102 protein-coding genes, 1 tRNA gene, 2 pseudogenes and 1 riboswitch (1 of these 106 running past the window's edge) are annotated in these 115343 nt (G+C 64.4%); of the genes and pseudogenes, 51 read left to right on the top strand and 54 right to left on the bottom strand.

What is annotated here, in order from left to right:
* The 8 genes from AS156_RS31615 to AS156_RS31580 all read right to left on the bottom strand — a co-directional run.
* Positions 1-221: the start of an ABC transporter substrate-binding protein gene (locus tag AS156_RS31615; protein ID WP_066513130.1), read on the bottom strand. 1009 nt of this gene lie to the left of the window's left edge; the window shows 221 of its 1230 coding nt (coding positions 1-221); its start codon is at positions 219-221; its stop codon lies beyond the left edge, outside the window.
* A 180-nt stretch (positions 222-401) separates the two neighbouring features.
* Entirely contained in the window at positions 402-1628 is a 1227-nt protein-coding gene (locus tag AS156_RS31610; protein ID WP_066513128.1) for an ABC transporter substrate-binding protein, read from the bottom strand.
* Between the two features lie 120 nt (positions 1629-1748).
* Entirely contained in the window at positions 1749-2978 is a 1230-nt protein-coding gene (locus AS156_RS31605; RefSeq protein ID WP_066513127.1) for an ABC transporter substrate-binding protein, read from the bottom strand.
* Between the two features lie 49 nt (positions 2979-3027).
* Complete coding sequence (locus AS156_RS31600; RefSeq protein WP_066513126.1) at positions 3028-4044, bottom strand: branched-chain amino acid ABC transporter permease; 1017 nt, start codon at positions 4042-4044, stop codon at positions 3028-3030.
* Positions 4045-4046: 2 nt separating this feature from the next.
* Positions 4047-4925 carry a branched-chain amino acid ABC transporter permease gene (locus tag AS156_RS31595; RefSeq protein WP_066513125.1) on the bottom strand — a complete coding sequence of 293 codons (879 nt, stop codon included), beginning with the start codon at positions 4923-4925 and terminating at the stop codon, positions 4047-4049.
* Positions 4926-4937: 12 nt separating this feature from the next.
* A complete protein-coding gene (locus AS156_RS31590; RefSeq protein WP_066513123.1) occupies positions 4938-5651 on the bottom strand; it encodes an ABC transporter ATP-binding protein in 714 nt (237 codons plus the stop codon).
* Positions 5648-6445, bottom strand: coding sequence for an ABC transporter ATP-binding protein (locus tag AS156_RS31585; protein ID WP_066513122.1), 798 nt, complete (start codon positions 6443-6445; stop codon positions 5648-5650). Before AS156_RS31585 ends, AS156_RS31590 begins: the two co-directional genes overlap by 4 nt.
* Positions 6446-6514: 69 nt before the next feature.
* Positions 6515-7381: an IclR family transcriptional regulator gene (locus AS156_RS31580; protein WP_066513120.1), complete on the bottom strand. Its 867-nt coding sequence runs from the start codon at positions 7379-7381 to the stop codon at positions 6515-6517.
* Positions 7382-7553: 172 nt separating this feature from the next.
* Here AS156_RS31580 and AS156_RS31575 point away from each other — a divergent pair, with 172 nt between their 5' ends.
* The 5 genes from AS156_RS31575 to AS156_RS31555 all read left to right on the top strand — a co-directional run bounded on the left by AS156_RS31575 (position 7554) and on the right by AS156_RS31555 (position 15164).
* Complete coding sequence (locus AS156_RS31575) at positions 7554-9650, top strand: 3-hydroxyacyl-CoA dehydrogenase NAD-binding domain-containing protein (RefSeq protein ID WP_066513119.1); 2097 nt, start codon at positions 7554-7556, stop codon at positions 9648-9650.
* A gap of 190 nt (positions 9651-9840) precedes the next feature.
* Positions 9841-11529, top strand: coding sequence for a dicarboxylate--CoA ligase PimA (pimA, locus tag AS156_RS31570; RefSeq protein WP_066513118.1), 1689 nt, complete (start codon positions 9841-9843; stop codon positions 11527-11529).
* A gap of 196 nt (positions 11530-11725) precedes the next feature.
* The gene (gene pimC, locus AS156_RS31565) at positions 11726-12916 is read left to right on the top strand and encodes a pimeloyl-CoA dehydrogenase large subunit (protein WP_066513117.1); all 1191 of its coding nucleotides are present in this window, start codon (positions 11726-11728) and stop codon (positions 12914-12916) included.
* 190 nt (positions 12917-13106) lie between these two features.
* On the top strand, positions 13107-14252 hold the full coding sequence (gene pimD, locus AS156_RS31560; RefSeq protein WP_066513116.1) for a pimeloyl-CoA dehydrogenase small subunit: 1146 nt from the start codon (positions 13107-13109) through the stop codon (positions 14250-14252).
* 138 nt (positions 14253-14390) lie between these two features.
* A complete protein-coding gene (locus AS156_RS31555) occupies positions 14391-15164 on the top strand; it encodes an SDR family NAD(P)-dependent oxidoreductase (RefSeq protein WP_066513114.1) in 774 nt (257 codons plus the stop codon).
* A 225-nt stretch (positions 15165-15389) separates the two neighbouring features.
* On the opposite strand, the gene AS156_RS31550 is transcribed toward AS156_RS31555, so the two are convergent.
* Positions 15390-16583 carry an O-succinylhomoserine sulfhydrylase gene (locus tag AS156_RS31550; protein WP_066513113.1) on the bottom strand — a complete coding sequence of 398 codons (1194 nt, stop codon included), beginning with the start codon at positions 16581-16583 and terminating at the stop codon, positions 15390-15392.
* 77 nt (positions 16584-16660) lie between these two features.
* A riboswitch (SAM riboswitch) is annotated at positions 16661-16740 on the bottom strand.
* Positions 16741-16863: 123 nt separating this feature from the next.
* On the opposite strand from AS156_RS31550, the gene AS156_RS31545 reads away from it, so the two are divergent.
* The gene (locus AS156_RS31545; protein ID WP_066513112.1) at positions 16864-17970 is read left to right on the top strand and encodes a 2'-deoxycytidine 5'-triphosphate deaminase; all 1107 of its coding nucleotides are present in this window, start codon (positions 16864-16866) and stop codon (positions 17968-17970) included.
* A gap of 278 nt (positions 17971-18248) precedes the next feature.
* Complete coding sequence (locus AS156_RS31540) at positions 18249-19691, top strand: MATE family efflux transporter (protein ID WP_066513110.1); 1443 nt, start codon at positions 18249-18251, stop codon at positions 19689-19691.
* Between the two features lie 192 nt (positions 19692-19883).
* Here AS156_RS31540 and AS156_RS31535 read toward each other — a convergent pair whose 3' ends face one another.
* From AS156_RS31535 to AS156_RS31515, 5 genes and pseudogenes are all read right to left on the bottom strand, one after another.
* Positions 19884-20300 carry an SRPBCC family protein gene (locus tag AS156_RS31535; protein WP_066513108.1) on the bottom strand — a complete coding sequence of 139 codons (417 nt, stop codon included), beginning with the start codon at positions 20298-20300 and terminating at the stop codon, positions 19884-19886.
* Between the two features lie 137 nt (positions 20301-20437).
* Positions 20438-20797: a VOC family protein gene (locus AS156_RS31530; RefSeq protein WP_066513106.1), complete on the bottom strand. Its 360-nt coding sequence runs from the start codon at positions 20795-20797 to the stop codon at positions 20438-20440.
* A gap of 54 nt (positions 20798-20851) precedes the next feature.
* Positions 20852-21691 (bottom strand): helix-turn-helix domain-containing protein, encoded by an 840-nt coding sequence (locus AS156_RS31525; protein ID WP_066513104.1) that lies wholly within the window; start codon positions 21689-21691, stop codon positions 20852-20854.
* Between the two features lie 9 nt (positions 21692-21700).
* Positions 21701-21951 (bottom strand): annotated as a pseudogene (locus AS156_RS31520) (MGMT family protein); the annotation flags it as partial.
* Positions 21952-22160: 209 nt separating this feature from the next.
* Entirely contained in the window at positions 22161-23900 is a 1740-nt protein-coding gene (locus AS156_RS31515; protein WP_136626528.1) for an adenylate/guanylate cyclase domain-containing protein, read from the bottom strand.
* Positions 23901-24345: 445 nt separating this feature from the next.
* Between AS156_RS31515 and AS156_RS31510 the strand changes: the two genes are divergently transcribed.
* From AS156_RS31510 to AS156_RS31475, 8 genes are all read left to right on the top strand, one after another.
* Positions 24346-24419: transfer RNA gene (locus AS156_RS31510), tRNA-Gly, on the top strand.
* A gap of 424 nt (positions 24420-24843) precedes the next feature.
* Entirely contained in the window at positions 24844-25713 is an 870-nt protein-coding gene (locus AS156_RS31505; RefSeq protein WP_082747845.1) for a sterol desaturase family protein, read from the top strand.
* 644 nt (positions 25714-26357) lie between these two features.
* Positions 26358-26645: a DUF5658 family protein gene (locus tag AS156_RS31500; protein WP_245313160.1), complete on the top strand. Its 288-nt coding sequence runs from the start codon at positions 26358-26360 to the stop codon at positions 26643-26645.
* Positions 26646-26798: 153 nt separating this feature from the next.
* Positions 26799-27680 (top strand): sterol desaturase family protein, encoded by an 882-nt coding sequence (locus tag AS156_RS31495; RefSeq protein WP_245313159.1) that lies wholly within the window; start codon positions 26799-26801, stop codon positions 27678-27680.
* A 143-nt stretch (positions 27681-27823) separates the two neighbouring features.
* Positions 27824-28990, top strand: coding sequence for an NADH:flavin oxidoreductase/NADH oxidase (locus AS156_RS31490; protein WP_066513103.1), 1167 nt, complete (start codon positions 27824-27826; stop codon positions 28988-28990).
* 22 nt (positions 28991-29012) lie between these two features.
* Positions 29013-29942, top strand: coding sequence for a dihydrodipicolinate synthase family protein (locus tag AS156_RS31485; RefSeq protein ID WP_066513101.1), 930 nt, complete (start codon positions 29013-29015; stop codon positions 29940-29942).
* A gap of 146 nt (positions 29943-30088) precedes the next feature.
* Positions 30089-31192: a hypothetical protein gene (locus AS156_RS31480; protein WP_066513099.1), complete on the top strand. Its 1104-nt coding sequence runs from the start codon at positions 30089-30091 to the stop codon at positions 31190-31192.
* A gap of 12 nt (positions 31193-31204) precedes the next feature.
* Positions 31205-31393, top strand: coding sequence for a hypothetical protein (locus tag AS156_RS31475; protein ID WP_160331172.1), 189 nt, complete (start codon positions 31205-31207; stop codon positions 31391-31393).
* Between the two features lie 338 nt (positions 31394-31731).
* Here the strand turns inward: AS156_RS31475 and AS156_RS31470 are convergent, their stop codons facing one another.
* From AS156_RS31470 to AS156_RS31415, 12 genes are all read right to left on the bottom strand, one after another.
* The gene (locus AS156_RS31470) at positions 31732-32922 is read right to left on the bottom strand and encodes a DUF445 domain-containing protein (RefSeq protein WP_066513096.1); all 1191 of its coding nucleotides are present in this window, start codon (positions 32920-32922) and stop codon (positions 31732-31734) included.
* Between the two features lie 60 nt (positions 32923-32982).
* Positions 32983-33831, bottom strand: a complete 849-nt coding sequence (locus AS156_RS31465; RefSeq protein ID WP_066513095.1) for an EcsC family protein — start codon at positions 33829-33831, stop codon at positions 32983-32985.
* Complete coding sequence (locus AS156_RS31460) at positions 33828-35921, bottom strand: heavy metal translocating P-type ATPase (RefSeq protein WP_245313158.1); 2094 nt, start codon at positions 35919-35921, stop codon at positions 33828-33830. The genes AS156_RS31465 and AS156_RS31460 overlap by 4 nt, the downstream gene beginning before the upstream one ends.
* A 49-nt stretch (positions 35922-35970) precedes the next feature.
* Positions 35971-36528 (bottom strand): HMA2 domain-containing protein, encoded by a 558-nt coding sequence (locus AS156_RS31455; RefSeq protein WP_136626527.1) that lies wholly within the window; start codon positions 36526-36528, stop codon positions 35971-35973.
* 197 nt (positions 36529-36725) lie between these two features.
* On the bottom strand, positions 36726-37118 hold the full coding sequence (locus tag AS156_RS31450) for a DUF5132 domain-containing protein (RefSeq protein WP_066513089.1): 393 nt from the start codon (positions 37116-37118) through the stop codon (positions 36726-36728).
* Positions 37119-37398: 280 nt separating this feature from the next.
* On the bottom strand, positions 37399-38568 hold the full coding sequence (locus AS156_RS31445; RefSeq protein ID WP_066513088.1) for a cytochrome P450: 1170 nt from the start codon (positions 38566-38568) through the stop codon (positions 37399-37401).
* Between the two features lie 97 nt (positions 38569-38665).
* A complete protein-coding gene (locus AS156_RS31440; RefSeq protein WP_066513087.1) occupies positions 38666-39460 on the bottom strand; it encodes a helix-turn-helix transcriptional regulator in 795 nt (264 codons plus the stop codon).
* Between the two features lie 142 nt (positions 39461-39602).
* Positions 39603-39965 (bottom strand): nuclear transport factor 2 family protein, encoded by a 363-nt coding sequence (locus AS156_RS31435; RefSeq protein WP_066513085.1) that lies wholly within the window; start codon positions 39963-39965, stop codon positions 39603-39605.
* A gap of 89 nt (positions 39966-40054) precedes the next feature.
* Positions 40055-40375 (bottom strand): cupredoxin domain-containing protein, encoded by a 321-nt coding sequence (locus tag AS156_RS31430; protein WP_066513083.1) that lies wholly within the window; start codon positions 40373-40375, stop codon positions 40055-40057.
* An 11-nt stretch (positions 40376-40386) separates the two neighbouring features.
* Positions 40387-40908 (bottom strand): DUF4142 domain-containing protein, encoded by a 522-nt coding sequence (locus AS156_RS31425; RefSeq protein WP_066513081.1) that lies wholly within the window; start codon positions 40906-40908, stop codon positions 40387-40389.
* Between the two features lie 93 nt (positions 40909-41001).
* Positions 41002-41691: an RNA polymerase sigma factor gene (locus tag AS156_RS31420; RefSeq protein WP_066513079.1), complete on the bottom strand. Its 690-nt coding sequence runs from the start codon at positions 41689-41691 to the stop codon at positions 41002-41004.
* Between the two features lie 90 nt (positions 41692-41781).
* On the bottom strand, positions 41782-42705 hold the full coding sequence (locus tag AS156_RS31415; protein ID WP_245313157.1) for a LysR family transcriptional regulator: 924 nt from the start codon (positions 42703-42705) through the stop codon (positions 41782-41784).
* 93 nt (positions 42706-42798) lie between these two features.
* Between AS156_RS31415 and AS156_RS31410 the strand changes: the two genes are divergently transcribed.
* Both AS156_RS31410 and AS156_RS31405 read left to right on the top strand, forming a co-directional pair.
* Complete coding sequence (locus tag AS156_RS31410) at positions 42799-43866, top strand: aromatic ring-hydroxylating dioxygenase subunit alpha (RefSeq protein WP_066513075.1); 1068 nt, start codon at positions 42799-42801, stop codon at positions 43864-43866.
* A gap of 255 nt (positions 43867-44121) precedes the next feature.
* Positions 44122-45171, top strand: a complete 1050-nt coding sequence (locus AS156_RS31405) for an alpha/beta fold hydrolase (RefSeq protein WP_245313156.1) — start codon at positions 44122-44124, stop codon at positions 45169-45171.
* A gap of 81 nt (positions 45172-45252) precedes the next feature.
* On the opposite strand, the gene AS156_RS31400 is transcribed toward AS156_RS31405, so the two are convergent.
* A complete protein-coding gene (locus AS156_RS31400; RefSeq protein WP_021076937.1) occupies positions 45253-45603 on the bottom strand; it encodes a RidA family protein in 351 nt (116 codons plus the stop codon).
* A gap of 676 nt (positions 45604-46279) precedes the next feature.
* Entirely contained in the window at positions 46280-47731 is a 1452-nt protein-coding gene (locus tag AS156_RS31395; RefSeq protein ID WP_066513073.1) for a CDGSH iron-sulfur domain-containing protein, read from the bottom strand.
* Positions 47732-47832: 101 nt separating this feature from the next.
* On the opposite strand from AS156_RS31395, the gene AS156_RS31390 reads away from it, so the two are divergent.
* On the top strand, positions 47833-48180 hold the full coding sequence (locus tag AS156_RS31390) for a winged helix-turn-helix transcriptional regulator (protein ID WP_066513072.1): 348 nt from the start codon (positions 47833-47835) through the stop codon (positions 48178-48180).
* A 157-nt stretch (positions 48181-48337) separates the two neighbouring features.
* Here the strand turns inward: AS156_RS31390 and AS156_RS31385 are convergent, their stop codons facing one another.
* Positions 48338-49561, bottom strand: coding sequence for an ABC transporter substrate-binding protein (locus tag AS156_RS31385; RefSeq protein WP_066513071.1), 1224 nt, complete (start codon positions 49559-49561; stop codon positions 48338-48340).
* 499 nt (positions 49562-50060) lie between these two features.
* Positions 50061-51719: an FAD-binding dehydrogenase gene (locus tag AS156_RS31380; RefSeq protein ID WP_066513067.1), complete on the bottom strand. Its 1659-nt coding sequence runs from the start codon at positions 51717-51719 to the stop codon at positions 50061-50063.
* A 276-nt stretch (positions 51720-51995) separates the two neighbouring features.
* Here AS156_RS31380 and AS156_RS31375 point away from each other — a divergent pair, with 276 nt between their 5' ends.
* From AS156_RS31375 to AS156_RS31355, 5 genes are all read left to right on the top strand, one after another.
* On the top strand, positions 51996-52466 hold the full coding sequence (locus AS156_RS31375) for a Clp protease/crotonase-like domain-containing protein (RefSeq protein WP_066513065.1): 471 nt from the start codon (positions 51996-51998) through the stop codon (positions 52464-52466).
* Between the two features lie 32 nt (positions 52467-52498).
* Entirely contained in the window at positions 52499-52816 is a 318-nt protein-coding gene (locus tag AS156_RS45165) for a hypothetical protein (protein ID WP_245313155.1), read from the top strand.
* Positions 52817-52951: 135 nt separating this feature from the next.
* The coding region (locus AS156_RS31365; protein WP_245313154.1) for an SCO family protein at positions 52952-53431 on the top strand (480 nt) is incomplete at its 5' end.
* 148 nt (positions 53432-53579) lie between these two features.
* A complete protein-coding gene (locus tag AS156_RS31360) occupies positions 53580-54599 on the top strand; it encodes an ABC transporter substrate-binding protein (protein ID WP_082747843.1) in 1020 nt (339 codons plus the stop codon).
* A gap of 123 nt (positions 54600-54722) precedes the next feature.
* A complete protein-coding gene (locus tag AS156_RS31355; RefSeq protein WP_066513063.1) occupies positions 54723-56363 on the top strand; it encodes a lysine--tRNA ligase in 1641 nt (546 codons plus the stop codon).
* A 61-nt stretch (positions 56364-56424) separates the two neighbouring features.
* Here AS156_RS31355 and AS156_RS31350 read toward each other — a convergent pair whose 3' ends face one another.
* Positions 56425-57357 carry a 2-dehydropantoate 2-reductase gene (locus AS156_RS31350; protein WP_066513061.1) on the bottom strand — a complete coding sequence of 311 codons (933 nt, stop codon included), beginning with the start codon at positions 57355-57357 and terminating at the stop codon, positions 56425-56427.
* A 208-nt stretch (positions 57358-57565) separates the two neighbouring features.
* On the opposite strand from AS156_RS31350, the gene AS156_RS31345 reads away from it, so the two are divergent.
* A complete protein-coding gene (locus AS156_RS31345) occupies positions 57566-58351 on the top strand; it encodes a class II aldolase/adducin family protein (RefSeq protein WP_066513283.1) in 786 nt (261 codons plus the stop codon).
* A gap of 191 nt (positions 58352-58542) precedes the next feature.
* On the opposite strand, the gene AS156_RS31340 is transcribed toward AS156_RS31345, so the two are convergent.
* The gene (locus AS156_RS31340) at positions 58543-59196 is read right to left on the bottom strand and encodes a S24 family peptidase (protein WP_066513060.1); all 654 of its coding nucleotides are present in this window, start codon (positions 59194-59196) and stop codon (positions 58543-58545) included.
* Positions 59197-59399: 203 nt separating this feature from the next.
* Between AS156_RS31340 and AS156_RS31335 the strand changes: the two genes are divergently transcribed.
* On the top strand, positions 59400-59744 hold the full coding sequence (locus AS156_RS31335; protein ID WP_201456131.1) for a DUF952 domain-containing protein: 345 nt from the start codon (positions 59400-59402) through the stop codon (positions 59742-59744).
* On the top strand, positions 59741-60838 hold the full coding sequence (locus AS156_RS31330) for a quinone-dependent dihydroorotate dehydrogenase (RefSeq protein ID WP_066513055.1): 1098 nt from the start codon (positions 59741-59743) through the stop codon (positions 60836-60838). Before AS156_RS31335 ends, AS156_RS31330 begins: the two co-directional genes overlap by 4 nt.
* Positions 60839-60843: 5 nt before the next feature.
* On the opposite strand, the gene AS156_RS31325 is transcribed toward AS156_RS31330, so the two are convergent.
* The 5 genes from AS156_RS31325 to AS156_RS31305 all read right to left on the bottom strand — a co-directional run bounded on the left by AS156_RS31325 (position 60844) and on the right by AS156_RS31305 (position 66194).
* Positions 60844-62169 (bottom strand): MATE family efflux transporter, encoded by a 1326-nt coding sequence (locus tag AS156_RS31325; RefSeq protein ID WP_066513054.1) that lies wholly within the window; start codon positions 62167-62169, stop codon positions 60844-60846.
* A 2-nt stretch (positions 62170-62171) separates the two neighbouring features.
* Positions 62172-62906 carry an MBL fold metallo-hydrolase gene (locus AS156_RS31320; RefSeq protein ID WP_066513052.1) on the bottom strand — a complete coding sequence of 245 codons (735 nt, stop codon included), beginning with the start codon at positions 62904-62906 and terminating at the stop codon, positions 62172-62174.
* Between the two features lie 22 nt (positions 62907-62928).
* Positions 62929-63234: a DUF6460 domain-containing protein gene (locus tag AS156_RS31315; RefSeq protein ID WP_066513281.1), complete on the bottom strand. Its 306-nt coding sequence runs from the start codon at positions 63232-63234 to the stop codon at positions 62929-62931.
* A gap of 99 nt (positions 63235-63333) precedes the next feature.
* Positions 63334-65139 carry a cisplatin damage response ATP-dependent DNA ligase gene (locus tag AS156_RS31310; protein ID WP_066513051.1) on the bottom strand — a complete coding sequence of 602 codons (1806 nt, stop codon included), beginning with the start codon at positions 65137-65139 and terminating at the stop codon, positions 63334-63336.
* Positions 65136-66194 carry a ligase-associated DNA damage response exonuclease gene (locus tag AS156_RS31305; protein ID WP_066513050.1) on the bottom strand — a complete coding sequence of 353 codons (1059 nt, stop codon included), beginning with the start codon at positions 66192-66194 and terminating at the stop codon, positions 65136-65138. The genes AS156_RS31310 and AS156_RS31305 overlap by 4 nt, the downstream gene beginning before the upstream one ends.
* Before the next feature lie 156 nt (positions 66195-66350).
* Here AS156_RS31305 and AS156_RS31300 point away from each other — a divergent pair, with 156 nt between their 5' ends.
* From AS156_RS31300 to pdeM, 4 genes are all read left to right on the top strand, one after another.
* On the top strand, positions 66351-67277 hold the full coding sequence (locus tag AS156_RS31300; RefSeq protein WP_066513044.1) for a class I SAM-dependent DNA methyltransferase: 927 nt from the start codon (positions 66351-66353) through the stop codon (positions 67275-67277).
* A 338-nt stretch (positions 67278-67615) separates the two neighbouring features.
* Positions 67616-68842 carry an ABC transporter substrate-binding protein gene (locus AS156_RS31295; protein ID WP_066513043.1) on the top strand — a complete coding sequence of 409 codons (1227 nt, stop codon included), beginning with the start codon at positions 67616-67618 and terminating at the stop codon, positions 68840-68842.
* A 245-nt stretch (positions 68843-69087) separates the two neighbouring features.
* Positions 69088-71715: a ligase-associated DNA damage response DEXH box helicase gene (locus tag AS156_RS31290; protein WP_245313170.1), complete on the top strand. Its 2628-nt coding sequence runs from the start codon at positions 69088-69090 to the stop codon at positions 71713-71715.
* A 130-nt stretch (positions 71716-71845) separates the two neighbouring features.
* Positions 71846-72517, top strand: a complete 672-nt coding sequence (gene pdeM / locus AS156_RS31285) for a ligase-associated DNA damage response endonuclease PdeM (protein WP_066513278.1) — start codon at positions 71846-71848, stop codon at positions 72515-72517.
* A 189-nt stretch (positions 72518-72706) separates the two neighbouring features.
* On the opposite strand, the gene AS156_RS31280 is transcribed toward pdeM, so the two are convergent.
* Positions 72707-73570, bottom strand: coding sequence for a LysR family transcriptional regulator (locus tag AS156_RS31280; RefSeq protein ID WP_066513277.1), 864 nt, complete (start codon positions 73568-73570; stop codon positions 72707-72709).
* Between the two features lie 96 nt (positions 73571-73666).
* Between AS156_RS31280 and AS156_RS31275 the strand changes: the two genes are divergently transcribed.
* The 3 genes from AS156_RS31275 to AS156_RS31265 are packed head-to-tail and all read left to right on the top strand — an operon-like array spanning position 73667 to position 76764.
* Positions 73667-74596, top strand: coding sequence for a DMT family transporter (locus AS156_RS31275; protein ID WP_066513041.1), 930 nt, complete (start codon positions 73667-73669; stop codon positions 74594-74596).
* Entirely contained in the window at positions 74593-75360 is a 768-nt protein-coding gene (locus AS156_RS31270) for an MBL fold metallo-hydrolase (protein ID WP_066513039.1), read from the top strand. Before AS156_RS31275 ends, AS156_RS31270 begins: the two co-directional genes overlap by 4 nt.
* Positions 75361-75420: 60 nt before the next feature.
* Positions 75421-76764 (top strand): NRAMP family divalent metal transporter, encoded by a 1344-nt coding sequence (locus AS156_RS31265; RefSeq protein WP_066513036.1) that lies wholly within the window; start codon positions 75421-75423, stop codon positions 76762-76764.
* Position 76765: 1 nt separating this feature from the next.
* On the opposite strand, the gene AS156_RS31260 is transcribed toward AS156_RS31265, so the two are convergent.
* From AS156_RS31260 to AS156_RS31240, 5 genes are all read right to left on the bottom strand, one after another.
* A complete protein-coding gene (locus AS156_RS31260; RefSeq protein ID WP_066513034.1) occupies positions 76766-77548 on the bottom strand; it encodes a TIGR02186 family protein in 783 nt (260 codons plus the stop codon).
* Positions 77545-78474: a sulfite exporter TauE/SafE family protein gene (locus tag AS156_RS31255; RefSeq protein ID WP_066513275.1), complete on the bottom strand. Its 930-nt coding sequence runs from the start codon at positions 78472-78474 to the stop codon at positions 77545-77547. Before AS156_RS31255 ends, AS156_RS31260 begins: the two co-directional genes overlap by 4 nt.
* Positions 78475-78733: 259 nt before the next feature.
* A complete protein-coding gene (locus AS156_RS31250) occupies positions 78734-79393 on the bottom strand; it encodes a COG3904 family protein (protein WP_245313153.1) in 660 nt (219 codons plus the stop codon).
* A gap of 399 nt (positions 79394-79792) precedes the next feature.
* Positions 79793-80616 (bottom strand): tetratricopeptide repeat protein (locus AS156_RS45825; protein WP_347336658.1); only part of this gene is annotated, 824 nt, incomplete at its 3' end.
* Between the two features lie 2727 nt (positions 80617-83343).
* Positions 83344-83934: a PadR family transcriptional regulator gene (locus AS156_RS31240; RefSeq protein WP_066513028.1), complete on the bottom strand. Its 591-nt coding sequence runs from the start codon at positions 83932-83934 to the stop codon at positions 83344-83346.
* Between the two features lie 158 nt (positions 83935-84092).
* Between AS156_RS31240 and AS156_RS31235 the strand changes: the two genes are divergently transcribed.
* From AS156_RS31235 to AS156_RS31220, 4 genes are all read left to right on the top strand, one after another.
* Positions 84093-84509 carry a nuclear transport factor 2 family protein gene (locus tag AS156_RS31235; RefSeq protein WP_066513027.1) on the top strand — a complete coding sequence of 139 codons (417 nt, stop codon included), beginning with the start codon at positions 84093-84095 and terminating at the stop codon, positions 84507-84509.
* Between the two features lie 108 nt (positions 84510-84617).
* On the top strand, positions 84618-86408 hold the full coding sequence (locus AS156_RS31230) for an acyl-CoA dehydrogenase C-terminal domain-containing protein (protein WP_066513024.1): 1791 nt from the start codon (positions 84618-84620) through the stop codon (positions 86406-86408).
* Between the two features lie 132 nt (positions 86409-86540).
* Positions 86541-87749, top strand: coding sequence for an acetyl-CoA C-acetyltransferase (locus tag AS156_RS31225; protein ID WP_066513021.1), 1209 nt, complete (start codon positions 86541-86543; stop codon positions 87747-87749).
* Between the two features lie 19 nt (positions 87750-87768).
* Positions 87769-89994, top strand: coding sequence for a 3-hydroxyacyl-CoA dehydrogenase NAD-binding domain-containing protein (locus tag AS156_RS31220; protein WP_066513017.1), 2226 nt, complete (start codon positions 87769-87771; stop codon positions 89992-89994).
* Between the two features lie 245 nt (positions 89995-90239).
* Here the strand turns inward: AS156_RS31220 and gstA are convergent, their stop codons facing one another.
* Entirely contained in the window at positions 90240-90857 is a 618-nt protein-coding gene (gene gstA, locus AS156_RS31215) for a glutathione transferase GstA (RefSeq protein WP_066513273.1), read from the bottom strand.
* 130 nt (positions 90858-90987) lie between these two features.
* On the opposite strand from gstA, the gene AS156_RS31210 reads away from it, so the two are divergent.
* The 3 genes from AS156_RS31210 to AS156_RS31200 all read left to right on the top strand — a co-directional run bounded on the left by AS156_RS31210 (position 90988) and on the right by AS156_RS31200 (position 93687).
* Positions 90988-91512 carry a MarR family winged helix-turn-helix transcriptional regulator gene (locus tag AS156_RS31210; RefSeq protein ID WP_066513014.1) on the top strand — a complete coding sequence of 175 codons (525 nt, stop codon included), beginning with the start codon at positions 90988-90990 and terminating at the stop codon, positions 91510-91512.
* A 90-nt stretch (positions 91513-91602) separates the two neighbouring features.
* Positions 91603-92973 (top strand): glutamate--cysteine ligase, encoded by a 1371-nt coding sequence (locus tag AS156_RS31205; RefSeq protein WP_066513012.1) that lies wholly within the window; start codon positions 91603-91605, stop codon positions 92971-92973.
* Positions 92974-93132: 159 nt separating this feature from the next.
* Entirely contained in the window at positions 93133-93687 is a 555-nt protein-coding gene (locus tag AS156_RS31200) for a PAN domain-containing protein (protein ID WP_066513010.1), read from the top strand.
* A gap of 110 nt (positions 93688-93797) precedes the next feature.
* Here the strand turns inward: AS156_RS31200 and AS156_RS31195 are convergent, their stop codons facing one another.
* The 5 genes from AS156_RS31195 to AS156_RS31175 all read right to left on the bottom strand — a co-directional run bounded on the left by AS156_RS31195 (position 93798) and on the right by AS156_RS31175 (position 97683).
* On the bottom strand, positions 93798-94364 hold the full coding sequence (locus AS156_RS31195; protein ID WP_066513008.1) for a nucleotidyltransferase family protein: 567 nt from the start codon (positions 94362-94364) through the stop codon (positions 93798-93800).
* Positions 94361-94708, bottom strand: coding sequence for an MmcQ/YjbR family DNA-binding protein (locus tag AS156_RS31190; RefSeq protein ID WP_066513005.1), 348 nt, complete (start codon positions 94706-94708; stop codon positions 94361-94363). Before AS156_RS31190 ends, AS156_RS31195 begins: the two co-directional genes overlap by 4 nt.
* 9 nt (positions 94709-94717) lie before the next feature.
* Positions 94718-95488: a signal peptidase I gene (lepB, locus tag AS156_RS31185; RefSeq protein ID WP_066513003.1), complete on the bottom strand. Its 771-nt coding sequence runs from the start codon at positions 95486-95488 to the stop codon at positions 94718-94720.
* Positions 95488-96912 (bottom strand): metalloprotease TldD, encoded by a 1425-nt coding sequence (tldD, locus tag AS156_RS31180; RefSeq protein WP_066513001.1) that lies wholly within the window; start codon positions 96910-96912, stop codon positions 95488-95490. The genes lepB and tldD overlap by 1 nt, the downstream gene beginning before the upstream one ends.
* A gap of 234 nt (positions 96913-97146) precedes the next feature.
* Positions 97147-97683, bottom strand: coding sequence for an invasion associated locus B family protein (locus AS156_RS31175; RefSeq protein WP_066512999.1), 537 nt, complete (start codon positions 97681-97683; stop codon positions 97147-97149).
* Positions 97684-98174: 491 nt separating this feature from the next.
* On the opposite strand from AS156_RS31175, the gene coxB reads away from it, so the two are divergent.
* The 9 genes and pseudogenes from coxB to AS156_RS31130 all read left to right on the top strand — a co-directional run bounded on the left by coxB (position 98175) and on the right by AS156_RS31130 (position 107116).
* Positions 98175-99014: a cytochrome c oxidase subunit II gene (gene coxB, locus AS156_RS31170; RefSeq protein WP_066512992.1), complete on the top strand. Its 840-nt coding sequence runs from the start codon at positions 98175-98177 to the stop codon at positions 99012-99014.
* Between the two features lie 69 nt (positions 99015-99083).
* A complete protein-coding gene (gene ctaD, locus AS156_RS31165) occupies positions 99084-100700 on the top strand; it encodes a cytochrome c oxidase subunit I (RefSeq protein ID WP_066512984.1) in 1617 nt (538 codons plus the stop codon).
* A gap of 62 nt (positions 100701-100762) precedes the next feature.
* Positions 100763-101701 (top strand): heme o synthase, encoded by a 939-nt coding sequence (locus AS156_RS31160; protein ID WP_066512978.1) that lies wholly within the window; start codon positions 100763-100765, stop codon positions 101699-101701.
* A gap of 39 nt (positions 101702-101740) precedes the next feature.
* The gene (locus AS156_RS31155; protein WP_066512975.1) at positions 101741-101905 is read left to right on the top strand and encodes a CoxF protein; all 165 of its coding nucleotides are present in this window, start codon (positions 101741-101743) and stop codon (positions 101903-101905) included.
* Positions 101906-102003: 98 nt separating this feature from the next.
* Complete coding sequence (locus tag AS156_RS31150; protein ID WP_245313169.1) at positions 102004-102564, top strand: cytochrome c oxidase assembly protein; 561 nt, start codon at positions 102004-102006, stop codon at positions 102562-102564.
* 184 nt (positions 102565-102748) lie between these two features.
* On the top strand, positions 102749-103645 hold the full coding sequence (locus AS156_RS31145) for a cytochrome c oxidase subunit 3 (RefSeq protein ID WP_066512970.1): 897 nt from the start codon (positions 102749-102751) through the stop codon (positions 103643-103645).
* A gap of 256 nt (positions 103646-103901) precedes the next feature.
* Positions 103902-104288, top strand: a complete 387-nt coding sequence (locus AS156_RS31140) for a DUF983 domain-containing protein (protein ID WP_066512967.1) — start codon at positions 103902-103904, stop codon at positions 104286-104288.
* Entirely contained in the window at positions 104285-105046 is a 762-nt protein-coding gene (locus tag AS156_RS31135; protein WP_066512964.1) for an SURF1 family protein, read from the top strand. Before AS156_RS31140 ends, AS156_RS31135 begins: the two co-directional genes overlap by 4 nt.
* Before the next feature lie 113 nt (positions 105047-105159).
* Positions 105160-107116, top strand: a pseudogene (locus AS156_RS31130) (DEAD/DEAH box helicase).
* A 170-nt stretch (positions 107117-107286) separates the two neighbouring features.
* Here AS156_RS31130 and AS156_RS31125 read toward each other — a convergent pair.
* Both AS156_RS31125 and AS156_RS31120 read right to left on the bottom strand, forming a co-directional pair.
* A complete protein-coding gene (locus AS156_RS31125) occupies positions 107287-108879 on the bottom strand; it encodes a DHA2 family efflux MFS transporter permease subunit (RefSeq protein WP_066512962.1) in 1593 nt (530 codons plus the stop codon).
* The gene (locus AS156_RS31120) at positions 108876-110141 is read right to left on the bottom strand and encodes an HlyD family secretion protein (RefSeq protein WP_136626522.1); all 1266 of its coding nucleotides are present in this window, start codon (positions 110139-110141) and stop codon (positions 108876-108878) included. The genes AS156_RS31125 and AS156_RS31120 overlap by 4 nt, the downstream gene beginning before the upstream one ends.
* Before the next feature lie 222 nt (positions 110142-110363).
* Here AS156_RS31120 and AS156_RS31115 point away from each other — a divergent pair, with 222 nt between their 5' ends.
* Positions 110364-111086 carry a TetR/AcrR family transcriptional regulator gene (locus AS156_RS31115; RefSeq protein ID WP_066512959.1) on the top strand — a complete coding sequence of 241 codons (723 nt, stop codon included), beginning with the start codon at positions 110364-110366 and terminating at the stop codon, positions 111084-111086.
* 77 nt (positions 111087-111163) lie between these two features.
* On the opposite strand, the gene AS156_RS31110 is transcribed toward AS156_RS31115, so the two are convergent.
* Both AS156_RS31110 and AS156_RS31105 read right to left on the bottom strand, forming a co-directional pair.
* Entirely contained in the window at positions 111164-111880 is a 717-nt protein-coding gene (locus tag AS156_RS31110) for a dihydrofolate reductase family protein (protein WP_066512956.1), read from the bottom strand.
* 206 nt (positions 111881-112086) lie between these two features.
* A complete protein-coding gene (locus tag AS156_RS31105; protein ID WP_245313151.1) occupies positions 112087-112881 on the bottom strand; it encodes a dienelactone hydrolase family protein in 795 nt (264 codons plus the stop codon).
* A gap of 264 nt (positions 112882-113145) precedes the next feature.
* Between AS156_RS31105 and AS156_RS31100 the strand changes: the two genes are divergently transcribed.
* A complete protein-coding gene (locus AS156_RS31100) occupies positions 113146-114069 on the top strand; it encodes a sterol desaturase family protein (RefSeq protein ID WP_066512949.1) in 924 nt (307 codons plus the stop codon).
* A 37-nt stretch (positions 114070-114106) separates the two neighbouring features.
* On the opposite strand, the gene AS156_RS31095 is transcribed toward AS156_RS31100, so the two are convergent.
* The gene (locus AS156_RS31095; protein ID WP_082747840.1) at positions 114107-114535 is read right to left on the bottom strand and encodes a YybH family protein; all 429 of its coding nucleotides are present in this window, start codon (positions 114533-114535) and stop codon (positions 114107-114109) included.
* Positions 114536-115343: the final 808 nt, after the last annotated feature.

Raw genomic sequence — 115343 nt, 5'->3', positions numbered from 1 at the left:
CCACCTTCGGCATTGATCATGCGGAAGAAGGCATCCTCGGTCTTGCCGATCACGCCGTACGCGGAAGCAGGTCCACTGTAGGGCATGATATTGCCGATCTTGATCTCGGTGTCGGAGGCGCCGGTGTCGTATTTCTTCTGCGCGGCGGAGGGGCTCGCCGTCAGCGCGAGCAGCGCGAGGGCAGCCGAAAAGGCCCCCAATCGCAGATGGATAGCAGGCATTTTGATCTCCCTTGGATCACGGTGAATGTGTCACGATTTTTGGATTGGGAGCACTTCGCGGCTCCTAGCGGCATTGAATACCTTTCGCCTGACGCCAGCAACAAAAAGCCCCCCGCGACCGGGTCGCGGGGGGTGTTATTTAGTCGAAGGCGCCGATGGCGCAGCGCAGCGCGTGAAAGGTCAGTTGCTCAGGTCGCCGGACATGATGTCGCCAAACAGTTCCCACTTCTCGCCCTTGAAGCGCATCAGTTGGAGCTGCTTGATCGGTGCAAAATCAGTCGGCGACGTGTTGATCGTGATGCCCGGCAGCAGTGTGTCGGGAGTAAAGCCCCTGAGACTCGCCGCCTGCTTCATGACATTGGCGCGCGTGAGGTCGTCGCCGCACATCTCCAGCACCTTCACCAAGGTCTGCGCTGCGGCGTAACCGTAGGCGGTGGCGCCATCGAGCCTGTTGCCGTCGGGATAGTCCTTCTTGAGGAAGGCGAGGAACTTCATCATTTCGGGATCGTTGTTCCATTGCGGATCGGCGCCGTCCTTGAGATAGGCGGCCGACAGGATGTCTTGCGTGTTTTCGAATCCCGACGGCTGCATCACGCCTCCGACGGAGGCCGAGACGTTGGAGACGAACTGCAGCGGCTTCCATGCAATCTCGGCGGCTTTCTTGATCGCCTGCGCGGCGAATTTCGGCGTCGCGATGCTGATGAATGTATCCGCTCCCGTCGCCTTCAGCTTGACGATGTGACTGTCGATCGTGGGCTCCGAGGTCTCGTAGCTTTCCTCGGCGACGATCATCGAGGCCTTGTCTCCGAAGCCGTCCTTCAGGCCCTTGAGATAGTCCTTGCCGAAGTCGTCGTTCTGGTAGAGCACGGCGACCTTGGCGTCCGGCCTATGCTTGATGATGTACTTCGCATAAATGTGCGCCTCGTCCTGGTAGCTCGGCTGCCAGCCCATGGTCCACGGAAACTCCTTGGGGTTGTTCCACTTGGAGGCGCCGGAGGCGACGAACAACTGCGGCACTTTCTTCTCGTTCATGTATTTCTGGATCGCCGCGTTGGTCGCGGTGCCGAGCGAGTTGAACACCAGCAACACCCCGTCGCTCTCCACGAGCTTGCGCGCCTGCTCCACCGTCTTCGGCGGCGAGTAGCCGTCGTCGTAGGAGATGAAGGTGATCTTGCGGCCCCTGATGCCGCCGGCAGCGTTGATCATCTTGAAGTAGGCGGCCTCGGTCTTGCCGATTACGCCATAGGCGGAGGCCGGACCGCTGTAGGGCATGATGTTGCCGATCTTGATCTCGGTGTCGCTGGCCCCGATGTCATAGGTCTTCTGGGCCATTGCGACATTGCAGCTCGTGACAATCAGCGCAAACGCCGACGCAAGCGCCGTCAGGGACAGGCGTACTGCTGTCATGGTTTCCCCACCTCGTGTTTTTTTGGTCTGTGCATTCAATACCATCGGCGCGGGGCGTCAACAAAAAGCCCCCGTGACGTTGGTCGCGGAGGCTCGTTGTTTCGTTGCCGCACTGCAGCGCTATTCGGCGGGAACGTCGCCGGAGATGGTCTCGCCGAACAGCTCCCACTTCTGGCCCTTGAAGCGCTGCATCTGCAGCTGCGCGATCGGGGCGAAGTCGGTGGCTGAGGTGTTGATCTTGACGCCCGGCAGCAGCGTGTCGGGCGTGAAGTCCTTCAGGCTCGCCGCCTGCTTCATGACGTTGGCGCGGGTGAGGTCATCGCCGCACATCTCCAGCACCTTGGCCAGCGTCTGCGCCGCGCCATAGCCGTAGACGACACCATTGTCGGTCTTGTCGACACCCGGCATGTATTTGTCGAGGAACGCGTTCCACTTCTTCATCCCGGGATCGTTGGCCCATTGCGGGTCGGAGCCGTCCTTGGCATAGGCTGCGGACAGCACGCCTTGGGCGTTCTCGAAGCCTGCCGGCTGCATGACGCTGCCGACCGAGATCGAGACGTTGGTGATGATCTGCAGCGGCTTCCAGCCGAGCTCGGCGGTCTTCTTGATGGTCTGGGCGCCGAACTTCGGCGTGGTGTAGATCAGCAGCACGTCCGGATTGGCGGCCTTGATCTTGACGATGTGGCCGTCGATCGAGGGCTCGGACACCTCATAGCTCTCCTCCATGATGATGCTGGAGGCCGCCTTGGCGCCGAAGCCGTCCTTGGTGCCCTTGAGATAGTCTTTGCCGAAATCGTCGTTCTGATAGAGGATCGCGACCTTGGCGTCGGGCTTCTCCTTCGTCAGCCATTTGGCGTAGATCTGCGCCTCGCTCTGGTAGCTCGGCTGCCAGCCGATGGTCCACGGGAAGTTCTTCGGATCGTTCCACTTGGTGGCGCCGGTGGCGACGAACAGCTGCGGGATCTTCTTGGAGTTGAGATACTTCTGGATCGCGGTGTTCGACGGCGTGCCGAGCGGATTGAACACGACGAGCACCTCGTCGCTCTCGACCAGTTTGCGCACCTGCTCGACCGCCTTCGGCGGCGAGTAGGCGTCGTCATAGCTGATGTACTTGACCTTGCGGCCGTTGATGCCGCCCTGGTCGTTGATCATCTTGAAATAGGCTTCTTCGGTCTTGCCGATCACGCCATAGGCGGATGCGGGTCCCGAATAGGGCATGATGTTGCCGATCTTGATCTCGGTATCACTGGCCCCGGTGTCGTATTTCTTCTGGGCGAACGCGGCAGTGGACGACGCAGCAAAAGCGGCGACCGCCGCGGAAACCGCGGCGATCCGAAGTACGGACAGCATAATATCTCCTGGTTGAACGCTTCTTAGATCTTTTGGTTATTTGGGTTTCTTAGTTCTTCTTGAATTTCGCCATCGTTTGCTGGGCAATGATCGCGATTTGCCTGGCGCCATGCGGCACGAGGAAGATGACGAGGAACAGCAGCACGCCGAACACAGCGCCCGAAAGGCCCTTGGAGAAACTCTCCGCGATGTTCGGCACGAAGATGATGAAGGCCGAACCCACGATCGAGCCGGGCAGCCAGCCGACGCCGCCGACCACCATGCCGAGGAACAGCGAGATCGCGAGCTGGATGGTGTAGCCGTCGGGTGCGACGAACTGCACGGCGATGGCGCCGAGCCCTCCGGCAACGCCGGTGATGCCGGCCGAGACGCCGAACGCCAGGGTCTTGTACAGCGCCACGTCGACGCCCATCGCCGAGGCCGCGATCTCGTTGTCGCGGATTGCCATGAAGGCGCGGCCCGAACGCGACCGCAGCAGGTTCACCGAGGCGACGTAGATTGCGATCGAGATCACCAGCGTGAAGTAGTAGAGCCACATGTCCTGCGATAGCGGCAGGCCGAACGGCGCATCTGGCTTGGTGACTACAAGGCCCTGCACGCCGCCGGTCCATTCCTCGAAATAGCCGAGCTTCAGTAGCTGCGGCATCGCGGTTGCGAGCGCAAAGGTCGCGAGCGCGAGATAGACGCCGCTCAGCCGCAGCGCCGGCTGGCCGAACAGGAAGCCGAAGGCAAAGCAGACGATGCCGGCGATCGGCAGCGTCAGGGCATAGTTCATGCCCGCATGCTCCATCAGGATCGCCGAGGTGTAGGCACCGACGGCATAGAACGCGCTCTGGCCGAGCGAGAACTGTCCTGAGCCACCCGTCAGGATGTTCAGCGCCATCACCGCAAGCGCGTAGATCAGAAGCATCGTCATCTGGAAGATGATGAAGTTCTTCACGAACAGCGGGATGACGATGAGGGCTGCAAGCACGATAAGCGAGGTGCCATAGCCGAGCGTCATGGCGCGCTTGGGAACAGCTTCGACGGCCGGGGCTTCTGTGACGATTTCTTCAGCGGCGCTCATGATCAAACTCGCTTCACGATGGCCCGGCCGAAGAGGCCTGCCGGTTTGACGACCAGGACGGTGATGATCAGCGCAAGCGCGATCGGCAGCTTCAGCTCATTGCCCACGCCGGGAATGTAGGTGCCGACGAGGTTCTCGAAGATGCCGACCAGGAAGCCGCCGACCACCGCGCCGAACGGGCTGCTCAGCCCGCCGAGCACGGCAGCGGCGAAGCCGTAGATCAGCACGCCGAGCATCATGTTCGGCTCGAGGAACACCACCGGTGCGATCATCATGCCGGCGATCGAGCCGATCGCGGCCGCCATGCCCCAGCCGAGCGCAATCATCCACGAGGTGTTGATGCCGACCAGGCGTGCCGATTCCGGCAGCGCCGCCGCCGCGCGCATCGCGAGACCCACGCGGGTGAAGCGGAAGAAGAAGAACAGCAGGACCAGCATCAGCAGCGTCACGCCGATCATGCCGGCCTGGTGGGTCGAGATCAGCTGGCTGCCGAGGAACGGCGAGGAGCCGAACGGCGTCGGATATTGCTTGATGGTGAAGTCCCAGATCAGGCCTGCGACCGAGTTGATGATCGCGTAGAGCGCAATGAACCCGGCAACGTTGGTCAGGATCGGCGCCTTGGCCAGCGGCTTGAACAGCAGCCGCTCGATGACGATACCGGCGAAGAACGAGAACACGACGGTGATCACGAAGGCGCCCCAATAGGGTACGCCCCACTGCATCAGTTGCCAGGACACGAAGGTCGAGAACATCGCCATTTCGCCCTGGGCGAAATTCAAATGGTCGATGGCCTGGTAGATCATGACCACCGCGAGCGCCATGCAAGCATAGATCGCGCCGGTGGCGATGCCGGCCAGGACCTGGTTGGCAAAAAGCTCCATTGTGCCAGCTCCTCAGTAGCCGAGATAGGATTTGCGGACGTCTTCGTTGTTCGCGATGTCCTTGGCATTGCCCGACATCACGATCCGTCCGGTTTCGATCACATAGGCCTGGTCGGCGAGCTCGAGCGCCAGCTGCGCGTTTTGCTCGACCACCAGGATCGTCACCTTTTCCTCGCGATTGATCTTGCCGAGGATGCGGAACAGGTCGCGCACGATCAGCGGCGCGAGGCCGAATGACGGCTCGTCGAGCAGCATCAGGCGGGGTCGCAGCATCAGCGCACGGGCGACCGCGAGCATCTGCTGCTCGCCGCCCGAGAGCGTGCCCGCCTGCTGCGAATAGCGCTCCTTCAGCTTCGGGAAGTGGTCGTACATCCGCTCGATATCGCTGACGATGTTCTTCTTGTCGCTGCGGGTGATGGCGCCGAGCTGCAGGTTCTCCTCCACCGTCATGGTGGTGAAGGTACCGCGGCCTTGCGGCACATGCGCGATGCCGAGGCGGACCACGTTCTCGGTCGAGCGGGTGCCGATCGGCTTGCCCTCGAACTCGATGGCCCCGGTCGAACGCACCATGTTGCAGATCGCCCGCAACGTCGTGGTCTTGCCGGCGCCGTTGGCGCCGAGCAGGGTGGTCAACGATCCCTCGTTGAGCGAGAAGTTGAGGCCGTGCAGGGCCTGGACCTGGCCGTAATAGGCGCGCAGGTCCTTGACGTTGAGCATCGTGGTCATTGGTCCTTGCTCCCCAGATAGGCCTTGATGACATCCGGGTCGGCTTGGATCTGGGCCGGCGTTCCCTCGGCGAGCTTGCGGCCGAAATTGAGCGCGACGACATGGTCGGCGATCGACATCACGAGGCCCATGTGGTGCTCGACCAGCAGCACCGTGATCTTGCGGTCGGCGCGGATTTTGCGGATGAGGTCGCCGAGCACATGGACTTCCTCATGGTTGAGGCCGCCGGCGGGCTCGTCGAGCAGCAGGATCTTCGGGTCTGCCGCCAAGGCACGGGCCAGTTCGACGCGCTTCTGGGTGCCGAAGGGAAGCCCGGATACCACGGTGTGGGCGACACTATCGAGATCGAGATAGGAGAGGATCTCGTGCACCTTCTTGTTCATGTCGGCCTCGCCGCGGCGGACCCAGGCGAGCCGCAGCGAGTCGCTGACGATGTCGCTCGACGTGCGGGCGTGCGCGCCGACCCGCACATTGTCGATCACGGAAAGATTGGGGAACAATGCGACGTTCTGGAACGTGCGGCCGATCCCGATCTCGGCGATCCGGTGCGGCGGACGCGTCAGGATGCTCTTGCCTTCCATCAGGATGTCGCCGGACGACGGCTGGTAGAGCCGCGACAGGCAATTGAACAGCGTCGTCTTGCCGGCGCCGTTCGGCCCGATCAGGCCGAGGATCTGCCCCTGGAGCATGTTGAAGGACACGCCGTTCAGCGCGATGATGCCGCCGAACACGACGCTGACGTCGCGAACCGCGAGCAAGGGGTCGTTCCCCTGCGCGAGCTGTGCCTGCGTCATCTCGTCTCGCCCGCCATCATTTCGCGATGCGAGCGACCCTGCGATGTGTTTCGCCGGTCGTGATGGAGGCTATCTGATCCCCTCGGCCAAACGTGCAACTTTCCCTCCTACTCTGGACTTTTTGCTTTCTTGTTTTTTGGATTGCGGCGCCATCCCACCGAGCGCCTGCTCGATGTTCCTTACCATCGCAACGAGACGAGGTCCAATGTCGTTCAGCAATCTATCTTCCGTGAAGCGGAATGCCGGCGCTCCGCAATTGAACGCATACGGACCGGTTCCGTCATTCAGCTTCAACGCAACGCCGACTGCCGCGACGTCGTTCTGCCAGTCGCCGGCGGATAGCGTGAATCCGTGCTTCGTCACCGTCTCGCCGGAGCGCTCGATGCCGTCGCGTATCTTGGCCCATCGGCTCCCGTAGTGATCACGCAGCTCGCGCAATAATGCCGCGCGCTCGTCAGGCTGCAATGCCCAAATGTAGGCGCGTCCCATCGCCGTGGTCGCAATGGGTATCCGCGAACCGACGTCGAGCTGCACGCCAAGTGTCAGGCCGTTCCGGCTCTGCCCGAAATAGATCATGCTGGTGCGGTCACGGCCGCCGACTGCAACGGCGCCGCCGGTCGCGCGCATCACTTCTTCTCGATACGGCTCGGACAAATGCCGAACGCCGAGATTGGCGAGCGCCGCATAGCCGAGCGCCATCGCCGACGGTGCAAGCTGGTACTTCTCGAATTTCGGAACGGGTGTAAGGTAACCCAGCTTGGTCAACGTATAGGTCAGCCGGGAAATCGTCGGCTTCGGCAGTTTGGTGCGGGCCGCAATCTCCTGATTGCCGAGAAGCCCGTCGTTGGGTTGAAATGCACGCAAGACATCCAGTCCGCGGGAAAGCGCGACGACGAAATTGCGATCGGTCGCAACTTTCTTGCCAGAACGTTTCATTCCCTGCCGCTTTGTCATGCTCGTTGACAAGGCTCGTGCTTCAAAATAACCCTCGCTGTCAAGATGTGGAATTCAATTTCGCAGTGCGAAATTAGTCTAAACGTAGCGGCAAGACACAAGTTGCGCAGCTACTCAACACAAGTCGAAGAACAAGCATCCAGGGAGAGTCCCGGTGAGTGAAGTCGTCAAGCTCGAGCGTCATGACAATATTGCCGTCGTCACGGTTAACAGCCCTCCTGTGAATGCGCTGAGCGCCGCAGTGCGTGGCGGTATTTTCGAATGCATGAAGAGCGCGATCGCCGATCCGCAAGTGCAGGGCATCGTGCTGACCTGCGCCGGCCGCACCTTCATCGCCGGTGCAGACATCACCGAGTTCGGCAAGCCGCCGAAGCCGCCCGGTCTCGCCGAAGTGCTTGTCCTCATGGAGGACTCGCCGAAGCCGATCGTTGCCGCGATCCATGGCACCGCGCTCGGCGGCGGTCTGGAGGTCGCGCTGGCCTGCCACTATCGGGTCGCCACCAAGGACGCCAGGCTCGGCCTGCCCGAGGTGAAGCTCGGCCTGCTGCCGGGTGCCGGCGGCACCCAGCGCCTTCCGCGTGCAGTTGGCCCCGAACTCGCGGTCAAGATGATCGTCGGCGGTGATCCCATCGGCGCCGACGCCGCCCTGAAGGCAGGCCTGATCGAGGAGATCGTCGAAGGACCGGCGTCGGGCGGTGAGGCATTTGCGCGCAAGCTGGTCGCCGAGAAGCGTCCGCTGCGCAAGCTGCGCGACGACGACAGCAAACTTGCCGCGGCGAGGGCCGATCGTTCGATCTTCACCAACGCCGTAGCCGCGATGACCAAGAAGGCGCGCGGGCTCGAAGCGCCGTTCGCCGCCGCCGACGCCGTCGGCGCCGCGATCGACCTGCCGTTCGATGAGGGCCTGAAGAAGGAGCGCGAGGGCTTCCTCAAGCTCGTCTCGAGCGATCAGTCCAAGGCGCAGCGCTACGCCTTCTTCGCCGAGCGCGAGGCCGCCAAGATCGCCGGCGTGCCCGACGGCACCAAGTCGCGCAACGTGGCCCGCGTCGCCATCATCGGCGCCGGCACCATGGGGGGCGGCATCGCGATGTCGTTTGCCAATGCGGGGGTCCCGGTCACCCTGATTGAGACCGGCGAGGAGCAGCTCAAGCGCGGCATGGGCATCATGCAGAAGAACTACGAGGCGACCGCCGCGCGTGGCGGCATTCCGGCGGATGCTCCGGCCAAGCGCATGGCGCTGATCACCGGCGTCGTCGGCCTCGAGAACGTCAAGGATGCTGACCTTGTGATCGAGGCGGTGTTCGAGACCATGGCCGTGAAGAAGGAAGTGTTCGGCAAGCTCGATCAGTACGCCAAGCCGGGCGCCGTGCTCGCCTCCAACACCTCCTATCTCAACATCGACGAGATCGCGAAGGAGACCAAGCGTCCGCAGGACGTGCTGGGCATGCACTTCTTCTCGCCGGCCAATGTGATGAAGCTGTGCGAGATCGTGCGCGCCGACAAGACCGCGCCGGACGCGCTGGTGACGGCCGTCTCGATCGCGCGCAAGATCGCGAAGGTGCCGGCGGTGGTCGGCGTGTGTGACGGCTTCGTCGGCAACCGCATGCTGGCGCAGCGTGGCAAGCAGGCCGAGAAGCTGCTGTTCGAAGGCGCGCTGCCGCAGCAGGTCGATGCCGTCGTGACCAAGTTCGGCATGCCGATGGGCCCGTTCGCGATGGGCGATCTTGCCGGCCTCGACATCGGCTGGCGCTCCCGCAAGGACCGCGGCATCAAGTCGGAGATCGCGGACGCGCTGTGCGAAGCCGGCCGCTTCGGCCAGAAGACCGGCAAGGGCTACTACAAGTATGAGCAGGGCTCGCGCGCGGCGCTGCCCGATCCGGAGGTCGAGAAGCTGATCGACGAGACCTTGGCTCGCCTCGGCCGCAAGAAGCGCGTCGTCAGCGACGACGAGATCCTCGAGCGCATGATGTACCCGATGATCAACGAGGGCGCGAAGATCCTCGCCGAGGGCATCGCGGCTCGTCCGTCCGACATCGACGTGGTCTGGCTCTACGGCTACGGCTGGCCGATCTACCGCGGCGGCCCGATGTTCTGGGCCGACACGGTGGGCCTGAAGCACATCGCCGATCGTCTCGCCTTCTACGCCAAGGAGACCAACGATCCGTCGCTCGAGCCGGCACCGCTGCTGAAGAAGCTCGCGGATGAAGGCAAGACCTTCGCCTCGCTCGCCGCGCCGTCGAAGGCGGCGTGATACCGGAGCGCGGCGCCGTCTCTGCGTTCCCTCCCCCCTTGTGGGGGAGGGTTAGGGAGGGGGGCCGCATCGGGACTGCCCGTGTGAACCCCCTTCTCCAACCCCTAAGAGCGAGCTTCGCTCGTCTCGACCCCACAAGGGGGAGGGGAGCCCGAGCAACGGTGCTCACCTCACGATAATCAGTGTTTTCATGACTTATCCCGGCGAACAATATTATCCCAACGGTGTGCACTGGAGCGACGAGATCACGCGCGGCACGTTGCCGGATCTTCTCTCGACTGCGGCCGCCGAATTTGGCGCGCGTCCAGTGATCGAATTCCGCGACCGGCCGATCAGCTACAGTGAACTGGAAGCCCTGGTCGAAACCGCAGCCGCGGCCTTCATGCGCGCCGGCTACGGCAAGGGCGCGTCGGTGGCGCTGTTCCTCGGCAACACGCCGGATCATCCGATCAATTTCTTCGGTGCGCTGAAGGCCGGTGCCCGTGTCGTGCATCTGTCGCCGCTCGATGGCGAGATTGCGCTGTCGCACAAGCTCTCCGACTCCGGCGCGCGGGTGCTCGTCACCAGCAATTTGTCGGCGCTGCTGCCGACCGCGCTGAAATTCCTCGCCAAGGGCCTGCTCGATCGTCTGATCGTCTGCGAGGACGACAATTGGGGCAAGGTCGGTACACCGCAAACCGCGCTGCCCGACAATCCCGCGATCATCACCCAGAAGCAATTTATCGACGGTGCGACCAAGCCCGCGCAATGGCCCACGGTCGACGTCGAGGACGTGGCATTGCTGCAATATACCGGGGGCACCACCGGCCTGCCGAAAGGCGCGATGCTGAGCCACGGCAACCTCACCGCGGCGGTCTCGATCTACGATGTCTGGGGCAAGCCCGGCCGGCTTGAACGCAACGAGATCGAACGCGTGATCTGCGTGCTGCCGCTGTTCCACATCTATGCGCTCACCGTCGTGTTGCTGTCGGTGATCCGCCGCGGTCATCTAATCTCGCTGCACCAGCGCTTCGACGTCGAGGCTGTCATGCGGGACATCGAGCTCAAGCGCGCGACCGTCTTCCCCGGCGTGCCGACGATGTGGATTGCGATCGCTTCGCTGCCCGATCTCGACAAGCGCGATCTCTCCTCACTCGTGGTCGCCGGCTCCGGCGGCGCGCCGCTCCCGGTCGAGGTCGCGAAGATTTTCGAGCGCCGCGTCGGCATGAAGCTGAAGAGCGGCTGGGGCATGACCGAGACCTGCTCGCCCGGCACGGGCCATCCGAAGGAAGGGCCGGAGAAGCCAGGCTCGATCGGGCTGATGCTCCCCGGCATCGAGCTGGACGTGGTGTCGCTGGAGGATTCCACCAAGGTGATGCCGGTCGGCGAGGTCGGCGAAATCCGTATCCGCGGTCCGAACGTCACCAAGGGTTACTGGAACAGGCCCGCGGAGACCGCGGAAGCCTTCGTCGGGGACCGCTTCCTCACCGGCGATATCGGTTACATGGATGCCGACGGCTATTTCTATTTGGTCGACCGCAAGAAGGACATGATCATCTCCGGCGGCTTCAACGTCTACCCGCAGATGATCGAGCAGGCGATCTACACGCATCCCGCCGTGCAGGAGGTGATCGTGATCGGTATCCCGGACGATTATCGCGGCGAAGCGGCCAAGGCCTTCATCAAGCTGCGCGACGGCGAAAAGCCGTTCTCGATCGACGACCTGCGCGCTTTCCTCACCGGCAAGGTCGGCAAGCATGAGCTGCCGGCGGCGATGGAATTCGTCGCCGAGCTGCCGCGCACGCCGGTCGGAAAACTGTCGCGCCATGAGCTGCGCCAGCGGCAGCCGAAAACATCGCAACCCGCACCCCAACAGACCGCAGCAGGATCCCGTTCATGACCGACGAGGTGGTGCACTGGATTCGTCGTCCCGGCCAAGCGAAGCGCGAGCCGGGACCCATACGCCGCGGCCCTCGTAAGAGGCACAAGCGGCAGCCGGCTTTGCCAGTTGTGACGGCCGGTGGTTATGGGTCCCGGCCTTCGCCGGGACGACATAGAGAGTGACGAGGCAGTAGAATTTTCAAAAGGAGGATCCGATGGATCTCGCTTTTACCAAGGAAGAAATAGCGTTTCGTGAGGAGGTGCGGGAGTTCTTCAAGAACAACGTGCCGCCGGAGACGCGCCGCAAGCTGCAGGAAGGCCGTCATCTGTCCAAGGACGAGATGGTCACCTGGTGGCGCATCCTGAACAAGAAGGGCTGGGGCGTCACCCACTGGCCGAAGGAATTCGGCGGAACAGGCTGGACCTCGGTGCAGCACTACATCTTCAATGAAGAGCTGCAGTCCTATCCGGCGCCGCAGCCGCTCGCCTTCGGCGTCAGCATGGTCGGCCCGGTCATCTACACCTTCGGCAACGAGAAGCAGAAGAAGGAATACCTGCCGCGCATCGCCAATGTCGACGACTGGTGGTGCCAGGGCTTCTCGGAGCCGGGTTCGGGCTCTGATCTCGCCTCGCTGAAGACCAAGGCCGAGCGCAAGGGCGACAAGTGGATCATCAACGGCCAGAAGACCTGGACCACGCTGGCCCAGCATGCCGACATGATCTTCTGCCTCTGCCGCACCGATCCGGCTGCGAAGAAGCAGATGGGCATCTCCTTCATCGTGTTCTCGATGAAGTCGAAGGGCGTCACCGTGCGCCCGATCCAGACCATCGACGGCGGCCACGAGGTCAACGAAGTGTTCTTCGACGACGTCGAGGTGCCCTACGAGAACCTGATCGGCGAGGAGAACAAGGGCTGGGATTACGCAAAGTTCCTGCTCGGCAATGAGCGCACCGGCATTGCCCGGGTCGGCGTGTCGAAAGAGCGGCTACGCCGCATCCGCGCGCTGGCGTCCAAGGTCGAGGCCGGCGGCCGTCCGGTCATCGAGGATCCCGCGTTCCGCGAGAAGCTCACGGCCTGCGAGATCGAGCTGAAGGCGCTCGAGCTGACCCAGCTCCGCGTCGTCGCGGACGAGGGCAAGCATGGCAAGGGCAAGCCCAATCCCGCATCCTCGGTGCTCAAGATCAAGGGCTCGGAAATCCAGCAGACCACCACCGAGCTCCTGATGGAGGTGATCGGTCCGTTCGCCGCGCCCTATGACGAGCACGGCGACGCCGGTTCCAACGAGAGCATGGACTGGTCCGCGCAGATCGCGCCGAGCTACTTCAACAACCGCAAGGTTTCGATCTACGGCGGCTCCAACGAGATTCAGCGCAACATCATCAGCAAGGCGGTGCTGGGGCTTTGATCCTCTCCCTCTCCCCGCTCTTACGGGGAGAGGGTTGGGGTGAGGGGCCTCTCTCCGCGCAGGGAATGCCGAGAGACCTGTACCCCCTCACCCGGATCGCATCTGACGATGCGATCCGACCTCTCCCCGCAAGCGGGGCGAGGTGAAGAGACCCGGTTTCGGTAGCGACTTTCAGTTTAAGGGAACAGACATGGATTTTGATCTGACCGAGGAGCAGCGGCTGCTCAAGGATAGCGTCGACGGGCTGCTTGCTGACGCTTACGACTTCGATGCGCGCAAGAAGTACATGAAGGAGAGGGGTGGCTGGAGCAAAGCGCTCTGGGGTCGGCTCGCAGAGCAGGGCCTGCTCGGATTGCCGTTCGCAGAAGCCGATGGCGGCTTCGGCGCCGGCTCCGTCGAAACCATGATCGTGATGGAAGCGCTCGGCAAGGCGCTGGTGGTCGAGCCCTATCTTGCGACCGTCGTGATCGCGGGTGGCTTCCTCCGCCATGGCGGCTCCGCCGAGCAGAAGGCGAAATACATCCCGGACATCATCGACGGCAGCAAGACTTTTGCCTTCGCGCAGCTCGAGAAGAACTCGCGCTACGATCTGTACGACGTCGTCACCGCGGCGAAGAAGAAGGGCGAGGCTTACGTGATCGACGGCGAGAAGTTCGTCGTGCTCAACGGCGAGAATGCCGACACGCTCATCGTCACGGCGCGTACCAAGGGCGGCCAGCGCGACAAGACCGGTATCGGTGTGTTCCTGGTGCCGGCGGATGCCAAGGGCATCACCCGGAAGGGCTATCCGACCCAGGACGGACTGCATGCCGCCGACATCACCTTCACCAATGTCGAGGTCGGGGCGGACGCCGCGATCGGCGATCCCGAGAATGCGCTGCCGCTGGTCGAGCGGGTGGCGGACGAAGCCCGCACCGCCATCTGTGCAGAAGCCGTCGGTGCGATGGACGAGTCGCTGAAGGAGACCGTCGAGTACATCAAGACCCGCAAGCAGTTCGGCGTCGCGATCGGCTCGTTCCAGAGCCTGCAGCATCGTGCCGCCGACATGTTCGTGGCGCTGGAGCAGGCCCGCAGCATGTCGATGTTCGCGACCATGGCGTCCGACTTCGATAATGCCAAGGAGCGCTCGTCCGCGGTCGCGGCGGCCAAGGTGCAGGTCGGCAAGTCGTTGAAGTTCGTCGGTCAGCAGTCGATCCAGCTCCATGGCGGCATCGGCATGACCATGGAGGCCAAGATCGGCCACTATTTCAAGCGACTGACCATGATCGAGAACACGCTCGGCGACACCGACTACCACCTCCGCCGCGTCAGCGAGGGTGGCGGGCTGCTCGGTTGAGGTCACCAACGTCATTCCGGGGCGCCGCAACGCGGCGAACCCGGAATCCATCTCACCACCAATGATGCGGCCCAATGGATTCCGGGTTCGCGACTGCGTCGCGCCCCGGAATGACGGCCGATCCGGGAGGCAACAACAATGAAGAACACGCCATTCGATCTCACCGGCCAGGTCGCCGTCGTTACCGGTTCGAGCCGCGGCATCGGTCGCGCGTCGGCCGAGCTGCTGGCGCAGCTCGGCGCCAAGGTCGTGATCTCGTCGCGCAAGGCGGATGCCTGCAAGGAAGTCGCCGACGGCATCAACAAGGCCGGCGGCGATGCGATCGTCATCCCATGCAACATCTCGCGCCGCGAGGAAGTCGAAGCGCTGATATCAGGCACGATCAAGCACTACGGCAAGATCGACACGCTGGTCTGCAACGCAGCGGTGAACCCGTATTACGGCCCGCTGCTCGACATCAAGGACGAAGCCTTCGACAAGATCATGGGCTCCAACGTCAAGAGCAACATCTGGCTCTGCGCGCTGGCGGTGCCGCAGATGGCCGAACGCGGCAAGGGCTCGGTCGTGATCATCTCCTCGATCGGCGGCCTGCGCGGGTCGACGGTGATCGGCGCCTACGGCATCTCGAAGGCGGCGGATTTCGCGCTGTGCCGCAGCCTCGCCGGCGAATGGGGCCCGAAGGGCGTACGCGTCAATTGCGTGGCGCCGGGCCTGGTGAAGACCGATTTCGCCCGCGCGCTATGGGAGGATCCCGACAACCTCAAGCGCCGGACCGCGTCCTCGCCGCTCCGCCGCATCGGCGAGCCCGAGGAGATCGCAGGCGCGGTCGCCTATCTTGCCTCGGACGCCTCGACCTTCATGACCGGCCAGACCATCGTGATCGACGGCGGCGTCACCACGGCGGCGACTTAGAGCTTGATGAACTTTGATTGAATCGCTTTGGCCGCGCGCTCGGTTCACCTCTCCCCATTGGGGAGAGGTCGATTTGCGAAGCAAATCGGGTGAGGGGCCGCAGCTCTAGCGAGAGACCGTAACCCCTCACCCGGCGCGGAGCCTGTGCTCGGACGGCGCGAAGCGCCGATCCGAGTGCGCCGACCTCTCCCAAGGGAGAGGTGAACCTCCGCTGCCGATCCAAGTTTAAACCTTCGCCAGCGCCTGCTCGAAATCTTCGATCAGGTCGTCGACGTGTTCGAGCCCTGCCGAGAAGCGGATGAAGCCTTCGCTGATCCCAAGCTCGGCGCGGGCCTCCGGTGCCAGGCGCTGATGCGTCGTGGTCGCGGGATGCGTGACCAGGCTCTTGGAGTCGCCGAGATTGTTCGAGATGCGCGAGATCTTCAGCGCGTTGAGGCAGCGGAAGGCGCCGGCCTTGCCGTCCTTCACCTCAAAACCGACCAGCGTCGAGCCGGCGCCCATCTGCTTTTTCACCGTATCGGCCTGCGGATGATCAGGGCGACCGGGGTAGACCAGCCGCGTGATCTTCGGATGCTTCGCCAGCGCCTCGGCGATCTTGGCTGCATTGTCGGTCTGCGCGCGAACGCGAACGCCGAGCGTCTCGAGCCCCTTCAGCAGCACCCAGGCATTGAACGGCGACAGCGACGGCCCGGTCTGGCGCATGAAGTTATGGATGTGCTCGGCGATGAAGGCTTCCGACGACAGGATGATGCCGCCGAGACAACGGCCCTGGCCGTCGATGTGCTTGGTCGCGGAATAGACCACGACGTCGGCGCCGAGCGACAGCGGGCTCTGCCAGATCGGGGTGGCGAACACGTTGTCGACGATCAGCCGTGCACCGCCGCTATGGGCGATCTTGGCGATCGCGGCGATATCGAGCACGTCGAGCGTCGGATTGGTCGGGCTCTCCAGGAAGAACGATTTAGTGTTCGGCCGCAGTGTGCGCTGCCACTGGTCGAGATCGAGGCCGTCAACCAGCGTCGTCTCGATGCCGTAGCGCGGCAGCAGGTCCTGCACCACGTAGAGGCACGAGCCGAACAACGCCTTCGACGCGACCACGTGATCGCCGGCCTTCAGCGGGGCGAGGATCGCGGTCGTCACAGCGGCCATGCCGGTCGCGGTCGAGCGTGCGGCTTCCGCGCCCTCGAGCTCGATCATGCGGCGCTCGAACATCGCGATGGTCGGGTTGGAGTAGCGCGAGTAGATGAAGCCGGGGTCCTGACCCTTGAAGCGTGCCTCGCACTGCTCCGCGGTGTCGTAGACGTAGCCCTGGGTGAGGAACAGCCCCTCCGACGTCTCGCCGAATTGCGAGCGTAGCGTGCCGCCATGGACGAGGCGGGTTTCGGGGCGACAGCGGCGGGTAGCTTCAGATTCAGACATGTGACCTCCGACGTGGCCATTTCCTCGAGGAAATGGCCACAAAAAAACCGGCCTGGAGCAAACCTCCACAAGCCGGGATCACATTGTCCCCGGCCTGTTTAGCGACTTATTTTACGTGGCTGCAAGCCGGCCGGCTCAAATCACCACGGGATAAGTGCTGCTGATATTCCCTCGCGCCCTTTCCGTCAAGGCGGTCATCGGATAACCCGTAAAAGCCCATATTTTGGGGCTTGGATGGCTGTTCAGGGTATGATGAGGGCCATCCCGGGAGACCCGTGCCGTGTCGTTCGAGCTGGAAGATGAATCCAATGGTATCCTGCCCGACCGCATGATTGCGGAGATGGCGGAAGCCGGGCTCATTCTGCCTGCCTACGACTTCGTCGAGAGCCAGATCCAGCCGGCGAGCCTCGACCTTCGCCTCGGCGATATCGCCTACCGCGTTCGCGCCAGCTTCCTGCCCGGCCCCGATGCCACCGTCGCCGAGCGCATCGACGAGCTGAAGCTGCACGAGATCGATCTCTCGGACGGCGCGGTGCTGGAGACCAATTGCGTCTATATCGTCCCGCTGCTGGAGAGCCTGGCGTTGCCGCCGGAGATCGTTGCGGCGGCGAACCCGAAGAGCTCGACCGGACGGCTCGACGTCTTCACCCGCGTGATCGCCGACGGCACCCGCCGCTTCGACATGATCGGCGCCGGCTATCACGGCCCGCTCTATGCCGAGATCAGCCCGAAGACGTTTCCCGTGCTGCTGCGGGAAGGCTCGCGGCTCAGCCAGGTGCGTTTCCGGATCGGCGATGCGGTGCTCAACGCCGACGAGCTCGAAGCGCTGCATGCCGCGGAGCGGCTGGTCGATATCGACGATGCGGATCTCTCGCACGGGGTTGCGCTTTCGGTCGATCTCTCCGGCGAGAGCTCGAACGGCTTCGTCGGCTACCGCGCCAAGCGCCACACCGGCGTGGTCGATGTCGATCGCCGCGGCGGCTATCCGGTCGACGAATTCTGGGAGCCGATCAAGGCGCGCTCCGACGGCAGCCTCATTCTCGATCCCGGTGAATTCTACATCCTGGCGTCGAAGGAAGCTGTGCAGGTGCCGCCGGACTACGCCGCGGAGATGGTGCCGTTCGATCCCCTGGTCGGCGAATTCCGCGTCCATTATGCGGGCTTCTTCGATCCCGGTTTCGGCTATGCCGGCGCCGGCGGGAAGGGCGCGCGCGCCGTGCTCGAAGTCCGCTCGCGCGAGGTGCCGTTCATCCTCGAACACGGCCAGATCGTCGGGCGTCTCGTCTATGAGCGCATGCTGGAACGTCCTGACGCGCTGTACGGCCAGCGTATCGGCTCGAACTATCAGGCGCAGGGCCTGAAGCTCTCGAAGCATTTTCGCGCGTAGCGAAATTCCGCAAGCCGGATTTCATCGCCGTAATCGACGGACCGGCGCAAAGGTTCACGCGCAATCGCGCAGGCCCCCCTTGCGTTCCGCGCACGTGGAATCTGTACCGGCCATGGTAGGGAAGCACCGTGGCGCGGCTCCCACAGATCGCGCAGAGCGCGATCAGCAAAAGTGGTTGCCGGTTTTGCGTCCGATCGCGCTCTGAATCATAAAATTTGGCGCATGATCCTTTCGCCAAACCGCATACACTTTGGCGGGTCATGCGCCGAGGAGTCGAAATGTCCGATCTCGGCCTTGCCGAAATACCTGTCGATGAAGACGAGCGTCCGCTGCCGCCGCCGGTGACGAGGCCGGCGCGCAACGCGTTGCTCGACGGGCCGATCCTGCGCACGCTGCTGTGGCTCGCCTGGCCGAACGTGATCGCGCTGTCCGCCGGGACCTGCGTGGTGATCGCGGAGACCTCCTATATCGGCCGGCTCGGCGTCGAGTCGCTCGCGGCGATGGCGCTGGTGTTTCCCTGCGTCATCCTCACCATGACGATGTCGGGCGGCGCGATGGGCGGCGGCGTTGCATCCTCGATCGCACGTGCGCTCGGCGCTGGAGATACCGAGCGCGCCTCGACGCTTGCGGCACACGCGCTGCTGATCGGGTTGACTTTTGGCGTCACGTTCATGCTGGGCATGCTGATCTTCGGTCCGCGCCTGCTCGAATTGCTCGGCGGCCGCGGCAATGTGCTGGCGCAGGCGATCGCCTATTCGCAGGTCTTCTTCGGTGGCGCGATCCTGCCCTGGATCATGAACACCATGGCCGGCATCCTGCGCGGCACCGGCAACATGAAACTGCCCTCCACGATGATCCTGTCGTCGGCGGTCTGGCAGATCATGCTGGGCGGCACGCTCGGGCTCGGCCTCGGTCCGGTGCCGCAATTCGGCATGCGCGGCGTCGCCGCGGGCGCGCTGATCGCCTATTCGATCAGCATCAGCGTGATGGGCTGGTACCTGTTCTCCGGCCGCGCCCGCGTCAAGCCGAAGCTCAACGGGCTGCGCGTGCAATGGGTGATGTTCATCGACATCCTCAAGGTCGGTGCCGTCTCCTGCTTCTCGCCACTACAGTCGGTGCTGACGATCTCGATCTTCACCCACATGCTGGCGCAGTTCGGCACCGCGGTGCTCGCCGGCTACGGCATCGGCGCGCGGCTCGAATTCATGCTGACCTCGGTGGCCTTCGCCGTCGGCATCGCATCGGTACCGATGATCGGTATGGCTGTGGGCGCCGAGCGCGTCGCGCGCGCCCGGCGCATCGCATGGACCGCCGGCACATTGTCGTTCCTCTCGGTCGGAGTGGTCGGCAGCTTCATCGCCGTCTTCCCGGACCTCTGGGTCAATCTCTTCACCGACGATCCGCATGTGCGGAGCACCAGCCATCAATATCTCTCGACGGCCGCGCCGATGTACGCCTTCATCGGCCTTGCGATGTCGATGTATTTTTCCTCGCAAGGGGCGGCCAAGGTGCTGGGTCCGGTGCTGGCGCAGACCGCAAGGCTGATCTTCATCGGCAGCGGCGGCTGGTGGCTGACGACGCATGAGGCGACTGCACAGAACTTCTTCGCGCTCGCCGCCGCATCGATGGGTGTGCTCGGCGTGCTCTCCTGCCTCAGTGTGATCCTGACGCGCTGGGGCAAGACAGCGCCGATCGCCAAGGTGCAGCCGGCGCTGTCCTGAGCTCTCGCTCCGCGGCCAACCAGCCCCTCTCCCCGTCATCCTGAGCAGCGCGGCACGCGCGTCTCGAAGGATCGACGGCCCTGGTGCTTCGGCGTGTGTTCGTGGAAGCAGCCGGGCCGTCGCCCTCCGAGACGGCCGCTTTGCGGCCTCCTCAGGGTGACGGTCATGATTTGATTGCGCGGCTGGTGTGCGTCACACCGCGCTCATCTCCCTTGCGGATCGGGCCAGCGCCGCTTGCATCGCGGCCGCGCCCAGATCCATCTGCGCGTCCATATAGGGCGCGATCTCGTGCGGCAGCACATCGGCGATCCACACCACGCGGCAGCGCGTCTCGCCCTCGGCAAACACCTGCACCGAAGCCGAGTGTTGTTTCAGGCGTTCGCTGCTGATCGCATAGACCAGCCGCTGCCGCGCGTCGTCGCAATCGACCAGCGTCTCGTGCGCTACCGTGCCATTGGCGAAGCTGACGATGCGGACTTCGCCCTCGAGCCTGGTGTCGGTGACGAAGCCCGGCACCAGCCGCGTGTGCAGCGCGCCGAAATCGCGCAGCGCGTCCCAGACATGGTCGGCCGGCGCGTCGATCGGAATCTTCTTGTGAATGGAAGCCATGGGTTGGGGTCCTTTTCGCAATTCGGAAGGTCGTCATTGCGAGGAGCGAAGCGACGAAGCAATCCATCGTTCCGCATACGCGGCGGGGTGGATTGCTTCGCTTCGCTCGCAATGACGTCGGAGTTTGCGGTGTGTGCTCAGGTGTGCACCGCCTCGACATTGTTGCCGTCCGGGTCGATCAGGAATGCTGCATAGTAGGTCGGGCTATAGTCCTTGCGATGGTCCGCGGCGCCATTGTCCTTGCCGCCGGCGTTCATGCCTTCGCTGTGAAATTTTTTGATCGCTTCGTGGCTCGGAGCGCGGAAGGCGACGTGCGCGCCGCCCTGGGCCTTGCCCTTGTGCAGATGCAGCCAGAGCGCCGGCTCGCCCTTCGGGCCGAAGCCGGCGCCGCTGTCGTCGCGCGAGCAGAGCACGAAGCCGAGCGGCGCCAGCGCTGCAGTGTAGAAGCGCACGCTGGCGTCGAGATCGGCGACACGCAGTCCGATATGGTCGTACATGATGGTCTCCAGATGATGGGCGCGTCGGCGACGCGCGGCCTGGAGAAACCCTAGCTACTGCAGCGCAAGACGTTCTTGGAGAATCTTGCGGTCGCCCCGGGAGGCCTGGCGAAACTTCAGGGGGGAGGCGCCGGCGGCGCGGTGGAAGCTGCGCACGAAATTGGAGAGATCACCGAAGCCAACGTCATAGGCGATATCGGTGATCGGGCTGTCGTCGTCGGCAAGCCGGCGGGCCGCATGGCGCAGGCGCGAACGCACGAGATATTGATGCGGGGTGACGCCGAGCACGGCTGAGAACAGCCGCAGGAAATGGAACGTGCTGAGACCGGCCTGCTTCGCTGCATCATCGAGATCGATGGCGCGGTGAGAATTGGCATCGATCCACAGCGCGGCCTCGACTGCACGGCGGCGGTCCCGCAGGCCGGCGGTGAGAGGCTTTGACTTGCGGTCGGTCACGATCTCGACAAGGCGGCTGGCCAGGAGATGTCCGATCTCGTCCAGGCCGACATCGCTGTTGCCACCTGCCGCCGTTTGCGCGAGCTCGCCCAGCACCATCAGTTCCGGCAGCGGCGGCACGGAGCCGACCTGCCAGACCGTGGCGTGATCGCCGATCGTTTCCACCAGCTCAGGGTCGAGGAAGAATGACAGGCACTCGTCGCCGACCACGTGATCGTGGGTGCAGGTGTATTCGTCGCCGGGATGGCCGACCAGCACCGATCCCGCCACCAGCTCGTGGAAGCGGCCACGGCAATGGCAGCCGAAGCTGCCCTTGCGCACATAGGATATCGAGTGGCAGGCGAATTCCTCGGCGAACGGCTTGTCGCCGGGCTCCGCCGTGCAGCGAAACTCGTTCACGGTGATGCGATCGCGCTGCAGCAGCGTGGAGCGGTTCATACCCTGAATTTAAGGATGGGGCCGCGGCGGCGCAACGGACAGCAGGACGTCGAACAGTTCGCGGTCGGGTGTCCGCCCTCGATCGAAAGCAACCGCCGCTTGGAGATGCTGCCGCCGTTCGGCGAAATCCGATCGGCATAATGGCCTGCTTCCAGCACGCGATGGCAGGGCACGATGATCATGAAGGGATTGCGGCCGATCGCCTGGGCCATCGAATGGACTGCGCCGGAGGCGCGCAAGGCGCTTGCTACCTCGTCATAGATGGGCGATCTCCCTGCGGAGTATTCACGGCGCAGCTGCGCCAGTGTCGGCAACGGCGACGCCGCCGTTCACCATCGATGACGTATTAGTGCGGCTCGANTAACGGCGGGTGACGCCCAGCCGATGAATGCGCGCTTGATCCCTTGCCTCGGCCCGGGCTATGGTCCAGCAGGCCTCGTGTCACATTGTCGGCATGGGCGAGCGCGGCTTACTCGGGCAACCCCGCTTTCCGAAGGCCCTCAATCAAAAGCTTCGCGTTTGATTGCCCGCCCCGAGCGATCCACGCAGATGTTGTAAAGGCGGGATCGAGCTCAAGCAGACGCGCCGCCGCCTCACGCGCCTCAGCGTCACGTCCGAGATGGGCGAAAGCGGACGCGAGAAAACGGTAAGTTCCCGGATAGGAGGGATGCTGACGAAGGGCTTTCCTCCCTACGACGATCGCCTCTTCAAAGCGACGAAGCTCAATAAAGGCAAACCCCATCCCAGCGAACACCATCAGCGGATCTACCGGACTCATGCGGATGGCACGTTCAAAGCTCCGAATCGCTTCCTCCGGCAGCCCCGCAATTCTATAGACCCAGCCTCTGGCGTTCCATGCGAGATATGAATTTGGATTGAGCGCGACCGCCCGGTCAGCCATTTCAATCGCACTTTCATGATCGCCGACCATCCACGCCCAGATTGGGCCAGCCCGCGCCAAAATGTCTGGATCGCTGTCGTCGACGCTCAATGCCAGGCGAACAAGCCGAACTGCTTCCTTCCTCTCGAATTGAGGATCGCTCGCATAGCCTGAAAGGACGTTTTGCACGTGACAGGCACTTGCCAGAGCAGCGGCCAAACCATACCGAGGCTCAAGCTCCAAGGCGCGGTGAGCCAGCCGGAGCGCTTCGGCCAAACTCTCGCGGGTTATCAAATACCACTGCTGTGTGGCTCGGAGATAAAAATCATACGCGCTGAGGTTCTCTGGTCGCCGCCGCGTCGCAATTGCAAGTTCTGTTTCAAACAATTTTGGCTGGATGGCAGAGACAACGGCGACCGTAACTTCGTCCTGAAGCGCGAAAACGTCGGTCAGGTCACGCTCGAACCTATCCGCCCAAATGTGGGCGCCTGTCACAGCATCAACCAACTGCCCCGCGATGCGAACTTTCACCGACGCCTTGCGCACAGACCCCTCAAGGACATAGCGCACGCCAAGCCTGCGCCCAACTTCCTTGATATCGACCGCTCGACCCTTGAACGTGAAGCTCGAATTGCGGGCGATCACGAACAACCATTTGAACCGGGAAAGCGCGGTGATGATCTCCTCGACCATCCCATCCGCAAAATACTCCTGCTCGGAATCGCCGCTCATGTTCTCAAACGGCAGCACAGCGATAGACGGTTTGTCTGGGAGTGTAGGGGCCTCACCCAACTTCTCGATCGGCGCGCTATGCGTTCCCGCGCGGACAGCGTAAGCGCGGACCGGCTTGGAGATGTTCTTGAGCTGCGGCTCGCCGCGATCCTCGAAGCCAACATCCAGCTTGCCTTCGACTTCGCTGTAGACCTTTTCGGAAATCAGGATGCCGCCCGGATCGGCGATCCCCTCCAGTCGGACAGCAACGTTAGTCCCATCGCCGTAGAGGTCACCGTCCTGCCCAACGATGACGTCACCAAGGTTGAGCCCGATACGCAACCTTAGAGGACTGCCGCTCGAAGCGAGGTGATCCTGCATCTCTACTGCGCATCTCATGGCCGCCAGCGGACTCGCGAACTCGGCGAGCGCGCCATCACCCGTTGTCTTGATAAGTCGCCCTTCGTGGCGGGAGAGGCTAGGCTCGATCAGTTCTCGCTTGAGCCGCTCGAATTCGGCGTAGGTGGCTTCCTCGTCGCGTTCCATGAGCGCGGAATAGCCGACCACGTCGGCGGCCAAGATCGCCGCTAACCGCCTTTGAACCCGCTGCTCTGTCACAGCGCCCTCCAAACGAACAGACTACGACGCCGGGCGGACAAAGAGAAGTTTAACACTTTGCTGCCGACCTGTGAGAGGTAATCGGGGGAGCCCTGTTTGCCCCTGGCGGCATTTGCCAGGCCGATGGGATGGGCTGCGTTCGGGGCCGCGAACAACTTCGTGCATAACGCTAGCCAGGGGTACCGAAGATTAACGGCAAACGGCGTTAATGACCGGTCAGGGTCATTTTCGACGACTCCACGGGATTGTCAGACCGGGCTGACGTCCGCTTCAGTCCAATCGCGCTCGTGCGCCGAACCGATGCAGCGGTGCGCGCATCTTGATCGCGGCGCGCTTTCCTCTATGGTGTGGTGGGTCGTCGGCCTGCCACCAAAGTGGCACCAAATTGGATTGAAATAACAAGGCCGAAATGGTGCATAAGGTACTGATTTGCTTGTCGAGTCAGGCGGGCGTAGTTCAATGGTAGAACGGCAGCTTCCCAAGCTGCATACGAGGGTTCGATTCCCTTCGCCCGCTCCAAAATTGGCGACCTGTCGCGCGCATTTGCCGGTCCGACATTGATCCGGACCTTCTTCGCACTTCCCGATCCGATTTGTCGCCCTTGGCGAGTTCGCACGGTTTGAACATGCGCTTGCCAGCTACGATCGGGCCGTTGCGTTGAGGCCCAAGTGTGTGGGGCGGCAATCGCGGCCAAGCTCGTACAGGCCTCCAACGCCTCGAAGACGCGTTTGACGTTTACGATGGCGCGGTCGCGCTGAAGCCCGAATGGGAGAAGCGAAGGGATGCGCCTTTGTGCAAGGCGCTCTGCGACCCCTCGCGACTTCAGGACGCTTCATGGCCGCGGATCTGTTTTCCGATCAGGCAACGGCTAAACCCCGTAAAAACCCTTGCTTGCCGTCGCCCGGAGGTTGGGAAACAATTGATTTTTATTTATGGCGATTGAATGCTCCCATCACCTCTCATCTCGCATGAGGTTGCCACCGCCGTTTTTTACGCAGCGGTGTATCTGGGAATCGTCTACAGCACCCGCATCCTGGAGAAGAGATGGCCGATCGCGGATGTGCCCCACTCCGAGTATCGTGACGATTGGCTGGCGGTTATTGTCAGTCTCGGGTTGGAAAACCTGCTTGCTCCGATAGCGGCAATCAGCGTCGGTGCGATTGCGAGCTACACCGGACTTGGCTGGATCAAGTTACCCACTGAAGGCTACTGGTGGTACGCTTCGCTCGCGTTCGTCGTGGTGGCGCTGGATCTCTACAAGTACACATTCCATCGTCTTCAGCACGCGATCCCGTTCCTGTGGGCGATGCATTCGTTCCATCACAGCGCGAATGCCGTTACGTTCATTACCGGTGCTCGCCACTATTGGCTTGAGAGGTTTCTGAGCGACGCCTTTCTTCCAATTCTGGCAATCCTGTTTCGGATCCCGCCGGATATGTTGATGGTCGCGGGCTTTATCTTCTTCGTCCCCGATGCTTGTGCTCACCTGAATGTCCGGATGCCGCTTGGCCGGTTCGTGACGTGGCTCAACAATCCGCAATGGCATCGCATCCATCATTCAGTCCAGATGGAGCATCGGGACAAGAACTTCGCCGCCTTCTTTCCGCTGCTGGATATTCTGTTCGGCACGGCGTGGGTGCCGAGACCGGATGAGTATCCCGCAACAGGGCTTGTGCCGGCTGAGCGGGTCGACATCATAAACAGCGTCATCTGGCCGATCCGGCATCTTCGGCGCCGAGTATCCAAAAGCGCATCGGGTCAGGACGCTCCGGGTGCTCTTGAGCCCGTCGGACCCGTTCGCATGAACGATTAACGACTCAGCTTTACTCCAACCGGCATGATGTTGCGTTCGCTGAGCAGGTTGTTGTTTCGAGGTGGGTTGAGCGTGGCGATCGGGAGCCTGACGGCCCTGTGTATCGCCGGTACTCTCTACTTGGCTGCAACGCACTTTCGACCCGAAAGGAAAGCCATGGCAGAGGCCGTGGCAAAGCCGTCGGGCTGCATGCCAAGTCGCTGCCGGGCGAAGCCGGCCAACGGCCGATGAGGCCTTCATCTCGGGCCGATCCCGCACACGAAATCGGCGCGGCGGTGCTGGCTTCGCACGCGACCGAGCCCGGCCCGGCTCGTAACCACAAATGCCTTTTGAGGCCGCCCCGGCGGCCAAAAAGTAGCGGATCTTGATGAGTTTATTGAGCTTTCGACCTACTGGTGAGCCCGGCTTGCGCTCGCCCGGGCTTGAGGAAAAATAAAGCTTTTTCGCCTAAACAACCCGCAAGTGGCATTGCCATCATCACTCAGTCATTTGATTCGCCGTTCTTTTTTCCCGATTTTGGGCATTCCGTTCAACGCGGCGGAGGGCCATGACCGGGCAAGTATCCCGCAACAGGACTTGTACCTGCGAAACCAATGGACATCATAAATAATAGATCGAGCCAGTCCGGCATCGGGGGTCTAAAAATGAATTGGGTCAAGGCACTATTGGTGCTCTCCTGCCTGTTACTGGGTTACGCGGACCTCGTCACGACGGATGAGATCCTGCATCTCGGATTGGGCGAGTTGAACCCGTTCATGCAGCTGGCCCAGGCATGGTTCGGTGTTTGGTGGCTTGTTCCCAAGCTGGGTTTGACGTTTGTCGTGATGTGGCTGCTCTGGCGCAGCAACAACGTCTACAACATCGCTCTTGTGGTGGCTTTCTGCTCGACGCCTGTGCTGAACAACCTCCTGCTCATCGCGGGCACGAACTGAACCAATCACGTTTCTCGTTGCGGCAACTGGCTGCTCGGCGGTGCTTGTCGCAAGAACGCCGGTTAACGCTCCCATAGCATGGGTTTCCCTTCCTATTGACCCCATGAGGGGTCGAGGTGGTAGGCTTCCGCCATTTTCAAGGCGGCCAATTGCATGGACGGGCTATTTGGGCTGAAGCAATTATTGCTGACGTTTTTGATCTTCGTGCCGATCGAGCGACTATTTGCTGCGCGGCCTCAGAAGATCTTCAGGCATGGCCTGCTGACCGATATGGCCTTCCTGTTTCTCAACGGATGGTTGGTGCTGGTCGGCCAGCTCGCCATCATCGCGGCAGCCATTCTGGTCAATCAATCGGTCCTGCCGTCGGCAGTGAAGCAGACGATCAATGATCTTCCGTATCTGGTCCAGGTGCCGCTCGTGATCGTGATCGGGGACCTCGGAGTCTACTGGGCGCACCGTACCCTGCACGTCGTGCCCGCCATGTGGCACATCCATGCCGTTCATCACGCTGTCGAAGAACTGGACTGGCTCGCCGCCGTTCACCAGCACCCGCTCGACTTGATCGTCATGAAGGCCGGCTCGCTGTTTCCGCTCTTCGCGCTCGGCTTCTCCGCGGAGGCGATCGGAACCTACTTCCTCGTCTACTACTGGCAGGCCTATCTCGTTCACGCCAACGTGCGCTTGAACTACGGCCCACTGCGTTACGTCCTGGTGTCGCCGGAATTTCACCACTGGCACCACAGCAGCGAGATCGAAGCCAGAGACAAGAACTATGCCGGGATATTCTCGTTCTACGATCTGCTGTTCGGAAGCGTCTATCTTCCCACAGGGCAGAAGCCGAAGACATTTGGCGTCGATAATCCGATGCCCACAAACTATCTGGCGCTTTTGGCCTACCCGTTTGTCACATGGTATCGAAGCATGGACGCGACGATCCGTCGGGCACCTGGCGTCCAAGGCGACGAGAGAGAGGTCCAGAAAACTCTGATCGATGACGCTCGGCTTCGGCGTCCGCCGCTCGACCTCTCCCGGTAGAGACGCGCCTTTTCGTCTAATTGTTCAGGTCTGGCGTGCATCCAGGTTCTATCGCCTGCGTCGTTGCGCGGCTTGCGATGGGGCAGCGGGCCGCCTAGCTTTGCCCCATCATTCCCCCCGCCAGCACGCTCCCGCAGGTTCTGATGTCGCAGCCGCTTCTGTTTCAGCCGATCACGCTTCGCGGCGTGACCTCCCGCAACCGCGTCCTGATTTCGCCGATGTGCCAGTATTCGGCCGTCGACGGTCTCGCCAATGACTGGCATCTCGTGCATCTCGGCAAATTCGCCCAGGGCGGTGCCGGGTTCGTGATGGTCGAGGCCGCCGCGGTCACGGCCGAGGGCCGCATCACCCACGGCGACGTCGGGATCTGGAATGACGAGCAGATCGCGCCGCTCGAGCGCATCGCCGCTTTCCTGAAGGACAACGGCGCCGTGCCGTCGATCCAGCTCGCACACGCCGGTCGCAAGGCCAGCATGCAGCGTCCGTGGTACGGCAACGCTGCCCTCGATGCGGCCGATCGTGCACGCGGCGATCTGCCGTGGCGGACGGTAGCGCCGAGCGCGATCCCGATGGAGGAAGGCTGGCTGATGCCGCACGCGCTCGAGGTGCACGAGCTCGCCGCGCTCAAGGAGCAATGGCGTCTTGCTACGTTGCGCGCGCTCGAGGCCGGGTTCGAGTTCATCGAGGTGCATTGTGCGCACGGCTATCTGCTGCATGAATTCCTGTCGCCGCTGTCGAACCGTCGGACCGACGCCTATGGCGGCGATCGCGCCGGGCGCATGCGCTATCCGCTCGAGATCATCGAAGCCGTGCGCGCGGCGTGGCCGGCGGAGCGGCCGCTGTCGGTGCGGATCTCCTCGGTCGATGGCGTCGATGGCGGCTTGCAGCTCGACGACCAGATCGCATTTGCCCGCGAAGCCAGGGCGCGCGGCGTCGATCTGATCGACTGCTCCTCCGGCGGCCTGCTCGGTTCCGCCACGGCGGCGCGGATTCCGCGCGGCTACGGATTCCAGGTGCCTTACGCGGCCGAGATCCGCCGCGCAGCCGATGTCTCAACCATTGCGGTCGGGCTGATCCTGCATCCGCAGCAGGCCGAGGACGTTCTGGTTAACGGTCATGCAGATATGATCGCGATCGGCCGAGAGGCGCTGTTCGATCCGAATTGGCCGCTGCATGCCGAGCTTGCGCTTGGCGGCGGAAGCGGCGAGATTTTCACCTCCTGGCCAAAGCAGTATGGCTGGTGGCTGGAACGGCGCGAGCCGGGCCTGCGCAGGCTCGAAGGGCCGCCGCTGCCGTTCCGCAAGGTGTGACAGATCGGAAACGAGGTTTTGCATGATGACTCCGGCACAGCGTCCGTATCGCGGCGTCTTTCCCGTGGCGCCCACCATCTTCGACGCCAACGGCAATCTCGATCTCGGTGGCCAGCGGCGCTGTATCGATTTCATGATCGATGCCGGCTCGCACGGCATCTGCATCCTTGCCAATTTCTCCGAACAGTTCGTGCTGACCGATGCCGAGCGCGAGACAGTGATGCATGCGGTGCTGGAGCACGTCGCCAGCCGGATTCCCGTCATCGTCACGACGACGCATTTCTCCTCGGCAGTCTGTGCCGACCGCAGCCGCCAGGCGGAGGCCGCAGGTGCTGCGATGGTCATGATCATGCCGCCCTATCACGGTGCGACTTTCCGCGTGCCTGAGGGCGCCATCTATGAGTTCTATCGGGTGGTGTCCGACGCCATCGGCATTCCGATCATGATCCAGGATGCGCCGGTCGCGGGCACGCAGCTCTCGATCGATTTCCTGGCGCGGATGGCGAAGGAGCTCGCCAATGTCAGGTATTTCAAGATCGAAGTGCCGATGGCCGCAAACAAGCTGCGCGGGTTGATCGAGAAAGGCGGCAGCGTGATCGAGGGGCCCTGGGACGGAGAGGAGGCGATCACGCTGATGGCCGATCTCGACGCCGGCGCCACCGGGGCGATGACCGGCGGCGGCTATCCCGATGGCATCCGCCAGATCATGGATCCGTTCTTCGCGGGCCGTCGCGACGAGGCCATGCAGGCCTATGCGCGCTGGCTGCCGCTGATCAACTACGAGAATCGCCAATGCGGGCTGAGCGCCTGCAAGGTGCTGATGCGGGAAGGCGGCGTCATCAGGTCGGATATGGTGCGTCATCCGCTGCAGCCGCTGCATCCGGCGACGCGCGCCGGCCTGATCGAGATTGCGCGCCAGCTCGATCCGGTCGTGCTGCGCTGGGGCCGCTGATCGCGCCGTCCGGACGCCTCGGCCGGCACCATTGATGCCGGCCGCATTCACATAACTGTCAACAAGGGCATCTACCGTCCGCAGCCGGCGACGGCGGCGCGTTCCCGCGCGGGTAATCTGGATATGTCGGACCGGTCAGGTAACGGATGATCGATACCTTCCGGGTTGGCCCGTTTGCCATGCGCTACGGCCATTTCGTTCCACGGCTCTACAATTACTGCCGTTCGCTGGGCTTCGAGCGCCAGCGCATGCTGCCGTCACGTGCCTTTTGTTCCGATGAGAGCCAGGGTTATCCGGTGATGCTGCTGGCCCAGCACTTCGGAACGTTTCCGTTCGACCATGGCCGCGTCGGCGGCAAGGTCGCGATCAACCGCCACGGGCCTTACGCCCATCACGGCGAGGACCTGGTCATGATCCAGGCGAGCCATGTCGGCTACGATCCAGATGACGGCCGCTTCGGCGTCTATCAGCGCCATCGCACCGAGGGCTGCCGGTTCGGGGATTGCTGCGGAAAGCTTGGTGCCGTCCTGCACTGGTATCAGGACGAACACGCGCATGCCTGCCGCCAGGTGCAATGTGGCCGCCTCGGCGGCGAGCCGGTGTTCCAGATCGACAATCAGTATCTCGACGAAAATCGTCACGAAGGGCTGTTCCTCCGGCTCGATCGCATGGTCGGGACGCCGCTTCAGCCGCTGAAGGTGCTGAGCACATCAAAGATCTTCCGCGCCAGCCTGGCGATGCGCGAACGCCTTGGCGAGAACGGCTTTGGCGAAACGCTCGCGCCGATCGGTCCGGCGCTGTCCCCCGATCTGTTTCATTTCCGCCGCGCGCCTGCTGCCGGTGCCGAAGAGCATGACATTCTCGAAACCGCACTCGGTCCGGTGATGCCGCAACTGGTGACGTCGCCACATCCGGCACTGGATGCGGCGCGCTTCGTCACCCAGGCAGAGTTCGACCGCACCTATCGCAGCATCCTGCGCGAGCCGGCGTTTGCGACCAAGAATGTGCTCTTCGTCTCCGGCGTGAATATCGACGTGTCGCCGCGCGAGGCCTATCCGTTTCCGTTCACCAAATTCGTGCCATGGGCGGCCTATGCGCGCCTGCGCGACGGGCGTTCATTTCTGCTGGAGCAGGAACAACTGGTCGAGACATTGCGTCGGATGCCGGGCGAGAATCCGGACTGTCTGTCGTTCGACCAGACGATCGAACGGATGACCACAGCCCCGGAAATCCGCCTCCCGGCCGGTTGATGCGACATGACAATGCTTCCCGCCCTGCGTCAGCACACTCCTCCCGAACCTCGTCTCGAGCGGTTGAGCTTCGCAGACCGTGACGTCGGCCTGACCCGCCGCAGCTTCCTCCTTGGCTGCCTCGGGCTCGTCGCGGGTCAGGTGGCAAACGTGCTCGGCAGGCTCGAGCAGTTGCCGCTGCTTCGCATCCGCTTTCCATGATCGCGCCCAAAGGCGCGCGCCAAAGCGTGATGGGTTTAGATCGAGTCGGCGTCGCCAGGAATTCGGACGAGCACCTCTCCCCGGCGGGGAGAGGTCGATTTGCGTAGCAAATCGGGTGAGGGGCCGCGGCTCTAACGAGAGACCTTAAACCCTCACCCGGCGCTGCGCGCCGACCTCTCCCAAGGGAGAGGTGAATCTACTCCGCCGCTCCAACTCAACCAATTCCCATCACGCATTAGAGCGTTTTCAAGCGAAGTGGATACCGGTTCGCGTGAAGAAAACGCGTCAAAACAAGAATCTAGAGCTTCGGTTCTGATTCAATCAGAACCGAAATGGCTCTAGAACCACTTTGATACGGTGAAGATCAGGAGGCCGACGAGGCCTCCCACGACGGTTCCGTTGATCCGGATGAATTGCAGGTCGCGCCCGACCTGCAACTCGATACGCACGATCAGCGTTTCGGTGTCCCAGTTCTCGACCACCTTGCGGATGAAGGCCGCAATCTCCTGGCGCCGCGACGCCACGGCGCGCAACGCGGCGATGCGGAGCCAGCGATTGATCCGGTCGCGAAGGCCGGGATCGTCGCTGATCCGCGTGGCGACCGACATCAATGTCGTCTCGACCGCATCGGCGAGCATGGACGTCGTCGCGGGAGAGTTCAGCCGTGCCTCGATCGCCGGCCACATCGCGTCGATCTGCCGGATCAAGGCTGGATTGTCGAGCATACGCTGCTTCAACTCCTCGCCCTTGGCGAGATACTCGGGATCGGTCGCCAGCCGGTCGATCAGACGCTCGATCTCGGTCTTGAGCTCGATGCGCCATGGATGGTTCGGCTCGCGCATCTCCTCCAGCGTCTGGTTGACGCCATAGATCACCCGGTCGGCGACGATGCCGTCGACCCATTTCGGCACGAACCGATAGGAGCGCTGGGAGACCTTCTTCCGGATCGTTTCCTTGTTGTTGGCGAGCGCCGTGCTTGCCGAGGTGATCAACCGCTCGATCAGCGCTTGCGCGTCGCCATGCGCCCACAACAGCGCCAGCACGCGCGAGGCGAGCGGTGCCGCCGGAAGCGCCGCGATGCCCTGCAGGGTTAGGCGGGTCAGGTAGGCATTGACGTCATCGATCGGTGTGGCCTGCAGGGCCTGTTGCAAGGCCGAGATCGCGCGCTGCGCAGTGCTGCGGGCGTGCGACGGCCGCTCGATCCATTGCGCCGCCCATCCGGCGATGTCGACGTCGCGGATGCGGTCGCCGACCACGCGCGGCGACAGGAAGTTGTTGGCGATGAAGCGGCCCAGCGCGACCGCGATGCGTTGCTTGCTTTGCGGAACGATCGCGGTGTGCGGAATCGGGATGCCGAGCGGGTGGCGGAATAGCGCGACGACGGCGAACCAGTCGGCGCAGGCGCCGATCATGCCGGCTTCGGCGAAGGCGCGCGGATAGGACAGCCACGGCCAATGCGGCTGCGCCATCGAGGTCGCCACGAAGACCAGCAGCATGACGACGAGCAGGGCAGTGGCGAGGGTTCGCATTCGGCGAAGATCTCGCAGCCTGGTATCTTCACGCGGGAGCACGAAGGCGGGGTCCAATTGCTACCGAACGTCTGATGCGGACGCTGTGCCGCGCGTCAGCGGAAGCTGCGCTGCCATCACGGCATATTGCTGCCGCACGCCGGCGCTGCCGTGGACCCGCTCCAGCCTGCGCAGGGTGAAATGCCCTTTCGCAATTCTCTGGAAATGATCCATGAAGATGACGTTGACGGTGGCGCCACAGACGGCGCCGATCACGGGTACGGCGCCGGCGGCAACCTTGTCGGAGACCACCAGGCCGAACCGCGACACGATCTCGCCGACGAAGTTGGAGATGACGGGCGCGGAGGCGTCCACGGCACCCCGCTCAAGGATGAGGGCAGCCGCGTCGTTGGTGTATTTGCTGATCAGCGCACGTGCGGCGTAGTAGCCGACATCGACGCTCTCGCTCGTTCGCTTGGTGCCGTAGGCAAAGACCTCGAGGCAGGCGAGCCGCGCCTCGAGTTTCGACAAATCCTCGCCCTCGTGGCGGGCGATCTCGGCAATCGCGCGCAGCATCAGCGTCGTCGTCAGCGGCAGCTCGACCGCGAGCGCGCCGAGGCCGAACATGCCGCTCACGCCTCCGGTGACGCCGGCGAGGAACGACGAGAAACCGACGGCAGGCGACGGCGGCGCCTTCTCGTTGAGCGTGTCGACAGCGACGTCCAGCCCCTTCATGACCGCGGCGCGCACGAGCCCGCTGAGCTGGCGGTTGGCAGTCTTCGGCAGCAGGCTCAGGACCCGGTTGAGGGGAACGCCGGCATAGTCCGCGATCTTGGCTGCAAGGTTCGGGCTTTCGAGGGTCTTGACCGCGACTTGCAGTGCCGCGTGATCGCGTGGGGGGAGCAGGAGCTGGGTGGGGTCCTGGCTCATTGATACTGCAGGATTGGCCGTACGCCGTTGAGGCTCGCCAGGATCGCCGAGCCGTTGCTGATCAGCGCCGTCACTTCGGGCGTGATCAGGCCGCCGGGCAACGCCAATCCCAGCGCCAGCGTGTTGAGCGCGGCGACGATGGCGTAGTTCTGCTTGATGAGGCTGACCGCGCCTTGCGAGATCTCGACCGCATTGACGAGCTTCCACAGCGAGTCCTCCATCAGGATGACGTCGGCGGATTCGTGCGTGACCTCGGCGCCGTGCTTCATCGCGATCCCGACGTCGGCGAAGCTCAGGGCAGGAGAATCGTTGATGCCGTCACCGACCATGGCGACCCGGCGTCCCTTGCGTTGCAGCTCCTGGATCACATCGGCCTTGTCGGCCGGCAGCATGTCGGCGAAGTGCTCGGTCAGGCCGAGATTGCGGCAGACGGCGCGTGCGACGACGGCGTTGTCGCCGGTCAGCATGATGCTGTTCTTGATGCCGAGGCCATGCAGCCTCTGGATTACCTCACGGCTCTCGCCGCGGATCTCGTCGGAGTAGGGCACGAGGCCCGCGAGCTTGCCGTCCACCGCAATATAGAGGCTCGAATAGCCGCGCTCGTCGAGTGCGGCGCGATCATGGACCGCGGCATCGACCGAGATCTCGCTCTGGCGCATGAAGCGCTGGTTGCCGACATGGACGTAGTAGCCGTTGACCTGGCCTTCGACGCCGAGGCCGAGGCGATAGGTCGTCTCGTTGCATGGCGGGATATTGACGGCGAGCTGCCGTGCGCGTGTGCGCAGCGCCTCGGCGACCGGATGCTGCAGCTTGGTCTCGGCCGCCGCGGCGAGCCCGAGCAGGTGGTTCGGCGTGATGTACTTCTGATAGGAAAGGACATCGATGACCGCCGGCGTGCCGTGGGTGAGGGTGCCGGTCTTGTCGAACACCATCGTGTCGATCTCGGCCAGCTTCTCCATATGACCGCCGCTCTTGATGATCATGCCCTTTCGCGCGGCGAGCGTCATCGACGACAGCACCGAGGTCGGCGCGGCGACACGGATGCCGGTGCCGTAGTCGACGATCACCAGCGACAGGAAGCGATTGAAGTCGCCGGAGACCATGGCGGTGCCGGTGGCGAGCGCCAGAGTCGGTGTCACCAGCCGGTCGGCGAAACGCTCAGCGTGGTTCTGCATTCGCGTGTCGCCCATCGGCGCAGATTCGATCAGGCGCACGATCTGGCCCGCGGTGGTGGCCGTGCCGACGCGCAGCGCGCGCAAGGTGATCTGGCCCTCGCGGATGACAGTGGCGGCGAAGGCGGCTTCACCCTTGCCGCGATGCACCGGCAGGCCCTCGCCGGTGATGGTCTTCTGGTCGATGGTGGCGGAGCCTTCGATGATCTCGCCGTCGGCCGGGATCATTTCGCCCGGATACACCACGACGATGTGGCCATTCTGAAGTTCGGCGGCCGGAATCGACACGACCTCGCCGTCGCGCATCACCCAGGCGGTCTTCGACTGGAATTCCAGCAGCTCGTTGATGGCCTTCCGCGAGCCTGCCGCAGTCAGGTCGCGGATCCAGTCGCCGAGCTTGATCAGCCAGGTCACGATGCAGCCGGCCAGCGGATTGCCCTGCAGCACCGACGAGGTGATCGCCAGCGTGTCGAGCACATCGATGTTCAGCCGGCTCTCGTTCGTCCAGACCTTCCAGGCGCGCTTGGCGATCGGAATTGCGTTCCACAGCATCAGCGGCATGTTGATCGCCGTGATCATCGGATTGGCGCTGAATGCCATGAACAAAGACAGCGTCGGCAGCGTCAGCGGCGACCGCTTCGAGACCTCCGGCGTCGCAGCGCGTCGCGCGCCGCTCTCCTGCACGGCGCGGCTGCACAGCGCCTTCAGCTCGGCCAGGCTCATGCTCTTGAAGCTGTTCAGCAGCAACAGCAGCCTTTGCTCGTGAGCCGGATCGTATTCGAGGACGAGGCTCGCGCAATCATAGTTGATGCGCGCGCTCTTGATACCGTCCTGCGCCGACAGCCACGCCAGACAGGCTTCGCCAAGCCGGCGGTTCTGTCCAAGCGCGGGGATGCTCAGGCGAAGGCGCCCTGGCATGGAATGACGAAAGCAGAAGTCCATGTCGATGCACTCTCGCCCGTGGCGGTCAGGCTGTCGCGAGTTCCGGTTCCGCGTCGTCCGCCTTGCCCATGTTGGCCTGGATCATGTGGTTGAGTGCAAAGATCGACAGCGTGACCCAAACCGGCGTCGCCGCACTGGCGCCAACCTCGAAGATGGTGAAGCCGGCGATCCCGGCAGCGAGCAGGATCTTCAGGTCAACCACGTTACCTGTGGCGACCTTGATCCCCTTGTCGAAGTCCTTGAAGAAATCGACGATCACCTTGGCGCTGTGCGAATGCTCGGCGAGATATTCGGCTTCCTGCTCGATCTTGTTGGCGAGTGCGTCGATCTCGTTGGTCGGCGGCTTGTAGTGGCCGCCCGTGTGATGCTCGAGCCGGCCGTGAAACTCGTCGTGATGCTCGGTGTCGTAGTGCAGCACGACGCTTCCCGTCGTCGGATTGACGGTGACTTCCTGGACGCCGAGAATGACGCTGAAGGTCTGCTTGATCTGATCGAGAAGCTCGGGATTTTCCTTGGCCGACGGCACCTTCATGCGAATCCGGCCGGGAACCTGATGCGCAATCTGCAACTTCATCTTGGTCATCGCAATCCTCTCGAGCATGATCCGGAAAAGTGAAAAGCGGTTTTCCGAAAAGATCATGCTCAAACAAAGAGCAACTCGAAAGCCGGCCTCGGACGCGAATGACACCATCGTCGAATGCGCCTCATGGCGACGCCGACGTCCACGTCACGAAGACGGCCGCGGTCGGCCGTCTCGCTGTCTTCGTCGTCTGATGCGGCTCAGGCCGCGGGTGAAACGCGACCGTCGGCGCCCTTGGCGTCCTGGGCCTGGTTCTCGGCCTTCACTTCCGCGACGATGTCGTTCACCTGCTCGTGGGCCTCGGCAAACATCTCGCGCGACTTCTGCGCGAACTTGTAGGTGCCGCGAACAGTGGACTTGAAGAGCGGGTTCAGCGCGTTACCCAGCTTCGGCAGGTATTTCGGCGCGGCGACTGCGGCAACGCCAAGTGCAAGGCCAGGAAGCAAGGCGGCTTCGAACACGGCGGCACCAACGGCCACCACCGCGACAACCGCGACTGTCTTGTTGATGCCGTTGCCTTCCTCGACTTCCTGTTCGGGGGCGTCGTGGTGGAAGGCGGCATCGTGACCGCTACCGTTGTGGTTCGGGTTCATCACAAATCCCTTGTAACAGCTCAACTGACTGCACTTTCACCAATAACGGCCGATTGAAATGGATTCATGACACTTGAGTGACGGTCTTTCGAGGCTCATCGCCGCAGGGGCGAGAAGGCGGCAAATGAGCCCGATTCGCGAGACTTGCGACCGCGCGGGCGCGGTGCGACCTGCGGGTGACCCGCACGATGTGTGCGGACCGTCACTATCGCCTAACGTTTCTATGCTTACATATTCCGCCGCCGCGCTCCGTCCCGGGGCGCGTGAGGCACGTTCGCTGCTATCGATCCCAGGTCACCGGCAGATCCAGCAGTCCGCGGAAAGCCCAGCCGCCGATCCTTGGCGGCCGGTCCTCGACCAGCCGCAGATTGGTCAGCCGTCCGAAGATCGCGGGCAATGCCACATCGGCGACCATGGCGCGCGAGGCCCAGGCGCCGGCGCAGAAATGCGGACCGGCACCAAACGCAATGCTCTTGCTGGCGTCGCGGCGAACGTCGAACCTGTCGGGCTCGCTGAAATGTTTCTCGTCGCGGTTCGCCGAGCCGAACATCAGGAACACGCGCTCGTTGGTCTCGAAGGCGACGTCCCGGATCGTCCAGGGCTTGGCGATGCGCCGCGGCGACATGCCGATCGGTGAGATCCAGCGCGCATATTCCTCGAAGGCCTGCAGCCACGGGATTGCGCCGCTCCGCGCCAGCTCGAGCTGATCGGGGTGGGTGAGTAGCGCCCATGCCGTGCCGGCGATCGCGTCGCGCGGCTCGTTCTGGCCGCCGGAGATCGCAAGCTTGATGTTGGCGCGCACGCTCTCCATCGGCATGTCGGTCTGCAAGAGCACACCGAGCAGGCTGAGATCAGGCGCCTTGCGCAGCACCGGCACCATCTCATCGATCGCGGCGTCGATACCCGAGGTCGCGGCATGGCAGCGCGCTTCGATCGCGGGATCGCCGACATAGTTGGCGATGCCGTCGATCATGCCCTGCGACCAGGCGTTCATGTCCTGGTAGCGCATGTTGGTGAGGCCGGTGATCGATTTCAGGCATTCCGCCGAGAACGGCAGCGCGAAGGCCTGCACGAAGTCGACCACGCCGTCGGGCTTCAATTCGTCGAGGATGCGCGTCGCGTGTGTCTCGAATTGCGCGGTCCAATGCGACCTCACCGTCTTCGGCGAGATCGCCGGGAAGATCGCCTTGCGCTCGTTCATGTGCGCATCGCCGTCTTTGCGCATCATGTTGTGGCCCATCAGTTTGTTCATCAGCCCTTCGGGCTGGTGCGACGAGAACACGTCGATCTGCTTCTCCGAGACAAAGATGTCGTCGCGGCAGCACAGCAGCGTGCTGCCGAGCTGCGGCACGAAGGCGATGGGCGCCTCCTTCCGCATCCGCGCCAACGTCGGATAAGGATCCTGCCAGAAGGCCGGGACGTCGATGTCGAAATGCGGTGCTGTGCTCACGGCGGAATCCTTGAAGGCTCGATCCGCGCGTCAGGATAGGCCGCAGCGTGCCGTATGTCTGTCCCCACCGCTTGGGACAGGCCCGTGGCAGCCCCGATCAGTTCAGCCGGCGTGCCGACGCCATGAGGCGCAGCGCGATCGCGAACAGCTCGTTCTGCGAGGAGATGCCGAGCTTGTCATAGGCGCGCTTGCGGTAGGTGAGGGCGGAATGCAGGCCGATGCCGAGCTCGGCGGCGATCGCTTCCGAGCTGAGGCCCGAGAGGATGCGCAGGCAGACCTCCTTCTCGCGTCCGGTCAGCGCCGCAAACGGCTCGGCAGTCGCAAACAGGGTCTTCAGCCGGTCCATCGGATCGGCATCGATCGCATCGCGCTGGAAGTGGCGCGCCACGGCTGCGGTCACCACCGGGGCGATCGCGGTCAGGCGCGCGATCTGGTTGCGGTTGAAACGGCCCTGCTCGGTGATCTGATAGAAGTTGACGTAGTAGCAGGTGTCGTCGACCCAGATCGCGGAGGCGAACTTGTCGACGATGTCGGAGTCGTCGAAGAAGATCTTGCGATAGCTGTCGCTGTACATGCGGCGGGCAAAATTCGGCAGCACGATCGGTGCGGTCTGTGCCTGCCCTTCGAACACCGCATCGCGGTTCGGATCCGACAGATGGAAATGTTCGGAATAGGCGGTGCCGAGATCGCCCCCGATCGGGATGTTGCCGACGTCGAGCAGGCACGCCGCCGACCGCGCACCGGCAAACGAGAACACCATGCAATGGCCGACGCCGGCGGCCCGCCGCAGTGCGCCGATCAGGGCATCCGGAAAGCTGTCGCGGCCGATCGCCAGCAGCGCCGGCGTGATGTCGCTGACGACGGATGTCTTGAAGGCCAGATCTGCCTTCATGGTGTCCTCCCGATGTGTTTCGGGAAGACTATCAGCCACATCGCCGGCGTGGAAGCGGTCCGGTCGTAGCGCTTTCGACCCATTCAATGGGTCATTCCGGGGCTCGACGCTGCGCATCGTCCCGAATGACGGCGCATGCGCGTCAGGCTCCCGGCACCTGATCGAGGAAGCCGGTGATGCTCTTGATACGACCGTCCTTCAGCACGGCAAAATCCGTGCCCTTGATCGGGCTGTCGACGCCGTCAGGGCCGAGGCCCCAGGAGAAGCGGACATGGTCGCCGAAGCCGTTCGGTTCGCCGATCAGCGTGAACTTGAAGTCGGGAAACTTCTGCTGCACGCCCGCGATCAGCGCATCGACGCCTGCATGGCCGTCGCCGCTCATCAGCGGGTCGATGTAGCGGGCATCCGCGGTCCAGCTCTCGCTCAGCATCTCGCGGCGCCGGCCCGGCGTGCGTTCGTTCCAGAGCTCGATATAGCGGCGGGCAATGGTTGCGTGGTCGGTCATGTCTCTCTCCTTCGATGGCGCCGGACTGTTCGGCTGTCCGGACTATCGAAGGTTCGCGAGCGTTGATCGATTACCTCCGACGTCATGCGCTACGGTGCAATCTTCAGCACCGCTTTCATATTCGGATGGTAGCGGCAGTAGTAGTCGACCGTGCCGGCCTTCTTCAGCACCAGGGTGGCTGTCTGCTTCGGCGCGAGCGTCACGTCGAAGTCGCCGTTCCTCGCGGTCGCTGTGTGGGCGAGGATGTCCTTGTTGACCCATTCGATGGTGTCGCCGACCTTGGCCGAAACCTCGGCCGGCGAGACGACGAGGTTCTCCATCACGATCTGGATGGTGGCCGCATGCGCCGGGACGGCCATCGCGCCGAGCGCAAGTAAAACAAGTATTGCAAGATGGCGTCCCGACGACATGAGGAATTCCTTTACTTCAGGCTGGCCGCGACGTGTTCGGCATGCTGTTGGTGGCCCTGGAAGATCTTCAGGCCGGTCTGCAGCAGACCCTTCAGCTCGGGATTGCTGGCCGACGGGATCAACTGCGTCTCCAGCGCCGTATTGACGGTCTTGTGATAGGCGACCTCGTTGTCGATGTAGGCCTTGTCGTAGGCTGCGCCCTTCAGCTTCGCGAGCTCGGCCAGCTTGTCACTCGCCTGCTTCGACAGCGCCTTGCTGGTGTCGTTGTCTTCGGGAGTGACCTTCAGCTTCTTCACGAGATCCAGCGCCTGCTCGTTCACCGCCTCGTGGTCGCGCACCATGTCCTTGGCGAACGCCTTGACTTCCTTGTTGGACGCCTTCGTTTCCGCCTGCTTGGCGGCATTGATGTCGATCACGCCGGCCGTATAGGCGATGTGCGCGATCTGCGGATCGGTGAGCTTTGCATTCTGGGCGAGCGCGGCGCTGCCCAAGAGGCTCAGCGCGGCGACCGCGATGCTCAATCGAACGAACATGGTTTGACACTCCTGTTGCGCCGCGAATGGGTCGGCGCATGGTTGATTGCACAGGAGTTGGATGGCGCCGCCGCGCGAAGGTTCCCGAAAATTCTATGCGGCGTAGCCCAGCCGTTTCAGCACGGCGTCGGTCAACCGCTCGCAGCGCCGGCCGGCGAAGGGAAAGGCCTCCATCACCACGGGGCCGATCTTGCGTTCGACATTGTCGCGCAGCATGGTCCGAGCCCGATGCAAGCGTGTTTTCACCGTCTCCGGCTTGAGGCCGAGAATTGCAGCGGTTTCCTCGATCGTCATGCCCTCGATCACGCGGGTGATGAAGACGAGGCGGAATGCTTCGGGCAATTCGTCGATCGCATGCTCGACCACATGCTGGATTTCGCGCTGGGCCATGGATTTTTCCGGATCGTCGACCGACGACAGGGGGAATTGGATGATTTGGGCCTCGAGGGCAGCTTGCGGCAGCTCGGACCACTCCACGCCGGCCGTCTTGCGGCGCACCCGGCCGAGCGCCTCGTTGATCGCGATCCGCGACAGCCAGGTCGACAGGCTGGAGTCGCCGCGGAATTGGTCAAGATGGGTAAAGGCGCGGACGTAGGCGTCCTGCACGACATCCTCAGCCTCGCTGTCATTGCGCAGGATGCCGCGCGCCAGCCGGAACAGAAGGCGATTGTTCGCCTGCATGATGGCGCGCACCGCGGACTCGTCCCGCGCGCGTGCGCGCTGCACCAATCCGGTATCCCCTGTGGCGATTGGGTTGGTGGTCGTGACCTGGGCCTGGCGCATGAGGGCTCTCACTCTCGCAACTGACCTGCATTGGATGCCGGCCGAGCGAATAAGTTCCCGAAAAAAGCCGCGTCGGCATCGGGACGGGCCCTACGGCCTGATATAGGCCTCGGGATCGCCTCTTGCATGGGCTTCCATCGCATCGAGGAAGCAGCGCACCTTGGCGGGGACGAATTGCCGGGCCGGCAGCAAGGCGTGCACGTTCAGCGGCTCGCAGGCATGGTCCGGCAGCAATCGCCGCAGCTGGCCGGCCGCGACGGCGGCGCGTGTGTAGCTGGCGGTCACCCGCAGCACGCCGTGGCCGGCGAGTGCCGCCTGCAACCGGACGTGGGCGTTCGAACTGGTGAGGCGCGCGCGATCGACGGTCAGATGCTCGACCGCTCCGCCGGGGGCGGTGATCGCCCAGGGTGGATCGCTGGGGCCGGTGAGCAATGGAAGGGTCTTCAGCTCCTCGAGCGTGCGCGGCTCGCCGAATTTCTCCAGCAGCGCCGGGGCCGCGAACAGGCCGCGTTCGAGGGTGAACACGCGGCGGATAACGATGCCGGCCGACGGCAGCGGCGCTTCCAGCATCGCGAACACGATGTCGTAGTTCTCGGCGACGGGATTGACGATGTCATGCTCGACATCGATCCGGATCGCGAGCTCCGGATAGCGGCTCATCACGGCGCAGGCGACCGGTCCGGCATGATGTGCGCCGAACTCGTATGGCGCCTTGATGCGCAGAGTGCCTGCGACCGCGCTGCTCATCGCCAGCGCCTCGTTGTGGGTGTCGTGCAGCGCGGCGAACAGCGGGCGCACCTTGCGGTAAATGGTCTCGCCGACGTCGGTCAGCCGCAGATGCCGCGTGGTGCGCTCGATCAGCCGCAGGCCGAGATTGGCTTCCAGCCGCTGCACCGCAGCACTGAGGCTCGATTTGGGATGGCCGAGCACGCGCGCGGCAGCCGTGAAGCCGCCGTGCTCGACAACTTCGCAAAACAGCTCCCAGTCGCGCCACTCCATGGCCGGATTGTCCATCCACCGGTACAGTGTGTCCAGCCAAATCGGATTATCCTGACGATCGGGATCACCTAACCTCGCGGCAACCAACATTTGCACCGGGAGGGTGACTTGACTGATCACGACGGAATTTTCCTGCGCAACGCCTGGTATATGGCGGCGCTGAACCAGGAACTGATCGACGGCAAGAAGCTGGCTCGCACCATCCTGGAGCGGCCGATCGTGCTCTACCGCGGATCAAGCGGAAAGGTGGTCGCGCTCGACGACCGCTGCTGCCATCGCGCCGCGCCGCTCTCGATGGGCCGCGTCGAGGGTGACGATATCAGATGCATGTATCACGGCATGAAGTTCGCCGCCGACGGCAAGTGCATCCAGATCCCGGGCCAGGACAGCATTCCCGCCAAGCTCGGCGTGCGCAGCTATCCGGTGGTCGAGCGCTACAACATGATCTTCATCTGGACCGGCGACCCCGAGAAGGCCGATCCGAAGCTGATCCTCGACTATCCGCCGCTCGAGGATCCCAAGTGGCGAGGATTGCCGGGCTACATGCACTACAAGGCCAACTGGCTGTTGATCGTCGACAACCTCAGTGACTTCGCCCATCTCGCATTCGTCCACACCAACACGCTCGGCGGCTCCGAGGAATACGCCTACAAGACCAAGCCGGTCGCGATCGAGAAACTGGATGACGGTTTTCGCGTCGAGCGCTGGCACATGGGCGCCGAACCGCCGCCCTATCACCGGAAGGTCATCCCGAACAAGACCGACCCGATCGATCGCCGCAACATCGGCCGCATGCTCATCCCGGGCATCTTCACGCTGGACACCACATTCGCGCCGGCAGGGCAGGGCGTTGAGAAAGGTGTTGAGGTTCCGGGCACGCGCAGGTACCGCAACGCGCAATTCATGACGCCGGAGACGCGCTCGAGCACGCACTTCTTCTGGAACTATTTGCACGACTTCGACATCGACAATCCGAACATCGCGCTGTCGCTGCGGCATTCGCTCGAGGACGGCTTCAACGAGGACAAGGATTTCATCGAAGCGCAGCAGAAGGTGCTCGACGCCGATCCGAACTACCAGCTCCTCGCCATCGGCGCGGATGCGCCGCTGACCTATTTCCGCTGGTTGTTCGCCCGGAAGCTCGAGGCGGAGCGCAGTGCAGCGCGGGCGGCGTAGTTGATATCGCCATGCCGGGATCGCGAGATCGTGACGTCCCGGCATGGCTGCTCCAGCGGGATAGGCGTACACTGTTCAAGTTGAATTCGTCGGTTCTTGATCGGGGTCAAGATTCTGACCCGTGCCGGCCGAGCCATATCGGCGGCGATCGATCGGTGAATGAGCTTGATCGAAAAAGTGAACCCACCGGAACGGAGCGCGGACGCGAATTGGGCGCAGCAGGCTTGGTTGTGGCCGTTTGAAGCCACGAGGTTGGTGCTGGACACGTATTGGCAGTGGTACGCCGATCGTGCGCCCGAGCGTGCGGCGGAGGCGCCGCTACCGTGGACCACGCCGAACACGATAGCGTTGCAGCTACCGTCGATGCGTCTGCGGGACTTTTCAAAGACGGCCGATGGCCGGCCACTGCTGGTTTGCGCGCCCTACGCGTTGCACCGCGCGCAGATCGCGGATTTCGCACCCGGCCACAGCCTGATGGAGGCGCTGCAGAACGCCGGCGTCGCGCGTCTCTATCTGACCGATTGGCGCTCGGCTGCACCGCAGATGCGCTATTTCTCGATCGACAGCTATCTGTCCGATCTCAACGTCGCGGTCGATGCGATGGGGCCGCCGGTCGATCTCGCGGGGCTCTGTCAGGGTGGCTGGCTGTCGCTGCTCTATGCGGCGCGCTTTCCCGGCAAGGTGCGGCGGCTCGTGCTTGCCGGCAGCCCGATCGATGTCTCGGTGCCATCGCAACTCTCCAGGATGGTGGCCTCGCTGCCGCAGCAAGGCTTCGAGGCGATGGTGCAGCAGGGAGACGGTATCGTCAGCGGCAAGCATATGCTGCAATTCTGGAGCGTCCCATTCGGCCTGCGCGATGTCGAGGCCGCGTTGCAGCGCAGCCTTGACGACAAGTCGGCGGATGCAACCGCGCTGCTCGATCGCTTTGCGCACTGGAACTGCGAGACGCTCGATCTGCCGGGCACCTACTATCTCGAGGTGACCGACTGGGTCTTCCGCCAGAACCGGATCGCCGCCGGCGACTTCGTCGCGCTTGGCCGTCAGGTCGATCTCGCCGAAGTGAAGGTGCCGATCTTCCTGCTCGCCGCCGAGAACGACATCGTTGTCCCGCGCGACCAGGCGTTCGCGACGATGCCGCTGTTGGGTACGCCGCCGCCGTGGCTCGAAAGCAGCACCGAGCCGTGCGGTCATCTCGGCCTGTTCATGGGCTGCAAAGCCCTGACCAATTCGTGGCGCCGGATCGCCCGCTGGCTGCAGTCCGACCTCGGCGGCGCCACGGGCGAACGACCGCGGATCAGCGCGTGAGATCCGAATGAAGAAATGCCCCGGACTGCAATTCTGCAATCCGGGGCATCAGGTCTTGATCGCGGTCTTGATGAAACGCGCCTACTTCGCCGCGACCACCATGATCTCGACATTGTACTGCGGGGCCGCGAGCTTGGCCTCGACGGTGGCGCGGGCCGGGGTGTTGCCGGCCGAGACCCAGCCGTCCCACACCGCGTTCATCTCGGGGAACGTCTTCATGTCGGTGATGTAGATCGTGGCGCTGAGGAGTTTCGACTTGTCGGTGCCGGCCTTCGCCAGGTGGCCGTCGATGATCGACAGGATGTCCTTGGTCTGATCGGTGACGCTGCCGCCGGCGGCCTTGCCGGCCACGACGCCGGCGAGATAGACGGTGTTGCCGTGCACGACGGCTTGGCTCATGCGCGGGCCGGTTTCGAAACGCTGAATGCTCATTTGGGTCTCCACTTGAATGGCGGGCACTGTCTAGCGTGCCAAGGCGCGCGCCGCCACTGCGCATTTTGCAGCGCGGTTGATGGAAATCGCCCGGATTGCACCGAGATCGATGTGGATGCGTGACTCGCCGGCCGCGCAACACATTCGGTGTCGTCCCTGCCTAGTGCGCAATTGCGCAAGGGAGCAGGGACCCATAACCACAAATGGTAATTGTTGAGTGGCCCTGGAATGACGAGTTCCATCAACGACATCAGCCGCGGAGTATGGGCCTCTGCTTGCGCAGGGGCGACAGCGGGTTTGTGGCAGTGATCTGCGGAAATATGAGACATTTGCTGACCGACAAGGCGGTGGTGTCAAGGCGGTGGTGTCGTCCCTGCGAAAGCAGGGACCCATAGCCACAGAATTGAGTCGTGGCGCACACTTCGGCACCAGCGCACTCAACCATTTGGAGCGGTGGTTATAGGCCCCTGCTTGCGCAGGGACGACAGCGAGTTTGCGGTGTGAGCTGTGGAATGCGGGACATTTGCTGACCGACAAGGCGGTGTCGTCCCTGCCTAGTGCGCAATTGCGCACGGGAGCAGGGACCCATAGCCACAGAATTGAGTAGTGCAGCACGCTGCGGCACCAGCGCATTCAACCAGGGACGACAGCGAAGATCGCCTCGGCGCAATCGCGATCAGGTCGATGGCTTCAGCGCATTCGCCCAGCGCGCGAACAGCGCGAACCGCTCGGCTGGCCATGCACCGTCGCATGGCATGGTTCCGGCCTCGAGCCGTGCCAAGATCTGCCGACGGTGCTTGCTGACATCAGATTCATTCCAGAGGTCGAAGGCAAACAGCATCGAGTTGCGGTCCATCGGCCGGAACAGCGGCCGGATATGCTGCTCGAATTGCACAGCCTCGTCGGGACCGGGCAGCGCCGCGCTGACCTCGCCTGCGGCCGGTGCGTCGGCAGTCATGGCGGACGGCCGCGCGCCGGGCGTGGCGTTGCAGACCCACCACCATCGCGGCACCGGCATGTTCGGTGGCGGCTTGGCATCGGTGCCCGAATTCTCCACCGCGATCCGCGAGCCCCACTCGATATAGGCGACGAAGGCGGCGCGGAATTCGGGATCGGACGGCAGCCCGGCATCGTCGGCGCTCTGCATCATATAGGTGGCCCACAGCGCGCGCTGCTCGGGCCTGATCTCCTTGCCGATATGCTGCGAGATCATCCGTCGATAGCCGCCATAGCGTTCGGTGTAGAGACGCGGGCCGCCGAACACTTCGCTGAGCCACGCCGCGACGCGCTCCGGATGATCCGGCGACATCTCGGCGAACAGCGGCCCGAGCAGCGGGTCCTCCGGCACGTAGCGGCTGTAGAAGATGCGCGTCATGTCGAGCAGTGCCGGATAGCCGCCGGCCCATTCGAACAACGTCGGCTCGCGCAAGGGATCGGGGAGGGGATCGTGAAATTCGACGTTCCAATGCATGCCGCTGCAGAACGGCTTGTTGAGCGACGAACCGCAGCGGCACAGGCTGACATGCTCGTGCGATGCGCCCGCGTTCTGCACGATGGCAACGCCGTCCTCATCGACCAGCTTGATGTTGCCTGTGAGGCGATAGGGACCGTCCTTGGACACTTCGATCTGCGGCGGCCTGCTGATGTCGGACAGGTTGGCGTCGCGCGCAGGACCAAGGCCGATGCCGAGCGCGCCAGACGGACACTTTCGCACCGCGTTGACGATATCGTCGAGCCGCGCGCCGCTTGGGGTAATGAACGGTTCCTCGCCGAGATGAAACACCGATCTGAGCCGGTCGGTGCAGAAGGCTGAATGTGCGCAGATGCCGCGATTGTCGAAGAGGAATGCCTGCTGCCCCTCATAGACGTCGAGCTTGTCAGGCGCGCGACGCGAATCCCGGGCATCGGTGAAGCCGCGCTTGAGGTGGCTGTCGTCGCAGAACGGCTTCGTTTGCGATTGCCCGCAGCGGCAGAGCCGCACCGGAACTTGCGTTGCGATGGGAACACCGAGATGATCGACGATCGGAATGTCGCTGTCGGGCTCGTAGGGCCCGTTGCGTCTGACGATGATGCGTTGATGTGTCGTGCGTGCGTCGCGCGTGCCCGGTGCGGAGCTGTCTTCTGTCATGCCTTGCTGGTCCTGCTGTTCTCCCAACCCCGCGAAGCGTGCTTAGATGCATCGTTGGCCGCCCTCAACGAACCAGATGGAAAGCGCGGCGGGAGAACGGGATGATACGCAAGACCAAGCGGAAATACGGTTGCCCGGTCGAGTTCTCGATCGACCAGCTCAGCGGCAAGTGGAAGACCGTGATCCTGAGCCGGCTGAAGATCCGCCCGATGCGCTACGGCGAACTACGCCACGACATCCCGCAACTCAGCGACAAGATCCTCACCGAGCGGCTGCGCGATCTCTGCAATTCAGGCTTCGTGAAGCAGGAGCGCGCCGGCGGCTCCTCGCGATACTGCCTGACCAAACGCGGCGAGACGCTGAAGCCAATGCTGCAGGCGTTGTACGAATGGGGACAAGCGAATGCCGATACGTTCGGCGTCCGGTTCGCGAGCGCCGAGGCGGATTAGACGCGTACTTATAAACCTTGGTCGACGTCCGGTTCGCCCCGGCATCGACCACTTTTGCGCAACCGCAGCAAATGCCGCGATGGGCCAGAGGCGACATTCGCGAAAATGAAAAAGGCCGCCAACTGAGGCGGCCTTCCTAGTCCTATTGAGACTTCTTCTATTGAGATTTGGCGATGTAGGGGCACCCACCCTCGGCCAGTGGACGGAACGCTTGGTCGCCGGCGACCGTGGACTGATATTCGTAGACGTCCCATTTGCCCTTGGATTCCTCGGGCTTCTTGATTCGCATCAGATACATGTCGTGAACCATGCGGCCGTCCTCGCGCACCACGCCGCCTTGGGCAAAAAAGTCGTTCACCGGCGTCTTGCGCATCTGGGCGATCACGGTTTCCGCATCGACCGATTTGGTTGCGGCGACCGCCTTGAAATAGTGGCGCAGCGCGGAATTGACGCCGGCCTGATAGGCCGTCGGCATGGCGCCATGCCGCTTGAAGAACTCTTCGCTGAAGGCCCGCGTCTCCGGCGTGCGGTCCCAATAGAAGGAGTCGGTGAACAGGAGATCGTGGGCATGGGCAAGGCCGAGCGCCGGGACGTCGGTCAGCGTGACCTGCAACGCGACGAGTTGCATGCTCTGGCGGATGTTGAATTCGTCGGCCTGGGCGACCGCGTTGCGGAGATCCGCGCCGGCATTGGCAAGCGCCAGGATCTTCGCGCCGGACGACTGCGCCTGCAGCAGGAACGACGAGAAATCCGCGGTATCGAAGGGATGGCGCACCGCGCCCACCACCTTGCCGCCGGAACTGACCACGGACTTGCTCGCGTCCCGCTCCAGCGCATGTCCGAAGGCATAATCGGCCGTGAGGAAGAACCATGACGCTCCGCCGCGCGCAACGACGGCTTTCGCAGTCGCGTTCGAAGCGGCGTAGGTGTCGTAGGTCCATTGCACGCTGGTCGGCGAGCACTGCTTACCGGTGAGGTCCGACGAGCCCGCGCCTGAAATCAGGAAGATCTTCTTCCGCTCACGCGTCACGTTCTGGATCGCCAGCGCCACCGCCGAGTTGACGCCTTCGGCGACGACATCGACGCCCTTATTATCGATCCAGTTGCGCACGATGCCCGTGGCAACGTCGGGCTTGTTCTGGTGGTCGGCCGAAATGATCTCGATGCGGCGGCCGGCAACGGTGCCACCGATTTCCTCCGCCGCCATCTGCGCCGCGATCACAGAGCCAGGGCCGTTACCGTCCGAATATTGGCCGCTCATGTCGGTGATGATGCCGACGCGCAGGACGCCCTCTTCCGCGTGCCCCGGATTAACCGCCAGCAGGACGGCGGCGCCGAGCGCGATCAGCAATTTGGATGGCGAAGTGGTAAAGATCGTCATTTCGTTTCCCGGAAAATCTCGAATTGTGATTGGTGACGGCGCCTCGATGGCAGAGCTTGCATGCGTCTGGCAATGGCCCGCCGGGCATGGCCGCTCTGTTGCGGCGTTCCCGGCCGAGACAGGCGTCTGCGTTCTCGCGACGGCCACTCGTTCCGCTGTCATCGTCCGGCTTGGCCGGACGATCCAGTATTCCAGAGACGCAAGCGCTTAGCGCGGCGTAGCTCCAAACGTCCGCTCCGGGTCCATTCTCGGCCGACTCATCGGAGATTGTCGGCAGGTTGATGTCCGCTTCTGCCGGTAAGCACCGAACCGGGGTCCAGCCTGAAGCGTTGCGTTTGGCCGGGCTCCGGTGCTTCAAACTCCCAAACTGGGTGTCTGCATTATTTCTGATAATCAAAAATGCCGCTGAGTTGCCCGACGCGTCAAGCTGCTTTTCCGACTGACGGCAGGCCGCCAGCTACTTTGCATGGGGTTGTTTTCGATATTTTGAGAGTGCGCTTTAGCCCGCCGCCTTCGCCGCTGCCCGGCCCGCATTGCGGCCGGAGAACAGGCAGCCGCCGAGGAAGGTGCCCTCCAGCGAACGATAGCCGTGCACGCCGCCGCCGCCGAAGCCGGCGGCTTCGCCCGCCGCGTAGAGCCCGCGGATGATCCGGTGATCGTGACCGAACACGCGCGAGTCGAGATCGGTCTCGAAGCCGCCGAGCGTCTTGCGGGTCAGGATGTTGAGCTTCACCGCGATCAGCGGGCCATGTTCGGGATCGAGGATGCGATGCGGCTTCGCGGTGCGGATCAGCCTGTCGCCGATGTAGCGGCGCGCATTGTGCAGGTTCATCACCTGCGCATCCTTCACGAAAGGATTGGCGATCTCGCGGTCGCGCGCCTCGATCTGCGCCTTGATGCGATCGAGCTTCAAGAGGTCGTTGCCGGCGAGCGAATTCATCGCGCCGACGAGGTCGGCGAGGTTGTCGCGCACGATGAAGTCGGCGCCGTGCTGCTTGAACGCCTCCACCGGCGCCGGCGCGCCCTTGTTGGTGGCGCGCTTGATCGTCATGCGCCAGCTCTTGCCGGTCAGATCGGGGTTCTGCTCTGAGCCGGAGAGCGCGAACTCCTTCTTGATGATGCTCTGGGTCAGGATGAACCACGAATAATCGTAACCCGTGCTCATGATGTAGTGCAGCTGCCCGAGCGTGTCGGAGCCCGGAAACAGCGGCGCGGGCAGGCGCTGGCCTGTGGCGTCGAACCACAGCGATGACGGTCCCGGCAGAATGCGGATGCCGTGGCGCGGCCAGATCGGGTTCCAGTTCCGGATGCCCTCGACGTAGTGCCACATCCGGTCGCGGTTGATGATGCGTCCGCCTGCGGCCTCGGTGATGCCGATCATGCGGCCGTCGACATGTTCGGGCACGCCGGAGATCATGAACTTCGGCGGCTCGCCGAGCCGCTTCGGCCAGTTCTGCCGCACCAGATCATGATCGCCGCCGATGCCGCCGGAGGCGACGATCACGGCCTGCGCGCGAAGCGAGAAGTCGCCCACCACCTTGCGCGAGGAACTCTTGCCGCGCTCGACGCTGCTCGGTTCCAGGATCGCGCCGCTGACGCCGTCGACGGCGCCGTTGGTCACGCTGAGCGCATCGACACGGTGGCGGAACCTGAAGATCAGGCGTCCGCTCTTCGCGGCCTCGCGCGCACGCCGCTCGAACGGTTCGACGATGCCGGGACCGGTACCCCAGGTCACATGAAAGCGCGGAACCGAGTTGCCGTGACCCATCGCGTCATAGCCGCCGCGCTCGGCCCAGCCGACGACCGGGAAGATGCGATGGCCCATCGCGCGCAGCCAGCCGCGCTTCTCGCCCGCCGCGAAAGCGACATATGCCTCGGCCCATTTGCGCGGCCAGTGATCCTCGTCACGATCGAAACCCGCGGTGCCCATCCAGTCCTGCAGCGCGAGTTCGGCGGAATCCTTGATGCCAAGCCGCCTTTGCTCCGGCGAATCGACTAGGAACAATCCGCCGAACGACCAGAACGCCTGTCCGCCGAGACTCTGTTCCCCTTCCTGATCGAGCACGATGACGCGCTTGCCTGCGTCGGCGATCTCGGTTGCAGCGACGAGTCCGGCGAGCCCCGCGCCGACCACGATCACATCGGCATCGTCAGCCATTTGATCCTCCCCCAGCCCGGCCGCGATTCAAGACCGCCTCATCGCACGCGGTCAACGCCAAACGGCTCTTGCCTGTGGCGGCGAGCCATCAAGCGGTTGCGACAACGTGTTCCAGTTTGGGACCTTTTCGCTTTCGACTGCAGCGTGCGCGCAACACCCAATTTGAATTTGATTTGAGGTGCTGCACTTGGCTGGACAAAAATCCGGTCTCGCAACACGCTCACGCCCATCTTGCATCACAAGACCAACAGATTCGGTTTCGACTGGGGCAGGCCAATGAAGTTGATGACGGGGTTGCTCGCTGCGGTTCTTCTGCTGGCGGGAATGGGGGCGTCGCACGCGGTGGTCAGAATTGCCGATGATCGCGGCGGACGGATCGGAACCTACGTCGACAAATATCAAAGCCTGCGTTCCTCGGGCGAGACCGTGATCATCGACGGGCTCTGCGCATCGGCCTGCACCATCGTGCTCGGCGCGGTTCCTCGTGACAAGATCTGTGTCACCTCGCATGCCAGCCTCGGCTTCCATGCCGCCTGGGACTTCGGCGCCAACGGCCGCGCCGTCACCAATCCCGAAGCAACCCAGATGCTCTATTCGATGTATCCGCCCGCGGTGCGCAGATGGATCACGGCGCGTGGCGGCTTGACGCCGAGGATGCTTTTCCTGCGCGGTAAGCAACTGACGGCGCTGTACAAGCCCTGCTATCTCGACGCCCAGGCGTCGGCGAGCAGGCCGGCCTCGCACTGATCGCCGACGGTTTTGCTGGCTCCGTTCCCGTCATGGCGGGAGCAGGCACCGTCCACCTTCCGGCGTGTTTCCTCTGGCTGCCGCACCCTCCGCATGACGTGATCGCGCCGGGCGCCATGGTGCTTGCCGGGCGGAGGAACCGGGCTTATCTCAATCCCATGGTTCAGCCGATCTCCGTCCAGCCTCATGATGTCGCCGCCCCGGCGCAAGGCAGGGCGGCGTCGGTAATCCTCTGGGGCGCCGCCGGGTTCGGCGGATTGGCCCTGCTTGCCGCTGCCGTGCTCTGGTTCCGTTACGGGACCGCGGTGTTTTTCGAAACGATCGCCGCCGGCATCTCCGCCTGCTTCTGAGAGAGGACGTCTCGCCATCATGCCCCGGACCACCCGCCCGCTGGTGATCTTTGCCGCCTTTGCCGCCAGCCTGGCGGTTGGCCTCGCCCTCATGCTGTGGGCGGTCGGGGGCTTGCGCACCGTCGCTGCGCCCNNCCCGCCGCGATCGGCGGACCGTTCCAGCTCACCAACCAGATGGGCCAGACCGTCACCGACAAGGACCTCAAGGGCAAGCCAACCTTGATCTTCTTCGGCTTCACCCATTGCCCCGACGTCTGCCCGACCTCGCTGTTCGAAATGTCCGAGGTGCTGAAGGCGATGGGCAAGGATGCCGACCGCGTGAACGCCTATTTCGTCTCGGTTGATCCCGAGCGCGACACCCAGGCCGCGATGAAGGATTACCTGTCGAGCTTCGATCCGCACCTGAAGGGCCTCACCGGCGATCCTGCGGCGATCGCCAAGGTGCTGTCGGAATATCGCGTCTACGCCAAGAAAGTGCCGCTCAAGGATGGCGACTACACGATGGATCACACCGCGCTGATCTATCTGATGGATCGCGACGGCAATTTCATCTCGCCGTTCAACCTAAAACGGTCGCCCGAAGAAGCGGCGACCGATCTGAAACGGTATCTCTGAGCCCCCGCTCGGGCATGATCCCTTCGAAAAGCCGGTCTCCGCTTCTCGGATCATGCCGCAATTCCCGGGTAGAATTAACCTATTCGGCGCTCGCGTCGGGCGCCGGATGGTCTATAAGCCCATCCAATTCCTTTTAAATTGCCGGTTTATGCCCGTTCAGTCCGTCCCATTCGCCGTCGTCCTGTCGCGCCCTGCCGTCCGGTTGGCGGGGTGGCTGGTCGCGGCTGCGCTGCTGGGCCTGGCCGGACCCGCGGTCGCACAGACTCCGCCGACGCATGCGGCGCCCGCGCAGGCCCCGGCCACGAAGCCGGCTCCGGCGCAGGCGGTGCCGGCGGCCCCTGCGCCCGCTGCTCCGGCACCATCGGCCCAGACCCCGACACCGAAGGCTGCTGCCCAGGCAGCACCGCAGGCGGTGCCAGGCTTCTGGGACCCGCGCCGGCGGCCCGACCGGCCGGATCTGTCGCGCCTCACCGTGATCCGCTTCCTGACCGAGACCGACTATCCGCCGTTCAACTTCACCGGCCCCGACGGCAATCCGGCCGGCTTCAATGTCGACCTGGCGCGCTCGCTGTGCGACGAGATCAAGGTCACCTGCACCATCCAGATGCGCCGCTTCGAGACCCTGGTCGATGCGCTCGCCACCAATCGCGGCGACGCCATCATCGCGTCGATGGCGGTGACGCCGCAGCTCCGCACCAAGGTCGATTTCACCGATCCCTATTACCGCGCGCCGGCGCGCTTCGTGTCGCGCCGCGACAACGTGATGCCGGAGATCCGTCCCGAATATCTCGAGGGCAAGAAGGTCGGCGTCATCGCCGGCACCTCGCACGAGGCCTATCTCAAGGCGATGTTCACCGACGCCGAAATCCATTCCTATCCCAATGACGATGCGCTACGGGCGGCGCTGCGCCGCGGCGAGGTCGACTTCATCTTCGGCGACGCGATCTCGCTGGCGTTCTGGATCAACGGCACCGATTCCGCGGAATGCTGCGCCTTCTCCGGTGGCCCCTTCGTCGAGAGCCGCTATTTCGGCGAGGGCGTCGGCATCGCCGTGCGCAAGGGCAACGACCTGCTCCGGCAGTCGCTGAATTGGGCGCTCTTCCGCCTGTGGGAAAAAGGCCGCTTCACCGATCTGTGGCTGCGCTATTTCTCGATCAGCCCGTTCTGACGCGAAGGTCTTCACCTCTCCCCGCAAGAGCGGGGCAAGGGGGGCGGCGACAACCTTGCCGTCGTTTTGCATTTTGCCGCGAAAGCGTTAGTTTTGCGGCCTTTTTTGGAGAGAGCCTGAGGAATGTCCGTGATTGATCCCGCCGCCAGCCCGAGCGACCTGCGTGCGCTCGCCGAACAATCCAACGCCTGGCCGTTCGAGCAGGCGAAAGCGATCGTGGCGCGGTTGAAGAAAAATCCGAAGGACGAGGTGCTGTTCGAGACCGGTTACGGCCCGTCGGGCCTGCCGCATATCGGCACCTTCGGCGAGGTCGCGCGCACCACCATGGTGCGCCATGCCTTCCGCGTGCTCACCGAGGACAAGATCAAGACGCGACTGCTCGCCTTCTCCGACGACATGGACGGCCTGCGCAAGGTGCCCGACAACGTCCCGAACAAGGAGCTGCTGGAGAAGCATCTCGGCATGCCCTTGACCAAGGTGCCCGATCCGTTCGGCACCCATCCGAGCTTCGGCCAGCACAACAATGCGCGGCTGCGTGCCTTCCTCGACCAGTTCGGCTTCGACTACGAGTTTGCGAGTTCGACCGAGTATTACACCTCGGGCCGGTTCGACGCGGCATTGCTGCGCATGCTGGAGCGGATCGAGAAAGTGATGGCGATCATGCTGCCGTCGTTGCGCGAGGAGCGCGCGGCGAGCTATTCGCCGTTCCTGCCGATCTGTCCGCGCACTGGCCAGGTGCTGTACGTGCCGGTCACGGCGCATGACGCGAAGGCCGGCACCATCTCCTATGTCGATCCGGAGACCAAGGAGAGGGTCACGGTTCCGGTCACCGGCGGCCGTTGCAAGCTGCAATGGAAGCCGGATTGGGCGATGCGCTGGTACGCGCTCGGCGTCGACTATGAAATGGCCGGCAAGGATCTGATCGACTCGGTCAAGCTGTCGGGCAAGATCTGCTCGGCGCTCGGCGGCACGCCGCCCGAGGGCTTCAACTATGAACTGTTCCTCGACGAGAAGGGCCAGAAGATCTCGAAGTCGAAGGGCAATGGCCTGACGATCGAGGAATGGCTGCGCTATGCCTCGCCGGAATCGCTGTCGCTGTTCATGTATCGCGAGCCGAAGGCGGCGAAGCGGCTCTATTTCGACGTCATCCCGCGCAATGTCGACGACTATCAGCAGTTTCTCGACGGCTTTACGAGGCAGGAAGCGCGGCAGCAGTTGCAGAACCCGGTCTGGCACGTCCATTCCGGCAAGCCGCCGCAGGCCGACATGCCCGTGACCTTCCAGCTTCTGCTGACGCTGGTATCGTCGTCGAATGCGGAGAACGCCGAGACGTTGTGGGGCTTCATCGGCCGCTACCGGCCGGGCGTAACGCCGCAAACACATCCGAAGCTCGATGCGATGGTCGGCTACGCCATCAACTACTATCGCGACTTCGTGGCGCCGACGAAGCAGTTTCGCGAGCCGACCGAGGGCGAACGCGCCGCGCTGCAGGATCTGCGCGATGCGCTCGCCAACATGGCCCCGAACGCGACCGCGGAGGACATCCAGAACATCGTCTACGAGATCGGTCGCCGCGAGCCGTTCCTCGACCTGAACAAGAAGGGCAAGGACGGCCGCCCCGGTGTCTCGCTCGACTGGTTCAACATGCTCTACCAGGTGCTGCTCGGCCAGGAGAAGGGCCCGCGCTTCGGATCGTTCGTCGCGGTCTACGGCGTGCAGAATGCGGTGAACATGATCGACGGCGCGCTGGCGCGGTCGTCGTAGTTCGACGACCTCTCACCATTGTCGTCCCTCCTGCGAAATTGTCGTCCCTGCGAAAGCTCGCTCATTGCCGCTCTCCTCGTGCATTGTCGCGCAAGCCGTCGCTGGTCGCGCGCAGCAGTGTCAGTAACAGGCCGTTGAGCGGCGTCGCCACGCGATGCCGCCGGCCGGCAGCGACGATCGCGCCGGTCAGGGCGTCGGCTTCGAACGGCCGTCCGGCGAGCCGGTCGAAATACATCGAGGTGCCGGCGTCGGGTGGGTAGGTCAAAAGGGTCGCCAGCATCTGCTCGGCCTCGTCCGGCGCCAGGTCAGCACCGTCGGCCCGGCCGACCATGGCGGCTTCCTCGAGAATGGCACGACAAAGAGTCTTGATGTCCTCGCGGCGGAACACGGCCTGCCGCTGCAAGGTGAGTGCGGTGATCGGATTGGCGACGGCATTGAGCAGCAGCTTGCGCCAGGCGCGCGTGGTGAAATCGGCGGTGCGCAGCACGCGCATTGCGGTGCCGTCCAGCAGTGCATCGAACGCGCGGCCCTCGGCATCATCGCTGACCGCAAATTCATGCTCGCCGGCGCGGCGGAAGCGGACGCGATCCGGCGCCAGCCGTTCGCCATTGTAGTAGACGATGGTTGGAACGACCGTGGCGGTGCCGACCAGCGGCGCCAACCGCTCTGCGTGGCCGATGCCGCTCTGCAGCACGGCGACGCGCGTCTGAGGTCCGCAGAGCTTTTCCAGCCAGGGCGCGCTCGACGCCGTGTCCTGCGCCTTGGTGCATAACAACACCCAGTCGACCGGCGTGGCCTGTTCCGGATCAGTGAGGGCAAGCAGCGGCACCTCGACGATGCCTTCCGCCCGCTCCACCGTGAGATGGTCGAGCGGCCGCCGCACGCAGGCGATCACATCATGCCTGTCGACGGCCCGCAGCAGGCCGGCAATGATGCCGCCGATGCTGCCCAGGCCGATGACGGCGATGGTCTTGCGATCGGATTGTCCCGCCATGGTATGACTCTACGGTTGAGTGTTTTGTTGGACCGCCGAAGCGGCCGCCTTCGCAGTGCATCATCCCACAAGCTTGGCGACCCCGCAAAATCCGGATGGCAGGCCATCGGCAATTTCACCGGAGCTCATGGCCGGATTGAGTTACAATCGCGCTCATAAAATCAACATGGCCTCTGCAGAGGGGGCCGGCACATACGGGAGCACGCGCATGCAGTTCAGGGTTTCGCCGACATCGCTGCAGGACAGCTCGAGCGCCGAGGAATGGCAGGCGCGGGTCGATCTCGCGGCAGCGCATAGGCTGGCTTACATCCACGGTTTCTCGGAAGGCATCTTCAACCATCTCACCTTCGTGGTGCCCGGCCGCACCGACCGCTACTACCAGATCCCGTTCGGTATGCACTGGTCCGAGGTCACCGCGTCGTCCTTCATGGAAGTCGGCATCGACGACGCCCAGGTGAAGCGCGGCGAAGGCGAGGTCGAGCGCTCCTGCTTTTGCATCCACGCACCGATCCACAAGGCGCTGCCGCAGGCGAAGGCGGTGTTCCACACCCATATGCCGTTCGCCAGCGCGCTGACGCGGCTCGAAGATCCGCGCATCAAGGAGATCGGGCAGACCGAGGTCGGGCTGTCGGAAGCGATCGCCTATGACGACCTCTACACAGGTCCCGCGCTCGATCCGACCGAAGGTGCGCGGCTCGCCAAGGTGATCGGCAACAAGACCATCCTGTTCATGGCCAATCACGGCATCTCGACCGTCGGCGAAACGGTCGCTGACGCCTATGACCGGCTCTACTACATCGAGCGCGCCGCGCAGGTGCAGATCTATGCGATGTGGACCCATCAGCCGCTGAAGCAATTGCCTCAGCAGGTGGTCGAGAAGACCAAGCGCGATTTCCGCGACGATCACCTCTACAAGGGGCCGTCTCCGTCGCAGCGGCATTTCGATGCGCTGAAGCGGATGCTGGACCGCAGGGAGCCGGACTACGCGACGTAGGAGCGATCAGACGCTCGCCGCAATCTCCGTCGTCGTCCCGGCGAAAGCCGGGACCCATAACCACCGCTCCCAGATGTTGAGCCAACTGGGGGCCATAGCGCGCCTGCTAACCCAATCCTGTGGTTATGGGTCCGGGGTCGCGCTTCGCTTGCCCGGGACGACACCGGTGTTGTGGTGCTTGAATCGCCCGATTACTGGCTCGCCCACACGATGCGCGCGATCCATTCGACCTCGTCGGCATCGAGCGTACGGTCGGGATGCGCAGGATTGAGCGAGGCGAGCTCCAGCACCTTGCCGGTGCGACGCTTCAGCTCCTTCACCATCACCTCGCCGCCCGACGTGCGCACGACGACGCGGTCGCCGCGGCGGATCGCGGTTGCTGGCGAGACGACAATGATGTCGCCCTCGCGATAGGCCGGCTTCATCTGGTCGCCCTCGATCTCCAGCGCATAGGCATGCTCGTCATTGGTCGCGGGCAGCGTCACCTCGTCCCAGCCCTTGCCGGAGGGAAAACCGGTGGGATCGAAATAGCCGTCGGCGCCCGCCTGGGCGAAGCCGATCAACGGCACCGACTGCGCGCCGCGTCCGCCATCGCCGAGCAACTGCACGAAGGTTTCCATGGTGGAATTGGTTGCGGCCAGCGCCTTGGAGACCGATTCGGTGGATGGCCAGCGCTCGCGGCCGTCGCCGGTGACCCGCTTGGACTTGTTGAAGGTGGTGGGGTCGAGGCCGGAGCGCTTGGCGAGGCCGGAGGGGGATAAGCCGGCGCGTTCGGCGAGGCGGTCCAGCACGGTCCAGACCTGGGCGTGGGTCAGCGGTCGAGGAGCTTTGGTTTGTTTGGCCATCGCGGCGATCCCGTATGGAAACCTAGGAATTATTGCCTCAAATCGACGGCTTCCGCAATTCTGCTCCGGTGTTGCACAGCGCCGCTTGAGTTGCGCCGCCGCCGCCGATACGGTCGCTGGCTCGCCCGGTGGCGTTTGGGGCTTTTCGCCCCAAATCCGGACAAAACCCCAAGAGACTCAAGGACAAAAGGGAAGGCCGGCACGTGCCTATGATCTACAAAATCACCCCCGCTTCGGCCTGGCGTGAGGCCGAGCGTCAGGGCGTGTACCGGGGCAGTGCGGACGACATACGCGACGGCTTCATCCACTTTTCTACCGCGTCGCAGGTCGCCGAGACCGCGCGCAAGCATTTCTTCGGACAGATCGGGCTGTTCCTGGTCGCGGTCGATGCCGACGCGCTGGGCGACGCCCTGCGCTGGGAACCGTCGCGCAACAACGAGCTGTTTCCGCATCTCTATGGCGAGCTCGACCTCGGCGCGGTGATGGAGATCCACGGCCTGCGCGCGCGCTCCGACGGCGGTCACGACGTCCCGGAGCTCAAGCCGTGATCCGCGCCTTCGACGCCTTCTCGCTGCCGCTGCTGCGCTGGTTCGATCCCGAAGATGCTCATCGCATGGCGATCCAGGGCCTGAAGCTGTTGCCGCCGATCCGGCAGCGCGCGGATGATCCCAAGCTCGCGGTGCGCGCCTTCGGATTGAATTTCCCGAATCCGATCGGTATGGCGGCAGGCTTCGACAAGAGTGCGGAAGTGCCGGACGCGCTGCTGCGGCTCGGTTTCGGCTTTGTCGAGATCGGCTCGGTGACGCCGCGCCCTCAGAGCGGCAATCCGCGGCCGCGGCTGTTCCGGCTCGAACGGGACGAAGCCGTCATCAACCGCATGGGTTTCAACAATGACGGCGCGGAGGCTGTGCTGCGGCGGCTCGCCTCCCGCGCCAATCTCGGCGGCATCATCGGCGTCAATGTCGGGGCCAACAAGGATTCGCCCGACCGCATCGCCGACTATGTGAAGCTGATCGAGACTTTTGCGCCGGTCGCGAGCTATTTCACCGTCAACGTCTCCTCGCCGAACACGCCGGGGCTGCGCAATCTGCAGCAATCGGCCATGCTCGACGACCTGCTGTCGCGCGTCATCGACACCCGCGAGCGGGTGCGCAAGAACGCCGGCGATTCGCCCGTTCTGCTCAAGATCGCGCCGGATCTCAGTCTCGCCGAGCTCGACGATGTCGTGCACATCGCGCGCTCGCGCCGTGTCGACGGCATGATCGTCGCCAACACCACGCTGGCGCGTCCCTCGACCTTGCGGGAAGAGAGCCGGGCGACCGAGCAGGGAGGTCTGTCGGGCCGTCCGCTGTTCCGCCTGTCGACGCGGATGGTGGCGGAGACCTATGTGCGCGTCGAAGGCGCCTTCCCGCTGATCGGCGTCGGCGGCATCGATTCCGGCGGCGCTGCGCTGACGAAGATCCGCGCCGGCGCCAGCCTGATCCAGATCTATTCGTCGCTGGTCTACAAGGGCCTCGGCCTCGTCGAGGACATCAAGCGCGACCTGTCCTCGACCTTGCTGCGCACCGGGCGCGACTCGCTCTCCGAGATCGTCGGCGCCGACGCCGCGACGATCACCGCCGAGGACTGGCCGGTGCGGTAGCAGATCTATGCCGTCTTGAATGTCTTCCGGAACTGCGCCGGATAGCGCGCGCCCTGCAGGCCGCCGCGCGCGACGTAGAAGCCGAGTAGCGCCGCCCACAGCCCGGCATTGCCGAAGGCGCTGAACGCCCACCAGGCGGCGAGGAAGATCGCAAGCGAGGCCAGCATCAAATTGCGCATCTCGCGTGCCCAGGTCGCGCCGACATAGATGCCGTCGAAGCCGAACGCGAACACGCCCGGCAGCGGCGCCAGGATCACGAATAGCAGGAAGTCGCGCGCCGCGTGACGAACGTCGTCGCTGGTCGTCATCAGGTCGATCAGGGCCGGCCCGAACAGCGCGAACAGCACCGAGACGGCCAGCGCGAAGCCGATCCCCCACAGCAGCACCAGCCGCGTCGAATCGGCGAAACCCCTGGCGTCGCGCGCGCCGAAGGCGCGGCCGCAGAGCTGCTGGGCGGCGTTGGCGAGGCCGTCGAGGAAGAACGCCGAGACCAGCAGGAAATTGTTCAGCACGGAGTTCGCCGCCAGCGTCACGTCGCCTTCGCGCGCACCCTTTGCGGTGAAGAACAGGAACACGACGATCAGCGCCGCGGTGCGGATCATGATGTCGCGGTTGACCGCCAGCATGCGCATCAGCTTGGCGCGATCGAACAGAGCGGCGCGCGGCACCACGAAGCTGCCCTTGGCAATTCTCCATGCCACGACGATGCCGAGCGCGAAGCCGGTCGCTTCCGCCAGCACGGCGGCGATTGCAGCGCCCGCGATGCCTTCGCCATAGACCAGCACCAGCAGCACGGTGGCCGCCATGTTGATCAGGTTGATCACAATCTGCAGCATCAGCGCAAGGTTGGGGCGCGCCTGTCCGACCAGCCAGCCTAGGATCACGTAGTTGCCGAGCGCCAGCGGTGCCGACCAGATCCGGATCATGAAATAGGTCCGGGCCGCGTGCGTCACGCCGGCGCTGCCGCCCATCACGCTGAACGTCAGCGTAGCCAGCGGCAGCTGCAGCGCGATCAAGGCGGTGCCGATCAGGCCGGCGACGATGAAGCCGCGCACCAGGATCGCGGCGAACTCTTGCGTCTCGCCGGCACCTTGCGCCTGCGCGGTGAAGGCCAGCGTGCTCATGCGCAGGAAGGCAAACAGCCAGAACAGGCAGTCGAAGATCACCGACGCCATCGCCACGCCGCCGAGCAGCGCGGCATCGTCGAGGCGGCCGATGGCGGTGGTCGAGACGATGCCGATCAGCGGTGTCGTCAGATTCGCGACCATTGCGGGACCTGCGATGGCGAACACCTGGCGCGATGTGATCCTGGGATGGAGCGGCGCGTGCATGGTCAGAGCTCGACCGTCATGCCGTCGCTGGCTGCGGAGTAAGGCAGGTCGTCGATGCGCCCGAGCATGTCGTCGCTCATATGGGTGAGCACCACGCGCTTCGCATTGATGGCAGGCAAATGGGCTTCCAGCATTTTCAGGCTGAGATGATTCTTGACCATTTTGTCGTAGGTATAGGCTTCCGCGATGAACAGATCGGCGTTTGCTGCGGCCGGGATCAGTACGTCGGTCCACTCGGTGTCGGCGCTATAGGTGATGACGCGGCCTTCCGCGGCGATACGATAGGCCAAGAACGGCCCGCCGGACTCGCCATGCACGGCCGGATAGGGCGTCACGGTGACGTCGCCGAAGCGGCTCGCTTGTTGAGGTGCGAGCGTGACCACCGAGAGATCGAAGCGCTGTTTCGTCTTCGATGAATGCTCGAACATCACCTCCATCACCTCAGGCAGCTTGGTCGCGATGCCCACGGGACCTGCGATTACAAGCGGGCGGGTGCGGCGGGAGAATTGCGCGTCGAGCAGCAGGAACGGCAGGCCGGCGAAATGATCGCCGTGGAAATGTGTGATCAGGACCAGGTCGATCGCGTCGCGGTCGATCCCGAGCCGCTTCAACGCGGGAAGCGAGGACGCGCCGCAATCGATCAGGAAATTGACCCGCGTCCCGGTGACATGGAAGCAGGTGTTGAAGCGGCCTCCGGAGCCGAATGCATCGCCGCAGCCGACAAATTGTAATTGCATCGGCTGCGAGTGCTCCTCTGCGTCAGCGGCCGCGCGGCGCGCCGAACAGCCGCGACAGCAACCAGATCGGAATCACGACCACGGCGCCGAGCAGGAAGTAGCGCCACGCCCAGTTGATCGCGTCGAAGCCGAAATCCCAGATGCTCTGGAACAGCTTGCGGATGCTGTAGAGGATGTTCCACGGATCGAAGCCGATCGCAGCGAGCACCACGCCGACCAGGATCGAGAGCAGGATCAGCCGGAACGCCACCGACAGCGGCGAGCCGCCGAGAAAGCGGTACAGTCCGTCAGTCTGGCCGGCCGGCAGGTCCCGAACGTCGTTTGGCATCTCTGTCTCCTGGCGGAATCGCTCGCGCATTATATGTCACGGCGAGGCAGATGGGGAACCCGGGAACCGCGATCAATGGCTGCTATGCATCTGTGGGTTTTAATTTCCTGTCATGGTCATTAATAGCCGTTCAAGTGTCTCCAGCCGGTCGGCCTCGCGCGGTGGTTTGTCCCAGCGCAGCCGGTTGATGCGTGGAAAGCGCATCGCGACGCCGGATTTGTGACGGGGCGAGCGCTGCAATCCCTCGAAGGCGACCTCCATCACCAGACCCTGGTCCGGCTCGTGCACGACATGACGGACGGGACCGAACTTCTCGGTCGTGTTGCGGCGGACGAAGCGGTCGATCTGCAGCAGCTCCTCGTCGGTGAAGCCGAAATAGGCCTTGCCGACCGGCACCAACTCATCGCCGCCTTCGCCATTAGTCCAGACGCCGAATGTGTAGTCGGAATAATAGGACGAGCGCTTGCCGTGGCCGCGCTGCGCATACATCAGCACGGCGTCGATGATGTGCGGATCGCGCTTCCACTTCCACCACGGCCCCTTCGGTCGTCCCGGCAGATAGGGCGCATCGCGCCGCTTCAGCATCACGCCTTCGACCGCGTCGGCATCGTCGCCCGCGCCGGCGCTGCGCGGATCGGCGCGCGCGGCCGCGAGCTCCTCCCAGTTCGCGAAGGGAACGGTCGCCGACAGGTCGATGCGCGGATCGTTCAGTTTCGCGATGAAGCTCTCGAGATGCGCGCGGCGCTCGACGAACGGCAGCTCGCGCAGATCGCTCTCGTCGTCGCCGAGCAGATCGTAGGCGCGCAGATGGATCGGGAATTCCTTGATCAGCTTCGGCGAGACCACCTTGCGGTTCAGCCGCTGCTGCAGCACGTTGAAGGTCTGCACGCGGCCGTCGCGCAGCACCAGCAATTCGCCGTCGATCGCGCCGGGCAGGTGCAGCGACGGCACGAGGTCCGGGAAGCCGCCGGTGATGTCCTCGCCGGTGCGCGAATAGAGCCGCGCCTGGACGTGGCCGCGGTCGTTGCGGCCGGCCACCGCCTGCACGCGGATGCCGTCCCACTTCCATTCCGCGCTGAAATCCGCGGCGTCGAGATTGGCAAAATCCGCATCCTCGATCGCATGCGCCAGCATCACCGGGCGGAACGGCACGGGATCGCGATTGACAGGCTTGTCGCCGCGGCCTTCCAGCCAGGCGAACAGGTCGAGATAGGGCGGTGTGAGGCCCGGCCACATCAGCTCGATCTCGTGCGGATCCCTGTCGCCGAGCGCGGCCGCCGCCGTCTTCGCCAGCCGCGCCGAAATCCCGATCCGCATCGCGCCGGTGACGAGCTTCAACAGCGCCCAGCGCCCGGTCTCGTCGAGCTCATCCAGCCAGCGTGCGAGCTGCGCCGGCAGCTCGGCCTTGCCGAGGGTGCGCAGCGTGGTCACGACCTCGGTGAGGGTGGGGGGCGGTGGGTTGTTGTGCGAGCGGAGGTCGAGATCTTCCTCACCTCTCCCGCCTGCGGGGGAGGTCGGATCGTTCGACGCCGCGTCAGCGCGGTCGGGCGATCCGGGTGGGGGCTCTTTCCGCTTGTCGATCGTGTGGAGAGACCCCCACCCCGACCCTCCCCCGCAAGCGGGAGAGGGAGAAGATTTCGGCCACATCAGCGCGACTGTCTCGGAGAGATCACCGACGTAATCGTAGGAGTAGCCGAACAGCACCGGGTCGGCGCGCTCGGTGATCAAGTCGCGGATCAGGCCCGGCTTGGCGTGCTTGAACGACAGCGCGCCGGTCAGCGCGGCGAGCGCGTTGCCGCGGTCGGGGTCCTCGGTCTCGCGGAAATAGGCTGCCAGCAGCTTGATCTTGTTGTTGCGGCCGGGCTCGTAGGCGAGGCGGTCGAGCAGTTCGGCGAAGCGGTTCATGAAGTTGCCTCGCTGGCCGGCTGGGCCTCGCCGATCATCGTCGCGGCCTCGCCTTCGTCCTCGTCGCCATAGCCGACCAGATCGAGCGGCCGCGCGGCAAGGCCTTTGGTCTTGCACCAATGCACCAGCGCGTCTTCCTGCCCGTGCGTGACCCAGATCTCGCCGGCGCCGGTCGCGGCAATCGTCGCGGTCAGCCCGTCCCAGTCGGCATGATCTGATATCACCAGCGGCAGCTCGACGCCGCCTTGCCGGGCGCGAGCGCGCACGCGCATCCAGCCCGAGGCAAAGGCGGTGACCGGATCGGGGAAGCGCCGCGTCCAGACGTCTGAGGTTGCGCTCGGAGGCGCCAGCGTGATGGTGCCGGCAAGCTCGGCCTTCTTCATGCCGCGCGCGGGGCGAAGCTCGCCGAGCGGGATGCCGCGCTCCTGATAATAATAGGTGATCGTCTCCATTGCGCCATGCAGATAGATCGGCGCGTCGTAGCCGGCCTCGCGCAGCAGCGCGATCACCCGCTGCGCCTTGCCGAGCGAGTAGGCGCCGACCAGATGCGCGCGCTCCGGAAACAGCTTCACCGATGCCAGCAGCTTCTTCACCTCATCGGCCGCGTCGCCATGGCGGAACACCGGCAGCCCGAAGGTCGCCTCTGATATGAACACGTCGCAGGGCACCAGCTCGAACGGCGCGCAGGTCGGATCCCGCGCGTCCTTGTAGTCGCCGGAGGCGACGATGCGGGTGTCCTTGCAGGTCACTGCGATCTGCGCCGAGCCCAGCACATGGCCCGCGGGGTGGAACGTGGCCGTGACGTCGCCGAGCCGGATCGTCTCGCCATAGCTGACGGCCTGCGTCGTGCCGGCGAAATTGTCGCCATAGCGCAACCGCATCATGTCCAGCGTCTCTTGGGTGGCAAGCACCGCGCCATGGCCGGGGCGTGCATGGTCGGAATGGCCGTGGGTGATCAGCGCGCGCTCGACGGGCCTGACGGGATCGATATGGAAGCCGCCTGGCTTGCAGCATAGGCCGGCCGGGACGGGCATCAGGATGTCTTGCGGGCGCATTGTCCGTATATAGGGGCTTGATCCCGGATGTTTAGCCGTCGTGCGCAGGCTTGACCCGCGCCTCCGTCTTCGGAAAGAGTGCCCGCTTTGATGGGTGGCCGCGCCGTCCCCGATCGGGGCAGGCGCCGGCCGCGACAAATCGGTTCTTTAAACAGAATGCCCGCGCGCCTGTTCCTGTCCTCCGGCGATCTCGTTGCCGATCGCCGCTACGAGTTTGCACGTGACCTGCAATTGAAGGGCGATTTGCCCGCGGCTGCCGACCTGCTCGAGCAGGCCATCGAGTTGGCGCCGAAATTCACATCCGCCTGGTTCACGCTGGGAGATATCCGCCGGCAGCTGGGCCAGCGCGAGGCGGCGATCGCGGCTTTCCGCGCCGCGTGCGAAGCTGATCTCGACGATCGCCACGGCGCCAGCCTGCGCCTGATGCAACTCGGCGCCCAAGCGGTGGCGTCGATGCCGCCGGCCTATGTACAGACGCTGTTCGATCAATATGCGCCGCGCTTCGAGCACGCGCTGGTCGGCGACCTCGACTATCGCGGCCCGGCGCTGCTGTTCAATGCAGTGCTGTCGGTGCGTGCGACATCAAGGAAGCCTGCCTTCTTCAAGCGTGCGATCGATCTCGGCTGCGGCACCGGGCTTGCGGCCGGCGCCTTCGCCAAGCACGTCGACCGCTTCATCGGCATCGACCTGTCGCCGCGCATGATCGAGAAGGCGCGTGCCACGGGATTCTATGCCGAGCTCGAGGTCGACGACATGCTGAAGGGCATTACCGGCAAGCCCGATGCCAGCGCCGAGTTGATCCTGGCTGCGGACGCGATGGTCTATGTCGCCGACCTCGCGCCCGTGCTTGCCGAAGCCCGGCGCGTGCTGGTCCCGGGCGGCGTGCTCGCCTTCACCACCGAGACCCATGACGGTGAGGACGTCATCATCGGCGACGGCCTGCGCTACGCGCACAGTGCGGCCTACGTGCGCACGTCCGTCGCCGCCGCAGGACTGGCCTTGGTCCAGATCGAAGATCTCTCGGCGCGCAATGAAGACAATGTCCCAGCTCCAGGGCTGGTTGCTGTCGCGATCAAGCCGTGACGCTTTCACCCTCTCCCCCTGTGGGAGAGGGGGGCTTCGCGAAGCGAAGCCGGGTGAGGGGTCTGTCTCCGCGGATAGAGACCCCTCTCATCAGGCACGGATTGCACATAGCCGCTGCGGAGCATCGGCGTCCTTCACGAACGGCGGCCACAGGCCGCCTATGGCAACCTTCTCCCACAAGGGGAGAAGGGAAGGAATTCTTCGCATCTCGGTCACAACTTGAGTCTACACGCTACGCATTTGCCATTACGCGGCATTGCGCCGCGCGGCCGTGACTTCGTGCTTGCTCGCTGCAAGGCGGAATGCGAGAGCTTTCGCTCCAAGGGAGAGAAACAACAATGAACAAGCAAACACGGCGCGAGTTCGGCGCCACCGCCTTATCGGTCATCGCAGCCTCCGTCCTGCCGGCGCCCTTCGTCCGGGCCGCCGACAAGAAATACGATCCGGGCGCGAGCGACACCGAGATCAAGCTGGGCCAGACCGTGCCGCATTCCGGCCCCGGCTCGCTCTATGGCGTGTTGGGGCGCGTCGGCGAAGCCTATTTCCAGATGCGGAACGAGCAGGGCGGCATCAACGGCCGCAAGGTGAAATTCCTGACCATGGACGATGCCTACAGCGCGCCGAAATGCGTCGAGGCGACGCGACGGCTGGTCGAGCAGGAGGAAGTGCTGGCGCTCTACGGCTCGCTCGGCACCGCGCCGCAGACCGCCGTGCACAAATATCTCAATTCCAAGGGCGTGCCGCAGCTGCTGCTCAACACCGGCGCCTCGAAGTGGAATGATCCGAAGAATTTCAAATGGACCATGGCGGGCCTGCCGCTCTATCCGACCGAGGCGCGCATCCTGGCCAAGCACGTCGTCAGCGTGAAGCCGGATGCCAAGGTCGGCATCCTCTACCAGAACGATGATTTCGGCCGCGACTTCCTCTCGCCCTTCAAGAAGGTGCTGGCCGATGCCGGCGGCAAGGCGCAGGTGATCATGGAGCAGACCTACGATCTCACCGATCCGACGGTCGATTCCCAGCTCATCAATCTCTCGAAGTCGGGCGCCGACGTCTTCTACAACATCACGACAGGCAAGGCGACGTCGCAGTCGATCCGCAAAGTCGCCGAGCTCGGCTGGAAGCCGTTGCAGCTGCTGTCGGCGGGCTCGACCGGCCGCTCGATCCTCAGCGCCGCGGGGCTGGAGAACGCCAAGGACATCGTCGCGATCCGCTACAACAAGGAAGTCGGCGTGCCGCGCTACGAGAAGGACGCCGACGTGATCGCGTTCGAGGATTTGCGCAAGAAGTATCTGCCGAACATCGATCCCGATAACACCATCGCCTTCGCCGGCTATGGCCAGGCCGCGACGATGGCGGAAATCCTGCGCCGCTGCGGCGATGATCTGACCCGCGCCAACGTGCTGAAGCACGCCACCACGCTGGCCGGCTTCCACTCGCCCTATTTCCTCGACGGCATCAACTACGCCTACACGCCCGACGACTACACGCCGATGAAGACCCTCTACATCTCGATCTTCAACGGCAAGGACTGGGACCTCGCCGGCCAGCCGATGACGGAGTAGGGGCGGCTTTCTCGCTGTTTCTTCAACCTCGCCCCGCTTGCGGGGAGAGGTCGGATCGCATCGCAGATGCGATCCGGGTGAGGGGTACCGGTCTTTCGGCATGCGCGACTCGTGGAAGCGGCCCCTCACCCCGACCCTCTCCCCGTAAGAACGGGGAGAGGGAGCGGAAGGAGCTTCGTCCCTGCCACCTGCCGCCATTCCGCTCCGCCCTCGACGAAACCGCCTGAACCACCTACCTCTTGGGCGTGTCGACGCTCGATCTGTTCTCCGTGCCGCCGTCGGAAACGGCCGACCTGCTGCCGCGCCGGTTTCGCGACTGGTTCGCGTCTCGCGGCTGGTCGCCGCGCGAGCATCAGCTCGCGCTGCTGGCGAAAGCGCGCGAGGAGCGGTCGGCGCTGCTGATCGCGCCGACCGGCGCCGGCAAGACGCTGGCGGGATTCCTGCCGACGCTGGTTGAGTTGAGTGGGGAGGCGAGTGCTGCGGCAAGGGGGGAGGGAGCCCAGGCAACGGGTGCTGCGGATGAGCCAAGAAAATCCTTCATCTCCACCGGCCGCGCGGTCCGTCGCACCGGCGGGCTGCACACGCTCTACATCTCGCCGCTGAAGGCACTCGCCGTCGACATCGCGCGTAACCTGGAAACGCCGGTGGCCGAGATGGGGCTGCCGATCAAAATCGAGACCCGCACCGGCGACACGCCTGTGTCGCGGCGGCAGCGGCAGCGGCGCTATCCACCGGACATCCTGCTCACCACGCCGGAGCAGCTGGCGCTGCTGCTCTCTTCCGACGATGCGCCCTATCTCTTCGCCTCGCTGAAGCGCATCGTGCTCGATGAGCTGCATGCGCTGGTCACCTCCAAGCGCGGCGATCTGTTGTCGCTCGGGCTGGCGCGGCTCTGGAAGATCGCGCCGCAGGTGCGCGCCATCGGCCTCTCCGCGACCGTCGCCGAGCCCGAGCAGCTGGCGCGCTTCCTGGTGCCGCAGCCGGGCGGCGCCAGCGCATCGGCCGATGTCGTCACCGCCGGCGGCGCCGCCCCGCCGATCGTCGAGATGCTCGACACGCGAGAGCGGCTGCCGTGGTCAGGCCACGGCGCGCGCCATGCGCTGCCCGAGGTGTATGAACTGATCAAGCGCAACAAGACCACGCTTGTGTTCGTCAACACGCGCAGCCAGGCCGAGATGCTGTTCCAGGATCTCTGGCGTATGAACGACGATAGTCTCGCGATCGCGCTGCATCACGGCTCGCTCGATGTCGCGCAGCGCCGCAAGGTCGAGGAGGCGATGGCTGCCGGCCGCCTGCGCGGCGTGGTCTGCACCTCCTCGCTCGACCTCGGCGTTGACTGGGGCGACGTCGATCTCGTCATCAATATCGGCGCGCCCAAGGGCTCGTCACGGCTGATGCAGCGGATCGGCCGCGCCAATCACCGCTTCGATGAGGCCTCACGCGCCGTGCTGGTGCCGGCCAACCGCTTCGAGGTGCTGGAATGCGCCGTCGCGATCGACGCGATCGCGGAGAATGCGCAGGACACGCCGCCGCTGCGCTCGGGCGCGCTCGATGTGCTGGCGCAGCACGTGCTCGGCTGCGCCAGCGGCGAGCCGTTCCTGTCGGATGAACTCTACGCCGAGGTCAGGACCGCGGCGCCCTACGCGTCGTTGGCGCGCACCGATTTCGACGACGTCGTCGAGTTCGTCGCGACCGGCGGCTATGCGCTGAAGACCTATGAGCGCTTCGCGCGCATCAAGCAGGACAAGCAGGGCCGCTGGCGCGTTGCGAACCCGAAGGTGCGGCAGAGCTATCGCCTCAATGTCGGCACCATCGTCGAGGAAACCATGCTGAAGGTGCGGCTGGTCCGTTCGCGCGCCGGCGGCCAAGGAAAAAGCGGAGGGTCGACCGGCGTGATCGCGCGCGGCGGCCGCATGCTGGGGCAGATCGAGGAGGTCTTCATCGAGGGCCTCGTGGTCGGCGACACTTTCGTGTTCGGCGGCGAGGTGGTGCGCTACGAGGCGCTGGTCGAGGATCAGGTCTATGTCTCGCGCGCCAATGACAGGGATGCCAAGGTGCCGTCCTATATGGGCGGCAAGTTCCCGCTCTCGACCTATCTGGCCGAGCGCGTCCGCAAGCTCTTGGATAACAGCCGCGCCTGGAAGGCGTTGCCCGATCAGGTCCACGACTGGCTGTCGTTGCAGCGCAAGTTCTCGCGCGTGCCGGCGGTGCGCGAGCTCCTGGTCGAGACCTTCCCGCGCGGCGGCAGCCATTATCTGATATGCTATCCCTTCGAGGGCCGGCTCGCACACCAGACGCTCGGCATGCTGCTGACACGCCGGCTGGAGCGCGCCCGCGCTCGTCCGCTCGGCTTCGTCGCCAATGAATATGCGCTCGCGGTCTGGGGCGTCGGCGATCTCTCCTTCATGATCAAGCAGGGCAAGCTCGATCTCAATGCGCTGTTCCATCCCGATATGCTGGGCGACGACCTCGAGGCGTGGCTGGAGGAATCCGCGCTGATGAAGCGCACCTTTCGCAACTGCGCCATCATCTCCGGCCTGATCGCGCGGCGCTTCACCGATGAGGAGAAATCGCGTCGCCAGGTGCTGTTCTCGACCGACCTGATCTACGACGTGCTGCGCAAGCACCAGGCCGACCACGTGCTGCTGCGCGCCGCGCGCGCCGATGCCGCCACCGGGCTGCTCGATCTGCGTCGTCTCGGCGACATGCTCACGCGCATCCACGGGCGAATCACCCACAAGGATCTCGATCACGTTTCTCCGCTTGCTGTCCCCGCGCTGCTGGAAATCGGCCGCGAGTCGGTCTATGGCGAAGCATCGGACGAGCTCCTGGCCGAAGCGGCCGAGGAATTGGTGCGGGAGGCCACGACATAGCGCTTGCACGCTTTCGCGTGAAGAAAACGCGAACCGGCAACGGATAAGGGTATGATCCGATTCCATCGAATCATACTCTGGGGAACAGCACGTGACGGCAGGCGCGCAGGCTTCGGGAGACAGGGACGACATGCGCGTTTCGAGGGTCACCGTCACGGACGTTGACTTTGTCGCCGATTTCTCCGGCGCGCTGTTCTGGGAGGAGCAGCGCCTGCTCGTCGTCTCCGACCTGCATCTCGAGAAAGGCTCCAGCTTTGCCGCGCGCGGCGTGCTGCTGCCGCCCTACGACACGGTGGCGACGCTGGGCCGGCTGGCCGCCGTGATCGCGCGGCATGATCCGCGGCAGGTGATCGCGCTCGGCGACAGCTTTCACGATCGCTGTGCGCATGAACGCCTGTCGAAGGCGGATCGCGAGGCGTTGACCGCGCTGCAGGCACGGCGCGACTGGATCTGGATCGCCGGCAATCACGATCCGGCGCTGCCGTCCGATTTCGGCGGTATGGTCGCAAGCGAAGTTGCGATCGGCCCGATCGTGTTCCGCCACGAGCCGACCGGGGCGAGCGGCGAGATCGCCGGCCATCTGCATCCCAAGGCGCGCGTGCCGACCCGCGGCCGATCGATCGAGCGCCGCTGTTTTGCCAGCGACGGCGAACGCGCAGTGATGCCGGCCTTCGGCGCTTACACCGGAGGCCTCAGCATCCGCGACGCCGCGTTCGCAAAGATCTTCGGATCGCCGGGCTTCATGGCTCATGTGCTCGGCGACAACCGCGTGCACGCGTTTGCCGCGTCACGGTGCTATTGACGATCGCGAACGGCGCACGCCAACACTCGGTGTCGTCCCGGGCAAGCGAAGCGCGACCCGGGACCCATAACCACCGCTGGTCGAGATTGCGCAAAGCTGAGGCTCCAGCGCGGCATCACAACTGCATGCGGTGGTTATGGGTCCCTGCTTTCGCAGGGACGACTGTGGAGTTCGCTGCGCGGCCGTTGCCTACGCCGCCTTCGCCTGCACCGTGTCGCAATACTCCGCGAGCCGATCAGCCAGCCGCAATGTCGCGGGGCTGGCCTCGGGGGCGGCGACGAGGGCGACTTCGGTTCGGTCGATTGGCGCAAAGCCGTCCTTCGCCGTCAGCACGCGGTGCTCGGTCTGGATCGACATCTCCGACAGGATGCTCAACCCCAGGCCCGCGGCGACCGCGGCCTGGATGCCGGCGAGGCTGGAGGAGGTGTAGGCCATGTGCCAGTTGCGGCCGGCGCTCTCCAGCGCGTGGATGGCCCCGGCGCGATAGAGGCAGCCCGCGGCGAAACCAATCAGCGGCACCGATCCGGTCGACGTATCGCGCGGATAGCTCTTGCTGGTGACCCAGTGCACGCGCTCCGGCCACACCGCGATGCCGCCTTTCTCGTTGGCAGCGCGTTTGATCAGCGCGAGATCCAGGTCGCCGCGCTCCAGATCGCGGTACAGAATCAGGCTCTGGCCTGCATGCACGTCGAGCCGCAAACTCGGATGGCTGCGCGCGAAGGTCGCAAGCAGTTTTGTCAGCCGATAGGCGGCAAAATCCTCGGTGATGCCGAGCCGTATCGCGCCTTCGCTGCCGGGACGCGAGAGTACATCGCGCGCCTCTTCGGCAAGGGACAGCATCCGCCGCGCATAGGACAGCAGACGCTCGCCGGCTTCGGTCGGGCTCACATCCTTGCCGCTGCGGATCAGAAGCGGCTGGCCGACATCCTCTTCCAGCCTCTTGATCTGCTGGCTCACGGTCGATTGCGTGCGGTGGACGCGCTCGCCGGCGCGGGTAAAGCCGCCGGCGTCGACTACCGAAACGAAACTGCGCAGCAGCTCAAGATCGAGCATCGCAGCCTCCATTTGAAAATCAACTGCATGGCAGTCTATCATTTAATTTCCAAATATCAAGGCGCGAGCCTAGATCATGGGCAGAGGAGAACCCGCATGTCCGTCGCCCCCGCCGTCGCGATACCCCGCACCCGCTTCAACACGCTGCCCCTGCTGATTGCGCTGTTCTGTCTGCTGTGGAGTTTCGCCTTCGTCGCCGGCAAGATCGGCGTCACCGATTGCCCGCCGCTGATCCTGCTAGCCGCGAGGTTCTCGCTCGCCGGCGTCCTGATCCTCGCCATCTCGTTATTGCGCGGGGACCGGTGGGACCTCACCTGGCGCGATGTCGTTGTCTTTGCCGTGCTTGGCGTTGCTAACAACGCGCTCTATCTCGGTCTCGGCTACACCGGGCTGAAGACGGTGTCCGCCGGTCTCGGCGCGCTGATCGTGTCGGCCAATCCGGCCTTCACCGCGGTTCTTGCGGCGTTGTTCCTCGGCGAGGCGCTGACCTGGCGCAAGGTCGTAGGCTTGCTGCTCGGCATCGCCGGCGTGGCCTTCATCGTCTGGCATCGCATGTCGGTCGGGTCAGATAGTCCGCACGGCATCGCGTTCACGCTGGCCTCGCTCGCATCGATCGTCGCCGGCACCATCCTGTTCAAGCTGCTGGCGCCCAAGGGCAGTCTGTGGATCGGCAACGGCATCCAGAACATTGCCGGTGGGCTCGCGGTGATGCCGTTCGCCTTTGCATTCGCCGACGTCGGCGACATCGTGCCGAGCGCGCGGCTCGCCGGCGCGTTCGCCTTCCTCGTGCTCGGCGGCTCGATCCTTGCCTATCTGCTCTGGTTTCACCTCCTGAAAGTGTGTGGCGCCACCGCCGCAAGCGCGTATCACTTCCTGATGCCGCCGCTCGGCATGCTGTTCGCGTTCCTCGTGCTCGGCGAACACGTCGAATTTCGCGATCTGCTCGGGATCGTTCCGGTCGCGCTCGGCATTTACCTGGTGACCCGCCCCGCGGCCGCCGCATCGCCCACAAGGAGTGTGACATGAGCATCACCATCACCCTGATCGGGGGACCCACGGCGTTGATCGAGATCGACGGGTTCCGCCTCCTCACCGATCCGACCTTCGATGCGCCCGGCGACTATCAACTGCCGCATGTGAAGCTGGAGAAGCTCACCGGCCCGGCCCTGAGTGCGCGCGACGTCGGCGAGATCGACGCGGTGCTGCTCAGCCACGATCAGCATTCCGACAATCTCGACAATTCCGGCCGCGATTTCCTCAAGCTCGCGAAGCGCGTGCTCACCACCGAGGCCGGCGCCAAGCGGCTCGGCGGCAAGACCGAGGGCTTTGCGCCGTGGAGCTCCACCGTGCTGAAGAGGGGCGATCGGTCGCTGACCATTACCGCCACGCCGGCACGCCATGGGCCCGCAGGAATCGAGCCGCTGTCGGGCGATGTCATCGGCTTCGTGGTGCAATCGAGTAGCGCGGGCAGCCGCCCGATCTATGTCAGCGGCGACACAACGTGGTTCGATGGTGTCGCGGAGGTCGCGCGGCGCTTCAATTGCGGGGTGGTGCTGCCGTTCGCCGGCGCGGCGCAGACCCGTGGGCCGTTCCATCTCACGATGGATACCAACGACACGATCGAGACCGCGCGCGCCTTCGCGGATGCCGTGATCGTTCCGGTCCACACCGACGGCTGGGCGCATTTCCGCCAGAACGCGAGCGACCTGCGGCTGTCATTCGACGCGCTCGGTTTCGGCCGCCGTCTGCGCATCCTCGAGCCCGGCGTCGCCACCGTGATCGCGGAGTAGGTTTCATCTTTGGAACAACGGTAGTGCCCGGTTCGTTGTTGGCGCGAGCTGGAACCGGACATGACGCGGCACAGGCAGAACTCGCGGAAGCAGCACGACAAGTCCGGCAGCGTACCGGCCGCGAAGGTAAAGCGCGAGCCGTTCAGTTTCCGTCGTGTCTTGAAAGCACTCGGTCCGGGCCTGATCACCGGCGCGTCCGACGACGATCCATCGGGAATCGGCACCTACAGCCAGGCCGGCGCGCAGCTCGGCTACGGCATCGGCTGGACCATGCTGCTGACCTTTCCGCTGATGACGGCGATCCAGGAGATTTCCGCGCGGGTCGGCCGCGTCACCGGGCACGGCATCTCGGGCAATGTCCGTCGGCATTATCCGCCCTGGCTCCTCGTCGTCGTAGTGACGCTGCTGTTCATCGCCAACACCGTCAACATCGCGGCCGACCTCTCGGCAATGGCGGATGCGACGAAGCTCCTGGTCGGCGGACCGGCCATTGTTTACGTCGTGCTGTTTGGCGTGACCTCGGTGGCCGCGCAGATATTCATGAACTACGGGCGCTACGTCGCGGTCTTGAAATGGCTGACGCTCAGCCTTTTTGCCTATGTCGCGGCGCTGGGCTTCGCCAAGGTGCAGTGGACCGACGCCGTCGCCGGCGCGCTCGTGCCACACATCACCTGGAGCGCGGATTACTTCACGACCATCGTCGCGATCCTTGGTACCACCATCTCGCCCTATCTGTTCTTCTGGCAGGCCTCGCAGGAGGCCGAGGAGCAGCGCGTCGATGTCACCAAGCATCCGCTGATCGCGCGGCATTACGGTGCGCGGCAGGAATTCTCCCGCATCCGTGCCGACACCATCACCGGCATGGCGTTCTCCAATCTGATCGCGCTGTCGATCATCATCACCGCTGCCGCGTCGCTGTATGCCGCCGGCAAGACCGACATTCAGACTTCGGCGCAGGCCGCCGAGGCGTTGAGCCCGATCGCGGGGCCGTTCGCCGAGGTGATTTTCGCGCTCGGCATCGTCGGCACCGGGCTTCTGGCGATTCCGGTGCTCGCGGGCGCGACTGCTTACGCGGTCGGCGAGGGGCTGCGCTGGCCGGTCGGGCTCGCGCGCAAGCCAAAGCAAGCGATCGCGTTCTATTCGGTGCTGGCGCTGTCAGGCGGTCTCGGCATTGCGCTCAACTTCACTCCGATCAATCCGATCGCGGGGCTGTACTGGAGCGCGGTTGTGAATGGCGTGCTCGCCGTGCCCGTGATGGTGCTGCTCATGGTCATGGCGCGCCGCAGGGATGTGATGGGCCTCTTCGTGATCCGCGGCCCGCTCTACTGGGTGGGCTGGCTGTCGACCGGGACGATGGCGCTCAGCGTGATCGGGATGGGGATCGCATACCTACTTCTAGACTAATTTAGTCCTTGCGAAACACGATTGAGGCCATCCAGCCCGTCATCAGCGCCATGAATGCGGTGACGAGGCCATAGGCAAAGCCGTTCTGCCGCGCGGTGATGGCGACGAACTGCTCGAAGCCGACCTTGACGATCTCGAAGGCGGTCTCGGTCTTGGTCACCAGCGCGCCGTCGGTGAACAGCTTGATCTCGACATTGTAGATTCCGATCGGCACCTCGGCCGGCAGCGGGATGCCGGTGCGGAACAGGGTGGGCGTCAGGAACGTGACCGCGGAGGTCGCCTCGCGATACAGCCCGTGCTCGGAACGCAGCCGCACGAAGGCGCTGCGGAAGGCATCGTTCGGCACCACGTCGGCATAGTCGGAGCCGACCCGCTGCATCAAGAGCACGTTGTTGAGCCCGAGCTGCTGCCGCCGCTGCACGTCGGCCGACGCGATCTCGTCGAACGGGCGGTTGGAGAACAGCGCGAGATAGCCCGGCACCTCGAGGAACTGGCGGGAGTCGGTGTTGATCCAGATGCCGAACCTGCGCGCCTTGCGGCGCGTGACCATGTCGGCGCGCGGACCGGAGACGGTGACGACGAGGTCGTAGTTGCCGCGATTGGCGGGCGTCTCGGCGTCCTTCTCGACCGAACCGAACAGCACGAGTTCGCCGCCGGAATAGTTCGGCGTCACGGTGACGCGGTGGTTGGAGACCGACACGATCAGCCGTTCGGCATGGGCCGGCGCCGCCGCGAGCGTCAGGGTGAGCAGGCCGATGATCGCGAGCGGTGCGCGCAGTCTCATGGCGGGACTCCGCCGCTTTCGCGTATGCTGTAGAGATCCTGCGGCCGGATCACCAGCTCGACCGCGAAGCGGATGCCGACTGCGAGCACCAGGAGGCCGAGCAGCAGGCGCAGGTGCTCGCCGCGGATCTTCTGCCCGGCGCGCGCGCCGAACTGCGCGCCGGTGACGCCGCCGACCATCAGGATCAGCGCCAGCACGGCGTCGACCAGATGGTTGGTCATCGCGTGCAGCATGGTGGCGATCACCATGGTGACGAGGGTGAGCACCATCGAGGTGCCGATCACGGTCGAGGTCGGCACCCGCAGCAGGTAGATCATCAGCGGCACCAGGATGAAGCCGCCGCCGATGCCCATGATCGCGCCGATGAAGCCGATGACAAGGCCGACCACGACGATGGGGATGACCGAGAGGTAGATCTTGGAGCGCTTGAAGCGCAGCTTCAGTGGCAGGCCGTGGATCCAGCCATGGCTGCCGGGCTTGCGCAGGGTGACGGCGCCGCCGCGGCGGGCGCGCAGCATCGCGCGCAGGCCTTCCCAGAACATCAGCCCGCCGACCGTGGTCAGCAGGATGACGTAGGACAGCGCGATCATCAAATCGAGCTGGCCGAGCGAGCGCAGGTAGGTGAAGGTCCACACCCCGAGCGCGGTGCCGGCAGTGCCACCGACGAGCAGGACCGCCGCCAGCAGCGGGTCGATCGCGCGTCTGCGCCAATAGGAGATCGCTCCCGAGAACGACGATGCGGCGATGTGGCTTGCGACGGAGGCGACCGCGACCGCCGGCGCGATGCCGACGAAGATCAAAAGCGGCGTCATCAGGAAGCCGCCGCCGATGCCGAACATGCCGGAGACAAATCCCACCGCCGCGCCCATCGCCAGGATGAGGAAGACATTGACCGGAATGTCGGCGATCGGGAGGTAGAGCTGCACGCGCGTCGCTTCTTCTCGATTCGCCGCGGCGCAGGCGCAGGGCCGCATCACGGCGTGGTGTCCGGGTCGGGCATTCTCCGGCAGAACGATCCGGTCGGCGCGCTAACGAGCAGGCGAACGCGGATCGATTGCCGCGTTCCTGCATAACCGAAATCGGCCGGAGGAGGGACTAAAGAATCCACCTCCGGCGGCTTTTTTGCCGCACGTCGGCGCGCCCCCGCCGATGTGGTTGATGATTCAGATTAATGACAGCCTGACCTCAGGGCCGTTCGATCGGCGTGGTGATGAGATTCATCGCCAGCGCCTCCCGCGGACTCAGCCAGCGGATGCGTGAGGTCTGCGACATCAGCTCGACAATTCTGGAAGAGACGCCCATCTCGGTCATGTAGCCGAGCAGTATGCCCTGGGTGCGCTGGCCTTCTGCAACGGGATCCTCCACCGGTCCGTCCACGGTGAAGCGGTGGACCCCAAGCAGCGAACCAAAAATGCCGTAACGAGTCTTGCCGCCGGCGTAGACCAGCACGCAGGCGCTGGCACAGGACGCCGCGTGCACTTTGCCGGACGCGTCCACGGTGCCGACCGCAGTGGCGAGCCCACGCAAACGGATGACCTCACCCATGATCGTGCCCTGTTCCAGATCGCCGCCATCCGACGACAGCAGGATCACATCACCTGGCGACAGCTGCGCCTGCTTGAGTTGGTCGTAGAACCAGTTTGCGGTGGCCCGGCCTATGTCGCCGCTAATCGCAAGCATCCGCCGCCCTCGGCCCGAACCATCGAGATCGGCGTTGGCAACGACGGCAGATTTCATGGTCGGCTTGCCAAAGGTCTCGCGCGAATACTCCCAGGCACCCGGCCGCGACAGATCGCGATAGGCGCGAATCCCGACGCCCGAGAGCAGCAGGACGAAGATCACCACGGACCAGAGGGAAGGCTTGAAGATGCCGTGCTGAGGATGGGCCGCGGCGCGAGGCTGCGGGACATCCTGAGGCGGCGCTTCGCGATGCTGCGCTTGCCGTGGCGTGATGCGGGGACCGGTCGGCGACGAACGATGCACTCCGGCTGCTTCGTCCTGGCGGTCATCGGCAGACAAACGCGGTCCTCCCGGTGGCAAGCGCCGTTCGCGCGGCGCGTGCCTGTCTACACGGTTGGATCGCCGAGCGATAGGATCGCGAAGCCGGGATGGTTAGTGGGTGACCAGCGCCGCGGTCCGCTTGGCCGGCTGCCTGACGATCCGCGCCGCGGCAGGGCGTGCGGGGGCGGCGTCCCAGCCGCCGGGCGGAGTCGCCACGTTGACCGCGTCGCTCGGTTGCGGCTNTCGGGCGTGAAGGTCTGGACCGCGAGCTTCGCCGCCGCCAGCGATTGCGGGTCGAGCCGCTTGGCAATGTCGTCGCGCTTGTGGCCGGAGTCGGCGTCACCCTGCGCGGCAGCGAGGCTGAACCATTTGAAGGACTCGGCGAGGTTCTGTTCGACGCCAATACCGCGGGCATAGAGAATGCCGAGGTTGAACTGGCTGTCGGCGACGCCGCGATCGGCGGCCTTGCGGAACCACTGCGCCGCGCTCTTGTAGTCGGCGCCCTTGCCGCCGCCATCGGCGTCGAGCACGGCGAGGTTATGCATCGCCTTGGCGTTGCCGCGGTCGGCGGCCAGCATGTAGTAGCGCCGCGCCATATCGACGTCGCGCTTCACGCTGAGGCCCTTCTCATAGAAGGTGCCGAGCCGGAAGACTGCGGGCACCACGCCGGCCTGCGCGGCGCGGCCATACCATTTGGCGGCTTCATCGAGATTGGCGGCCACGCCTTTGCCCTCGGCATAGCGTACGCCGACCTCATAGGCCGCGGTCGGATCGCCCTTGATCGCGGCGGCGCGCAGCGCCGGTCCGCCGATCGCGTCAGGCAATTTCTCGCCCGGCGGGATCTGGATCGTCGTGAGCCTGGCGGGAATGGGCGGCAGTGCCGACGCCGTGGGAATCGTACCGGTGACATCGTTGGCGCTGAGCGGCGTCGCTGCGACGGGTGGTGCCGCAGGCACAGGCGCCGCCACGGGCGCGAGCGCCGGCGGGATCGTGACCTGCGCGCTGTCGAGCGTGTTCGGCGCGGAGCTGTTGTTGGACTGCCGGTCGAGCGGGGTCGGAGAGGTCATCGACGGCCCGGGCGTTGCCGATGGCGTGGCTGCCGCGGGCGGGGCGATGTTCTGGGGCGGCTGCACCGGGGTTGCGGCCGGCTCGCTGCTCTCCGTTGCCGGCTGCGGTGCGGAGCCGGTGTCGAGCAGGTTCATCGCCATCTTGAAGGTGCCGAGCACAATCACGACGACGCTCGCGCCGACCAGCAGCGAGCGGATCTTGGAGGTGAAAGTCGACGGCTGGCCTTCGGGCGTGCCGGCCTTGATCGTGGCCTTGGCTTTCTCGGCCTTGTCCTTGGCCTTGGCGGCCGCCTTGCTGGCCGCGCGCGCCGCCTTGTCGTTGACGGGCTGGGCGGCCGCAGCCTGCGCGGCGCGGCGCGCAGCGGCGATGAAGCTCGATGTCGAAACCGGCTCCTTCTTGCCGGCGGGAAGATCGCTGATCGCGTCCTCGGACGCGGCGATCCGCTCCGACGGCGACGACATCCGCCCTGCGGGACGGGTGCCCGGTTCGAGCGGATGATCCGGCGGCAGCTCCGGTGCGATCGCGGCGCGCACGGGCGCTGCATGCGGCTCGAGGATCTCGCTGATGGCGCGCGGCGGCGCGGGCGGCAGCGGCGGCGGCGGGGCGGCAACAGCCGGCGGCTCCGCGGCATGGAAGTCGCGCGGCGCGGCGGCAAAGTGGTCCTGCGCGAGCGCCGGATTCGGCAGCTCGGGCCTGTATTGCTCAGGCTTGTATTGTTCGGGCTTATACTGCTCAGGCTTGGGCTGCTGCGCGGCCGGCTGCGGCATTGCCGCGCGCGGCATCTCCATGCGTGGTTCGTCGGGCGCAGGCGGCGGCGTAGTGCGGACCCCGCGCAGATCGCTCTCGATCATCGCCAGCCGGTCGACGACATGACCGAGCGTGTTGTGCACGGTTTCCAGCGAATCCTGGGTGCGGCGATCCGTCTCCGCCTGGCTGAAGCGGATGTCGGATAGTTCGCGCTTCATCAGGTCGACGATGCCGCTATCCATCATCGGCTGCGCCGAGGCGGGATTGATGTTGCGGGTGGCGTCGGCGAGCGAAGCGATGTGGGCGTGCTGGGCCTCGAGGTGCCGCATGATGTCATGCAGCCCTTCCTCGACCCGGCCGAGATTGCCGGTACGCTGGTCGGCCGCCTCGAGGCGTTCGAGCAGATACGACACGCGCTGTTCGAGATGGGCGAAGGCCGATGCGCTGTCGTTGCCGACCTGCAGGCGATCGATCCGCTCCGACAAGGTCCGCACCGCGTTTTCGATGGCGTCGGTATGGTCATTGCCGGCCGGCCGTTCGCGGCCATCGAGCGTCGAGGTCAGCGCGGCAATGCGCTGCTCGAGCACCGCGAAGGCATCGCCGTGGGTGTCGGAGCGCGACATCTGGGAGAGCTGGTCGACCTTCGCCGCCAGCGCGTGCACGTCCTCGGAGAGCTGCAGCAGCGCGTCGTTGGAGGCGACATTGGAGACGATGGCGCGCAGCGCCGCGATCGCGCTTTCGAGCTGGCGCACCGTCGACGGATCGTCATTGGCGCGCAGGATCATGTCGAGCTTGGCGCCGAGATTGCGGATCGCCTCGTCGTAGCCGGTGAGCTGCTCGGCCGGGGTCAGCGTGCGCAACACCTCGCGGATCTCGGACAGCGCGCGCTCGATGCCGGCGATGGCCTGGCCGTTGCCGTTGCTGCCTTCCAGCCGGATCTCGTCGATCCGACGGTGCAGCGAGCGGATCTCGTTCTCGATCGATTCGATCGCGCGGCGCGGCATCGCTTCGGTGATGGCCTGGCGAATGTCCGCAAGCTCGCCGCGGAACGCGGCGATCGACTGCTCGACGTGATCGGGGCGCTGCAGTGCCTCGATCTGGCTCGTGATCTTGAGCAAGTGCCGCTCGAGCGAGGAGAAGTCCGGTCCGCCGGGCGCGGCCGGCTGTGGCCCGTAAGCGGACGTCGAAGGAGCCGCGGGCGAGGATTCCTGTACGTTGCGTGGCGGCATCGGCGCCGGCGCGTCGAGCTCGTTCTGGCGTGCGGTGATCTCCGCGATCGCGGAATCGAACGAGGCCGGGCTCAACGGCGGCGAAGGACGATAGACCTGCGCGGCGGCGCGCTCGACCGCCTCGGTGTGACGTTGCCGCTCCTGCTGCTGCCGGTCCGGCATTTGCGGTTCGCGGGGCGGTTGCGGCCTGGAAATCTGCGAAAGCCGCGCATCGAGGCGCGAAATGGCGTCGTTCAACTGCCGTGCGACAGCAGGCTGACCGCGCGGCACCTCGGCACGCACGGCTTCGCCACGCGACATGGGCTTCGCAATCTGTTCGATCTGGCGGGTGATCGCATCGAGCCGCTGGTGGATGTCCGCGACCTCGCGGCTCTCCCGGCTTTGTATCTGCGGCCGTTGCTCGTAGGGCGTGCGCCAATCCGCCGGAGTTGTGTCGCCGACGGTGGAATTCAGCCAGTCGTTCAGCGACATGCCGGCACGGCGCGCCGCCGCCTCGGCCCTTTCGCGGACGGAGGGATCGATGCCGTCAACACTCCACGATACGCGCGAATTCATGATACCGTCCGGTCCCAACTCCGGCGCCACACCCTGCGCCCACAGCCTCCCCGCGCATCCCGGTTAAGAGACAATCGAATTCTGCGTGGGGCGTCTGCCTCAAGAGCTGACTTTTTCCCGTCACGGTAAATAACGGGTTAAGGAATAGGGCCGGCGGGCCTGAAAGTTAGGAATCCGGGAACCGGTTGCGCCGGATCAGGACGCACCGCTTTCGCGCTTGGCGTCGTCGAGCGGCAGCACATTGCCGCGATGGGAGATCGCAGAGAGCGCATCGAGCGCTTCCTCGCACCACTCCACGACCACGTGCTCATGCCGCATCCCGATGCGCAGGCCGAGCATCTTGCCGACATCGGCCGGCGGTGCGGTGCCGTCCGGAAAGCGCTTGTTGAGCAAGCGCTCGTAGCGCTCGTAGCGATCGCGGTGATGTTCGAGCCGCGCCATCAGATCGGCGCGCAGCGGTTCGATGTCGACGCTGTCGAGGGCGTAGAGCCGGACCAGCAGATCGTCCTTGATCGACGGCGGCACGCTCGGCCGGGCCGCCCAGTGCTTCAGCGCCGCGCGGCCCTCCGGCGTCAGGGTGTAGACCAGCTTGTTGGGCTTGCCCGATTGCACCACCTCGCGGCCCAGGACATGACCCTTGTCGCGCAGCCGGGACAACTCGCGGTAGATCTGCTGGTGGTCGGCTTTCCAGAAGAAACCGATCGAGGCATCGAACGTCTTGGCGAGTTCATAGCCCGTCATCGGACGTTCCGTGAGGCATGCGAGGATTGCGTCACCGAGTGCCAACGCCCACCTCCATCTCAGTTCCCTGCCCGCGTTCCGAAGTCCGCTTGACTTTATGCATGACTGTGCATATGCGTCAATATGCATATGAGATCCAGCGTACCTCCCGTGAGGGGCGCGGATTAACCTTCAGGCTCCTCACCCACCGCAGGAGACGTCCGATGAGCAGACCGGGCCTCGACAAGTGGTACGCCTACATGAAGTCCCACGACACCGCGGCGCTGTGGGACCTGCTGCATCCCGACGCGGTGTTCGAAAGCCCGGTCGTGCACACGCCGCAGCGCGGCCGCGACATCACCTTCAAATATCTGACCAGCGCCGCCAATGTGCTCGGCGGTCCGACCTTCAAATATACCGGCGAATGGACCAACGACACGGGCGCCGTGCTCGAATTCGAGAACGTGCTCGACGGCATCAAGCTCAACGGCGTCGATATCATCACGTTCGATGCTGACGGCCGGATTACGCATTTCAAGGTGATGGTGCGGCCGCTCAAGGCCATCAACATGCTGCATCAGCTGATGGCAGATGAACTGACGAAGCAGGGCGGCGCAACGTCGCAATCACAGTCTCGATAGTCACTGCCGCAGCCTGACGGAAGCGGATAAGGTCACCTTCAACCACGCCTAAGGAAATGCGGCCGCGAACGTCTGGGCAAGGCGTCGCCGGCCAGCCGGGAGATCAGCATGCCGACCTACAAAGCCCCCGTCGAAGACGTCAGCTTCCTGCTCAACGACGTCTTCCAGATCGACCGCTACGGCAACCTTCCCGGCTTCACCGACGCATCGGCCGATGTGCGCGAGGCGATCCTCGGCGAGGCCGCCAAGCTCAGCGAGGAAGTGCTGCAGCCGTTGAATCGCGTGGGCGATCTCGAAGGCTGCAAGCGCAACGACGACGCCAGCGTCACCACGCCGAAGGGCTTCAAGGACGCCTTCAAGCAGGTCGCCGAAGGCGGCTGGCTCGGACTGTCGGCGCCGGCCGAATTTGGCGGCCAGGGCCTACCGGTGGTGCTGAGCCAGGCGGTCAACGAATTCCAGATCTCCGCCAACATGGCGTTCTCGATGTATGGCGGGCTGACCATGGGCGCGACCGCAGCGCTGCTGGTGCACGGCACGCCGGAGCAGAAGAAGACCTACGTGCCGAAGATGGTGGCGGGCGAGTGGACCGGCACCATGAACCTGACCGAGCCGCATTGCGGCACCGACCTCGGTCTGCTCCGCACCAAGGCGGTGCGCCAGGCCGACGGCAGCTTCAAGATTTCCGGCACCAAGATCTTCATCTCCGCCGGCGAGCACGACCTCGCCGACAACATCATCCACCTGGTGCTGGCGCGCATCGAAGGCGCACCGGCCGGCATCAAGGGCGTTTCGCTCTTTGTCGTTCCCAAGGTGCTGGTCAATGCTGACGGTTCGCTCGGTGCGCGCAACGGCGTCTCCTGCGGCTCGATCGAGCACAAGATGGGCATCCACGGCAATTCCACCTGCGTGATGAACTACGACAACGCCACCGGCTGGCTGATCGGCGAAGAGAACAAGGGCATGCAGGGCATGTTCGTGATGATGAACGAGGCCCGGCTCGGCGTCGCCGTGCAAGGCCTCGCGCAGTCCGAGGTCGCCTATCAGAACGCGGTCGCCTATGCGCGCGAGCGCCTGCAGGGACGGTCGTTGACCGGCGTCAAGGCGCCCGACAAGCCGGCCGATCCGATCATCGTGCATCCCGACGTGCGCCGCGCGCTGCTCTCGATCCGCGCCTTCAACGAGGGGGCGCGCGCGATGGTGATCTGGACCGCGTTGAAGAGCGACGTCGCCCACCGCTCCAACGACGCCAGGGATCGTCAGGAGGCGGACGATCACATGGGCTTGATGACGCCGGTGCTGAAGGGCGTCCTGACCGACACCGGCTTCGCCAACACGGTTGCCGCCCAGCAGGTGTTCGGCGGCCATGGCTATATCGCCGAGCAGGGCATGGAGCAGTTCGTGCGCGATGCCCGCATCGCGATGATCTATGAGGGCGCCAACGGCATCCAGGCGCTCGACCTGGTCGGCCGCAAGCTGCCGCGCGACGGCGGCCGCGCCGTGATGGCATTCTTCGGCGAGGTCGGCGCCTTCGCCAAGGAGCATGGCGGCGACGAGGCGATGAAGCCGTTCATCGCGCCGCTGTCGGCCGGGCTCGGCCATCTGCAGCAGGCAACCGGCTGGCTGATGCAGAACGCGCTGACCAAGCCCGACAATGCCGGCGCCGCCGCGACCGACTACATGAAGTTGTTCGGGCTCGTTGCGCTGGCCTATATGTGGGCGAAGATGGCCAAGGTGACGCAGGACAAGATCGCAGCCGGCGGCGCCACGCCGTACCTGAGCACCAAGCTCGTCACCGGCCGCTTCTTCATGGAGAAGCTGCTGCCGGAGACCGCCGTGCACCTGGCGCGGATCCAGAGCGGCAGCGCGACGACAATGGAACTGGCCGCGGAAGCGTTCTGAAAATTGTCGCCGCACCCGCTGCGGCGACGCTTTAGCTTCTTGTTTGAGCATGATCTTTCGGAAAGACCGCTTCACACTTTTCCGGATCATGCTCTAGGCTATATATTATGATCCTCATATAAGGAGGGCGTCATGCCTGATGCATATATCTACGATCACGTTCGCACCCCGCGCGGCCGCGGCAAGGCCGATGGCGCGCTCCACGAGGTCACCGCGCTGGCGCTCGCCACCGTGCCACTGAAGGCGCTGAGGGAGCGCAACAACCTTCCTGAGGACAGCGTCGACGACGTCGTGCTCGGCGTGGTCGATCCGGTCGGCGAAGCCGGCAGCGACATCGCCCGCTTCGCCGCGCTGAGCGCCGGTCTTGGCGAGAAGGTGCCGGGCGTGCAGATCAGCCGCTTCTGCGCCTCCGGCCTCGATGCCGTGAACTTCGCGGCCGCGCAGATCATGAGCGGACAACATGAACTGGTCATCGGCGGCGGTGCGGAATCGATGAGCCGTGTCGGCATCGGCGCCTCCGGCGGCGCCTGGCCGATGGATCCTTCGATGGCGGTGCCGGCCTATTTCATGCCGCAGGGCATCTCGGCCGATCTGATCGCCACCAAATACGGCTTCTCGCGCGATGACGTCGATGGCTATGCCGTGCAGAGTCAGCAGCGGGCGGCTAAGGCCTGGGACGAGGGCCGCTTCAAGAACTCGGTGGTGCCGGTCAAGGACATCAACGGCCTGACCATCCTCGCCAAGGACGAGCACATGCGGCCTTCGACGACGATGCAGTCGCTGGCGCAGCTCCAGCCGTCATTTGCGGCCATGGCCGCGATGGCCGGCTTCGATGCAGTGGCGATCCAGTCGCACCCCGAGGTCGAGAAGGTCAATTACGTGCATCATGCCGGCAACTCTTCCGGCATCGTCGACGGCGCCGGCGCGGTGCTGCTCGGCAGCAAGGAAGCGGGCGCCAAGCACGGCCTGAAGCCGCGCGCGAAAATCCGGGCGTTTGCCAATATCGGCTCGGAGCCTGCGATGATGCTGACCGGTCCGGTCGACGTCACCGAAAAGCTGTTCGAGCGCTCCGGCATGAAGAAGTCGGACATCGACCTGTTCGAGCTCAACGAGGCCTTCGCCTCGGTGGTGCTGCGCTACATCCAGGCCTTCGACATCGACAATGCCAAGATCAACGTCAACGGCGGCGCGATCGCGCTCGGCCATCCGCTCGGCGCGACCGGCGCGATGATCCTCGGCACCGTGCTCGACGAGCTCGAGCGCACCAACAAGCAGACAGCGCTGGTCACGCTGTGCATCGGCGGCGGCATGGGCACTGCCACCATCATCGAACGCGTCTGAGGCGAGGGGAGCGAACACCATGGCTTACAAGAATTTCAAGTTCGAAACCGACGCCGACGGCATCGCGCTCGTCACCTGGGACATCCCGGGCCGCTCGATGAACGTGCTCGACGAGACCTCGATCCTGGAGATCGAGGAGATCGTCAAGCAGACCACGGCCGATCCCGCGATCAAGGGCGTCGTCATCACCTCGGCCAAGGACGCGTTCTGCGCCGGCGCCGATCTTTCGATGCTCGAGGGCATGAGCCGCACCTATTCCGATCTCCTGAAGGAAAAGGGCGAGGAAGCCGCCAACCAGGTGCTGTTCGACCAGAGCCGCCGCTTCTCGCAGGCGTTCCGCTCGATCGAAGTCTCGGGCAAGCCCTGGGCGGCCGCGATCAACGGTCTTGCGCTCGGCGGCGGCTTCGAGATCACGCTGTCGTGCCACTATCGCGTTGCGGCCGAGAATCCGAAGACCCGGCTCGGCCTGCCCGAGATCAAGGTCGGCCTGTTCCCCGGCGCGGGCGGCACCCAGCGCGTGCCGCGCATCGTGCCACCGCAGGATGCGATGACGATGTTGCTTAAGGGCGAGGCGGTGAATCTCGCGCGCGCCAAGGCGCTCAATCTGATCCACGCCATCGTTCCCGCATCCGATCTTATCAAGGCTGCGAAAGACTGGATCAAGGGCGGCGGCAAGGCCGTCGCGCCGTGGGACGAGAAGGGCTTCAAGCTGCCCGGCGGCCCCGTCTTCTCAAAGATGGGCATGCAGATGTTCCCGGCCGGCAATGCAATCTATCGCCGCGAGACCTACGACAATTATCCGGCCGCGCGCGCCATCATGAGCTGCGTCTATGAGGGCCTGCAGCTGCAGATCGACGCCGCGCTGCGCGTCGAGTCGCGCTACTTCGCCAAGATCCTGCGCTCGAACGAGGCGGCGGCGATGATCCGTTCGCTGTTCCTGTCGATGCAGGAATTGAACAAGGGCGCGAGGCGCCCCGTCGGCGTGCCGCCGACCAAGGTGAAGAAGCTCGCCGTGATCGGCGCCGGCTTCATGGGCGCCAGCGTCGGCTACGTCTCGGCGCTGGCCGGCATCGACGTGGTGCTGGTGGATCGTGACCAGGAGAGCGCCGACAAGGGCAAGGGCCATGCCAAGACCGTGATCGACGGCCAGATCGCCAAGGGACGCATGAAGCAGGAGGCGGGCGACGCAATCCTGTCGCGCATCTCCGCGACTGCCGATTACAATGCGATCAAGGATTGCGACCTCGTGATCGAGGCCGTGTTCGAGGACCGCAAGATCAAGGCGGACACCTACGCCAAGGCGCAGCCGCTGTTGAAGGACGGCGCGATCTTCGCCTCCAACACCTCGACCTTGCCGATCAACTCGCTCGCCGAAGAATTCAAGGACCAGGGCCGCTTCCTCGGCATCCACTTCTTCTCACCGGTCGAGAAGATGATGCTGGTCGAGATCATCGTCGGCAAGAAGACCGGCGACGTCGCGCTGGCGACCGCGCTCGACTATGTCCGTGCGATCGGCAAGACGCCCATCGTCGTGAACGACTCTCGCGGTTTCTTCGCCAACCGCTGCGTGATGCGCTACATCGCCGAGGGCAACGAGATGTTGCTCGAAGGCGTGCCGCCGGCGATGATCGAGAACACCGCCAAGATGGCCGGCATGCCGGTCGGTCCGCTTTCGCTGCAGGACGAGGTCGCGCTCGACCTCGGCCTGAAGATCACCAAGGCGACGGAAGCCGATCTCGGCCCCAACGCGGTCGACCAGGCGCAGAAGAAGCTGATGGTCGAGATGGTCGAGAAGCAGGGCCGCTACGGCCGCAAGAACAGCAAGGGCTTCTATGACTATCCCGAGAAGGGCAAGGGTCAGAAGAGCCTGTGGCCGGGCTTGGCCAACCTGCAGCCGAAGCATCTCGACCCTGATACGCTCGATGTCGAGGAGCTGAAGCAGCGCTTCCTGGTGGCGCAGGCGGTGGAAGCCGCGCGTACGGTTGAGGATCACGTCATCACCGACGTGCGCGAGGCCGACGTCGGCTCCATCCTCGGCTTCGGCTTCGCGCCGTTCACCGGCGGCACGCTGTCCTATATCGACTTCATGGGCACCAAGAAGTTCGTCGATCTGTGCCACCGGTTCGAAGCCAAATACGGCTCGCGCTTCACGCCGCCCAAGCTGCTCGAGGAGATGGCCGCCAAGGGTGAAACCTTCTACGGCCGCTTCCCGCCGAAGAAGCCGGCGGCACAGGCCGCGGAGTAAGAGGCAAGCAGTCGCCCAAAATTCAATTGTCGTCCCGGGCAAGCGTCAGCGCGACCCGGGACCCACAACCACAAATGCTCGTTGTTGTGCGACCACAGCTCACGTCAACAATGCAGCCGTGTGGTTATGGGTCCCTGCTTTCGCAGGGACGACTGCGTTGTTTGGCGACGCATCGTGTAAACAACGCAAACAAAAGGGGCCGGATCATCGATCCGGCCCCCTCACAATTCTGCGACCTGGAAGGCTCAGGCCGCCTTCAGCAGGCCTTCCTTCTTCAGCGCTTCCTGCACCTTCGGGCGCGCGGCGACGCGGGCCTCGTAGGCCATCAGGTTGGGCAGGCCGGAGAGGTCGAAGCCGAGCCGGTCGGTCGCCCACATGATCATGGTGAAGAGGTAGCCGTCGGCGACCGTGAACTCCTTGCCCATCAGGTAATCGCGCCCGGCAAGCTGGCTCTCGACATATTTGAACTTGCTCGTCGCGCGGTCCTTGAAGAAGGCCTTGGCGTCGTCTGACAGCACCGGCGAGAACATCGGGCCGAGGTTCTTGTGCAGCTCGGTCGTGATGTAGTTCAGCCATTCGAGCAGCTTGTAGCGCTCGTTGGAATCGCGCGCCGGCGCGAGCTTCTTGTCCGCGGCCTTGTCGGCGATCATCTGGATGATGATCGGTCCCTCGGTCACCAGCTCGCCGGAATCGAGCGCCAGCGCGGGCACCTGGCCCTTCGGGTTCACTTTCAGGAAATCGTCACCGTTTTCGAGCTTCTTGGCGCGCAAATCGACCTTCACCAGGTCGTAGGGCAGGCCGGCTTCGAGCAGCGCGATATGGGGCGACAGGGAGCAGGCACCGGGGGTGTAATAAAGCTTCATGGGGTATTTCCTTCCCTTGTTCTTGGCGACCGGAGAGGGATTGCCTACATGCACCTGCATGAAATAGTCAAGATTGATGCAGATGCATTCAGTGCGGTAGACTTTGTTCCGGGACCTTATGGGCTAGACGATGAAACGCAAGCTATCGAGCGAGGCGACTGCCGCCTGGATCCGCCTGATGCGGGTACCGAGCCGGGTGCTCGACTGCGTCGAGCAGGATCTGAAGAAGGCCGGCTTTCCGCCGCTCGCCTGGTATGACGCCCTGCTTGAGCTGTCGCGCGCGCCGTCCGGCGAGCTGCGTCCGGTCGAGCTCGAGCGGCAGATGCTGATCCCGCAATATTCGACGTCGCGGCTGATCGACCGCCTGGTCGACGAAGGGCTTGCCGCCCGGCGCGAATGCAAGATCGACAAGCGCGGCCAGTTCGTCGAGATCACCGAAGCCGGGCGCGAGCTGCAGAAGCGGATGTGGAGCGCCTATTCCGCCGCGATCGACAAGCATGTCGGCTCCAAATTGTCTGATGCCGAAGCGGCCAAGCTCTGCGGCCTGCTCGACCGGCTGGGTTGCTCGTGCAGCGACGCCAAGTCCGAGAGCAAGGGCGACACCAAGAACGAGACCAGGGCGACCCCCGCGCGAGACGGCGCGGTTGCCCGATGATATCCTTGATTTCACCATCCGCGGTCCCTCGGGCCTGCGGACCCTGCCACCGCGCGCATTCGATCGAAGCGCCCTTGAGTTGGATTTCGTATGGCGCGTGACCAGATCGATATGACGCCGCTGCAATCGCGCGACGAACTCGTCGCGTGGCTTGAAGCCGGCGTGAAGCCCGAGTCCGAATTCCGGATCGGCACCGAACACGAGAAGACGCCGTTCACGCTCGAAGGCCATCACCCGGTGCCTTACGAGGGCGCGAAGGGCATCGGCGCGCTGCTCGAGGGCATGAAGCTCCTGCTCGGCTGGGAGCCGATCATGGAGCGCGGCAACATCATCGGCCTCTATGACGTCACCGGCGGCGGCGCGATTTCGCTCGAGCCGGGCGGGCAGTTCGAGCTGTCGGGCGCGCCGGTCGAGACCGTGCACCAGACGCAGGCCGAATTGATGGCGCATCTGGCGCAAGTGCGCGAGATCGCAACGCCGCTCGGCATCGGCTTCCTCGGTCTCGGCATGACGCCGTCCTGGTCGCGGGCGCAGGTCCCCGTGATGCCGAAGGGTCGCTACAACATCATGCGCAACTACATGCCGAAGGTCGGCAAATACGGCCTCGACATGATGTTCCGGACTTGCACGGTGCAGACCAATCTCGACTTCTCCTCCGAAGCCGACATGGTGAAGAAGCTGCGCGTCTCGCTGGCGCTGCAGCCGATCGCCACCGCGCTGTTCGCCAACTCGCCGTTCACCGAAGGCAAGCCCAACGGCTTCCTGTCATTCCGCTCGGAGATCTGGCGCGACACCGACAATGCGCGCTCCGGCATGTTGCCGTTTGCATTCGAGGACGGCATGGGCTTCGAGCGCTATGTCGACTATGCGCTCGACGTTCCCATGTATTTCATCAAGCGCGGCGACGAATATATCGACGTCTCCGGCACCTCGTTCCGCGATTTCTTCGCCGGCAAGAACCCGGCCTTCCCCGGCCAGCGCCCGACCTTGTCGGACTGGGCCAATCACCTCTCGACCATCTTCCCCGAGGTGCGGCTGAAGCGTTATCTCGAAATGCGCGGCGCCGATGGCGTGCCGTGGGGCCGTCTGCCGGCGCTGCCGGCGTTCTGGGTCGGCCTGCTTTACGACACTGTCAGCCTCGATGCCGCCTGGGACATCGTCCGGCACTGGACCGCGCCGGAGCGGCAGGCGTTGCGTGACGACGTGCCGCGTTTCGGCTTCAAGGCGCGGATCAAGGACCGCTATCTGTTCGAGATCGCCAAGGAGTGCCTCATCCTGTCGCATGCCGGATTGCGGCGGCGTGGCCGTATAGATCATCTCGGGCGCGACGAAAGCCGCTACCTCGAACCGCTGGAGCGCATCATCGAGAGCGGCCGTTCGCCCGCGGAAGAGATGCTGGAGAAGTTCAACGGTCCCTGGAATGGCTCGGTGGAACCTGCGTATCAGGAATACGCCTTCTAGCAATTTCTCCAGGGCAGGCTGGCCTCAGCCAATTGCGGGCGGTGCCGGAGGTCGCATCCGGGCCCACGGTTCCGCGCCGTTCATCCGCCGTACAGGTTCGTGGCGCTCAAATGACTGCCCGCGGAAGGCGCGGGGCTGCGCGAATTTGAAAGCATTCTCATGGGGATAGGCCGCCTCTTAAGGGCGTGTGTGGTGACGTTCGCGTTTTTTGCGGCGATTGCTGTCGCGCGCCCGGCGCTGGCGCAGACCAATTTCGATCGCCCCGGCGGCGACTACCTGAACTCTCCCGTGACATCGGGCGATCCCGCCGACTGCGCGCTGGCTTGCGAGCGCGACCGCCGCTGCCGCGCCTGGAGCTTCAATTACCCGACCGACTCCAACGATGGTGCGGTGTGCTGGCTCAAGAGCACCGTGCCGCCGCGGGTGCAGAACACTTGCTGCGTCTCGGGTGTTCGCGGCGCTGGCGTAGTCGAGCCGCGCAACGGCGCGATCGAGAGCTCGATCGATCGCCTGGGCGGCGACTACAAGAACTTCGAATTGAAGAGCAACGAAGGCGTCGAGGCCTGCCAGGCGGCCTGCACCGCCGACAACAAGTGTCGCGCCTGGACCTATGCCCGCCCCGGCTATTCTGGTCGCGCCGCACACTGCTTCCTGAAGAAGGAAATCAAGCCGCCGCGCCGCAAGGCGGGATTTACCTCGGGCGTAGTGCGCTGACGCGCCAGGCGCGTCGTTCCGAGGCGATGCGCAGCATTGAACTATGATGCGCTCTTGCGCATCTGAGGTCTGGTGCTGGCGCACCATCCCGGAATGACATTGATGGAAACTCACTCCGCCGGAAGCACCGTGATCTCCGGCCACAGCGATTTCCATCGTGCCGCCTTCTTCGCGTAGTTCGCCGCCGAGAAGTTCGCGGTGTGGTTCGGCCGCACGATCATGCCGGCGACGTCGTCGAAGCCGTTCGGGGCATAGACGTTGTAGCCGTCGGCAGTACGTCGGATGCCGATCTGCGTGGTCGCGGTGAGAAAGCGATCGATGCCCTCGGTCGAGGATGACAAAGCCGGGTAGGGCACGCCGTTCTTCCCGGTGTACCAGAGATGGACGCGTGCCTGGTTGCGCGCTTCCATCACGACGCCGAGCTCGCCGAGCCGCGCCTGCAGCTTGCGGATCACGGCATCCTCGGCGTCCCATGAGGTGTCCGGATCGAAATAGAAGATGTCGTAGTCGCTGATGCCGTGATCGACCGGCCGGTTGGTCTGCACATTCCACACGGTCTGCACCAGGCAGCCGGAGACGATCCACGCGTCGGGAAGAGCGAGGTGACGCAACTCGTCCGCGATGATGCGGTTGGCCGGGTTGCGAAGTGTCGCTGCGAGGAATTGGTCCTCGGTCATAACCGAGCGAAGGCGTCGAAATCCTTGACCGCCTTCTTGGAGGCCAGCGCGCGCCAGTGGCAGCGCAGCAGCGGCTCGACGACGCCGGCTTTCGCCTTCGACAGGCGGATCAGCACGGTCGGGTAATCGCGGTAGTGATCGGTGAAATAGAAGACCTTGGGCTGGCTCTCGACCAGCATGTCGCGCTCGTCCGGCGGAACGCCCGGCATCACCAGGCTGTCGCCGTCCTCCTTCAGCCGCGCCAGCATCTTCTTGCGCACCTTCAGCGCCGGCGCGCCGTAGGAAGAGCCGTCCTCGACCTCCGGCCACGCCAGCGCAATGTGTCTGACGTCGTCGAAGGTCATGCGATCGGCTCAATGCACTGAGGTAAAGAACCGCGCGAGGCGGAAGCCGGAGAGCCAGGTCCAGACCGGCTGGCTGCGCATGCCCATGTCCCAGGAGCCGACCACCGCATCGGCGCGGCCGATCAGATTGTCGATCGGCAGCAGGCCGACGCCGCCATCGCGCACCGACACGCGGCTGTCGGCGGAGTTGTCCCTGTTGTCGCCGAGCACGAATAGCTTGCCCGCCGGCACAGTCACCTCGGGCGTGTTGTCGAGCGGTCCATTGTCGCGCATCTTGAAGATCTCGTGGCTGACGCCGTTCGGGAGCGTCTCGACATAGCGATACGCGTCCTCGCCGCCGCCGCGGTCGTCCTCGGCGAAGCCGGTGCCGTCCGCCTTCAGTGCCGCCGGATGATCATTGATGAAGAGCTGGCCCTGCCGCATCTGGATGCGGTCGCCGGGCAGTCCCACCACGCGCTTGACCCAGGCCTGCGAGCGGTCGCCCGGCCAGCGGAACACCACCACATCGCCGCGCTTCGGCGTCTCGCCGAACAGGCGGCCGGTTTCCGGCAGCGTGATCTGGATCGGCAGCGACGCCGCGCCGTAGCCGTAAGGATATTTCGAGGCGACGAGGGCGTCGCCGATCAGCAGCGTCGGCTCCATCGATCCTGACGGCACGTAGAACGGCTCGGCGATCGCGCCCTTGGCGAGGAATACAACGGCGACGATCGCGGCCAGCTGCGCGGCTTGTGAGCGCCAGGTCGACGGCTTCGCCGTCACGGTTTCGTTTCCGCTGCTCACTAGCCTGTACCTCCGACCGTAATCCGTTCCATCCGCAGCGTGGGCTGGCCGACGCCGACCGGCACACCCTGACCGTTCTTGCCGCAAGTGCCGATTCCGGTGTCGAGCGCAAGATCGTTGCCGATCATGGTGATCCTGTGGAGATCGGTCGGCCCGTTGCCGATCAGCATCGCGCCCTTCAGCGGTGCGCCCAGCTTGCCGTTCTCGATCTTGTAGGCCTCGGTGCACTGAAACACGTATTTGCCCGAGGTGATGTCGACCTGGCCGCCGCCGAAATTGGCGGCGTACATGCCGTTCTTCACCGACGCGATGATCTCGGCCGGGTCGCGCTCGCCGGCCAGCATGTAGGTGTTGGTCATGCGCGGCATCGGCACATGGGCGTAGCTCTGCCGCCGTCCGTTGCCGGTCGGCTTCATGCCCATCAGCCGCGCGTTCTGGCGGTCCTGCATGTAGCCGACCAGGATGCCGTCCTCGATCAGCACGGTGCGATTGGTCGGCGTGCCCTCGTCGTCAATAGAGAGTGAGCCACGACGCGAAGCCATGGTGCCGTCGTCGACCACGGTGACGCCCTTGGCCGCAACCTGCCGGCCCATCAATCCTGCGAAAGCCGACGTCTGCTTGCGGTTGAAATCGCCCTCGAGCCCGTGGCCGACGGCTTCATGCAGCATCACGCCGGGCCAGCCGGCCCCGAGCACCACGTCCATCTCGCCGGCGGGGGCGGGCACCGATTCGAGATTGACCAGCGCCTCGCGCAGCGCGCCGTCGGCGGCGTCGCGCCAGGCCTTGGTCTCGATGAAGCGGGCATAGCCCTCGCGGCCGCCATAGCCCTTGCTGCCGCTCTCCTGCCGGTCGCCCTGGCCGGCGACCACGGAGATATTGACGCGCACCAGCGGGCGGATGTCGCGATAGCTCTCGCCGTCGGGCCGCACGATCTCGACGACCTGCCAGGTCGCAGTCAGGCTGGCCGAGACCTGCCGCACCCGCGGGTCCTTGTCGCGAACGTAGGCGTCGATCTCGCCGAGCAGCTTGACCTTGGCCTCGAATGCCGGGCCATCCAGCGGGTTCTCGTCGCCATAGAGTTTTACGTTGGTGTGCGCCGGCGCCGCGGCGAAAGTGCCGGCATAGCCGCCGCGGACCGCCGCCACTGCGTCCGCAGCGCGGATCAGCGCCGGGATCGAGACGTCGGAGGAATGCGCATAGCCGACCGCGTCGTCCTTGACCGCGCGCAGGCCAAAGCCCTGCGAGGTGTCATAGGTCGCCTGTTTCAGCCGGCCATTGTCGAACACCAGCGCCTCGGTCTGCCCGTATTCCAGGAACAGTTCGCCGTCGTCGGCGCCCTCAAGTCCGCGCGCCACCTCGCGGCGGACGGTATCGCGGTCCAGATTGGCACGGTCGAGCAGGGAGGTCGTGGCGGGATTGGTCATGGTCACTCCAACGAACTGCGAATTCTTGCCATCCCTGCCTCTTACGCAACTCAATACCAGCACCGGAGGGAACCGGTAGCCAGTGCTTCCGCGATCTAAGCAGAGATGAGCGGGAAACTCATCTTACAACCCGGAAACCTGCGGGCTATCGGTCCCGGCACAGGGCCCGGACGCTGATCATGAAAGATAGTGCTTGCGGCGGCAAACCGGGAGAGGCTGCGACAGTGCAGCCGATCACGGCAACTTGTCATATCCCTCCGCCAGCCCGTTCAGGCTGAGCGGGAAGCCGATACCTTCTTCCGGGGTCTCGAAGATGATGAAGGTCGCGGTCTTGGCGTTCTTGAGCTGGCCGAGCAGCTTGTCGTCGAGCACCACCTCCGCCACGCAGCCGTTGGGCAGGCAGCGGACGAAGCCGGCGCGACCGACGTCCTGGTTGTCGAGCTTCAGCCCGAGGCCGGAGGGCAGCAGCACGCCGAGCGGCGCGACCACCCGCATCAGGCGGCTCTTCTGGTCGGCGGTCTTCAGCACGATCACGGTGAGACCGGCATTGGAGCGGTCTTCCGCCACCACGCTCTGGATCAGGGCGCATTGCTCGGCCTGCGCGCCCGGCGGGGTGTCGCAGCGGATCTGCCAGTCGCCATGCACCGAGCGCACCGCGCCTTGCGCGTTTGCCGCCTGGGTCAGGCCGAGGAGAAGCAGGGCTGCCGCCAACAGGCCTCCCAACCAGCCTGCCCGCGCTTTTCGCCTTGCCTGAATGTTCGAAGCGGCCATCCGGGTCGATTCCTTTAGAATGTTCGGTCGGGCCCGGCCGTCCGTTCGGCCGCCGGTTGCACGCACCCGTCGACTGTATCGCAATGACGGCGCCTTAAAGGCGATCTCGAAGCCATTTTTGCGCCGGATCGGGGCATCCACGAGCGAATCAGGTTTCAGTGGAGCGCCCCGCCTGTGGGTACATCCGGCAATCTCCCTGTCAAGCAGGTGGACAATTCGTCCGGCGACTTTTGCTTGATTTTGCGGGAAAATTCGCGATCGGCAGATTAGTCGCAGGCGCATGGCTTTCGGTCTTACTACTGCATTGCGAGCGCCTGCGAATTATGGTTTGAGAGGCTGGATTTCGACGCGTTCTAGCGATCTGGCTTCTGTACCCTCCTTGACTTTGAAGACGGGTACGTCCGGTAGGCCGTTTGTCAGGGCGGATCGTGCTGCATTTCCGGCCAAGAACCGGGGGTGCTTTGGGGAATTATCTAGGGAGCGCGAGCGGCATGAAGATGTCGATTGGCCGGATGGGCCGACAATTGCTGGGATTTGCGGTGGCGGGCATGGCGTCGATCGCCGCGGGATCGGCCTTCGCCGAGATGGGGCAGCCGGCTCCCTGGGAGCATACGCTGCAGCAAGGCGCGACCCCGGTGATGGAAAACATCATCTGGTTTCACAATTTCCTGCTGGTGCTGATCACCGCCATCACGCTGTTCGTGCTGGCGCTGCTGGTCATCGTGGTGGTGAAGTTCAACGCCCGGGCCAACCCGGTCCCCTCCCGGACCACACACAATACCCTGATCGAGGTGGCCTGGACGCTGATCCCGGTCCTGATCCTGGTCGGCATCGCGGTGCCGTCGTTCCGCCTGCTGTTCCTTGAGCTCGACGTGCCGAAGCCGGACCTGACGGTCAAGGTGACCGGCAAGCAGTGGTACTGGTCCTATGCTTACCCGGATAACGGCAAGTTCGAGTTTGATTCGCTGCTCGACAAGGACAAGCAGCCCCGCCTGCTGGGCGTCGACAACGAGATGGTCGTCCCGGTCAACAAGGTGGTCCGGATCCAGACCACCGGCGCGGACGTGATCCACTCCTTCGCGGTGCCGGCCTTCGGCATCAAGATCGACTCGATCCCCGGCCGCCTCAACGAAACCTGGTTCAAGGCCACCAAGACCGGCATGTTCTACGGCCAGTGCTCGGAACTGTGCGGCAAGGACCATGCCTTCATGCCGATCGCGGTGCGGGTCGTCAGCGACCAGGAATTCGCGACCTGGGTTGACGGCGCGAAGAAGAAGTTTGCGGCCAACCCGGCGAATACCTACGCCTCGGCTGGTCAGGCGGCGGAATAGGCGCAACTGGAAGAATAAGGGCGACGGGGCCGCAAGGTCCCAGAGGGACTGCAAGGCAGGATTTGAAACATGGCTACAGGCGCAGCGACACACGACGATCACGCCCATGATGATCACGCCCATCATCCGACCGGATGGCGGCGTTATCTGTACTCCACCAACCACAAAGACATCGGTACGATGTACCTCATCTTTGCGGTGATTGCGGGCATCATCGGCGCCGCGATGTCGATCGCGATCCGCGCCGAACTGATGTATCCGGGCGTCCAGATCTTCCACGAGACGCATACCTACAACGTGTTCGTGACCTCGCACGGTCTGATCATGATCTTCTTCATGGTCATGCCGGCGATGATCGGCGGGTTCGGCAACTGGATGGTGCCGCTGATGATCGGTGCACCCGACATGGCCTTCCCGCGCATGAACAACATCTCGTTCTGGCTGCTGCCGGCGTCCTTCGCGCTGCTCATCATCTCCACCTTCGTCGAGGGTGAGCCGGGCGCCAACGGTGTCGGTACCGGCTGGACCATGTACGCGCCGCTCTCGACCTCGGGCCATCCCGGCCCGGCGGTCGACTTCGCGATCCTGTCGCTCCATCTCGCCGGTGCCTCGTCGATCCTCGGCGCGATCAACTTCATCACCACGATCTTCAACATGCGCGCGCCGGGCATGACCCTGCACAAGATGCCGCTGTTCGTCTGGTCGATCCTGGTGACGGTGTTCCTGCTGCTGCTGTCGCTGCCGGTGCTCGCGGGTGCGATCACCATGCTGCTGACCGACCGCAATTTCGGCACCACCTTCTTTGCGGCTGACGGCGGCGGCGATCCCGTGCTGTTCCAGCACCTGTTCTGGTTCTTCGGTCACCCCGAAGTGTACATCCTGATCCTGCCCGGTTTCGGCATGGTCAGCCAGATCGTCTCGACCTTCTCGCGCAAGCCGGTGTTCGGCTATCTCGGCATGGCCTACGCCATGGTCGCGATCGGCGGTATCGGCTTCGTGGTCTGGGCGCACCACATGTACACCGTCGGCATGTCCTCGGCGACGCAGGCCTATTTCGTCGCCGCCACGATGGTGATCGCGGTGCCGACCGGCGTGAAGATCTTCTCCTGGATCGCCACGATGTGGGGCGGCTCGATCGAGTTCAAGGCGCCGATGCTCTGGGCCATCGGCTTCATCTTCCTGTTCACGGTCGGCGGCGTCACCGGCGTCGTGCTGGCCAATGCCGGCGTCGACCGCGTGCTGCAGGACACCTATTACGTCGTCGCGCACTTCCACTACGTGCTGTCGCTCGGCGCCGTGTTCGCGATCTTCGCGGGCTGGTACTACTGGTTCCCGAAGATGTTCGGCTACATGTATTCGGAGACCATCGCCAAGCTGCACTTCTGGGTCACCTTCATCGGCGTGAACCTGGTGTTCTTCCCGCAGCACTTCCTCGGCCTGTCGGGCATGCCCCGCCGCTACGTCGACTATCCGGATGCCTTCGCGGGCTGGAACCTGGTGTCGTCTTGGGGCTCCTACATCTCCGGCGTCGGCGTGCTGATCTTCATCTACGGCGTGATCGATGCCTTCGTCCGCAAGGAGCAGGCCGCGAACAATCCGTGGGGTGCGGGTGCGACCACGCTGGAGTGGACGCTCACCTCGCCGCCGCCGTTCCACCAGTTCGAAGTGCTGCCGCGCGTGCAGTGACCTGAGACCGCGCGGCGCACCCTGAGTGCGCCGCGCCCATTTTAGAGAAGTGAGACCTGATCTTGTCGGTTGTCGATCACAACGCCATTGAGTTGCCCCGGATCTCCGAGGCCGAAGTGGGCGACTACATCGCGCTCTTGAAGCCGCGCGTGATGTCGCTGGTGATCTTCACCGCGCTGGTCGGGTTGATGATCGCGCCGGTTCATGTCCACCCGGTGCTGGCCTTTACCTCGATCCTTTGCATCGCGGTCGGTGCCGGCGCCTCCGGCGCGCTCAACATGGCCTATGAGGGTGACGTCGACGCTCTGATGACGCGCACCGCCAACCGGCCGATCCCGCGCGGCCGCATCACGCCGTCGGAAGCGGCCGCCTTCGGCATCACGCTCGCCTTCTTCTCGGTGATGACGCTCGGCATCCTCGTCAACCTGGTGGCCGGCGCGCTGCTTGCCTTCACCATCTTCTTCTATGCCGTGATCTACACGATGTGGCTGAAGCGCTGGACCGCGCAGAACATCGTGATCGGGGGCGCCGCCGGCGCACTGCCGCCGGTGGTGGCGTGGGCGGCTGCGACCGGATCGCTGTCGATGGAGCCGATCCTCCTGTTCCTGGTCATCTTCTTCTGGACGCCGCCGCATTTCTGGGCGCTGGCGCTGTTCCGCAGCGACGACTACGCGCGCGCCGGCATCCCGATGCTGCCCGTCGTCGCCGGTCCCGACGCGACCCGCCTGCAGATACTGCTCTACACCATTGTGCTGGTCGCGATCGCGCTGGCGCCGTGGCCGCTCGGCTATTTCGACTGGATCTACGGCATCACCTCGCTGGTGCTGGGCGCCGGCATGCTGTGGCTGGCTGTCGAGGTCTATCGCCGCCGTGAGGGTGTTGCCGCCAATCGCGCCACCCGCCGGCTGTTTGCCTTCTCCATCCTCTATCTGTTCGCGCTGTTCGCTGTCCTCCTCGCCGAGGTTGCCGTCCGCGCGATCTTGCCTGTGATCATCGGGTAGGGGGCGCCACGGGGCGACATGGGGGCGCATGGGTTACCAATGGACGAGAAGCAGGAACCGGAAGGAATTGTCCTCACCGAGGCGCAGCTCAAGAGCCGGCGCCAGCGGTCGATCGCCACGGCGCTCGCGCTCGGCGTTCTCGTTCTGCTGTTCTTCGCAGTCACCCTCGTCAAGGGGCCAGCCGTGCTGGTGCGGCCGCTGTGAGTGAGATGGCGAACCAGCCGACCCCCGAGGCTCCGCAGGGGCCGGATCAGCCGAGCGATGGCGCCAAGGTCACGCGCCGGGCGCTGACCCGCGATGCGATGGTCGCATCGATCTGCGGTTTCGTCGTGGTGCTGATGGTCGGCGCGTCCTACGCTGCCGTGCCGTTCTACAACTGGTTCTGCCGCACCACCGGCTTCAACGGCACCACCCAGGTCGCGACCGCGGCCCCGACGGGCGCCCCGCTCGAGCGCACCATCACGGTCAGCTTCGATTCGAATGTTGCGCCGGGCCTGCCCTGGAAGTTCGAGCCCGAGCAGAACAACATCGACGTCAAGATCGGTCAGGTCGTCACCGTCTACTACACCGTGACCAACGAATCGGCGCGGACCACCACCGGACAGGCCGCCTACAATGTGGCGCCGCTGACGGTCGGCGCGTACTTCCAGAAGATCAACTGCTTCTGCTTCACCGAACAGACCATGGCGCCGGGCGAGAAGCGCGAGATGGCCGTCGTGTTCTATGTCGATCCGTCGCTGGCGAAAGACAGCGAGAACGACACGCTGAAGAACATCACATTGTCCTACACTTTCTTCCCCGTGCGCGATCCGTCGCCGCAGCCGGTGGCGGCGGGTGAAGCGGGGCAGCGCAAGGGCGGTTAGAGCATGATCGGGAAAAGTGGAGGCCGGTTTTCCCTCGCGACAAACGCGAAGCGTTTGCGCGGAGATCATGCTCAAACAAAGAGATGAGATCGTGATGCGGTTGCTTCCAATCGCGTCATGATCGAGCGGTTTTTGGAATTTGAGAAGAATACGTGCCTGACGGCACGCGAATGGAGAGACGGCAATGGCTGAGGCGCAAGTCAAGCATCACGACTATCATCTCGTCGACCCGAGCCCGTGGCCGGTGGTCGGCTCGATCTCGGCCTTCATCATGGCGGTCGGCGCGATCGGCTGGATGCATCATCTCTACTCGGCCGCTCCGATCGTGTTCGGCATCGGTACCGTCGGCGTGCTCTACACGATGGCGAGCTGGTGGGGCGACGTGATCAAGGAAGCCCAGTACAAGGGCGACCACACCCGCGTGGTGCAGATCAGCCACCGGTACGGCATGATCCTGTTCATCGCCTCCGAAGTGATGTTCTTCGTCGCCTGGTTCTGGGCCTTCTTCAATTCGGCGCTGTTCCCGGCCGATGCCGTCCACGCCACCCGCGACGCGGTGTTCGGCTGCGGTCCCGGCACCGCGATGGGCGCCTGCAGCGTGCCCGGCACCTGGCCGCCCCATGGCATCGAGACCTTCGATCCCTGGCATCTGCCGCTGCTCAACACGCTGCTGCTGCTGACCTCGGGCACCACGGTCACCTGGGCTCACCACGCACTCCTGGAGAACGATCGCCAGGGCCTCAAGCAGGGCCTGATCCTGACCGTGATCCTCGGCGCCACGTTCACCTGCGTGCAGGCCTATGAATATGCCCATGCGACGTTCTCCTTCGCCGGCAACGTCTATGGCGCGACCTTCTTCATGGCGACCGGGTTCCACGGTTTCCACGTGCTGGTCGGCACCATCTTCCTGCTGGTCTGCCTGTTCCGTGCCTATGCCGGCCACTTCACGCCGAAGCAGCATCTCGGCTTCGAGTTCGCCGCCTGGTACTGGCACTTCGTCGACGTGGTGTGGCTGTTCCTGTTCATCTGCATCTACGTCTGGGGCCACGGCGCCGAGACCATGGCCCACGGCGCGCACTAACCGCACCTTCGACGTGCTAAAGAGGGGGCGGCCGGATGGCCGCCCTTTTTCTATTTCTGAGCTCTCGTGGGAGGAGGCGGCCGCAGGCGGCCATTTGGCCGCGGTGCAAAGAAGGCCGATGCTTTTTGCATCGGCTACGTGTAATCCGCGCCGGATGAGGGGTTTCCATCTGCGGAGACAGGCCCCTCACCCGATACCATCGCGCTCCGCTCGATTTCGTCACCCTCTCCCGCAAAGGCAGGGGGAAAGGAACTACATGACGGATACACCGCCCACCGTGACCGAGAGCGCCCTGCGCGGCCTCGCCTGCAAATGTCCGCGCTGCGGCAAGGGCAAGCTCTATGCCGGCTTTCTCACGCTTGCGCCGCGCTGCGAGAGTTGCGGTCTCGATTATGCCTTCATCGATTCCGGCGACGGTCCGGCGGTCTTCATCATCATGCTGGCCGGCGCCATCGTGGTCGCGGCCGCGCTGATCGTCGAGGTGAAGTACCAGCCGCCGTTCTGGGTGCATGCGGCGCTGTGGTTGCCGCTGATCGTCGTCACCACGATCTTTCCGCTCCGCTCGATGAAGTCGCTCCTGATCGCACTTCAGTTCCACCACAAGGCCGCCGAAGGCCAGTTGACCCGACGCGACCCGACATGAGCAGCAAAGCTACCCGCGGACCCAGCGCCGCCGGCTTCGGCATCTTCACGCTGATCCTGATCGCCGTCTTTGTCGGCCTCGGCGTCTGGCAATTGCAGCGCCGGGTCGAGAAGCATGCCCTGATCGCGCAGCTCGACGCCCGGTTGGCGGCCGCGCAGATTGCGCTGCCCCAGCCGTCGGCATGGCCCACGCTGACCTCGGCGAAGGACGAATTCCGGCGCGTCACCTTCACCGCAACCTATGCGAAGCTGCCGGACGCGATGGTCTACAGCTCCGGCTCGGCGGTGCGCGGCGATATCAGCGGGCCCGGCACCTGGGCCTTCCTGCCGGCGAAGCTTCCGAGCGGCGAGACCGTCGTGGTCAATACCGGTTTCGTGCAGAACACGATGCAGGATCGCGCCTTCGAGGACCGCGTCGTCGGCCGTCTCGTCACCGGCGAGCCGGTCACGCTCAACGGCTATATCCGCTTTCCCGAGCCCCCGGGCCGGCTGACGCCCGCGGCAAACGTCTCGAAACGACTGTGGTTCGCGCGCGATCACCGCGCGATGGCGCAGGCGCTCGGCTGGGGCGAGGTGGCGCCGTTCTACGTCGACCTGGAATCGCCGGCGCCCGACAGCGGCACGCCGAAGCCGGGGCCGCTGGAGGTTCATCTCAGGGATGACCACATGCAGTACGCCATCACCTGGTTCTCGCTGGCGGCCGCCGTCCTGATCGCGTTCGGGGCGTGGTGGCGCGGCCAGCGGCGCAAGGGGACGTGAGCGCCTAAAACGTCTGAATCAATTCGCCCGGCGCGCGGCCAGAATCGCTTGCCGGGCACGCAGTGTCGAGCCATTCGGCTCGACGTTTTGCGTCAACCAGGGTTTTCCATCTCGTGTCATTTCCGACCACAAATCCATCGCTCGCCCGCGCCTTGGCCGAGCGCGGCTACGAACGCCCGACGCCGGTTCAGCTCGCCGTGCTTGCGGACGAAGCTGTCGACCGCGACCTGCTCGTTTCGGCGCAGACGGGCTCCGGCAAGACCGTCGCCTACGGTCTGGCCATCGCGAAGGACCTGCTTGATGGCGCCGAGCGGTTCGAGCAGGCGGCCGCGCCGCTTGCACTGATCGTCGCGCCCACGCGCGAGCTCGCCTTGCAGGTCCATCGCGAACTCGCATGGCTCTATCAACACGCGGATGGGCGCGTCGTCTCCTGCGTCGGCGGCATGGATCCGCGCCGCGAACAGCGCGAGCTCGCCGCGGGCGCCCACATCGTGGTCGGGACGCCCGGCCGGTTATGCGATCATCTGCGGCGCGGCCATCTCGACATCTCTGAATTGCGGGCCGTCGTGCTCGACGAAGCCGATGAAATGCTCAATCTCGGCTTTCGCGAGGATATGGAATTCATCCTCGAGACCACGCCGGACACGCGCCGCACGTTGTTGTTCTCGGCGACCTTTCCGCGCGGCATCGTCGCGCTGGCCAAGCAGTATCAGCAGCAGGCCTTCCGGATCGAGGTTGCGGGCGACGAGGGCGGTCACGCCGATATCGAGTACCGCGCCATTCGGATCGCATCTGGCGACGTCGAGCACGCGGTCGTCAACGTGCTGCGCTTCTTCGAGGCGCCGAGCGCGCTGGTGTTTTGCAACACGCGAGAGGCCGTCAGGCATTTGCAGGCGGCTCTGCTGGAGCGCGGGTTTTCCGTGGTCGCCCTGTCGGGCGAACTGACGCAGAACGAGCGGACCCAGGCGCTGCAGGCGTTGCGCGACGGACGTTCCCGCGTCTGCGTGGCGACCGATGTCGCGGCGCGCGGGCATCGACCTGCCGAGTCTCGACCTCGTCATTCATGCGGATCTGCCGAATGACACGGAGGTCTTGCAGCATCGCTCGGGCCGCACCGGCCGTGCCGGTCGAAAGGGCGTCAGCATCCTGCTGGTGCCGCCGGCGCGACGCCGGCGAGCGGAATTGCTGCTGAAACTGGCCGGCATCGATGCGATCTGGGACGCAGCTCCTCAGGCCGACGAAATCCGCAAGCTCGATCATCAACGCATGCTGCAGGATGCGGTGTTCAGCGAGGAGGCGACGCCGGACGATCTGGTCCTGGCGCAGGCATTGCTCGCCGAGCGGTCGCCCGAGGATATTGCCGCGGCGCTCGCGCGGCTCTATCGCGCGCGGCTTCCTTCGCCCGAAGATATTCTCGATCCGGGCGAGCATAGCGGCCGGCCGCGTGACGAACGCGGTCGAGAGGACGGGCGATCGTCGCGCGGCGATGATCGCCGCGCCGCGTCCCGATCGAAGGCGGGAAAATCATCATCGCGCCACGGCATGGTCGAGGCCAGCGTCTGGTTCCGGGCTGCCATCGGGCGGAGAAAGAATGCCGAAGCGCGCTGGCTGCTGCCGATGATTTGCCGTCGTGGCGGCATCGACAAGCGAGACATCGGCGCCATCCGGATTCTCGACACCACCACCGAGTTCGAGATTTCCGAACGGGTCGCGGACACCTTCGCCGTCAACGTCCGGCGTCCGGACAAGGAAGACAGCATTCGCATCGAGCCGCTGGCACATCCACCCTCGGGTCAGGCACCGTCGGAGAAGAAGCCGCGGCCGTCCCGGGGCGACGCCGATCGCGATGAACGTCGAGGCGACCATTCTCGCGACGCGGCAGGACCGAAGCAACGCGGCAAGTCGCACGGCGACGGCGGCGCGAAATTCGCCGGCGAGCCGGCTTTCGGGAAGAAGCAAAAGAAACAGAAGAACAAGTCCGGCCACCACGATGTGCAACCATGGCCGACGGCCGCTTCGCCTGCGAAGGGCGCACGCGGCAGGAAGGGCAAGAAGAATCGTCGCGGCTGATCCGTCAGCGTAGCAGATCACGACCGCAGATCTCGGCGTCACCGTGACGTGAGAGCTGCGGCCGGTTACTTAGAGTGTGATCCGGAAAAGTGTGAAGCGGTTTTCCGAAAAGATCATGCTCAAACAAGAAGCTAAAGCGCGATGACGATTCAACCTGACCTCATCGCGCTTTAGTGTCCCATGCTGACGGCGCCGCCGAGCTTGACCTTGCGCAGCGTCAGCGCGAGCGGCACGGCCGAGAGCGAGATCAGCATCAGCACCCAGAACGCATCCATGTAGGCCAGGAACGACGCCTGGGTCTGCACCTGCTGTCCGATCCACTGGATCGCCTGGTCATGGGCCTGCGCCAGCGAGCTGCCATGGCCCGCGAAGAAGTTGGTGATCTGCTGCAGCGTGTGCTGATATTGCGAGCTCGACGGGACCACCTGCTCGACCAGCCGGTTCTGGTGGAGCTGCTCGCGATGCGTCAGCACGTTGGACACGATCGAGACGCCGATCGAGCCGCCGGTGTTGCGCGCAGCATTGATCAGGGCGGAGGCCTGGTCGGTCTTGGTCGCGGGAATGCCGTCATAGGAGGCCGCCATGATCGGTATGAAGATCAGCGGCAGACCGACGCCGAGCAGCATGCGCGTGCGCGCCATGAACCAGAAACCGAGATCGCCATACACGTTGGTCATGCCGTACATGGAGGCCGCGATGACCAGCGCGCCGGCGATGATCAGGTATTTCGGCTGCACCTTGGCCGCGAGGCGGCCGACGACGAACATCATCAGCATGGTGACGACGCCGCCGGGTGAGAGCACGAGGCCGGCCCAGGTGGCGGTGTAGCCGAAATCCTGCTGCACCAGCTGTGGCAGGAACTGGGTGGTCGCGAGCAGGATGGCGCCGGTCGCCAGCATCACCAGGAAGCAGGCGCCGAACTGGCGGCTTGCGACCATCCGCAGGTCGATCATCGGATTGCGGCGGGTCATTTCCCACGGGATCATCAGCACGAACGCCGTGCCGCAGATCACCGCTGATGTGACGATGAAGGGGGAGGCGAACCAGTCGTCCTCCAGGCCGCGGTCGAGCATCACCTCGAGCGCGCCGAGGAAGGTCGCAACCAGCGCGAAGCCGATGAAGTCGAAGCTGTTGTCCTGCGGCTGTTGTTGGTTCTTCGCGGGCTCGTGCAGCACCGCCGCGATCAGCGCGATCGCAAATACGCCGACCGGCGCGTTGATCAGGAAGCACCAGTGCCAGGACAGATTGTCGGACAGCCAGCCGCCGAGCGTCGGCCCGACCACCGGGGCGACCACCACGGCGATGCCGAACACCGCAAAGGCCTGGCCGCGCTTCGCCGGCGGAAATGCGTCGGCGAGGATCGACTGCGCGACCGGCACCATGCCGCCGCCGCCGAGACCCTGCAGGATGCGGAACAGCAACAGCGCGTTCAGGTTGGGCGCGAACCCGCACAGGATCGAGCTCACGGTGAAGATGCCGAGGCAGATCAGGAAGAACGTCTTGCGTCCGAGCATCCGGGCGAGAAAGCTGGAAGCGGTCAGGATGATGGCGTTGGAGACGAGATAGGTGGTGACCACCCAGGAGGCTTCGTCCTCGCTCACGCCCATGCCGCCCGCGATGTAGGGCAGCGCCACATTGGCGATGGTGGTGTCGAGCACCTCCATGAAGCTCGCGAGCGCGACCACGATGGCGATCAGCCAGGGATTGACGCTGACCGTGTTCGGAGCAGAAAAGCCTTTGGCGTCAATCGCGGCGGCACTCATAGCAGCTTCTCCAGGCGCTCGAACAGCGACGGCGAGGAATCGATGCGCACGGTCGGGACAACGGACATGCCCGGCCCGAGCGCGACGTCGGTCGGCGGGTTGTCCAGCACGATCTTGACCGGCACGCGCTGCACGATCTTGACGTAGTTGCCGGTGGCATTCTGCGCCGGCAGCAGCGAGAACGCGGTGCCGGATCCCGGCTGCACGCTCGCGATATGGCCGTTGATCGAGCGTCCCGGGTAGGCGTCGATCTTCAGCGTCACCTTCTCGCCGGGCCGCATCCGGTCGAGCTGGATCTCCTTGAAGTTCGCGGTGACCCAGATCTCGTCGGGCACGAACATGGTCAGGTTGGTGCCGACCTGCGCGAACTGGCCGACGGCCGCCGTGAGGTTGGCGACACGGCCCGGCTGCGCCGCCGTCACCGTCGTGTAGGACAGATTGAGCTGCGCCTGGTCGCGCTGGGCCTGGGCCTGCGCGAGGTTCGCAACCGCGCTCTTGCGTTGCGCCTTCAGCGACTCGACCTGCCGCTGCGCCAGGTTGAGGGTCGCCTTCGCGCTGAGCAGCGCGGACTGCTGCTGATGCAGCTGCGAGGTGTACTGCTCGGAGTTCTGCACCGTGCCGTAGCCGGTCTGCTCCAGGTGCTGGTAGCGCGTCGCCTGCTGCTGGGCGAACACCAGCGCCGCGTCGGCCTGGTCGACCTGAGCGTGGTTGGCGGCGATCTGGGCCTGCTGCACGTCGAGTTGCGCGTCGATGTTCTGGATGCTGGCCTGCGCGGCCGCGACCTGCGCCTCGGCCTGCGCCAGCGCGACGCGGTAGTCGCGGTCGTCGAGACGCGCGATCACTTGGCCGGCGGCGACATGCTCGTTGTCGGTGACAGGGACGGCGGTGACGTATCCGGACACTTTCGGGGCGATCGCGGATTGCCGCGCCGCTATGAAGGCGTCGTCGGTCGACTCGAAATGTTCGGTGTAGTCCATGTAGAGGTAGCCGCCGCCGAGCGCGGCGGCGAGCAGTACCGCGCCGATCGCCGAGACGATCGGGCGGCGGCGCAGGAGGCTGCCCCGGCGCGCCTTGCCGTCGGCTTCCGGTTCCGGCTGAACCGGGGCGGGCCCCTTGTCGACCGGAGTCGGGGCCGGCGCGCGCGCCGCGGGCTCCGGCTTGTGGGATTTGGCGTTTGCCTCAAACGAGGTCGCGTCGGAAGGCGGGCTTTCAACGCCCTCGAGCCTTGGTGCGCCTCGTTCCAAAACACTGTCTTCGAACATGATCGCTGCTCCTGCTGACCGCGAAGTCTGTAAGGGTCTCGCTTGCCTGCGAGAGCCTCGAATAAAGGAACGGAATCGTTCCATTCTGTGCGACAAATAGTCCCGCCTCGCAGGTGCGTCAATAGGAACGGAACTGTACCGTTCTATTTACAAGCAGATGTGATCAGCCTAGATTGCGAGGCAAGGCCGCTCGTCGGCAGCAGGGAACCCGGTGCAAGCGCCATGAACACCAGCACTCTTAAAAAGACGTCAGCCTCGAAGGCCAAGCGTGCCGAGGTGCGCCTGGGCCGCCCGCCGAAGGAGCTGATCGGAGAGGTCGATGAGCGCATCCTCGATGCGGCCCGCACGGTCTTCCTGCTCCGCGGCTTCGAGGGCGCGAGTATCGACGAGATCGCCGAGGTGGCGCGCTCCGGCAAGCGCACGATCTATGCGCGCTTCGCCGACAAGCGGGCGCTGTTCACCGAGGTGGTGAAGCGGGACATCATCACGCGCATCGCCGAGCTCAAGGTCGAGACCGAGACGCCCTGCGGCGCCACGGTCGAGGAGCGTCTCACCAGTGCTGCGTCCACTTTGCTGCACTGGGGGCTCGACACCGACAGGATCGGATTGATGCGGCTTGCGATCGCGGAAGCACGCCGCTTCCCGGATCTCGCCGCCACGGTCAACCGCAGCGCGCGCGAGCTCAGCACCCAGCTCGGGGTTCACCTGCTGCGCGATCTCACCCGGTCCGACGAGCTCGGAACGCTGCGGGCCTTCGCGCCGGAACAGCTTGCGACGACGGCGCGGCTGTTCCTCGACCTCGTCGCGGTGCCCATGCTGCTCAGGGCGCTGTATGAGGTGGACCTCAAGGCGCTTGATCCCGAGATCGACGCGCATGTCGCGCGCGCCGTTGCGTTCTTCATTGCGGGCTGCAGGAACGGAGGGATTGAGGGCGGGAAGCGGTAGGGCGTCTTGAATCAGTCTCGCAACGGACCCGCTGGACCTCCCGGCAGGCGGGAGAGCGAGTGGAGTTCCTCGACGGATCAGTCCGGCGCGCGCTCGACGGCGTGACGCAGCCAGACCATTCCGCCTTCCAGCGTCTCGCAATGGGTGAGCCGCAACGCCTGCCCGGCGCCCGGGCGATCGCCGTCGGGACCGTGATAGTCGACGATGCTTTGCGTGCCGGCCAGGCCGTCGACGGCTGGGTGGATCAGCGTGCTGAATTCGTCGATCAGCCCATGCTTGAGGAAGGCGCCATTGATCCCGCCGCCGCCTTCGAGCAGCAGCGTTTTGGCGCCGAACAGGGACGCAAGCTGCGCCATCGCGCGGGGCAGATCGTCGCCCTTCGGTCCGGCAAAGATGTAGGACGCGCCGTCCTCGCGCAATTCGGCGAGATGGGCGTCGGAGACCTGCTCGCCCAGCACGGCAACGGCGTGATCGCCGCCGACATTGTCCTTGCCGAAATGCACGCGGCCCGACGGATCGATGCCGACCGCGAGCTTGCGGCCGTTGCGATTGGCGATGTGCGCCTCGCGCGGCACCTTCGGCGCGTTGGCGATATGCCGCTCCGATCCCTTGGCCATCTCGTTCATGGTGACGCGGCCGATGATCCAGCCGTCGGCCTCGAAGCCGTCGTGAATCCGCTCATAGTGCGAGCGCAGCACCTCGGCCGAGATGCCCGCCGCCGCCCTGGTGAAGCGGCTCGGATGAAGCTTGCCGTCGATCGACGTGCCCATGTGGCAGATGATGTGGGGACGCATAGGCTTACTTTCGGTGGAACGTTGCAAGGGCGAGCTGCTGTCGCGGAGTGGGAGGCACGGTCTCATTTAGAGAGCCGCGGGCCCGTTCTCAACTCCGGTAACGGAGCGATGTTTCAACCGCGCGACGCACGGGCGAAGCCGCAAGACGGTTCATCTCGCATCCAAGCACGTATGGAGCGAAGGCTACTATTTGGGTGGCTTCCAAGTCATTTCTTGAGATCTGCGGCGAAGAACTTGGCGGCCTCGGCCTTCGATTCCTGATCCGCCTTGGCGTCGTATCTGAGCGGCAGGTTGAATTTCTTGCCGAGCTCGGTGGCTTCGGGGTTCGTGAACGCGTGCACGGCGCCGGGATACTCGATGATCCGGTAATCGACCTTCGCGGCGTCGAAATCCTTCTTCAAGGCATCGTACTGCTCGCGCTTCACGAAGGGGTCGTCCGCACCGTTCAGGATGAGGATCTTCGCCTTGACAGCTCCCGGCGCCGGCGCGGGGGTGTTGAGACCGAGCGATGCATGGAAGCCCGCAACCGCGGCGAGATCGGCGCCGCTGCGCGCCATGTTCAGCACGACCGCGCCGCCGAAGCAGTAACCGACGGCGCCGATCCGCTTGGGATCGACCGAGGCCTGCTTGGCGAGTTCGTCCCGCGCTGCGTTGAAGCGCTGCTCCATTACCGATGCGTTTTTCATCACCGACGACGAGAGCGCGCCGGCGTCCTTCGGGTTGTCCGCGGTCTTGGCGTCGCCGTACATGTCGGCGATAAGAACGGTGTAGCCCTGCTGCGCGAAGTTCCGCGCCTCGTTATGGATGTGCTTGGTGATGCCCCACCATTCATGCACCATCACGATGCCGGGCTGCTTGGCTTTGGCGGCGTCGTCATAGACGACGAAACCCTTCATCGTGGCCTCGCCGTCCGAATAGGTGACCGGCTCTTCCCGGATCGCGGCGTTTGCGCTCGTGATCATCGCGATGGCGCAAAGTGCTCCCATGATCGTCGTTCGCATGGCTGACCTCCTGCGGGGTTGGCGCAATGATATTGGCATACCAGGGATTCCCGCGCCAGACGGTGAAAGCATCACGGGTGGCCTTGCAGGCTGAACCTACAGCAGCGGATCATCGCGCCGCGCAGCCAAACGGAGGGGGGACTGTCACCGGAATCGAGGTTTTCGATTCACCGGGCCTTAAGCCAAACCCCGCTAAATCCGCCGTGCGGGCCTGGCTTCGCAATGGGTCCGCGTCGGCTTTGCGTCCGGACTAATGCGGGTACCGTGGACAACATCGTCAATCCCATCACTTTCGTGTTCGATGCTTGGCTCGGCCTGGTCGCCGATCCCGGCAAGCAGTTCATCTTCGCTGCCCTGCTCCTGCTGCTGGCCGCTCACATGGGTTGGCGGTCGTCCTGGACGCAGCGCGCGGTCGATGCGGTCGAAAGCGTGACGGCGACGCTCGCCATCTTCCTCATCAACGTGCTGGCGGCGCCCGCCGTGTGGCTGTTGTCGGAGCAGCTGAAGGCGCTTTATGCATTGCTGGGAATACCGAGCGTGCCGGGCTCGGTCTGGGCGGGATTGCCGGTCTGGCTGCTCAGCTTCATCGCCATCCTGGCTCAGGATTTCGCCAATTACTGGAACCACCGCGCCATGCATTTGAAATGGCTGTGGCCGGTGCACGCAATTCATCATTCGGATCCTGTCGTCAACGGCTTGACGACATATCGCATCCACGCACTGGAGACGCTGGTGATGTGGGGCTCCTATACGATCATGTTGACGTGGCTCGGCTTCCCCGCCGACGCGATAGGGATCGGTGCGCTCTTCCTGACGCTGCACAACGTCTATGTTCATATCAATGTCGACTGGGGACATGGCCCGCTGCGCATGTTAATCGCCTCGCCGCGCTTTCACCGCTGGCACCATGCCGATGTGCCGGAGGCCCACGGCAAGAACCTCGCCAACGTCTTTCCGTTCTTCGACTGGATGTTTGGCACCTATCGCGTCCCGGGACCATGTGACGTCCCTGTCGGCGCCACAGGCATACCGCGCAACGATGTCGTGAAGCTGACATTGTGGCCCCTGCTGGAATGGGCGCGGATGACGATGCCGTGGGTCGAGGCAATACGAGCCCGGACCGTCGGTTGGCCGGCGCGCGGCACGGGCCTCGCCAAGACGATGCCTTTGGACATCAAGGCAGACTAGAAGGCTCTCTTCGAATCGCAAGTTGTCGAGCGGACGATCAGGGAGCTGCGACGTTCACCGTCTCTTCCATGATCTTCAGTTGTCCGCCTTCGCGAGTGAGGATCGAGGTGTAGTAGCCGTGAAACGGCCGATCGCCCAGCTTGGCTTGCCACGTTCCTGCGTCGAAGACGAACGTGCCTTCCGAGCGCGAGGTGAGTCCCTGAACCGAGTAGTCGTGCAATCCCATCTTCACGGCATCCTGGAAACTTCGCCGGATCGCGTCGCGGCCCTGAGCGATGCCGGTCGGTGTCACGCGAATGGCGTTCTCGGCAAATGCGTCGGCCATGGTATCCGCATCACCACGATTATATGCTTCGGCAAGACGCTTATGCATCTCGGTCATGGCGGCATCATCGAGCTTCTCTTCCGCCATCACGTTGTAGGGAACGGCAAGCAGCAAGACTAGAATTGGGGCCAGTCTCAGCATCGTGCGTCCTCCCGCGATTCAACGCCTGCCGGTTCGTGACCACGTCTGGAACGACCAGGCAATTCGAGCGGCCAGCTTCCGACAAATGGTCGCCATTGGCGAGCGAAAGTCCGCTCGGCCTAGTCGAACCAGCCGCGCCGCCTGAACCAGAGCAACGGCAGGATGCCGCTGGCCTGTCCGCTGCAACCGCCTGATGAAGCGCGCCCCATGCCACTGAGTTGCCCGACGGCAAGTCCCTGGGTGAAGAATATTTCTGTTTTCCAGAATTGAAACTCAGTGTATGAATCCCTCCGTCTCACCCGATTGAGGGGCGCATGGCGATCGTCACGGGTGTTGCGGTGAGATGCGGTGGACGCCGATTGCGTGACTGACGAGCACGTATGAGGCGGACGGCGAAGTCGTGCAGGCCTGACGCCCTAGTGGCAGGTGTCCTGTTGCAAGACGCCATTGCGTCTTGCAACGGCGGTGACAAAAGAGCCCAGTCTCACCGGGGAGAGCCCGTATAAGCCGTAAACCATCGCGCAGGGAAAGCCGGAGTGTTTCCGGTTACACCTGTGGTCCTACCTCCCGTGCTTACTATTTTGCACGGGACCCATGGGTGCGATCGGCACCCGGCTTTCCCTGCGCCCTCTGCTTGAGGAGAGGGCGGAACGAAATGCAAGACTCGGACAATTCGTGTCGCGAGAATGCAGATGTTTGTCTCACCGGCGGCGCAACACACTCAGTGTCGTCCCTGCGAAAGCAGGGACCCATAACCACCGAAGTTCATTCCTGAGCGATGCAGGAACGACGAGTCCCCTTCACAACA

This window comes from Bradyrhizobium macuxiense, from assembly GCF_001542415.1.
GTDB lineage: Bacteria > Pseudomonadota > Alphaproteobacteria > Rhizobiales > Xanthobacteraceae > Bradyrhizobium > Bradyrhizobium macuxiense.
Note: the sequence above shows the minus strand (reverse complement) of the source record. Positions and strands in the feature narration are given on the sequence as shown.

Excerpts from the sequence above, each read along its gene's own strand:
- AS156_RS31610 (WP_066513128.1), bottom strand. The coding sequence starts at position 1,628 with ATGACAGCAGTACGCCTGTCCCTGACGGCGCTTGCGTCGGCGTTTGCG.
- AS156_RS31605 (WP_066513127.1), bottom strand. The coding sequence starts at position 2,978 with ATGCTGTCCGTACTTCGGATCGCCGCGGTTTCCGCGGCGGTCGCCGCT.
- AS156_RS31600 (WP_066513126.1), bottom strand. The coding sequence starts at position 4,044 with ATGAGCGCCGCTGAAGAAATCGTCACAGAAGCCCCGGCCGTCGAAGCT.
- AS156_RS31595 (WP_066513125.1), bottom strand. The coding sequence starts at position 4,925 with ATGGAGCTTTTTGCCAACCAGGTCCTGGCCGGCATCGCCACCGGCGCG.
- AS156_RS31590 (WP_066513123.1), bottom strand. The coding sequence starts at position 5,651 with ATGACCACGATGCTCAACGTCAAGGACCTGCGCGCCTATTACGGCCAG.
- AS156_RS31585 (WP_066513122.1), bottom strand. The coding sequence starts at position 6,445 with ATGACGCAGGCACAGCTCGCGCAGGGGAACGACCCCTTGCTCGCGGTT.
- AS156_RS31580 (WP_066513120.1), bottom strand. The coding sequence starts at position 7,381 with ATGAAACGTTCTGGCAAGAAAGTTGCGACCGATCGCAATTTCGTCGTC.
- pimA (WP_066513118.1), top strand. The coding sequence starts at position 9,841 with ATGACTTATCCCGGCGAACAATATTATCCCAACGGTGTGCACTGGAGC.
- pimC (WP_066513117.1), top strand. The coding sequence starts at position 11,726 with ATGGATCTCGCTTTTACCAAGGAAGAAATAGCGTTTCGTGAGGAGGTG.
- pimD (WP_066513116.1), top strand. The coding sequence starts at position 13,107 with ATGGATTTTGATCTGACCGAGGAGCAGCGGCTGCTCAAGGATAGCGTC.
- AS156_RS31555 (WP_066513114.1), top strand. The coding sequence starts at position 14,391 with ATGAAGAACACGCCATTCGATCTCACCGGCCAGGTCGCCGTCGTTACC.
- AS156_RS31550 (WP_066513113.1), bottom strand. The coding sequence starts at position 16,583 with ATGTCTGAATCTGAAGCTACCCGCCGCTGTCGCCCCGAAACCCGCCTC.
- AS156_RS31540 (WP_066513110.1), top strand. The coding sequence starts at position 18,249 with ATGTCCGATCTCGGCCTTGCCGAAATACCTGTCGATGAAGACGAGCGT.
- AS156_RS31535 (WP_066513108.1), bottom strand. The coding sequence starts at position 20,300 with ATGGCTTCCATTCACAAGAAGATTCCGATCGACGCGCCGGCCGACCAT.
- AS156_RS31530 (WP_066513106.1), bottom strand. The coding sequence starts at position 20,797 with ATGTACGACCATATCGGACTGCGTGTCGCCGATCTCGACGCCAGCGTG.
- AS156_RS31525 (WP_066513104.1), bottom strand. The coding sequence starts at position 21,691 with ATGAACCGCTCCACGCTGCTGCAGCGCGATCGCATCACCGTGAACGAG.
- AS156_RS31505 (WP_082747845.1), top strand. The coding sequence starts at position 24,844 with ATGCTCCCATCACCTCTCATCTCGCATGAGGTTGCCACCGCCGTTTTT.
- AS156_RS31500 (WP_245313160.1), top strand. The coding sequence starts at position 26,358 with ATGAATTGGGTCAAGGCACTATTGGTGCTCTCCTGCCTGTTACTGGGT.
- AS156_RS31495 (WP_245313159.1), top strand. The coding sequence starts at position 26,799 with ATGGACGGGCTATTTGGGCTGAAGCAATTATTGCTGACGTTTTTGATC.
- AS156_RS31490 (WP_066513103.1), top strand. The coding sequence starts at position 27,824 with ATGTCGCAGCCGCTTCTGTTTCAGCCGATCACGCTTCGCGGCGTGACC.
- AS156_RS31485 (WP_066513101.1), top strand. The coding sequence starts at position 29,013 with ATGATGACTCCGGCACAGCGTCCGTATCGCGGCGTCTTTCCCGTGGCG.
- AS156_RS31480 (WP_066513099.1), top strand. The coding sequence starts at position 30,089 with ATGATCGATACCTTCCGGGTTGGCCCGTTTGCCATGCGCTACGGCCAT.
- AS156_RS31475 (WP_160331172.1), top strand. The coding sequence starts at position 31,205 with ATGCTTCCCGCCCTGCGTCAGCACACTCCTCCCGAACCTCGTCTCGAG.
- AS156_RS31470 (WP_066513096.1), bottom strand. The coding sequence starts at position 32,922 with ATGCGAACCCTCGCCACTGCCCTGCTCGTCGTCATGCTGCTGGTCTTC.
- AS156_RS31465 (WP_066513095.1), bottom strand. The coding sequence starts at position 33,831 with ATGAGCCAGGACCCCACCCAGCTCCTGCTCCCCCCACGCGATCACGCG.
- AS156_RS31460 (WP_245313158.1), bottom strand. The coding sequence starts at position 35,921 with ATGCCAGGGCGCCTTCGCCTGAGCATCCCCGCGCTTGGACAGAACCGC.
- AS156_RS31455 (WP_136626527.1), bottom strand. The coding sequence starts at position 36,528 with ATGACCAAGATGAAGTTGCAGATTGCGCATCAGGTTCCCGGCCGGATT.
- AS156_RS31450 (WP_066513089.1), bottom strand. The coding sequence starts at position 37,118 with ATGAACCCGAACCACAACGGTAGCGGTCACGATGCCGCCTTCCACCAC.
- AS156_RS31440 (WP_066513087.1), bottom strand. The coding sequence starts at position 39,460 with ATGAAGGCAGATCTGGCCTTCAAGACATCCGTCGTCAGCGACATCACG.
- AS156_RS31435 (WP_066513085.1), bottom strand. The coding sequence starts at position 39,965 with ATGACCGACCACGCAACCATTGCCCGCCGCTATATCGAGCTCTGGAAC.
- AS156_RS31430 (WP_066513083.1), bottom strand. The coding sequence starts at position 40,375 with ATGTCGTCGGGACGCCATCTTGCAATACTTGTTTTACTTGCGCTCGGC.
- AS156_RS31425 (WP_066513081.1), bottom strand. The coding sequence starts at position 40,908 with ATGTTCGTTCGATTGAGCATCGCGGTCGCCGCGCTGAGCCTCTTGGGC.
- AS156_RS31420 (WP_066513079.1), bottom strand. The coding sequence starts at position 41,691 with ATGCGCCAGGCCCAGGTCACGACCACCAACCCAATCGCCACAGGGGAT.
- AS156_RS31415 (WP_245313157.1), bottom strand. The coding sequence starts at position 42,705 with ATGGACAATCCGGCCATGGAGTGGCGCGACTGGGAGCTGTTTTGCGAA.
- AS156_RS31400 (WP_021076937.1), bottom strand. The coding sequence starts at position 45,603 with ATGAGCATTCAGCGTTTCGAAACCGGCCCGCGCATGAGCCAAGCCGTC.
- AS156_RS31395 (WP_066513073.1), bottom strand. The coding sequence starts at position 47,731 with ATGACAGAAGACAGCTCCGCACCGGGCACGCGCGACGCACGCACGACA.
- AS156_RS31390 (WP_066513072.1), top strand. The coding sequence starts at position 47,833 with ATGATACGCAAGACCAAGCGGAAATACGGTTGCCCGGTCGAGTTCTCG.
- AS156_RS31385 (WP_066513071.1), bottom strand. The coding sequence starts at position 49,561 with ATGACGATCTTTACCACTTCGCCATCCAAATTGCTGATCGCGCTCGGC.
- AS156_RS31380 (WP_066513067.1), bottom strand. The coding sequence starts at position 51,719 with ATGGCTGACGATGCCGATGTGATCGTGGTCGGCGCGGGGCTCGCCGGA.
- AS156_RS31375 (WP_066513065.1), top strand. The coding sequence starts at position 51,996 with ATGAAGTTGATGACGGGGTTGCTCGCTGCGGTTCTTCTGCTGGCGGGA.
- AS156_RS45165 (WP_245313155.1), top strand. The coding sequence starts at position 52,499 with ATGGCGGGAGCAGGCACCGTCCACCTTCCGGCGTGTTTCCTCTGGCTG.
- AS156_RS31360 (WP_082747843.1), top strand. The coding sequence starts at position 53,580 with ATGCCCGTTCAGTCCGTCCCATTCGCCGTCGTCCTGTCGCGCCCTGCC.
- AS156_RS31355 (WP_066513063.1), top strand. The coding sequence starts at position 54,723 with ATGTCCGTGATTGATCCCGCCGCCAGCCCGAGCGACCTGCGTGCGCTC.
- AS156_RS31350 (WP_066513061.1), bottom strand. The coding sequence starts at position 57,357 with ATGGCGGGACAATCCGATCGCAAGACCATCGCCGTCATCGGCCTGGGC.
- AS156_RS31345 (WP_066513283.1), top strand. The coding sequence starts at position 57,566 with ATGCAGTTCAGGGTTTCGCCGACATCGCTGCAGGACAGCTCGAGCGCC.
- AS156_RS31340 (WP_066513060.1), bottom strand. The coding sequence starts at position 59,196 with ATGGCCAAACAAACCAAAGCTCCTCGACCGCTGACCCACGCCCAGGTC.
- AS156_RS31325 (WP_066513054.1), bottom strand. The coding sequence starts at position 62,169 with ATGCACGCGCCGCTCCATCCCAGGATCACATCGCGCCAGGTGTTCGCC.
- AS156_RS31320 (WP_066513052.1), bottom strand. The coding sequence starts at position 62,906 with ATGCAATTACAATTTGTCGGCTGCGGCGATGCATTCGGCTCCGGAGGC.
- AS156_RS31315 (WP_066513281.1), bottom strand. The coding sequence starts at position 63,234 with ATGCCAAACGACGTTCGGGACCTGCCGGCCGGCCAGACTGACGGACTG.
- AS156_RS31310 (WP_066513051.1), bottom strand. The coding sequence starts at position 65,139 with ATGAACCGCTTCGCCGAACTGCTCGACCGCCTCGCCTACGAGCCCGGC.
- AS156_RS31305 (WP_066513050.1), bottom strand. The coding sequence starts at position 66,194 with ATGCGCCCGCAAGACATCCTGATGCCCGTCCCGGCCGGCCTATGCTGC.
- AS156_RS31300 (WP_066513044.1), top strand. The coding sequence starts at position 66,351 with ATGCCCGCGCGCCTGTTCCTGTCCTCCGGCGATCTCGTTGCCGATCGC.
- AS156_RS31295 (WP_066513043.1), top strand. The coding sequence starts at position 67,616 with ATGAACAAGCAAACACGGCGCGAGTTCGGCGCCACCGCCTTATCGGTC.
- pdeM (WP_066513278.1), top strand. The coding sequence starts at position 71,846 with ATGCGCGTTTCGAGGGTCACCGTCACGGACGTTGACTTTGTCGCCGAT.
- AS156_RS31280 (WP_066513277.1), bottom strand. The coding sequence starts at position 73,570 with ATGCTCGATCTTGAGCTGCTGCGCAGTTTCGTTTCGGTAGTCGACGCC.
- AS156_RS31275 (WP_066513041.1), top strand. The coding sequence starts at position 73,667 with ATGTCCGTCGCCCCCGCCGTCGCGATACCCCGCACCCGCTTCAACACG.
- AS156_RS31270 (WP_066513039.1), top strand. The coding sequence starts at position 74,593 with ATGAGCATCACCATCACCCTGATCGGGGGACCCACGGCGTTGATCGAG.
- AS156_RS31265 (WP_066513036.1), top strand. The coding sequence starts at position 75,421 with ATGACGCGGCACAGGCAGAACTCGCGGAAGCAGCACGACAAGTCCGGC.
- AS156_RS31260 (WP_066513034.1), bottom strand. The coding sequence starts at position 77,548 with ATGAGACTGCGCGCACCGCTCGCGATCATCGGCCTGCTCACCCTGACG.
- AS156_RS31235 (WP_066513027.1), top strand. The coding sequence starts at position 84,093 with ATGAGCAGACCGGGCCTCGACAAGTGGTACGCCTACATGAAGTCCCAC.
- AS156_RS31230 (WP_066513024.1), top strand. The coding sequence starts at position 84,618 with ATGCCGACCTACAAAGCCCCCGTCGAAGACGTCAGCTTCCTGCTCAAC.
- AS156_RS31225 (WP_066513021.1), top strand. The coding sequence starts at position 86,541 with ATGCCTGATGCATATATCTACGATCACGTTCGCACCCCGCGCGGCCGC.
- AS156_RS31220 (WP_066513017.1), top strand. The coding sequence starts at position 87,769 with ATGGCTTACAAGAATTTCAAGTTCGAAACCGACGCCGACGGCATCGCG.
- gstA (WP_066513273.1), bottom strand. The coding sequence starts at position 90,857 with ATGAAGCTTTATTACACCCCCGGTGCCTGCTCCCTGTCGCCCCATATC.
- AS156_RS31210 (WP_066513014.1), top strand. The coding sequence starts at position 90,988 with ATGAAACGCAAGCTATCGAGCGAGGCGACTGCCGCCTGGATCCGCCTG.
- AS156_RS31205 (WP_066513012.1), top strand. The coding sequence starts at position 91,603 with ATGGCGCGTGACCAGATCGATATGACGCCGCTGCAATCGCGCGACGAA.
- AS156_RS31200 (WP_066513010.1), top strand. The coding sequence starts at position 93,133 with ATGGGGATAGGCCGCCTCTTAAGGGCGTGTGTGGTGACGTTCGCGTTT.
- AS156_RS31195 (WP_066513008.1), bottom strand. The coding sequence starts at position 94,364 with ATGACCGAGGACCAATTCCTCGCAGCGACACTTCGCAACCCGGCCAAC.
- AS156_RS31190 (WP_066513005.1), bottom strand. The coding sequence starts at position 94,708 with ATGACCTTCGACGACGTCAGACACATTGCGCTGGCGTGGCCGGAGGTC.
- tldD (WP_066513001.1), bottom strand. The coding sequence starts at position 96,912 with ATGACCAATCCCGCCACGACCTCCCTGCTCGACCGTGCCAATCTGGAC.
- AS156_RS31175 (WP_066512999.1), bottom strand. The coding sequence starts at position 97,683 with ATGGCCGCTTCGAACATTCAGGCAAGGCGAAAAGCGCGGGCAGGCTGG.
- coxB (WP_066512992.1), top strand. The coding sequence starts at position 98,175 with ATGAAGATGTCGATTGGCCGGATGGGCCGACAATTGCTGGGATTTGCG.
- ctaD (WP_066512984.1), top strand. The coding sequence starts at position 99,084 with ATGGCTACAGGCGCAGCGACACACGACGATCACGCCCATGATGATCAC.
- AS156_RS31155 (WP_066512975.1), top strand. The coding sequence starts at position 101,741 with ATGGACGAGAAGCAGGAACCGGAAGGAATTGTCCTCACCGAGGCGCAG.
- AS156_RS31150 (WP_245313169.1), top strand. The coding sequence starts at position 102,004 with ATGGTCGCATCGATCTGCGGTTTCGTCGTGGTGCTGATGGTCGGCGCG.
- AS156_RS31145 (WP_066512970.1), top strand. The coding sequence starts at position 102,749 with ATGGCTGAGGCGCAAGTCAAGCATCACGACTATCATCTCGTCGACCCG.
- AS156_RS31140 (WP_066512967.1), top strand. The coding sequence starts at position 103,902 with ATGACGGATACACCGCCCACCGTGACCGAGAGCGCCCTGCGCGGCCTC.
- AS156_RS31135 (WP_066512964.1), top strand. The coding sequence starts at position 104,285 with ATGAGCAGCAAAGCTACCCGCGGACCCAGCGCCGCCGGCTTCGGCATC.
- AS156_RS31125 (WP_066512962.1), bottom strand. The coding sequence starts at position 108,879 with ATGAGTGCCGCCGCGATTGACGCCAAAGGCTTTTCTGCTCCGAACACG.
- AS156_RS31120 (WP_136626522.1), bottom strand. The coding sequence starts at position 110,141 with ATGTTCGAAGACAGTGTTTTGGAACGAGGCGCACCAAGGCTCGAGGGC.
- AS156_RS31115 (WP_066512959.1), top strand. The coding sequence starts at position 110,364 with ATGAACACCAGCACTCTTAAAAAGACGTCAGCCTCGAAGGCCAAGCGT.
- AS156_RS31110 (WP_066512956.1), bottom strand. The coding sequence starts at position 111,880 with ATGCGTCCCCACATCATCTGCCACATGGGCACGTCGATCGACGGCAAG.
- AS156_RS31105 (WP_245313151.1), bottom strand. The coding sequence starts at position 112,881 with ATGCGAACGACGATCATGGGAGCACTTTGCGCCATCGCGATGATCACG.
- AS156_RS31095 (WP_082747840.1), bottom strand. The coding sequence starts at position 114,535 with ATGCTGAGACTGGCCCCAATTCTAGTCTTGCTGCTTGCCGTTCCCTAC.